The organism is Terrabacter sp. P2_E3 (assembly GCF_056403915.1).
Genome location: NZ_JBFUEN010000006.1, coordinates 1 through 112,578, shown reverse-complemented (window position 1 = coordinate 112,578; position 112,578 = coordinate 1). Strand labels below are relative to the sequence as shown.

Annotated in this window: 99 protein-coding genes and 1 pseudogene (1 of these 100 only partly in view); 61 read left to right on the top strand and 39 right to left on the bottom strand. The window is 71.6% G+C overall.

Annotated features, from left to right (window positions below):
* Both AC1DW8_RS09565 and AC1DW8_RS09560 read left to right on the top strand, forming a co-directional pair.
* On the top strand, nucleotides 1-54 hold the end of the coding sequence (locus AC1DW8_RS09565; RefSeq protein WP_056770451.1) for a hypothetical protein. 294 nt of this gene lie to the left of the window's left edge; 54 of the gene's 348 nt are visible here — the last part of the coding sequence; the start codon falls outside the window, past its left edge; the stop codon is at nucleotides 52-54.
* Nucleotides 54-743, top strand: a complete 690-nt coding sequence (locus AC1DW8_RS09560) for a DNA alkylation repair protein (protein WP_478093586.1) — start codon at nucleotides 54-56, stop codon at nucleotides 741-743. The genes AC1DW8_RS09565 and AC1DW8_RS09560 overlap by 1 nt, the downstream gene beginning before the upstream one ends.
* A gap of 53 nt (nucleotides 744-796) precedes the next feature.
* Here the strand turns inward: AC1DW8_RS09560 and nucS are convergent, their stop codons facing one another.
* The gene (nucS, locus tag AC1DW8_RS09555) at nucleotides 797-1,492 is read right to left on the bottom strand and encodes an endonuclease NucS (RefSeq protein ID WP_478093583.1); all 696 of its coding nucleotides are present in this window, start codon (nucleotides 1,490-1,492) and stop codon (nucleotides 797-799) included.
* Between the two features lie 85 nt (nucleotides 1,493-1,577).
* On the opposite strand from nucS, the gene AC1DW8_RS09550 reads away from it, so the two are divergent.
* Both AC1DW8_RS09550 and AC1DW8_RS09545 read left to right on the top strand, forming a co-directional pair.
* Complete coding sequence (locus tag AC1DW8_RS09550) at nucleotides 1,578-3,356, top strand: 3-hydroxyacyl-CoA dehydrogenase family protein (protein ID WP_056770440.1); 1,779 nt, start codon at nucleotides 1,578-1,580, stop codon at nucleotides 3,354-3,356.
* Nucleotides 3,357-3,372: 16 nt separating this feature from the next.
* A complete protein-coding gene (locus AC1DW8_RS09545) occupies nucleotides 3,373-3,681 on the top strand; it encodes a hypothetical protein (protein WP_478093581.1) in 309 nt (102 codons plus the stop codon).
* An 84-nt stretch (nucleotides 3,682-3,765) separates the two neighbouring features.
* Here the strand turns inward: AC1DW8_RS09545 and AC1DW8_RS09540 are convergent, their stop codons facing one another.
* The gene (locus tag AC1DW8_RS09540; protein ID WP_478093579.1) at nucleotides 3,766-4,344 is read right to left on the bottom strand and encodes a TetR/AcrR family transcriptional regulator; all 579 of its coding nucleotides are present in this window, start codon (nucleotides 4,342-4,344) and stop codon (nucleotides 3,766-3,768) included.
* 102 nt (nucleotides 4,345-4,446) lie between these two features.
* Between AC1DW8_RS09540 and AC1DW8_RS09535 the strand changes: the two genes are divergently transcribed.
* On the top strand, nucleotides 4,447-5,334 hold the full coding sequence (locus AC1DW8_RS09535; protein ID WP_478093577.1) for an NAD(P)-dependent oxidoreductase: 888 nt from the start codon (nucleotides 4,447-4,449) through the stop codon (nucleotides 5,332-5,334).
* A gap of 56 nt (nucleotides 5,335-5,390) precedes the next feature.
* Here the strand turns inward: AC1DW8_RS09535 and AC1DW8_RS09530 are convergent, their stop codons facing one another.
* Nucleotides 5,391-6,815 carry an AI-2E family transporter gene (locus AC1DW8_RS09530; RefSeq protein ID WP_478093575.1) on the bottom strand — a complete coding sequence of 475 codons (1,425 nt, stop codon included), beginning with the start codon at nucleotides 6,813-6,815 and terminating at the stop codon, nucleotides 5,391-5,393.
* 224 nt (nucleotides 6,816-7,039) lie between these two features.
* On the opposite strand from AC1DW8_RS09530, the gene AC1DW8_RS09525 reads away from it, so the two are divergent.
* Nucleotides 7,040-7,471, top strand: a complete 432-nt coding sequence (locus tag AC1DW8_RS09525) for an SRPBCC family protein (protein WP_056770424.1) — start codon at nucleotides 7,040-7,042, stop codon at nucleotides 7,469-7,471.
* Nucleotides 7,472-7,536: 65 nt separating this feature from the next.
* On the opposite strand, the gene ccrA is transcribed toward AC1DW8_RS09525, so the two are convergent.
* Nucleotides 7,537-8,877 (bottom strand): crotonyl-CoA carboxylase/reductase, encoded by a 1,341-nt coding sequence (gene ccrA / locus AC1DW8_RS09520; protein WP_056824349.1) that lies wholly within the window; start codon nucleotides 8,875-8,877, stop codon nucleotides 7,537-7,539.
* A 150-nt stretch (nucleotides 8,878-9,027) separates the two neighbouring features.
* Here ccrA and AC1DW8_RS09515 point away from each other — a divergent pair, with 150 nt between their 5' ends.
* Nucleotides 9,028-9,681 (top strand): DUF998 domain-containing protein, encoded by a 654-nt coding sequence (locus AC1DW8_RS09515; RefSeq protein WP_478093571.1) that lies wholly within the window; start codon nucleotides 9,028-9,030, stop codon nucleotides 9,679-9,681.
* On the opposite strand, the gene AC1DW8_RS09510 is transcribed toward AC1DW8_RS09515, so the two are convergent.
* Complete coding sequence (locus AC1DW8_RS09510; protein WP_478093569.1) at nucleotides 9,609-10,424, bottom strand: polysaccharide deacetylase family protein; 816 nt, start codon at nucleotides 10,422-10,424, stop codon at nucleotides 9,609-9,611. The genes AC1DW8_RS09515 and AC1DW8_RS09510 overlap by 73 nt on opposite strands.
* Nucleotides 10,425-10,535: 111 nt before the next feature.
* On the opposite strand from AC1DW8_RS09510, the gene AC1DW8_RS09505 reads away from it, so the two are divergent.
* Nucleotides 10,536-11,789 (top strand): glycoside hydrolase family 15, encoded by a 1,254-nt coding sequence (locus AC1DW8_RS09505; RefSeq protein WP_478093567.1) that lies wholly within the window; start codon nucleotides 10,536-10,538, stop codon nucleotides 11,787-11,789.
* On the opposite strand, the gene mce is transcribed toward AC1DW8_RS09505, so the two are convergent.
* On the bottom strand, nucleotides 11,769-12,212 hold the full coding sequence (mce, locus tag AC1DW8_RS09500; protein WP_478093566.1) for a methylmalonyl-CoA epimerase: 444 nt from the start codon (nucleotides 12,210-12,212) through the stop codon (nucleotides 11,769-11,771). The two genes, AC1DW8_RS09505 and mce, sit on opposite strands and share 21 nt — an antisense overlap.
* A gap of 138 nt (nucleotides 12,213-12,350) precedes the next feature.
* Between mce and AC1DW8_RS09495 the strand changes: the two genes are divergently transcribed.
* The 7 genes from AC1DW8_RS09495 to AC1DW8_RS09465 all read left to right on the top strand — a co-directional run bounded on the left by AC1DW8_RS09495 (nucleotide 12,351) and on the right by AC1DW8_RS09465 (nucleotide 18,844).
* On the top strand, nucleotides 12,351-13,556 hold the full coding sequence (locus tag AC1DW8_RS09495; protein WP_056770408.1) for an acetyl-CoA C-acetyltransferase: 1,206 nt from the start codon (nucleotides 12,351-12,353) through the stop codon (nucleotides 13,554-13,556).
* Nucleotides 13,557-13,576: 20 nt separating this feature from the next.
* Complete coding sequence (meaB, locus tag AC1DW8_RS09490) at nucleotides 13,577-14,542, top strand: methylmalonyl Co-A mutase-associated GTPase MeaB (protein WP_478093563.1); 966 nt, start codon at nucleotides 13,577-13,579, stop codon at nucleotides 14,540-14,542.
* A 244-nt stretch (nucleotides 14,543-14,786) separates the two neighbouring features.
* The gene (locus AC1DW8_RS09485) at nucleotides 14,787-15,794 is read left to right on the top strand and encodes a GNAT family N-acetyltransferase (protein WP_478093561.1); all 1,008 of its coding nucleotides are present in this window, start codon (nucleotides 14,787-14,789) and stop codon (nucleotides 15,792-15,794) included.
* A 59-nt stretch (nucleotides 15,795-15,853) separates the two neighbouring features.
* Entirely contained in the window at nucleotides 15,854-16,168 is a 315-nt protein-coding gene (locus AC1DW8_RS09480; protein ID WP_030195005.1) for a thiamine-binding protein, read from the top strand.
* A complete protein-coding gene (locus AC1DW8_RS09475; protein ID WP_056770393.1) occupies nucleotides 16,161-16,667 on the top strand; it encodes a GNAT family N-acetyltransferase in 507 nt (168 codons plus the stop codon). The genes AC1DW8_RS09480 and AC1DW8_RS09475 overlap by 8 nt, the downstream gene beginning before the upstream one ends.
* Before the next feature lie 222 nt (nucleotides 16,668-16,889).
* Entirely contained in the window at nucleotides 16,890-17,882 is a 993-nt protein-coding gene (locus AC1DW8_RS09470; protein WP_235508591.1) for a DUF8094 domain-containing protein, read from the top strand.
* Between the two features lie 14 nt (nucleotides 17,883-17,896).
* Nucleotides 17,897-18,844 (top strand): tetratricopeptide repeat protein, encoded by a 948-nt coding sequence (locus tag AC1DW8_RS09465; RefSeq protein ID WP_056770388.1) that lies wholly within the window; start codon nucleotides 17,897-17,899, stop codon nucleotides 18,842-18,844.
* Between the two features lie 82 nt (nucleotides 18,845-18,926).
* Here AC1DW8_RS09465 and AC1DW8_RS09460 read toward each other — a convergent pair whose 3' ends face one another.
* From AC1DW8_RS09460 to AC1DW8_RS09435, 6 genes are read right to left on the bottom strand one after another with little or no spacing between them, the layout of a single operon-like run.
* Nucleotides 18,927-19,412 carry a hypothetical protein gene (locus AC1DW8_RS09460; RefSeq protein WP_478093558.1) on the bottom strand — a complete coding sequence of 162 codons (486 nt, stop codon included), beginning with the start codon at nucleotides 19,410-19,412 and terminating at the stop codon, nucleotides 18,927-18,929.
* Nucleotides 19,409-21,055, bottom strand: coding sequence for a phosphoglucomutase (alpha-D-glucose-1,6-bisphosphate-dependent) (pgm, locus tag AC1DW8_RS09455; RefSeq protein ID WP_478093556.1), 1,647 nt, complete (start codon nucleotides 21,053-21,055; stop codon nucleotides 19,409-19,411). Before pgm ends, AC1DW8_RS09460 begins: the two co-directional genes overlap by 4 nt.
* Nucleotides 21,052-23,334 carry a 1,4-alpha-glucan branching protein GlgB gene (glgB, locus tag AC1DW8_RS09450; protein ID WP_056770381.1) on the bottom strand — a complete coding sequence of 761 codons (2,283 nt, stop codon included), beginning with the start codon at nucleotides 23,332-23,334 and terminating at the stop codon, nucleotides 21,052-21,054. Before glgB ends, pgm begins: the two co-directional genes overlap by 4 nt.
* Entirely contained in the window at nucleotides 23,331-24,758 is a 1,428-nt protein-coding gene (locus AC1DW8_RS09445) for a maltokinase N-terminal cap-like domain-containing protein (protein WP_478093553.1), read from the bottom strand. Before AC1DW8_RS09445 ends, glgB begins: the two co-directional genes overlap by 4 nt.
* Nucleotides 24,758-26,464, bottom strand: coding sequence for a maltose alpha-D-glucosyltransferase (gene treS / locus AC1DW8_RS09440; protein ID WP_056770373.1), 1,707 nt, complete (start codon nucleotides 26,462-26,464; stop codon nucleotides 24,758-24,760). Before treS ends, AC1DW8_RS09445 begins: the two co-directional genes overlap by 1 nt.
* A gap of 3 nt (nucleotides 26,465-26,467) precedes the next feature.
* Entirely contained in the window at nucleotides 26,468-28,486 is a 2,019-nt protein-coding gene (locus tag AC1DW8_RS09435; RefSeq protein WP_478093747.1) for an alpha-1,4-glucan--maltose-1-phosphate maltosyltransferase, read from the bottom strand.
* A gap of 308 nt (nucleotides 28,487-28,794) precedes the next feature.
* Between AC1DW8_RS09435 and glgP the strand changes: the two genes are divergently transcribed.
* Nucleotides 28,795-31,383, top strand: coding sequence for an alpha-glucan family phosphorylase (glgP, locus tag AC1DW8_RS09430; RefSeq protein ID WP_478093551.1), 2,589 nt, complete (start codon nucleotides 28,795-28,797; stop codon nucleotides 31,381-31,383).
* Between the two features lie 84 nt (nucleotides 31,384-31,467).
* On the opposite strand, the gene glgX is transcribed toward glgP, so the two are convergent.
* Nucleotides 31,468-33,609 (bottom strand): glycogen debranching protein GlgX, encoded by a 2,142-nt coding sequence (gene glgX / locus AC1DW8_RS09425; RefSeq protein ID WP_478093549.1) that lies wholly within the window; start codon nucleotides 33,607-33,609, stop codon nucleotides 31,468-31,470.
* Between the two features lie 78 nt (nucleotides 33,610-33,687).
* On the opposite strand from glgX, the gene AC1DW8_RS09420 reads away from it, so the two are divergent.
* From AC1DW8_RS09420 to AC1DW8_RS09410, 3 genes are all read left to right on the top strand, one after another.
* The gene (locus AC1DW8_RS09420) at nucleotides 33,688-34,194 is read left to right on the top strand and encodes a YbjN domain-containing protein (protein ID WP_020142900.1); all 507 of its coding nucleotides are present in this window, start codon (nucleotides 33,688-33,690) and stop codon (nucleotides 34,192-34,194) included.
* A complete protein-coding gene (locus AC1DW8_RS09415) occupies nucleotides 34,194-34,973 on the top strand; it encodes an enoyl-CoA hydratase/isomerase family protein (RefSeq protein ID WP_020142899.1) in 780 nt (259 codons plus the stop codon). The genes AC1DW8_RS09420 and AC1DW8_RS09415 overlap by 1 nt, the downstream gene beginning before the upstream one ends.
* Nucleotides 34,974-35,064: 91 nt before the next feature.
* Entirely contained in the window at nucleotides 35,065-35,412 is a 348-nt protein-coding gene (locus tag AC1DW8_RS09410) for a hypothetical protein (RefSeq protein WP_478093545.1), read from the top strand.
* A 113-nt stretch (nucleotides 35,413-35,525) separates the two neighbouring features.
* Here AC1DW8_RS09410 and AC1DW8_RS09405 read toward each other — a convergent pair whose 3' ends face one another.
* Nucleotides 35,526-36,323 (bottom strand): SDR family oxidoreductase, encoded by a 798-nt coding sequence (locus tag AC1DW8_RS09405; protein WP_478093542.1) that lies wholly within the window; start codon nucleotides 36,321-36,323, stop codon nucleotides 35,526-35,528.
* Nucleotides 36,324-36,570: 247 nt separating this feature from the next.
* On the opposite strand from AC1DW8_RS09405, the gene AC1DW8_RS09400 reads away from it, so the two are divergent.
* A complete protein-coding gene (locus tag AC1DW8_RS09400) occupies nucleotides 36,571-37,353 on the top strand; it encodes an electron transfer flavoprotein subunit beta/FixA family protein (RefSeq protein ID WP_478093540.1) in 783 nt (260 codons plus the stop codon).
* Between the two features lie 41 nt (nucleotides 37,354-37,394).
* Complete coding sequence (locus AC1DW8_RS09395; protein ID WP_478093538.1) at nucleotides 37,395-38,360, top strand: electron transfer flavoprotein subunit alpha/FixB family protein; 966 nt, start codon at nucleotides 37,395-37,397, stop codon at nucleotides 38,358-38,360.
* Between the two features lie 95 nt (nucleotides 38,361-38,455).
* Here the strand turns inward: AC1DW8_RS09395 and AC1DW8_RS09390 are convergent, their stop codons facing one another.
* Both AC1DW8_RS09390 and AC1DW8_RS09385 read right to left on the bottom strand, forming a co-directional pair.
* A complete protein-coding gene (locus tag AC1DW8_RS09390) occupies nucleotides 38,456-38,929 on the bottom strand; it encodes a hypothetical protein (protein WP_478093536.1) in 474 nt (157 codons plus the stop codon).
* 76 nt (nucleotides 38,930-39,005) lie between these two features.
* Nucleotides 39,006-40,523, bottom strand: coding sequence for a S8 family serine peptidase (locus AC1DW8_RS09385; protein ID WP_478093534.1), 1,518 nt, complete (start codon nucleotides 40,521-40,523; stop codon nucleotides 39,006-39,008).
* 189 nt (nucleotides 40,524-40,712) lie between these two features.
* Here AC1DW8_RS09385 and AC1DW8_RS09380 point away from each other — a divergent pair, with 189 nt between their 5' ends.
* A complete protein-coding gene (locus tag AC1DW8_RS09380) occupies nucleotides 40,713-41,903 on the top strand; it encodes a cysteine desulfurase family protein (protein WP_478093532.1) in 1,191 nt (396 codons plus the stop codon).
* Entirely contained in the window at nucleotides 41,900-43,006 is a 1,107-nt protein-coding gene (gene mnmA, locus AC1DW8_RS09375) for a tRNA 2-thiouridine(34) synthase MnmA (RefSeq protein WP_056770343.1), read from the top strand. The genes AC1DW8_RS09380 and mnmA overlap by 4 nt, the downstream gene beginning before the upstream one ends.
* Before the next feature lie 13 nt (nucleotides 43,007-43,019).
* Here the strand turns inward: mnmA and AC1DW8_RS09370 are convergent, their stop codons facing one another.
* On the bottom strand, nucleotides 43,020-43,913 hold the full coding sequence (locus tag AC1DW8_RS09370; RefSeq protein ID WP_478093529.1) for a GNAT family N-acetyltransferase: 894 nt from the start codon (nucleotides 43,911-43,913) through the stop codon (nucleotides 43,020-43,022).
* Between the two features lie 85 nt (nucleotides 43,914-43,998).
* Here AC1DW8_RS09370 and AC1DW8_RS09365 point away from each other — a divergent pair, with 85 nt between their 5' ends.
* A complete protein-coding gene (locus tag AC1DW8_RS09365; protein ID WP_478093527.1) occupies nucleotides 43,999-44,979 on the top strand; it encodes a uroporphyrinogen decarboxylase/cobalamine-independent methonine synthase family protein in 981 nt (326 codons plus the stop codon).
* 88 nt (nucleotides 44,980-45,067) lie between these two features.
* Here AC1DW8_RS09365 and AC1DW8_RS09360 read toward each other — a convergent pair whose 3' ends face one another.
* Together AC1DW8_RS09360 and AC1DW8_RS09355 are read right to left on the bottom strand one after the other, a co-directional pair.
* Complete coding sequence (locus tag AC1DW8_RS09360; RefSeq protein ID WP_235508593.1) at nucleotides 45,068-46,300, bottom strand: L,D-transpeptidase; 1,233 nt, start codon at nucleotides 46,298-46,300, stop codon at nucleotides 45,068-45,070.
* Between the two features lie 158 nt (nucleotides 46,301-46,458).
* Nucleotides 46,459-47,970 carry a long-chain-fatty-acid--CoA ligase gene (locus AC1DW8_RS09355; protein ID WP_478093525.1) on the bottom strand — a complete coding sequence of 504 codons (1,512 nt, stop codon included), beginning with the start codon at nucleotides 47,968-47,970 and terminating at the stop codon, nucleotides 46,459-46,461.
* Between the two features lie 129 nt (nucleotides 47,971-48,099).
* Between AC1DW8_RS09355 and ligA the strand changes: the two genes are divergently transcribed.
* The 6 genes from ligA to AC1DW8_RS09325 all read left to right on the top strand — a co-directional run bounded on the left by ligA (nucleotide 48,100) and on the right by AC1DW8_RS09325 (nucleotide 55,462).
* On the top strand, nucleotides 48,100-50,247 hold the full coding sequence (ligA, locus tag AC1DW8_RS09350) for an NAD-dependent DNA ligase LigA (protein ID WP_478093523.1): 2,148 nt from the start codon (nucleotides 48,100-48,102) through the stop codon (nucleotides 50,245-50,247).
* A 258-nt stretch (nucleotides 50,248-50,505) separates the two neighbouring features.
* Nucleotides 50,506-51,270 (top strand): ABC transporter ATP-binding protein, encoded by a 765-nt coding sequence (locus AC1DW8_RS09345; RefSeq protein ID WP_235508594.1) that lies wholly within the window; start codon nucleotides 50,506-50,508, stop codon nucleotides 51,268-51,270.
* A complete protein-coding gene (locus AC1DW8_RS09340) occupies nucleotides 51,263-52,054 on the top strand; it encodes an ABC transporter ATP-binding protein (RefSeq protein WP_200959017.1) in 792 nt (263 codons plus the stop codon). Before AC1DW8_RS09345 ends, AC1DW8_RS09340 begins: the two co-directional genes overlap by 8 nt.
* 158 nt (nucleotides 52,055-52,212) lie before the next feature.
* Complete coding sequence (locus AC1DW8_RS09335; protein ID WP_478093519.1) at nucleotides 52,213-53,457, top strand: ABC transporter substrate-binding protein; 1,245 nt, start codon at nucleotides 52,213-52,215, stop codon at nucleotides 53,455-53,457.
* A 119-nt stretch (nucleotides 53,458-53,576) separates the two neighbouring features.
* Nucleotides 53,577-54,446, top strand: coding sequence for a branched-chain amino acid ABC transporter permease (locus AC1DW8_RS09330; protein WP_478093516.1), 870 nt, complete (start codon nucleotides 53,577-53,579; stop codon nucleotides 54,444-54,446).
* A complete protein-coding gene (locus tag AC1DW8_RS09325) occupies nucleotides 54,443-55,462 on the top strand; it encodes a branched-chain amino acid ABC transporter permease (protein ID WP_478093513.1) in 1,020 nt (339 codons plus the stop codon). The genes AC1DW8_RS09330 and AC1DW8_RS09325 overlap by 4 nt, the downstream gene beginning before the upstream one ends.
* A 61-nt stretch (nucleotides 55,463-55,523) precedes the next feature.
* Here AC1DW8_RS09325 and AC1DW8_RS09320 read toward each other — a convergent pair whose 3' ends face one another.
* Nucleotides 55,524-56,123, bottom strand: coding sequence for a hypothetical protein (locus tag AC1DW8_RS09320; RefSeq protein WP_478093511.1), 600 nt, complete (start codon nucleotides 56,121-56,123; stop codon nucleotides 55,524-55,526).
* Between the two features lie 165 nt (nucleotides 56,124-56,288).
* Between AC1DW8_RS09320 and gatC the strand changes: the two genes are divergently transcribed.
* The 3 genes from gatC (at nucleotide 56,289) to gatB (ending at nucleotide 59,779) form a co-directional block, all read left to right on the top strand.
* Nucleotides 56,289-56,585, top strand: coding sequence for an Asp-tRNA(Asn)/Glu-tRNA(Gln) amidotransferase subunit GatC (gene gatC, locus AC1DW8_RS09315; RefSeq protein WP_442274940.1), 297 nt, complete (start codon nucleotides 56,289-56,291; stop codon nucleotides 56,583-56,585).
* A gap of 118 nt (nucleotides 56,586-56,703) precedes the next feature.
* Entirely contained in the window at nucleotides 56,704-58,230 is a 1,527-nt protein-coding gene (gatA, locus tag AC1DW8_RS09310) for an Asp-tRNA(Asn)/Glu-tRNA(Gln) amidotransferase subunit GatA (RefSeq protein WP_056825636.1), read from the top strand.
* 1 nt (nucleotide 58,231) lies between these two features.
* Nucleotides 58,232-59,779 carry an Asp-tRNA(Asn)/Glu-tRNA(Gln) amidotransferase subunit GatB gene (gatB, locus tag AC1DW8_RS09305; protein WP_478093508.1) on the top strand — a complete coding sequence of 516 codons (1,548 nt, stop codon included), beginning with the start codon at nucleotides 58,232-58,234 and terminating at the stop codon, nucleotides 59,777-59,779.
* Between the two features lie 108 nt (nucleotides 59,780-59,887).
* On the opposite strand, the gene AC1DW8_RS09300 is transcribed toward gatB, so the two are convergent.
* From AC1DW8_RS09300 to AC1DW8_RS09290, 3 genes are all read right to left on the bottom strand, one after another.
* On the bottom strand, nucleotides 59,888-60,571 hold the full coding sequence (locus AC1DW8_RS09300) for a DUF937 domain-containing protein (RefSeq protein ID WP_478093505.1): 684 nt from the start codon (nucleotides 60,569-60,571) through the stop codon (nucleotides 59,888-59,890).
* Between the two features lie 109 nt (nucleotides 60,572-60,680).
* The gene (locus AC1DW8_RS09295) at nucleotides 60,681-61,859 is read right to left on the bottom strand and encodes a PQQ-dependent sugar dehydrogenase (RefSeq protein ID WP_478093503.1); all 1,179 of its coding nucleotides are present in this window, start codon (nucleotides 61,857-61,859) and stop codon (nucleotides 60,681-60,683) included.
* Between the two features lie 40 nt (nucleotides 61,860-61,899).
* Nucleotides 61,900-62,565: an MOSC domain-containing protein gene (locus tag AC1DW8_RS09290; protein WP_478093501.1), complete on the bottom strand. Its 666-nt coding sequence runs from the start codon at nucleotides 62,563-62,565 to the stop codon at nucleotides 61,900-61,902.
* A 104-nt stretch (nucleotides 62,566-62,669) separates the two neighbouring features.
* Between AC1DW8_RS09290 and AC1DW8_RS09285 the strand changes: the two genes are divergently transcribed.
* Genes AC1DW8_RS09285 through AC1DW8_RS09275 form a run of 3 tightly spaced genes read left to right on the top strand, consistent with a single transcriptional unit; the run spans nucleotide 62,670 to nucleotide 65,037 of the window.
* Nucleotides 62,670-63,626 carry a 2-hydroxyacid dehydrogenase gene (locus AC1DW8_RS09285; RefSeq protein WP_478093499.1) on the top strand — a complete coding sequence of 319 codons (957 nt, stop codon included), beginning with the start codon at nucleotides 62,670-62,672 and terminating at the stop codon, nucleotides 63,624-63,626.
* Between the two features lie 14 nt (nucleotides 63,627-63,640).
* Nucleotides 63,641-64,723 carry a WD40/YVTN/BNR-like repeat-containing protein gene (locus tag AC1DW8_RS09280; RefSeq protein ID WP_478093497.1) on the top strand — a complete coding sequence of 361 codons (1,083 nt, stop codon included), beginning with the start codon at nucleotides 63,641-63,643 and terminating at the stop codon, nucleotides 64,721-64,723.
* Nucleotides 64,724-64,740: 17 nt separating this feature from the next.
* Nucleotides 64,741-65,037 carry a MoaD/ThiS family protein gene (locus AC1DW8_RS09275; RefSeq protein WP_020142870.1) on the top strand — a complete coding sequence of 99 codons (297 nt, stop codon included), beginning with the start codon at nucleotides 64,741-64,743 and terminating at the stop codon, nucleotides 65,035-65,037.
* Here the strand turns inward: AC1DW8_RS09275 and AC1DW8_RS09270 are convergent.
* Nucleotides 65,026-66,411 (bottom strand): sensor histidine kinase, encoded by a 1,386-nt coding sequence (locus AC1DW8_RS09270; RefSeq protein WP_478093495.1) that lies wholly within the window; start codon nucleotides 66,409-66,411, stop codon nucleotides 65,026-65,028. The two genes, AC1DW8_RS09275 and AC1DW8_RS09270, sit on opposite strands and share 12 nt — an antisense overlap.
* Nucleotides 66,401-67,054, bottom strand: a complete 654-nt coding sequence (locus AC1DW8_RS09265) for a response regulator transcription factor (protein WP_056824429.1) — start codon at nucleotides 67,052-67,054, stop codon at nucleotides 66,401-66,403. Before AC1DW8_RS09265 ends, AC1DW8_RS09270 begins: the two co-directional genes overlap by 11 nt.
* Before the next feature lie 235 nt (nucleotides 67,055-67,289).
* Between AC1DW8_RS09265 and AC1DW8_RS09260 the strand changes: the two genes are divergently transcribed.
* A complete protein-coding gene (locus tag AC1DW8_RS09260; RefSeq protein WP_478093492.1) occupies nucleotides 67,290-68,288 on the top strand; it encodes an AfsR/SARP family transcriptional regulator in 999 nt (332 codons plus the stop codon).
* Here AC1DW8_RS09260 and lepB read toward each other — a convergent pair.
* The 3 genes from lepB to AC1DW8_RS09245 all read right to left on the bottom strand — a co-directional run bounded on the left by lepB (nucleotide 68,266) and on the right by AC1DW8_RS09245 (nucleotide 71,098).
* Complete coding sequence (gene lepB, locus AC1DW8_RS09255) at nucleotides 68,266-68,832, bottom strand: signal peptidase I (protein ID WP_478093490.1); 567 nt, start codon at nucleotides 68,830-68,832, stop codon at nucleotides 68,266-68,268. The two genes, AC1DW8_RS09260 and lepB, sit on opposite strands and share 23 nt — an antisense overlap.
* A gap of 83 nt (nucleotides 68,833-68,915) precedes the next feature.
* The gene (locus AC1DW8_RS09250; protein WP_478093488.1) at nucleotides 68,916-69,530 is read right to left on the bottom strand and encodes a hypothetical protein; all 615 of its coding nucleotides are present in this window, start codon (nucleotides 69,528-69,530) and stop codon (nucleotides 68,916-68,918) included.
* On the bottom strand, nucleotides 69,527-71,098 hold the full coding sequence (locus AC1DW8_RS09245) for a multicopper oxidase family protein (protein ID WP_478093486.1): 1,572 nt from the start codon (nucleotides 71,096-71,098) through the stop codon (nucleotides 69,527-69,529). The genes AC1DW8_RS09250 and AC1DW8_RS09245 overlap by 4 nt, the downstream gene beginning before the upstream one ends.
* 171 nt (nucleotides 71,099-71,269) lie before the next feature.
* Here AC1DW8_RS09245 and AC1DW8_RS09240 point away from each other — a divergent pair, with 171 nt between their 5' ends.
* A complete protein-coding gene (locus tag AC1DW8_RS09240; RefSeq protein WP_478093482.1) occupies nucleotides 71,270-73,405 on the top strand; it encodes a PKD domain-containing protein in 2,136 nt (711 codons plus the stop codon).
* 120 nt (nucleotides 73,406-73,525) lie between these two features.
* Here the strand turns inward: AC1DW8_RS09240 and AC1DW8_RS09235 are convergent, their stop codons facing one another.
* Entirely contained in the window at nucleotides 73,526-74,146 is a 621-nt protein-coding gene (locus AC1DW8_RS09235; RefSeq protein WP_056824438.1) for a TetR/AcrR family transcriptional regulator, read from the bottom strand.
* A gap of 57 nt (nucleotides 74,147-74,203) precedes the next feature.
* Here AC1DW8_RS09235 and AC1DW8_RS09230 point away from each other — a divergent pair, with 57 nt between their 5' ends.
* The 4 genes from AC1DW8_RS09230 (at nucleotide 74,204) to ilvD (ending at nucleotide 79,466) form a co-directional block, all read left to right on the top strand.
* Entirely contained in the window at nucleotides 74,204-75,046 is an 843-nt protein-coding gene (locus tag AC1DW8_RS09230; protein ID WP_478093480.1) for a hypothetical protein, read from the top strand.
* Entirely contained in the window at nucleotides 75,043-77,106 is a 2,064-nt protein-coding gene (locus tag AC1DW8_RS09225) for a YhgE/Pip family protein (protein WP_478093478.1), read from the top strand. The genes AC1DW8_RS09230 and AC1DW8_RS09225 overlap by 4 nt, the downstream gene beginning before the upstream one ends.
* Before the next feature lie 46 nt (nucleotides 77,107-77,152).
* Nucleotides 77,153-77,686 carry a SixA phosphatase family protein gene (locus tag AC1DW8_RS09220; protein WP_235508595.1) on the top strand — a complete coding sequence of 178 codons (534 nt, stop codon included), beginning with the start codon at nucleotides 77,153-77,155 and terminating at the stop codon, nucleotides 77,684-77,686.
* Between the two features lie 79 nt (nucleotides 77,687-77,765).
* Nucleotides 77,766-79,466, top strand: coding sequence for a dihydroxy-acid dehydratase (ilvD, locus tag AC1DW8_RS09215; RefSeq protein WP_478093475.1), 1,701 nt, complete (start codon nucleotides 77,766-77,768; stop codon nucleotides 79,464-79,466).
* A gap of 97 nt (nucleotides 79,467-79,563) precedes the next feature.
* Here ilvD and AC1DW8_RS09210 read toward each other — a convergent pair whose 3' ends face one another.
* A complete protein-coding gene (locus tag AC1DW8_RS09210; protein WP_478093473.1) occupies nucleotides 79,564-80,400 on the bottom strand; it encodes a helix-turn-helix transcriptional regulator in 837 nt (278 codons plus the stop codon).
* A 127-nt stretch (nucleotides 80,401-80,527) separates the two neighbouring features.
* On the opposite strand from AC1DW8_RS09210, the gene AC1DW8_RS09205 reads away from it, so the two are divergent.
* Nucleotides 80,528-81,346 carry a phytanoyl-CoA dioxygenase family protein gene (locus AC1DW8_RS09205; RefSeq protein ID WP_478093471.1) on the top strand — a complete coding sequence of 273 codons (819 nt, stop codon included), beginning with the start codon at nucleotides 80,528-80,530 and terminating at the stop codon, nucleotides 81,344-81,346.
* A gap of 22 nt (nucleotides 81,347-81,368) precedes the next feature.
* Here AC1DW8_RS09205 and AC1DW8_RS09200 read toward each other — a convergent pair whose 3' ends face one another.
* Nucleotides 81,369-81,824 (bottom strand): SRPBCC family protein, encoded by a 456-nt coding sequence (locus AC1DW8_RS09200; RefSeq protein WP_478093469.1) that lies wholly within the window; start codon nucleotides 81,822-81,824, stop codon nucleotides 81,369-81,371.
* A 9-nt stretch (nucleotides 81,825-81,833) separates the two neighbouring features.
* The gene (locus AC1DW8_RS09195; RefSeq protein WP_478093467.1) at nucleotides 81,834-82,784 is read right to left on the bottom strand and encodes a GNAT family N-acetyltransferase; all 951 of its coding nucleotides are present in this window, start codon (nucleotides 82,782-82,784) and stop codon (nucleotides 81,834-81,836) included.
* Between the two features lie 324 nt (nucleotides 82,785-83,108).
* Between AC1DW8_RS09195 and AC1DW8_RS09190 the strand changes: the two genes are divergently transcribed.
* From AC1DW8_RS09190 to ilvC, 3 genes are all read left to right on the top strand, one after another.
* On the top strand, nucleotides 83,109-84,977 hold the full coding sequence (locus tag AC1DW8_RS09190; RefSeq protein ID WP_478093465.1) for an acetolactate synthase large subunit: 1,869 nt from the start codon (nucleotides 83,109-83,111) through the stop codon (nucleotides 84,975-84,977).
* A 2-nt stretch (nucleotides 84,978-84,979) separates the two neighbouring features.
* The gene (ilvN, locus tag AC1DW8_RS09185; protein WP_056753659.1) at nucleotides 84,980-85,492 is read left to right on the top strand and encodes an acetolactate synthase small subunit; all 513 of its coding nucleotides are present in this window, start codon (nucleotides 84,980-84,982) and stop codon (nucleotides 85,490-85,492) included.
* A gap of 79 nt (nucleotides 85,493-85,571) precedes the next feature.
* On the top strand, nucleotides 85,572-86,600 hold the full coding sequence (ilvC, locus tag AC1DW8_RS09180; RefSeq protein WP_056770258.1) for a ketol-acid reductoisomerase: 1,029 nt from the start codon (nucleotides 85,572-85,574) through the stop codon (nucleotides 86,598-86,600).
* A gap of 69 nt (nucleotides 86,601-86,669) precedes the next feature.
* Here ilvC and AC1DW8_RS09175 read toward each other — a convergent pair whose 3' ends face one another.
* Nucleotides 86,670-87,434 (bottom strand): SDR family oxidoreductase, encoded by a 765-nt coding sequence (locus AC1DW8_RS09175; RefSeq protein ID WP_478093462.1) that lies wholly within the window; start codon nucleotides 87,432-87,434, stop codon nucleotides 86,670-86,672.
* A gap of 258 nt (nucleotides 87,435-87,692) precedes the next feature.
* On the opposite strand from AC1DW8_RS09175, the gene serA reads away from it, so the two are divergent.
* Complete coding sequence (gene serA, locus AC1DW8_RS09170; RefSeq protein ID WP_056824469.1) at nucleotides 87,693-89,276, top strand: phosphoglycerate dehydrogenase; 1,584 nt, start codon at nucleotides 87,693-87,695, stop codon at nucleotides 89,274-89,276.
* Nucleotides 89,277-89,326: 50 nt separating this feature from the next.
* On the opposite strand, the gene AC1DW8_RS09165 is transcribed toward serA, so the two are convergent.
* Nucleotides 89,327-90,640 carry an AI-2E family transporter gene (locus tag AC1DW8_RS09165; RefSeq protein ID WP_478093459.1) on the bottom strand — a complete coding sequence of 438 codons (1,314 nt, stop codon included), beginning with the start codon at nucleotides 90,638-90,640 and terminating at the stop codon, nucleotides 89,327-89,329.
* A gap of 521 nt (nucleotides 90,641-91,161) precedes the next feature.
* Between AC1DW8_RS09165 and AC1DW8_RS09160 the strand changes: the two genes are divergently transcribed.
* The 12 genes from AC1DW8_RS09160 to cimA all read left to right on the top strand — a co-directional run bounded on the left by AC1DW8_RS09160 (nucleotide 91,162) and on the right by cimA (nucleotide 106,619).
* Nucleotides 91,162-92,226, top strand: a complete 1,065-nt coding sequence (locus AC1DW8_RS09160; protein ID WP_056770247.1) for a 3-isopropylmalate dehydrogenase — start codon at nucleotides 91,162-91,164, stop codon at nucleotides 92,224-92,226.
* Nucleotides 92,227-92,405: 179 nt separating this feature from the next.
* Nucleotides 92,406-93,503: a branched-chain amino acid aminotransferase gene (locus tag AC1DW8_RS09155; protein ID WP_056824475.1), complete on the top strand. Its 1,098-nt coding sequence runs from the start codon at nucleotides 92,406-92,408 to the stop codon at nucleotides 93,501-93,503.
* Between the two features lie 18 nt (nucleotides 93,504-93,521).
* The gene (locus AC1DW8_RS09150; RefSeq protein WP_478093456.1) at nucleotides 93,522-94,340 is read left to right on the top strand and encodes a Cof-type HAD-IIB family hydrolase; all 819 of its coding nucleotides are present in this window, start codon (nucleotides 93,522-93,524) and stop codon (nucleotides 94,338-94,340) included.
* Between the two features lie 200 nt (nucleotides 94,341-94,540).
* Nucleotides 94,541-96,133: an amino acid permease gene (locus AC1DW8_RS09145; RefSeq protein ID WP_056772476.1), complete on the top strand. Its 1,593-nt coding sequence runs from the start codon at nucleotides 94,541-94,543 to the stop codon at nucleotides 96,131-96,133.
* Nucleotides 96,130-97,086 (top strand): choline/ethanolamine kinase family protein, encoded by a 957-nt coding sequence (locus AC1DW8_RS09140; RefSeq protein WP_056824481.1) that lies wholly within the window; start codon nucleotides 96,130-96,132, stop codon nucleotides 97,084-97,086. Before AC1DW8_RS09145 ends, AC1DW8_RS09140 begins: the two co-directional genes overlap by 4 nt.
* Nucleotides 97,083-99,554, top strand: a complete 2,472-nt coding sequence (locus AC1DW8_RS09135; RefSeq protein ID WP_478093453.1) for a GcvT family protein — start codon at nucleotides 97,083-97,085, stop codon at nucleotides 99,552-99,554. Before AC1DW8_RS09140 ends, AC1DW8_RS09135 begins: the two co-directional genes overlap by 4 nt.
* Before the next feature lie 53 nt (nucleotides 99,555-99,607).
* Entirely contained in the window at nucleotides 99,608-100,336 is a 729-nt protein-coding gene (locus tag AC1DW8_RS09130) for a FadR/GntR family transcriptional regulator (protein ID WP_478093451.1), read from the top strand.
* A gap of 19 nt (nucleotides 100,337-100,355) precedes the next feature.
* Nucleotides 100,356-101,723 (top strand): glutamine synthetase family protein, encoded by a 1,368-nt coding sequence (locus AC1DW8_RS09125; protein WP_056770237.1) that lies wholly within the window; start codon nucleotides 100,356-100,358, stop codon nucleotides 101,721-101,723.
* The gene (locus AC1DW8_RS09120) at nucleotides 101,720-103,093 is read left to right on the top strand and encodes an aldehyde dehydrogenase family protein (protein ID WP_478093448.1); all 1,374 of its coding nucleotides are present in this window, start codon (nucleotides 101,720-101,722) and stop codon (nucleotides 103,091-103,093) included. Before AC1DW8_RS09125 ends, AC1DW8_RS09120 begins: the two co-directional genes overlap by 4 nt.
* Nucleotides 103,094-103,140: 47 nt before the next feature.
* Complete coding sequence (locus tag AC1DW8_RS09115; RefSeq protein ID WP_056770230.1) at nucleotides 103,141-103,908, top strand: 3-oxoacyl-ACP reductase; 768 nt, start codon at nucleotides 103,141-103,143, stop codon at nucleotides 103,906-103,908.
* 31 nt (nucleotides 103,909-103,939) lie between these two features.
* On the top strand, nucleotides 103,940-104,653 hold the full coding sequence (locus AC1DW8_RS09110) for a gamma-glutamyl-gamma-aminobutyrate hydrolase family protein (RefSeq protein ID WP_056824487.1): 714 nt from the start codon (nucleotides 103,940-103,942) through the stop codon (nucleotides 104,651-104,653).
* 385 nt (nucleotides 104,654-105,038) lie between these two features.
* Nucleotides 105,039-106,619, top strand: coding sequence for a citramalate synthase (gene cimA / locus AC1DW8_RS09105; RefSeq protein ID WP_056824490.1), 1,581 nt, complete (start codon nucleotides 105,039-105,041; stop codon nucleotides 106,617-106,619).
* Here the strand turns inward: cimA and bioD are convergent.
* The 4 genes from bioD to bioB are packed head-to-tail and all read right to left on the bottom strand — an operon-like array spanning nucleotide 106,598 to nucleotide 110,999.
* Complete coding sequence (gene bioD, locus AC1DW8_RS09100; RefSeq protein ID WP_478093444.1) at nucleotides 106,598-107,302, bottom strand: dethiobiotin synthase; 705 nt, start codon at nucleotides 107,300-107,302, stop codon at nucleotides 106,598-106,600. The genes cimA and bioD overlap by 22 nt on opposite strands.
* On the bottom strand, nucleotides 107,295-108,593 hold the full coding sequence (locus tag AC1DW8_RS09095; protein WP_478093442.1) for an 8-amino-7-oxononanoate synthase: 1,299 nt from the start codon (nucleotides 108,591-108,593) through the stop codon (nucleotides 107,295-107,297). The genes bioD and AC1DW8_RS09095 overlap by 8 nt, the downstream gene beginning before the upstream one ends.
* A complete protein-coding gene (gene bioA, locus AC1DW8_RS09090) occupies nucleotides 108,590-109,930 on the bottom strand; it encodes an adenosylmethionine--8-amino-7-oxononanoate transaminase (RefSeq protein ID WP_478093440.1) in 1,341 nt (446 codons plus the stop codon). The genes AC1DW8_RS09095 and bioA overlap by 4 nt, the downstream gene beginning before the upstream one ends.
* A complete protein-coding gene (bioB, locus tag AC1DW8_RS09085) occupies nucleotides 109,923-110,999 on the bottom strand; it encodes a biotin synthase BioB (RefSeq protein ID WP_478093438.1) in 1,077 nt (358 codons plus the stop codon). Before bioB ends, bioA begins: the two co-directional genes overlap by 8 nt.
* 122 nt (nucleotides 111,000-111,121) lie before the next feature.
* On the opposite strand from bioB, the gene AC1DW8_RS09080 reads away from it, so the two are divergent.
* On the top strand, nucleotides 111,122-111,697 hold the full coding sequence (locus AC1DW8_RS09080; protein ID WP_478093436.1) for a TetR family transcriptional regulator: 576 nt from the start codon (nucleotides 111,122-111,124) through the stop codon (nucleotides 111,695-111,697).
* 176 nt (nucleotides 111,698-111,873) lie between these two features.
* Nucleotides 111,874-112,263, top strand: a complete 390-nt coding sequence (locus AC1DW8_RS09075; protein ID WP_056770203.1) for a VOC family protein — start codon at nucleotides 111,874-111,876, stop codon at nucleotides 112,261-112,263.
* A 97-nt stretch (nucleotides 112,264-112,360) separates the two neighbouring features.
* Here the strand turns inward: AC1DW8_RS09075 and AC1DW8_RS09070 are convergent.
* Nucleotides 112,361-112,578 (bottom strand): annotated as a pseudogene (locus tag AC1DW8_RS09070) (IS1595-like element ISUnb3 family transposase); the annotation flags it as partial.

The following is a 112,578-nucleotide window of genomic DNA, read 5'->3' as shown; positions in this document are numbered from 1 at the left end:
CTGCTCGTCGACGCCGACGGCGTCACCGCCCAACCGATCGAGGGCTTGTCCTGATGGCGTCGGCGGCGACCGCCGGGACCGTGGTCGCCGAGCTCGAGGCCGAGGTCTCGCCGGAGGCACTCGCATCGGTGCGCAAGCGCCTCGCCCCCGACGAGGAGGCGCTCGGCGTGCGGATGGGCACGCTCTTCGCCATCGCCAAGCGACACACGCGGCTCCCGCTCAGCGAGGTGCAGCAGCTGCTCGCCCGCCCGGCCTACGAGCCCCGGCTCGCGGCCCTCTGCATCCTCGACTTCAAGGCACGGCGCAAACGGATCGACGGTCACGGGCGCGGCACCCTCGCCCGGACCTACCTCGGCCACCACGACCGGATCACGACGTGGGACATGGTCGACCGGGCCGCGCCCCGCGTCATCGGCCTGTGGCTCGTCGGTCGTGACAAGCAGATCCTGCGCGACCTCGCGCTCTCGCCCGAGCCGCTGCGCCGGCGCACCGCCATGACGGCGCCGCTCGGCTTCCTCGACACCGACGACGTGGAGATCGGCTGGGAGCTCGCCGCCCAGCTCGCGACCGACCGGGATCCGTTGGTGCACAAGCCCGTCGGGATCTTTGCCAAGCACGCCGGTGAGCGTGACCGCGACCGGTTGGTGGCCTTCCTCGAGGAGCACGTCGAGGGGATGCCGCGCCCCGCCGTCCGGCTCGCCGTCGAGAAGCTGCCGCCGGACCTTCGCTCGCGCTGGGTGTGAGGGCCGGTGCGCCGGTGCGCCCGGGCGGCCACACGGCATACGCCCTCGGTGGGTCAGAAGAGGCGGGACTCCGCGTCGTCGATGCCCTTGAGGGCGTCGTAGTCGAGCACGACGCAGCGGATGCCGCGGTCCTCGGCGAGCGTGCGCGCCTGTGGCTTGATCTGCTGGGCGGCGAACACCCCGGTCACGGGCGCGAGGTGCGGGTCGCGGTTCATCAGCTCGAGGTAGCGGGTCAGCTGCTCGACGCCGTCGATCTCGCCGCGGCGCTTGATCTCCACGGCGACGCTCGTGCCGGCCGAGTCCTTCGCGAGGATGTCGACCGGACCGATGGCCGTCATGTACTCGCGGCGCACGAGCGACCAGCCGTGGCCGAGGGTGTGGATGTGCTCGGCGAGCAGCTTCTGCAGGTGCGCCTCGACGCCGTCCTTGACGAGGCCGGGGTCGACGCCGAGCTCGTGGTTCGAGTCGTGGAGGACCTCGTGGAGCAGGACGGTGAGGCGGTCCTCGCTCTTGGCGTGCTGGACCCGCCACACCGCGACGACACCCTCGCCGGCCTGGACCTCGTCCGGCTCGACCTCGGCCATCGTGCAGGGCGGCGACATCCAGTTGAGCGGCTTGTAGGAGCCGCCGTCGCTGTGGACGAGCACCGACCCGTCGGCCTTGACGACGAGCAGGCGGGTCGCGAGCGGGAGGTGGGCCGTGAGGCGACCGTCGTAGTCGACGCTGCACCGGGCTATGACGAGACGCACCGGTCCACCCTAGAGGAGGGGGCGTGGGCAGCGTCACGCCCTGGGCGGGTGTGGGCGGCGCACACCCTCTGCGAGACTTTCGCCCATGGCTCGTGAGTTCACCAAGGTTGGCGTCATCGGACTCGGCACCATGGGTGCCGGCATCGTCGAGGTCTTCGCACGCAACGGCATCGACGTCGTCGCGGTGGAGGTCACCGACGAGGCGGTCGAGAAGGGCAAGGGCGTCCTGCAGCACTCGACCGACCGGGCCGTCTCCCGCGGCAAGCTCGCAGCCGAGGACCAGGCCGCGCTGCACGCCCGGGTCCTCTTCACGAGCGACATGGCCGACCTCAAGGAGTGCCAGCTCGTCGTCGAGGCCGTGCCCGAGCACCTCGACCTCAAGAAGGACATCTTCGCCAAGCTCGACGCCATCGTCTCCGACGACGCGATCCTCGCGACGAACACGAGCTCGCTGCCCGTCACCGAGATCGCCGTCGCGACGATCAACCCCAAGCGCGTCGTCGGCATGCACTTCTTCAACCCGGCCCCCGTGCTCCAGTTCGTCGAGGTCATCAAGACCGTCATCACGAGCGACGAGATCTTCGAGGACGTCAAGGCGCTCGCCGAGCGGCTCGGCAAGAAGCCCGTCATCGTCGGCGACAAGGCCGGCTTCATCGCCAACGCGCTGCTCTTCGGCTACCTCAACCACGCCGTCGCGATGTACGAGAGCAAGTACGCCACCCGCGAGGACATCGACGCCGCGATGAAGCTCGGCTGCGGCTACCCCATGGGCCCGCTCGCCCTCATGGACCTCATCGGCCTCGACACCGCCTACGAGATCCTCGACACGATGTACAAGCAGGGCCGTGACCGCCTGCACGCGCCGAGCCCGATCATCAAGCAGATGGTCAGCGCCGGGCTCAAGGGTCGCAAGAGCGGTCGCGGCTTCTACACGTATGCCGCACCGGGCAGCTCGGCAGTCGTCGACGACGCCCTGACGCCCGCCGCCGCTGAGGACTCGACGTCCGGCACGCGCCCGATCCGGACGGTCGGCGTCGTCGGCTCCGGCACGATGGCCACGGGGATGGTCGAGGTCTTCGCCAAGGCCGGTCTCGACGTGACCTTCGTGGCCCGCAGCGACGCCAAGGTCGAGGCCGTCCGGGCCGCGCTCGCCAAGAGCCTCGAGAAGGCCGTCCAGCGCGGCAAGGCCACCGAGGAGGACCGCGACGCGGCGCTGGCCCACGTGCGTGGCACGACCCGCCTCGAGGACCTCGCGCAGGTCGACCTCGTCGTCGAGGCCGTCGTCGAGGACCTCACCGTCAAGCGGGCGCTCTTCGAGAACCTCGACGAGATCTGCCGCCCCGGTGCGATCCTCGCGACGACGACGAGCTCACTGCCCGTCGTCGAGTGCGCGGCCGCCACGAAGCGTCCCCAGGACGTCATCGGCATGCACTTCTTCAACCCGGCCCAGGTCATGAAGCTCGTCGAGGTCGTGCACACGGTCTCGACCGCCGACGACGTCGTCGCCACGGTGCGGGCGCTCTGCGCGACGGTCGGCAAGCACGCCGTGACGTGCGGCGACCGCGCCGGCTTCATCGTCAACGCCCTGCTCTTCCCCTACCTCAACGACGCCGTGAAGATGCTCGAGGCCAACTACTCCACGGCCGACGACATCGACACGGCCATGAAGACCGGCTGCGGGTTGCCGATGGGTCCGTTCGAGCTGCTCGACGTCGTCGGCCTCGACGTGTCGCTCGCCATCGAGCGCGAGCTCTACCTCGAGTTCCGTGAGCGCGGCTACGCGCCGGCGCCGCTGCTCGAACACCTCGTCACGGCCGGCTACCTCGGCCGCAAGACGGGGCGTGGCTTCCGCACCTACGCCTGACACCTACGCTGGAGCCATGCCCTCGCGTCGACGTCCCAGCAAGCACGCGCGCGAGCACGTGCCGCTCGACGTGACGCGGATCCATGGCGGCTCCACGCGTGAGGAGTCGTATGCCGGCACGCGCTGGACGGTGCGCTCGGTGAGCGGCGCGTCCGCCACCCGTGACTACCTGTGTCCGGGCTGCCAGCAGGACATCCCCCCGGGCCTCGCGCACGTCGTCGTGTGGCCGGCCGAGGGCGTGGGCGGGCTCGGGGACCGGCGGCACTGGCACACCGGCTGCTGGCAGAAGCGCGACGCCCGTCCGAGCGGCAACTCCTACCGCTGACGACTCGTCCGGTCGATGTGTCCACCGGTCGCCCGTGACCGCGGGATGCATCGAACCGCGTCGGGGCGTCAGGGCGTGAGAGCCTCAGGCGTCGAGGACGGGGGCGAGCTCGCGGGCCACGAGCCGCAGGGGGGCGGTGTCGCGCTGCGCCCGGGCGAGCACGATGGCTCCCTCGAGGGCGCAGAGCATGAGGGTCGAGAGGGCCTGCGCCCGTCGGGGCGTCCGGCCCATCGAGGCGAGGGCGTCGGTGATCGGGCGCTGCCACGTCTCCAGGGCCGATTTGGCAGCCTGCCGCACGGCCTCGTTGGTGTCCGCGCAGTCGACGACCGCGGCGGCGACCGGGCAGCCTCGTTCGAAGTCACGGACCGCGAGGTCGGTCGCCCAGTCGTCGACGATCGCTGCGAAGAGCCGCGCGGGGGTCGGCCGTCTCATCCTGGCGAGGTGCTCGTCGACCCGTTCGGCGGCCCAGGTGCCGGCCCACTCGAGGGCCTCGCCGACGAGCTGGTCCTTGCCGCCCGGGAAGTAGTGCTGGAGGGAGCCGCGCGGTGCGTCCGCCGCAACCACGACCTCTCGCAGCCCCGTGCCGGTGACGCCGGCCCGCCGCAGGCGCTGGGCGGTCTCGTAGACGATGCGCTCGCGCGGTCCGTGCGTGCTGGCTGACATGGCGCCTTCCGGTGCTCGACGTGGGTCTCGACTATGACACCTGTCATGCTCAGGCCGCTACTATGACAGTTGTCATATAGCGCGGGAAGGTCGGAGGCGGCAATGGAGACGCGAGTCGGGTTCATCGGTCTCGGCATCATGGGACGACCCATGGCCGCCAACCTGCGGCGCGCGGGTGTTCCTCTCTCCGTGTGGAACCGGTCTCCGGGTGGGGTCGCTGCGCTCGAGGGCCTCGGAGCCGTCGTGGGTCCCTCGCCGGCGGCCGTCTTCGAGGCGAGCGACGTCGTCCTGCTCATGCTGGCCCACGAGGCAGCGGTCGACGAGGTCCTGCAGCGGGGGAGCGCTGCGTTCACGCGGTTGGTGTCGGGGCGCACGCTCGTGCACCTCGGCACGACGTCGCCCGGCTTCTCTGCCGGGCTGGCCCGGGACGTCGAGGGGGCCGGGGGCGACTACGCCGAGGCACCCGTCTCGGGGTCGCGCATCCCGGCGGAGCGGGCGGAGCTCGTGGCCCTCGTCGGCGGGCGACCGGACGTCGTCGACCGCGTCGCACCGCTGCTCGCCGCGATGTGCCGCGAGGTCGTCCGGTGCGGCGAGGTCCCCGCCGGGACGGGCACCAAGCTCGCCGTCAACCTCTACCTCTGCACGATGGTCGCCGGGCTGGCGGAGGCCTTCCACCTCGCCGACCGTCTCGACCTCGACCTCGAGGTCTTCCGGCGCGCCCTCGACTCCGGTCCGATGGCGAGCGCGGTGTCGGCCGCCAAGCTCGCCAAGCTCGTGGCCCGTGACTTCGAGGCCCAGGCGGCCGTGCGCGACGTCCACACCAACACCCGGCTCATCGCCGAGGCGGCCCGGGCGGTCGGGGCGCACAGCCCGGTGCTTGAAGCGACCCGTGACCTCTTCCGCGAGACCGAGGCCGCCGGGCTGGGGGCGCTCGACATGGCGGCCGTCGTGACCGCGCTGGAGCGGCGGGACGCCGGCCGCCCGGGGTAGGGAGCGCCTCGTCGGGTCCCCGGCACACGGCATACGCCATCGGGTGGAGTCGGCGGCTAGTGCCGGCGCTGGCGGGGGACGAGGACCTCCTCGTAGAGCAGCAGCGCCCCTGCGGCGAAGGGGATCGCGAGCAGCGCGCCGAGGATGCCGAGCAGGGCTCCACCGGCGAGCGCGGCGACGACCGTCACGGCGCCGGGGACCGCGACGGTGCGCTGCATGATGCGCGGCATGACGGCGTAGTTCTCGATCTGCTGGTAGACGATGAAGTAGATGATGACGATGAGTGCCTTCTTGGGCTCGTCGAAGAAGGCGACGACGGCGACGACGGTCGCCCCGAGGGTGGCGCCGATCATCGGGATGAGCCCGAGGAAGCCGACGAGCACCGCCAGCACCGCGGCGAACTGGAGTCCGATGAGGCTCATCATGATCCAGGCGAAGAACGCGTTGATCGCGGCCACCGCGACCTGGCCGATGGCGTACGACCCGACCCGGCGCATCACCTCCTCGGCGAGCGAGACCGTGCGCGGGCGCCGGCTGGCGGGGACGAGGGCGTAGGCCGCCTGCTTGACCGCAGGGAGGGAGGCGAGGAAGTAGAGGGTGAGGACGAGGACGGTCAACCCGCTGAAGACGCCGGTCGCGATGACCTTGCCCGCGTCGAGGACGCCGCCGAAGACGCCGGCCCACAGGTTGCCGTCGGCGACGCGCTTGTTGACCTCCTCCTGGATGCGCTGGACGAGCTGGTAGCGGTGGTCGACGTCCTGCACCCACGGGTTCGCGAGGAGGTTGTCGAAGAGCCGTGGGGCGTTCGTGGCGAGCTCGCCGCCCTGGTCGGCCACGGGCGGGATGACGACCCATCCGACGAGCGCGAAGACGGCGAGCACGCCGAGGAAGACGATGGTGACGGCCCACCCCCGGCGCAGGTTGCGCCGGGTCAGCGCCTCGACGAGGGGGTTGAGGGAGAGCGTCAGGAAGAACGAGATGACGAGCAGCGTGATGACGGTGCCGAGCCGGCCGACCGCCTGCACGACGGCATACGCCGTGAGGACGCCGACGGCGCCCACGAAGCCGATGTAGAAGGGCGACTGGCGGTTGAACGGGGTGCCGCTCTGACCGAAGTCGCGCCGGCTGCCCTTGCCCCGCTTGCCCCCGCCGGTCCCCGACGGGGCCGGTGCGGTGGCGCCGGTCCCGTGGGGCCCGGCGGCGGCGCCGGGGGCGTCGGTCGGGGCGCGGGGTGGCGTGCTGCCAGCGGGCGTGCTGCCGGCGGGCGTGCTGGCGTCGGACGACCCCGCCCCGATCGGGAGCGTGGTCGAGAGGAGGTCGGGGTCGGGCGGCGCCTCGGGCGGCGCCTCGGGCGACGCCGGGGGCTCGCCGTACGCGGCTCGCGATGCTCGCTCGTCGAAGCCGAGGTCGCGGGCCCGGAACTCGTCCATCCGGGCGCGCTGGGCGCGGCGGTACGCCGTCCACCGTCCCCAGATGCTCACGTCCGCGAGCCTACGTCAGGCACTCCCCACGGGGTCGGGTCGCCCGTGGCGTGTCAGTGCGGGGGACGCCCTGCCGGGCGCCACGCCGCGCGCCGCCCGCGCGCCGTCCCGCGCGCGACCGTGTCCCGGGCGGGACGGCATACGGGTACGGGACGGGTGAACGAGAACACGACGACACCCGACCGGCGGGGTCGCTCGCACACCGACCAGCTCGAGGAGCACCCATGCCCAGCGTGACCCGCAGCTTCACCGTCCATCCCGCGCCCGCGGTCGTCATCGCCTACCTCAAGGACTTTGCGAACGCCGAGGAGTGGGATCCCGGCACCGAGTCGTGCACGCGCGTCGGCGACGGACCGGTCGCGGTCGGTGCGCGGTGGCACAACGTCTCGAAGATCGCCGGCGTCACGACCGAGCTCGACTACGAGCTGGCCGAGCTCACCGACACCCGGATCGTCCTCGTCGGGCGCAACGACAGCGCGACGTCGACCGACACGATCACCGTCCTGCCCTCGGGTGAGGGCAGTGAGATCACCTACCACGCCGAGCTCGACATGCACGGGCTCGCCAACCTCGCCGCGCCCGCGATGAAACTCGTCTTCGAGAAGCTCGCGAACGACACCGAGGAGCAGCTGACCCGGGTGCTCGAGTCCCGCTGACGCAACCGACGAGGGCCGGCCCACCGTGACGGCGGGCCGGCCCTCGTGCGACGGCTGCAGGGCGGCTACTGGTCGGCGAAGCGGTTGATCGCCGACTCGAAGCCCGCGCGCTTCTCGGGGTCGGTGACGCCGAGGCCCGGCTCGGGGGAGAGCGTCAGCACGCCGACCTTCCCCTGGTGGGCGTTGCGGTGGACGTCGAGCGCCGCCTGCCCCACCTCGTCGAGCGTGTACGTCTTGCTCAGCGTCGGGTGGATGAGCCCACGGTTGACGAGCTCGTTGGCCTCCCACGCCTCGCGGTAGTTGGCGAAGTGCGAGCTGACGATGCGCTTGAGGTTCATCCAGAGGTAGCGGTTGTCGTACTCGTGCATGTAGCCCGAGGTCGACGCGCAGGTGACGATGGTGCCGCCCTTGCGCGCGACGTAGACGCTCGCGCCGAAGGTCTCGCGACCGGGGTGCTCGAAGACGATGTCGACGTCGTAGCCGCCGGTCAGCTCGCGGATCTTCTTGCCGAGGCGCTGCCACTCGCGGGGGTCCTGCTCGGTGCCCTCGTCGTTCCAGAAGCGGTAGTCCTCGGCGTTGCGGTCGATGATGAGCTCGGCGCCCATGGCCCGGCAGATCTCGGCCTTCTCGGGCGAGGAGACGACGCAGATCGGCGTCGCGCCGCCGGCGAGGGCCATCTGCGTGGCGTAGGAGCCGAGGCCGCCTGACGCGCCCCAGATGAGCACGCGGTCGCCGAGCTTCATCGCGGCGCCGTTCTTGGAGATGAGCTGCCGGTAGGCCGTGCTGTTGACGAGGCCGGGTGAGGCGGCCTCCTCCCACGTCAGGTGGCCGGGCTTGGGCATCAGCTGGTTGGCCTTGACGATCGCGAGCTCGGCCAGGCCGCCGAAGTTCGTCTCGAAGCCCCAGATCCGCTGCTGCGGGTCGAGCATCGTGTCGTTGTGGCCCTCGGCGTCCTCGAGCTCGACCGACAGGCAGTGCGCGACGACCTCGGTGCCCGGCTTCCACTTCGTCACGCCGGGGCCGGTGCGCAGGATGACGCCGGCGAGGTCGGACCCGACGACGTGGTAGGGCAGGTCGTGGCGCTTGGAGAACTCCGACATGCGGCCGTAGCGCTCGAGGAAGCCGAAGGTCGAGACCGGCTCGAAGATCGAGGTCCACACGGTGTTGTAGTTGATCGCACTGGCCATGACGGCGACGAGCGCCTCGCCCGGCGCCAGCTCCGGCACGGGTACCTCGTCGATGTGCAGCGACTTGCGCGGGTCCTTGTCGCGCGTGGCGAGCCCCTCGAACATGCCGACCTCGTCCTTGTGGACGGTCGCCCCGCGGTACGTGGCGGGGATCTCGATGTTCGCGTAGGTCTCCTGGGTGCGGTCGCCGGAGAGGATGGCGTCGCGGATGGCCTGCATTGAAGGTCCTTACGTCGCAGCGTCATTGGTGGGTCGAGACAGAGTCGAACCCGTGCGGTGTGTCCCCGAACGTAGCGAGACGTGACCCGCGGGTAGCCGCTTCTGAGACGGCCACCACAGGTGACCTGGGTCACGGGATAGCGTCAACGCGTGCGACGGACGACGGCGGGTCTCGGCTGCTGGCTCGTCCAGCCGGTCTACCTGCTCGTCGAGCTCCTCGTCGCCGCCGGCGCCTCGGCGGCCTACAGCCTGCGCGACGACACGATCAGCGCGCTCGGGATGCTGACGTGCGCGCCCGGTCACGCGGGGTCGACGGTCGACGTCTGCTCCTCGGGCCATGCCGCGCTCGACGTGGCGTTCGTCGTCTTCGGCCTCTTGCGGGCAGCGGGCGCCGTGCTGCTGCGACCGCGTCTCGGCGCCGGGGGATGGGCGCTCGCCGCCGTCTGGCTGTGGGTCGCGTCCGCGCTCTTCGCTGCTGCCGTCGGGCTCGTGCCCGTCGACCAGCACCCCGGGTGGCACGGGGTCGTGGCGCTTCCCGTCTTCGTCCTCCAGCCGCTCGCCGTCCTCGTCACGGCCGAGGCGCTGCGGAGGTCACACGCCGTGTCACGGGGCGTCGCCGTTTCGGGTCTCGTGCTCGGCGGTCTCATGGTGGCCTCGGCTGCGGCGTTCGGGCTGCGTCTCGGGGACCCGACGTGGGTCGGTGTCCTCGAGCGCCTCGCCCTGTGGCCGACCTACCCGTGGCTGGCCGCCGTCGCCTGGGCGCTGCTCGGCGCCAGGAGGTCGGAGACGGTCGCGAAGGTGTAGCCGTCGACGCGGAGCCTGCGGATGATCGCTGCGAGCCGGTCGATGGTGATGAGCCGGTCGTCCGAGCCCGTGTCGTGGGCGAGGATGATCGAGCCGGGACGCACCTGCGACGCGATGTCCTCGACGATGCCGTCCGGGTGGCTGGCCACGAGGTCCTCGCGTGCCTGGGCCGACCACAGGACCGTCGTGAGGGTCGACTCGGCGGCCGCGAGGAGCGACGCCCCTCCGACGTGCCCGTAGGGCGGCCGGAAGAGCGTCGGCGCCACGCCGTACGTCTGCTTCATGAGCCGGGTCGTCCTCGTGATCTCGTCCGTGCACCGGGACCAGTCGAGCCGACCGAGGTCGGGGTGCTCGAAGGTGTGGTTCGCGAGCTCGTGCCGGCCGACGCTGTCGCGGTGCAGCGCGCCGTGGTCGCGCACGTTGCGCCCGAGGCAGAAGAACGTGGCCGGCACGTCCTCCGCCTCGAGCGCGGCCAGCACCCGTGGGGTCCAGTCGGGGTGCGGACCGTCGTCGAAGGTCAGCGCGACGCGGCGCTGATCGCCCGCACCCGCCCAGACGACCGAGGTGGCTGCCGCCGAGGGGGTGGATCGGTCGGGACGGACGGCGCTGACCGGGCTGCCGTAGAAGGGCAGCGGGGTGTTCTCGTCGAGCCGCTCCACGACTCGCACCGCCCCGACGGCCCCGGCGGCTCCGACGGCTGCACCGGCTGCCGCGGTCAGGGCCTGACGGCGTGTGACCTCCATGTCAGCCGATGCTAGGGCAGCCCGCCACGATCCTCGGGCGAGTCGGCACCACGCGTGCCACACTGGCGCCCGGTCGACGGGGAGGTCGACCGCGGGTCGAGGGAGGTGGACGTGCGGCGTGCCGTGGTGGGCGCTCTGGCTGCGGTCGTGATGGCCGGTGCCGGACTCGTCCCGCTGCTCGTCGCCGACGACCCGCTGCCGGTCCTGCGCAACGGCGCGGGCTGGCGCGCGACGTCCGTCCTCGCGCCTGCCGCGCTCGGCGACCGGCTCGTGGAGCCGCTGGCCGAAGCCCTCTGGCTCGTCGACGGCACGGTCCCCGCGGCCGGCGCGCGCACACGCGTCGCGGCCCAGGCGCTCCAGGACCTGCACGCCCTGACCCGACCGAACGGGGCCGTCGCGGCCGGCCCTGACGCCCCCTGGGCGTACGCGTGGCCACGGGACTCCGCCTTCGTCGCCGTCGCGTACGCCGAGACCGGGCACGTGGCCGATGCCGAGCGCGTCCTGGGCTTCCTCGCACGCGTCCAACGGCCCGACGGCGGCTTCGAGGCGCGCTACCGGCTGGACGGAACCGGTCCGCCGGACGACCGTCCTCGCCAGAGCGACGGCGCCGGGTGGGTGCTCTGGTCCCTAGAGCAGGTCAGGGTGGCGAGCCCCGGTCGGGTCCTGCCCGCTGGGCTGCGCGGACTGCGCGACCGGTCCTTCCGTTTCGTCCTGGCGCAGACAGCGGCGGGCACCCGCCTGCCCGAGGCGTCACCCGACTACTGGGAGGTGCCGGAGCGGCGGGTCACCCTCGGCACGGCGGCTCCGCTCGCCGCCGGGCTCGAGGCCGCGGCCGGGACCTTCGCGGCCGAGGCTGACACCGGGCGGGTGGACCTGGCCAGGCGGGCGGCTCGCGGGCTGCGGTCCCTGATCCGTGCGGAGTTCGGCCCCGCGTACGAGCGGCACGGGCGGTCCGGAGGGCTCGATGCGGGCGTCACCATGCTGATGCCACCCTTCGCTGCAGTGGGCGACGTGGCCGCGGAGCGTGCCTGGGAGCACTACCCGGTGCTGGCCCTGCGTGCCGGGGGTGGCCTCGCCCCCGGTGTCGAGTGGAAGGGCGACGGCGTCTCGTGGACGCCGGAGACCGCCATGGTCGCCTACACCGCGGCAGCCTCCGGACACCCTCTCGTCGCCGAGCGCTGGCTCACCTGGCTCGACGGGCACTGCACGTCGTGGGGGAGCCTGCCGGAGAAGGTCCTGCCGGACGGGAGCCCCGCAGGACCGGCGCCGCTCGCCTGGACCGCCGCCCTCGTCGTCCTCACCGAGGTCGAGCTGGCGGCGCAGCGATCGGGTGTGGACGCGACGTCAGTGTCCGGCGCGGGCTGACGGCTCGACGAGCTCGACGAGGACACCGCCCGCGTCCTTGGGGTGGATGAAGTTGACGCGGCTGTCGCTCGTGCCGCGCTTCGGGGTGTCGTAGAGCAGCCGGAGGCCGCGCTCGCGGAGCGTCGCGCACACGGCGTCGATGTCGGTGACGCGGTAGGCGAGCTGCTGGATGCCGGGGCCGCTGCGGCCCAAGAACTTCGCGATCGTCGACTCGGGAGAGAGCGGCGCGAGCAGCTGGATGCACGAGCCGGAGTCACCGACGCCCATCATCGCCTCGCGGACTCCCTGCTCCGCGTTCGTCTCCTCGTGGAGCATCCGCATCCCGTACGTCCCCTCGTAGAACGCGATGGCCGCGTCGAGGTCGGGGACCGCGATGCCGACGTGGTCGATGTGGGTGAAGAGGGGGTCGGGAGTCGCGCTCATGGTCCCAACGTAGGGCGGCGTGACGGCATACGGCTGCTGTATGCCGTGTGCGCTTGGTCATGCTCGTCGAGGGCCCTCGCGGGGTCGCGACTAGAGTTGACGGCGACATCCCCAATGACGTCGGAAGAGGCTTCACCCATGACTGCTGACCGTCCCACCTCCGTGATCGTCGCGGGCGCCCGCACCCCCATGGGTCGGCTGCTCGGCTCGCTCAAGGACTTCTCCGGGTCCGACCTCGGTGGCGTCGCCATCAAGGGGGCCCTCGAGAAGGCGGGCGTCGCCCCGGAGCAGGTCGACTACGTCATCATGGGCCAGGTGCTGCAGGCCGGCGCCGGCCAGATCCCGGCCCGCCAGGCCGCGCACGCCGCCGGCATCCCGATGACCGTCCCGGCCCTGACCATCAACAAGGTCTGCCTCTCCGGCATCAACGCCATCGCCATGGCCGACCAGCTCATCCGCGCCGGCGAGTGCGACGTCGTCGTCGCCGGTGGCCAGGAGTCGATGACCAACGCGCCGCACCTCATGACGAAGTCGCGCGAGGGCTACAAGTACGGCGACGTCACGATGCGCGACCACATGGCCTTCGACGGCCTCTGGGACGCCTTCACCGACCAGGCCATGGGTCTGCTCACCGAGCAGGCCAACACGGGCGAGCAGGCCTTCACCCGCGAGGAGCAGGACGAGTTCTCGGCGCGCAGCCACCAGCTCGCGGCCAAGGCGTGGAAGGACGGCCTCTTCGACGACGAGGTCGTCCCGGTGAGCATCCCGCAGCGCAAGGGCGACCCGGTCGTCTTCAAGAACGACGAGGGCATCCGCGCCGACACGACGACCGCGTCGCTCGGCGGCCTGCGCCCGGCCTTCAGCAAGGACGGCACGATCACGGCCGGCTCGGCGTCGCAGATCTCCGACGGTGCCGCCGCGGTCGTCGTCATGAGCAAGGCGAAGGCCGAGGAGCTCGGACTCACGTGGCTCGCCGAGATCGGCGCGCACGGCATGGTTGCCGGGCCCGACTCGACGCTCCAGCAGCAGCCCGCTCGCGCCATCGCCCGGGCCTGCGAGAAGGAGGGCATCACGCCCGCCGACCTCGACCTCGTCGAGATCAACGAGGCCTTCGCGGCCGTCGGACTCGCGTCGGCCAAGGAGCTCGGCATCGACGTCGACAAGGTCAACGTCAACGGCGGCGCCATCGCCCTCGGCCACCCGATCGGCATGTCAGGTGCCCGCATCGCCCTTCACCTCGCGCTCGAGCTGAAGCGTCGCGGCGGCGGTGTCGGCGCGGCTGCCCTCTGCGGCGGCGGCGGCCAGGGCGACGCCCTCATCGTCCGCGTGCCCGCGACCGCCTGATCGCCCGGGTCCTGCACCGCGTGGCGCGCCGATCCGTCGACGTCCCCGCCCTGGTCGAGTCGGCCAGGGCGGGTTCGCCGCGCGCCGTCGCCCGCCTCATCTCCCTCGTCGAGGACGGGCACGAGTCCCTCCGCGAGGTGATGGCGGCGCTCGCGCCGCATGCCGGCAACGCCTGGGTCATCGGTCTCACCGGCTCGCCGGGCGTCGGCAAGTCGACGACGACGACCGCGCTCGTCGGCGCCTTCCGCGAGCGGGGCCTGCGCGTCGGCGTGCTCGCGGTCGACCCGAGCTCGCCGTTCTCGGGCGGGGCGCTGCTCGGCGACCGCGTCCGCATGCAGGACCACGCCCTCGACCCCGACGTCTACATCCGCTCGATGGCCTCGCGCGGCCATCTCGGCGGACTGTCGTTCACGACGCCGCAGGCCATCCGGGTGCTCGACGCGGCCGGGTGCGACGTCGTGCTCGTGGAGACCGTCGGGGTGGGGCAGTCCGAGGTCGAGATCGCCGGGCTCGCCGACACGTCGGTCGTCCTGCTCGCGCCCGGCATGGGCGACGGCATCCAGGCCGCCAAGGCCGGCATCCTCGAGATCGGCGACGTCTTCGTCGTCAACAAGGCCGATCGCGACGGCGCCGACGCGACGGTCCGCGACCTGCGCCACATGATCTCGCTCGGCGACCGCACCGAGCCGGGTCTGTGGCGGCCTCCGGTCGTGAAAACCGTTGCGGCACAGAAGGTCGGCATCGACGAGGTGATGGAGGCGCTCGACAAGCACCGGGCGTTCGTCGAGGAGAACGGCGAGCTGGCACGGCGCCGCGAGCGTCGCGTCGCCGACGAGATCGAGACCATCGCGCTGACGACCCTGCGCGCCCGGCTCGGGCACGTCGGTGGTCACGAGGGCGTCGCCGCGCTGGCCCGTGACGTCATCGCCGGGCGCACCGACCCGTATGCCGCCGCCGACCGTCTCGTCGAGCAGCTCGGCTCCTGACCGGCGGGTTCGGGCTGACTGGCTCACCGCGACACCTGAAGCCAGGTGGCGCGGTGAGGCCCGCGGTCAGTGCCGGAGAGCTGCGCGGAGCTGATGTGTCGCGGGGGACCGCTCGCAAGGCCCGCGTTGGCGCGGAGGGAGCGGGCGGCATGCGGACGCGGGGGAGGCCTGCATGCGGCCGCGGCGAGCGCGCGGCGGACGTAAATGGATGGCGCCGAGGACGCGGCGGTGTCACCGTCGAGGCATGGACATCATCCCGCTCGACCATGACGACGACGTCATGCTCAAGGAGCTCTTCGGCGTGGCCACGCGCAGCGAGTCCGTCTCGCGTGTGCAGCCGATCCAGCGCACCGAGGACGAGTTCCTCAAGATGGTGCGCTTCTCGTTCCCCGGCGAGCGCGAGGAGAGCGTGGTCGCGGTCGTCGACGGCTCACCCGTCGGCTGGGCCCGCGTGTTCTTCCCCGAACGCGACAACCTGGACAAGTGCTGGTCGCACCTCGAGGTCGACCCGCAGCACCGCGGGCAGGGCGTGGGGACCGCCCTCGTCGACTGGATGGAGCAGCAGGCCCGGGCGGCAGGCCGGGACATGCTCCTGACCGAGGTCTTCGTGCCGGTGGGCGACCGCGAGTCGCACGCCGACCGCGAGTTCGCCCTCCGCCGTGGCTTCACGGTGTCGAGCATCGAGATCGTGCGCTCGCTCCCGCTCCCGGTCGCGGACGACGTCATGGCCGAGCACGAGCGTCGCGCCGCCGAGGCGATGGGCGACCTCTACGAGCTGACCGTCCACGTCGACGGCGTGCCGGACGAGCTGCGTCAGGGCGTCTGCGACGCGTCGAACCGGCTCATCCTCGACGCCCCCACGGGCGACGTCGAGTTCGAGCCCGAGTCGATGACCGTCGATGACTACGAGACGCTGCTCCAGCACCTGCGCGACACCGGTCGCACGATGGTCACGGCGGTCGCCGTGCACCGCGAGTCCGGCGTCGTCGCGGCCTACACCGACCTCTCCATCCCGACCGGGGACCCGCACGTCGTCTTCCAGTGGGGCACCCTCGTGCTGCCCGAGCACCGCGGCCACCGGCTCGGCATGGCCGTCAAGGTCGCGAACCTCGAGGAGCTGGCCCGCCTTGCGCCAGAACGGCGTTCGGTCCAGACGATGAACGACGAGCAGAACCCCTGGATGGTCCAGATCAACAAGGACCTGGGCTTCGCCATCATCGAGGAAGCACTGACGATGAGGAAGGCCTTCTAGGCCGAGCGGCTCGGTGGGGTGCTCGCGCGACGACGGCGGGGGCGGCATACGGTGAGGTCATGCTGATCGCCTTCTCCGTCGCCCCCACCGTCGCGGCCGACGACACCGGATCCGTGTCCGACGCCGTCGCCCGAGCCATCCGCGTCGTGCGCGACTCCGGTCTGCCGCACCGCACCGACGCGATGTTCACGACGATCGAAGGGGAGTGGGACGAGTGCATGGCTGTCGTCAAGCAGTGCTGCGACGTGCTGGCGGAGACCTCGCCGCGTGTCGGGCTCGTGCTCAAGGCCGACATCCGTCCCGGCTGGACGGGCGAGCTCGACGGCAAGCTCGAGCGGCTCGAGGATGCGCTCGGCCGTCAGCAGGATGACTGAGGGCGACTGGGCCCTGCGCCCGCTCGCACCCGAGGACTGCGACGAGCTGGGCCGGGTGCACATGGCCATCTGGCGCGACGCGTACGCCGACCTCATGCCGGCCGACTACCTCGCCGGGCTGAGTGACGAGCGCTGCGCGGACCGCTGGCGTGAGCGGGTCGCCCTGCCGCCGGACGCGCCCCAGCGCACCCTCGTGGTCGTCGATTCTGACGGCCGGCTCGCGGGTTTCGGCAGCGCCGGCCCCAGTCGCGACGAGGACGCACCCTCCGAGTGGGAGCTGTATGCCGTCAACCTCGCCCCGCACGCCCGTGGCACGGGCGTTGCCGACCGGCTCGTCGACGAGCTCCTCGGCGACCGCGACGCGACCTTGTGGGTCATCGAGGGCAACGCGAGGGCCAGGGCCTTCTACACGCGGCGCGGGTTCGTCGACGAGGGTGGGCGCGAGCTGCACCCGCCGACCGGCACCCCGGAGATGCGGATGGTCCGCCGCCTCGCCTGACGCGCGCAGGACAATCTGCGCATAACGGGCATAAGTCGCCGACCGTCGAGCGTGACCGGTCTGACATCGGCTCGTGTCGCTGCACGAACTGCGTCAGGAGTGTCCGCAAATGTCCTCGGCGAGCCGTTCCCGCGGATTGGGGATGCAGCACGGTCCGTGCGTATCGTGGGTCGCGGCCGAACGCGCTCGGCCTGTCCCCCWGCGTCACCGAAAGGCTTTTCCATGCCCCGCACCGCGACTCGTCGACGTGCTCTTGCCGCCGCGCTCGCCTGCGCTGCCATGCTCTCCGCCTGCACCGGCAACTCCGACGACGGCACCGCCGGGACCGGCGGCTCGGCGACCCCTGTGGTCGCGGCCGATGCCGCCGACACGACCGCCGCCTCCGCCGTCGGTGCCGCAGCGACGTCCTCGCTCGACGCCTCGGCCGCCGGCGCGGCTGCTCGCAGCAAGGCCTTCGTCGGGGCCGCCCTGCAGTCGGCGAACGCGTATGCCAAGACGCTGCCCGGGCGCACCGCCGCGGAGAAGGCCGACGCCGAGCTCGCCACGACCGGCGTCAAGGTGCTCGCGCTGTCCCGCGCCGGAGACGCCCCGGCGCAGATCCTCGCGCAGACGACGCTGAAGAAGACCGGTGCGGCCGTCCTCGTGCTGCTCGTCGGTGGCCAGTCCGGTGCGCCGTTCAAGGCGGCCGCCGTCACCCCGATGCTCCCGGACGCCAAGCTCGACGCCCTCGACCCGACGACCGACGGCTCTGCCGCCGTCGCCGACGGCAAGGGCCTGAGCGCCAAGCCGGACGACGTCGTCTCGGCGTTCGCCGCATCGGTGAAGTACCCCGACCCGACGGCGACCAAGGTGCTGGCCGACGACCCGCTCTCGGAGCAGCTGCGCCAGTCGGCCCGCGCGCAGTCGCAGGCCCTCAACAACCAGGGTGCCTTCACCCAGGAGCACGAGCCCAAGGGCGTCATCGGTGGCCTGCGCCTCAAGGACGGCAACGGCGCCATCGTCTTCGCCCACCTCGTGCGCAACGACGCCATCGCCATGCGGACCCCCGTCAAGCTCACCCCGGCGAAGGACCTGACGCTCCTGACCGGCATCAAGCAGATCACGACCGAGGCCAACCTCACCTCCAACGAGATCGTCGCCATCGTCATCCCTGCGTCCGGACAGGCGCGCATCGTCGCCGCTTCGGACCAGCTCGTCGCCGGCTCGGGTCGGTGAGGCAGGATTGATCTATGAGTCACCAGCCATTCACCGCAGCAGCACTTCGCGGTGCCGTCGACCTGTCATCGCTCAAGCGTCCGGCCCAGCCGGCTGGCCCCGCATCCGGCGCGGCCTCCACCTCCGCGGACGGTGCTGGCCTCGTCATCGAGGGCACTGACGCCACGATCCGTGACGTCATCGCGGCGTCCGACCGGCACCCCGTCGTCATGGTGCTGTGGTCGCCGCGGCTCCAGGAGTCGGCCGACTTCGTCACGACCCTCGGTGCGGTGGCCCGCCGCTACGCGGGCCGCTTCCAGCTCGTCACCGTCGACGTCGACGCGAACCCCACGATCCTGCAGGCCTTCCAGGTCCAGGCCGTGCCGGTTAGCTTCGCCTTCGTGCAGAGCCAACCCGTGCCGCTGTTCGAGGGCGCGCAGCCCGAGGCCCAGGTCACGGCCGTCATCGACCAGGTGCTCCAGCTCGCGGCGCAGCACGGGGTCACCGGCACCGTCACGGTCGGGGACGAGGCCGAGGCACCGGCCGACGAGGCCGAGCAGGAGCAGCCGCTGCCGCCACTGCACCAGAAGGCCTTCGACGCCATCGAGGCGGGCGACCTCGACGGGGCCGCCTCGGCCTACCGCGAGGCCCTCGCGCAGAGCCCTGCCGACACCGACGCCAAGCTCGGACTCGCCCAGGTCGGGCTCATGCAGCGCACCCAGGGGGCCGATCTCCAGGCCGCCCGGGCCGCTGCGGCCGCCGCGCCGACCGACGTCGACGCGCAGATCCTCGTCGCCGACCTCGACCTGCTCGGAGGTCATGTCGAGGACGCCTTCATGCGGCTCATCGACACGGTTCGCGTCACGGCAGACGCCGACCGCAACACGGCGCGTGAGCACCTCGTCGAGCTCTTCGAGGTCATCGGCGTCACCGACGAGCGCGTCGCGAAGGCACGCAAGTCCCTCATGAGCGCCCTGTTCTGAGGCTCTGACACGAAGCGGGCCATCCTCCACGTCGGAGGGTGGCCCGCTGTGCTGTGTGGGTGCCGTCGCGTGCCCGGCGGTGTCAGGTGGCCGACGTGGCGACGAGCGCGTCGGCCAGCCGTGTGACGACGTCGTCGGCCGTGGCACCGACCGAGTCCGTGCCGTCGACCCACAGGCCCCAGTGCGGCGTGGCGGGGTCGGCGCCGTCACGGACGACGACCACGTGGATCGGCTCGGGCTCGACGAGGTCGAGGAAGTCCTCGAGCCGGTCACCGAGCGCGTCCTCGGCGACGACCGCGTCGAGGCCCTCGAGCTGGTAGGTCTCGGCCACGGCCAGGGCCGCTGACCAGCGCAGCAGCCGCCTCTGCAGCTGTTCCGACGTCGGCGGCTCGTCCCACCCGGGGACGGCGCCGCTCGTGACGGCCGCCTCGAGTGCCGCACCGTCGACGACGACGGCCCGTTGGAGACGAGCAGCCACGGCCGACGCGAGGGCGGCCCGAGCGTCGGCGCGGGCCGCCGTCACGAGCACCAGACGGCCCCGCGGACCAGACTCGTCGAGCTCGCTCATCCGCCGAGGGCCGCCGACACGACGTCCTTGGCCTCGGCCTGCACCCGGGCGAGGTGCTCGGCGCCCTGGAAGGACTCGGCGTAGATCTTGTAGACGTCCTCGGTGCCCGACGGGCGCGCGGCGAACCACGCGCTCTCGGTCGTCACCTTGAGACCGCCGATCTTGGCGCCGTTGCCCGGGGCCTCGGTCAGCTTGCCTGTGATCGGCTCTCCCGCAAGGGTCTCCGCCGTCACGTCGCTGGGGGAGAGGGCCCCGAGCTTGGCCTTCTCCTCACGCGACGCCGCCGCGTCGATGCGGGCGTATGCCGGGTCGCCGTGTCGCGCTGTCAGCTCGGCGTAGTGCTGGCTGGGCGTCCTGCCGGTCGCGGCGAGGATCTCGGACGCCAGGAGGGCGAGCAGGATGCCGTCCTTGTCGGTCGACCAGACCGTGCCGTCCTGGCGCAGGAAGCTCGCTCCGGCGGACTCCTCCCCGCCGAACCCGACCGAGCCGTCGAGCAGCCCGGGCACGAACCACTTGAAGCCCACGGGGACCTCGAGGAGCGTGCGACCGAGGTCGGAGGCGACGCGGTCGATCATCGAGGAGGACACGAGGGTCTTGCCGATGGCGGTCGTCGCGGGCCAACCCGGTCGGGCCCCGCCGTAGAGGTACTGGATGGCCACGGCGAGGTAGTGGTTGGGGTTCATCAGGCCGGTGTCGGGCGTGACGATGCCGTGCCGGTCGGCGTCGGCGTCGTTGCCCGTCGAGATGTCGTAGGCGTCCTTGGCGTGGATGAGCGAGGCCATCGCGGACGGCGAGCTGCAGTCCATCCGGATCTTGCCGTCCCAGTCGAGGGTCATGAAGGCCCACTGCGGGTCGACGCGCGGGTTGACGACGGTGAGGTCGAGCCCGTGCCGTTCACCGATCTCGCCCCAGTAGGCGACGGACGCGCCACCCAGCGGGTCGGCTCCGATGCGCACGCCGGCCTCGCGGACCCGGGCGAGGTCGACGACGTTCGGCAGGTCGTCGACGTAGGTGCCCATGAAGTCGTAGGAACCGGCCTCGCCGCGGGCCTGCTCGAAGGCCACGCGGCGGACCTCGCGCAGCCCACCGCGGATGAGGTCGTTGGCGCGCTCGGCGATGACCGACGTCGCGTCGGTGTCGGCCGGGCCGCCGTGCGGCGGGTTGTACTTGAAGCCGCCGTCGGCCGGCGGGTTGTGCGACGGCGTGACGACGATGCCGTCGGCCAGTCCGCTGGCGCCCGAGGCCTTGCCGCGGTTGGCGCGGAGGATGGCGTGCGAGACGGCCGGGGTCGGGGTGAACCCGTCGCGGTCGTCGACGAGCACCTGCACACCGTTGGCCACGAGCACCTCGAGCGCCGAGCGCCAGGCGGGCTCGGACAGCGCATGCGTGTCGCGGCCGATGAAGAGCGGCCCGTCGAAACCCTGCGAGACGCGGTAGTCGACGATGGCCTGCGTCGTGGCGAGGATGTGGTCCTCGTTGAACGCCGTGCGCAGGCTCGACCCGCGGTGTCCCGACGTGCCGAACGCGACCTGCTGGTCGGGGTCGTCGACGTCGGGGTGCCGGTCGTAGTAGGCCCCGACGAGGGCGTCGACGTCGACGAGGTCCTCGGCCTGTGCGGGCTGACCGGCGCGCGGGTGGGTCATGAGGGGTCTCCGTTCGGGGTCGGGTCGGCGTCGCTGCTCGCGAGGGTCCCGGACACGACGGCCGGGACGGAGGGCTCGTCGACGGGGACGAGCCAGACGGTCGACAGGCGCGGGACGGTGAGGTCGGCGGCATACGGCTGCTGGTGCCAGGCCTCCTCGCGCGCCTCGACGACGGTGCCGGTGCTGCTCGGGGCGTCGGGGTGGTAGCCGGCCGTGTCGAGGACGACCGTCCACCGCCCGCCGCGCGGCAGCCCGATGCGGTAGGACTGCTGCGTCTCGCCGCTGAAGTTCATGACGCACGCCACGACCGGGGCGTCGGTCGCCCGGTCGCCCGTGCCGAAGCGCAGCCACGAGAACGTGTTGTGGGCTGCGTCGTCGGCCTCGAGCCACTCGAAGCCCGAGCGGTCGGAGTCGAGCTCCCACAGCGCCCGGTTGCCGCGGTAGATGCCGTTGAGGTCCTTGACGAGGTTGTGCACGCGGTAGTGCAGCGGCTGCTCGAGCAACCACCAGTCGAGGCTGCGGCCCTCGGACCACTCGGACTCCTGGCCGAACTCGCAGCCCATGAAGAGCAGCTGCTTGCCGGGGTGGCACCAGAGGTAGGCGAGGAAGGCGCGAAGGGTCGCGACCTGCTCCTCGCGCGGGCCCCGCGACTTGCGCAGCAGCGAGCCCTTGCCGTGGACGACCTCGTCGTGGCTGATCGGCAGCACGAAGTTCTCGTCGAAGGCGTACATCAGGGAGAAGGTGAGCTTGCCGTGGTGGTAGCTCCGGTAGATCGGCTCCTCGCCGAGGTACTTCAGCGAGTCGTTCATCCAGCCCATGTTCCACTTGAAGCCGAAGCCGAGACCGCCCTCGTTGGTCGGCTTCGTGACGCCCGGCCACGTCGTCGACTCCTCGGCGATCGTGACGATCCCGCCGACCCGCTTGTAGGCGGTGCCGTTCGTCTCCTTGAGCAGCTCGACGGCCTCGAGGTTCTCGCGGCCGCCGTCCTTGTTGGGCACCCAGGCCCCGGCGTCGCGGGCGTAGTCGAGGTAGAGCATCGAGGCCACGCCGTCGACGCGGAGGCCGTCGAGGTGGAACTCCTCGAGCCAGTAGATGGCGTTGGCGACGAGGAAGTTGCGCACCTCGGGCCGGCCGTAGTCGAAGATGTTGGAGCCCCACTCGGGGTGCCAGCCCTTGCGGGGGTCCGGGTGCTCGTAGAGCGGCAGGCCGTCGAAGCGGGCGAGGGCCCACTCGTCGGTGGCGAAGTGCCCGGGCACCCAGTCGAGCAGGACGCCGATGCCGGCACGGTGCAGCTCGTCGACGAGGAAGCGGAAGTCGTCGGGCCGGCCCCAGCGCGAGCTCGGGGCGTAGTAGCCGGTCACGTGGTAGCCCCACGACGGGACGTACGGGTGCTCCATGACGGGCAGGAACTCGACGTGCGTGAAGCCGAGGTCGCGCACGTAGTTGACGAGGTGCTCGGCCAGACCGCGGTAGCCGAGCTCCTGGCGCCACGAGCCGAGGTGGACCTCGTAGATGCTCATCGGTCCCTGGTGGGCGTTGCTCGTGCGGCGGCGCTCCATCCAGTCGTCGTCGCGCCAGTCGTAGTGGGTCTCGGTGACGATGGCGGCCTGCTTGGGCGCGACCTCCGTCATCCGCGCCATCGGGTCGCTCTTGAGCCGGACGAGCTCGTCGGGGCCGCGCACGGCGAACTGGTAGTTCATCCCCTCCTGGGCGCCGGGCAGGAAGAGCTCCCAGATGCCGCTCTCGCCGAGCGCCCGCATCGGGTGCGAGCGGCGGTCCCAGTCGTTGAAGTCGCCGATGACGTGGACGGCCTTGGCGCGCGGCGCCCACACCGCGAACGACACGCCCCAGACGTCGCCGAGCGGGCCGGGGTAGTGGCGCACGTGCGCGCCGAGGACGGTCCACAGCTGCTCGTGGCGGCCCTCGTTGATGAGGTGGCGGTCGATCTCGCCGAGGGTCGGGGCGAAGCGGTAGGGGTCGTCCTGCTCGTGCTCCACGCCGTCGCCGTACTCGACGAGGAGGCGGTAGTCGTGGGTCGTGCCGAAGTCGGGCGAGGTCATCGACCAGATGCCGTCACGGACGTGCTGCAGCTCGACCCGCTCGCCCGAGTCGAGACGGGCGCCGACCCGTGTCGCGAACGGGCGGTAGGCGGTGATCGTCAGGCCGCCGGGCCCGACGTGGTGGCCGAGCAGGTCGTGCGGCTGGCCGTTGCGGCCCTGGAGGAAGGCCGTGATGGCGGCGTCGTCGAGGGAGGGACCGTGGGCGGTCTCGGTGGTCATGGCGTGCCTTCCTCGGTGGTGAGTCGCTCGACGGCGCCGAGCGGGATCGGCAGCCACGAGGGCCGGTTGCGGGCCTCGTAGACGACCTCGTAGAGCGCCTTGTCGAGCTCGAGCGCGCGGGTCAGTGCCTGCGCGTCGGCGTCGGGCGCCCCTGCGACGGAGGCGTACCCGTCGAGGAAGGCGGCCCGGCAGGCCGCCGCCCAGGCGGTCGCGTCGACCGGTGACTCGGCCAGCGCCACCGAGCCCGCGGCGTAGTCGAAGGAGCGGAGCATGCCTGCGACGTCACGCGCCGTGAGGTCGGGGAGTACGCGTTCGGCGAGCGGGCGCAGGGGCTCGCCCTCGAAGTCGAGGGCCACCCACCCGCGCTCGGGCACGTCGAGGACCTGGCCGAGGTGGTAGTCGCCGTGGATCCGCTGCAGCGACGGCCAGTGCACGTCGCGCACGGACGCGACGACGCGCCCGACGGCGGCCGAGCGGGAGGCGAGGTCGGGCACGAGGGCCACGGCGGCGGCATACCGCTGGCGCATCGACGCGACGACGGCCTCGCGCGCCTCGGGCGTCACCTCGTGCGTGCCGAGAGCGTGCGCGAGCGCCGTGTGGATCTGGGCGGTGACGACGCCGAGGTCACGGGCCCGGTCGGTGAAGTCCGTGCCCGACGCGGCGGCGACGAGTGCGACCCGCCACGCGTCCTCGACCCCGGGGATGAACTCCTGCGCGAAGGCGAGGTGCCCGTGCATCGTCGTGCCACCGGTCGGGGCGTCCCAGGCACCCGACAGGTGGCCGATGGCCATCGGCACACGGTCGGAGCCCTCCTCCGTCAGGGCGGACTGCACGACGACGTCGGGGTTGTCGCCGTCCTGGAGGGTGCGGAAGACCTTGACGATGACCGGCTCGGCCGGGCCGCCGTCAGGAGCGGTCATGCGGCAGATGACCGACGTGTTGGACTGCTCGCCGCTGAGCACCGTCGACGACGACACCGAGCCGTCGGCGTGGCCGGTCGAGGAGCCGGTGGCGAGCGCGTTGCTGCCGACCGAGGCCTGCGCCTCGTCGGAGGCGCCGCCGCCGAGGATCGTCGCCATGAGCTGGCTGACGTAGACCGGGTCGTGCGGTCCGTCGTAGACCCACCGTGTGCCGAGGACGCTGTGCTCCATCGTGCCGAGCAGCGCGTGCTCGGCGCCCTCCAGAGGGGCCGAACGGTAGGTGAGGGGCACCTGGTAGACGACGGCCGGGGCCACGGCCTCGTCGGCGAGGAGCAGCGTCTCGCAGCCCACCTCGCCCTCGGGGTCCTCGAAGCGGAACCCGCCGACGCGGCGCAGCTGCGGGACGTGGCCCTTGCCGTGGTACCACCGCTGGTGCGGCATCCACTCGGTGACCATCTCGGTCTTGGTCGGCACGATCGACGCGCCCTTGTGCACGATGGCCATCAGCCGCGGTCCTCCCCGCCCCGCACGCGGAGCCAGAAGAAGTCGCGCGAGCCGAGCGTCAGGGTGACCCGTCCGTCGCTCGCCACCCACGGGAAGCCGCTGCCGCCGAAGAGGTCGATGAGCTCGCGGCCGGCGAGCTCCTCCGGCAGCTGGATCGTCGCGGCCTGGGGGCGGCTCGAGAGGTTGTTGACGCAGAGCACGGCCTCGCCGGGCTCGTTGCCGTCGGCCTCCAGGGTGCGCGTGAACGCGAGGATGGACTCGTTGTCGGCCTCGACGACGGTGAAGTCGCCGAGCCCGAAGACCGGATGCCGTCCGCGGATCTGGAGCATCCCGCGCACCCAGTGCAGGAGCGAGGCCGAGGAGGCCATCTGCGCCTCGACGTTGATGTTGTTGTAGTGGTAGACGAGGCTGCTGATGACGGGCAGGTAGAGCTTGCCCGGGTCGACGCTCGAGAAGCCGGCGTTGCGGTCGGGGGTCCACTGCATCGGCGTGCGCACCGCGTCGCGGTCGGTGAGCCAGATGTTGTCGCCCATGCCGATCTCGTCGCCGTAGTAGAGGCACGGCGACCCCGGCAGCGAGAGGATCAGCGCGTGGATGAGCTCGATCTCGGGCCGTGAGTTGTCGAGCAGGGGAGCGAGCCGGCGGCGGATGCCGACGTTGGCACGCATCCGGGGGTCGGGGGCGTACCAGCCGTACATCGCGGCGCGCTCCTCGGGCGTCACCATCTCGAGCGTCAGCTCGTCGTGGTTGCGCAGGAACGTGCCCCACTGGGTGCCCGACGGGATGGCCGGCGTGTCCGCGAGCACGTCGATGATCGGGGCGGCGGTCTCCTCGCGGAGCGAGTAGTAGAGCCGGGGCATGACCGGGAAGTGGAAGCACATCTGGCACTCCGGCGCCTCCTCGGTGCCGAAGTAGTCGACGACCTCGGCGGGCGGCTGGTTGGCCTCCGCGAGCAGGATCCGGCCGGGGTACTCGGCGTCGACCATGGCGCGCAGCTTGGCGAGGAACTCGTGCGTCCTCGGGAGGTTCTCGCAGTTCGTGCCCTCCTCCTCGAAGAGGTAGGGGACCGCGTCGAGACGGAAGCCGTCGATCCCGAGGTCCATCCAGAAGCGCACGATGTCGAACATCGCCTCCTGCACGGCCTCGTTCTCGAAGTTGAGGTCGGGCTGGTGGCTGAAGAAGCGGTGCCAGAAGAACTGCCGCCGCACCGGGTCGAAGGTCCAGTTCGAGACCTCGGTGTCGACGAAGATGATGCGGGCGTCGTCGTAGCCGTCGTCGGTGTCGGACCAGACGTAGAAGTCGCCGTAGGGCCCGTCGGGCTCGGCACGGCTCGCCTGGAACCACGGGTGCTGGTCGCTCGTGTGGTTCATGACGAAGTCCGTGACGATGCGGATGCCGCGGGCGTGGGCCTGCGAGACGAGCTCGGTGAACTCCGGCAGCGTGCCGAACTCGGGCAGGACCGCCTTGTAGTCGGCGATGTCGTAGCCGCCGTCGCGCAGCGGAGACGCGTAGAAGGGCGGCAGCCAGAGGCAGTCGACCCCGAGCCACTGAAGGTAGTCGAGCCGGTTGATGAGACCGGTGAAGTCACCGGCGCCGGAGCCCTTCGAGTCGGCGAAGGCGCGGACGAGCACCTCGTAGAAGACCGCCTTCTTGAACCACTGCGGGTCGTGCTTGAGGCCGGGCTGGGACAGGTTGAGGCCCTGCATGCGTCAGTGGCTCCTCACGTGGATGATGTGGACGGGTTCGGAGTCGGGACCGAGCCGCACGAAGTTGTCCTGGCGCCACTCCCACGTCTGGTTCGTGATGTGGTCGTGCGCGTCGAACGTCGACCACGTGGCCATACCCAGTGCCTCCATGTCGAGGTGCACCCACGTCTCACGCGTGGCGTGCGGGTCGAGGTTGGCGATGACGAGGACGGTGTCGCGCTCGCCCGTGGCCCGGTCGACGACACGGGACTTGCTGAAGACCATGACGTTCTCGTCGTCAGCCGCGTGGAAGCGCAGGTTGCGCAGCCAGTGCAGCGCGGGGTGCCAGCCGCGGATGTCGTTGAGCCGCTTGAGGTACCAGGCGAGCGAGCGGCTCTCGAGGGGGCCCCCCGGCTCGTAGAGGTACCACTGGCGGTCCTTGTACTCGTACTTCTCGTTGTCGAGCTGCTCCTCGGCCCCGGGACGCGCCACGTGCTCCATGAGCTCGTAGCCGGCGTAGATGCCGTAGGTCGGGGCCATCGTCGCGGCGACCGCGGCGCGCAGCTTCCACGCGGTCGGGCCGCCGTACTGCATGTAGGGCGTGAGGATGTCGTGCGTCGTCGGCCAGAAGGCCGGGCGCATGTACGCCGACCCGGTGTCCTCGCCCGCGAGCTCGGTGCCGTACTCCTCGAGCTCCCACTTCGCGTTGCGCCACGCGTAGTAGGTGTAGCTCTGCTGGAATCCGGCCTTGGCGAGGTGGTGCATCATCGCCGGCTTGGTGAAGGCCTCGGACAGCCAGATGGTGTCGGGGTGGTCCTGCGCGACATCGGCGATCAGCCACTGCCAGAAGGCGACCGGCTTGGTGTGTGGGTTGTCGACGCGGAAGATGCGCACGCCGTGGTCGAGCCACACCTGGATGACCCGGCGCACCTCGGCGTAGGACCCGGCAGGGTCGTTGTCGAAGTTGAGCGGGTAGATGTCCTGGTACTTCTTCGGCGGGTTCTCGGCGTAGGCGATGGTGCCGTCGGCCCGCGTCGTGAAGAGGTCGGGGTGCGTCTGGACCCACGGGTGGTCGGGGGAGGCCTGCAAAGCGACGTCGAGGGCCACCTCCATGCCGAGCCGTCGCGTCTCGGCGACGAAGTGGTCGAAGTCCTCGAACGTGCCGAGGTCGGGGTGGATCGCGTCGTGTCCGCCGTCGGGCGAGCCGATGGCATAAGGCGATCCGGGGTCGCCGGGCTGGGCCGTGAGGGTGTTGTTGCGCCCCTTGCGGGCCGTCGTCCCGATCGGGTGGATCGGCGTCAGGTAGACGACGTCGAAGCCCATGTCGGCGATGGCGGGCAGGCGCTCGGCCGCGGACCGGAACGTGCCCGACACCCACTCGCCGGTCTTCTCGTCGCGGTGGGCGCCCTCGGACCGGGGGAAGATCTCGTACCAGGCGCCGTAGAGCGCGCGCTCGCGCTCGACGAGCAGGGAGTATGCCGGTGACGCCGACACGAACTCCCTCAGCGGCACGAGGGCGGCGAGGCCGGCGATCTCCGGCGAGGTCGCCGCGCCGAAGCGGTGCGCGGCTGGGGCCCGGTTGTCGGCCAGGGCGACGACGCCCTTGTCGATCTCGGCGGCGTCGACGCCGAGGCCGCGGACGGCCGTGGCGAAACGCTCGAGGACGCGGACGCCCTCGGCGCACATGAGGTCCTCGTCGACGCCGGCGGCGATCTTGATGCCGGCGTCGTGCACCCAGGTCGCGTAGGGGTCGGACCAGCCCTCGACGCGGTAGGTCCACCAACCCTCGCGGTCGGCGACGACGGTGGCGGCCCACTCGGACAGGCCGGGGTTGACGCTGTGCATGGCGAAGTAGTGGTCGGTGCCGTCGGGGTCCGTGAGCACGGCCGTCGCGTTGACGGCGTCGTGGCCCTCGCGGAAGACCTTGGCCCGGACGGTGAACTCCTCGCCGACGACCGACTTGGCCGGGCGGGTCCCGCCGTCGACGAGCGGACGCACGTCGCTCGCGGGGATGCGTCCCATCGGGAGCGCGTCACCCGGCATGCCCTCGACGGTCGGCGGGGCGCTCACGGGGTGGTCGGGGGCGAGGTGGACGGCTCCTGCCTCGGTGTCGTCGACGAACGCGGTGTCTGCGGTCGGGGTGGCATCGTCGCGTCGTGGTGCTTGGGGGGCGGCGTTGCGCACACGGTTCGGCTTGCTGGAACGGGGCTTCTTCGCTGAGCCAGTCACGTGATCGACCGTATCGAAGTTGCAGCGTTTGGCCCATGACGCGCCGAGGCCCCGTCCGATGGGTGAAACCCCGCTGCAAGGGTTGCAAGAAGCCGTCATCGCGACCCCTATGCTGTCCCCTTGTGAAGGCCATCCGTCGCTTCAGCGTCCGTACCGTCCTGCCGAGCCGCATCGAGGGACTCGGCGTCCTCGCGAGCAACCTGCGCTGGTCCTGGCACCCGCCGACCCGCGACCTGTTCGAGAGCATCAGCGCCCGCAAGTGGGCCCAGGCCGGTGAGGACCCCGTCAAGCTCCTCTCCCGCCTGTCCTCCGACGAGCTGGCCGCGCTGGCCGCCGACGACGAGTTCGTCGGCAGCGTCGTGGCCGCCAACGAGGACCTGCACCACTACCTCTCGGACGAGCGCTGGTACCAGTCGTGGAGCCGCGAGCGGGAGGCCGCCGGCAAGGCCGCCCCCGCCGCGATCGCGTACTTCAGCCCGGAGTTCGGCATCACGTCCGTGCTGCCGCAGTACTCCGGCGGCCTCGGCATCCTCGCCGGCGATCACCTCAAGACCGCGTCGGACCTCGGCGTGCCGATCGTCGGCGTCGGGCTCTTCTACAAGACCGGCTACTTCAAGCAGTCGCTCAACCGCGACGGGTGGCAGGTCGAGACCTACCCGGTCCTCGACCCCGACGGCCTCCCGCTGTCGCTGCTGCGCGAGGAGGACGGCACGCCCGCCGTCGTCACCGTGAGCCTGCCCGCGGGCCGCCAGCTGCACGCCCACGTCTGGAAGGCGCAGGTCGGTCGCGTGCCCCTGCTGCTGCTCGACTCCGACGTGCCCGGCAACGACGAGCAGACCCGCAAGGTCACCGAGTCGCTCTACGGCGGCGGCGGCGACACCCGCCTCGAGCAGGAGCTGCTCCTCGGCATCGGTGGCGTGCGCGCCCTGCGTCTGTGGTCCCGCCTGTCCGGCGACCCGACGCCGGAGGTCTACCACACCAACGAGGGCCACGCCGGCTTCCTCGGCGTCGAGCGCATCACCGAACTGGTCCGCGACCACGGCCTGACCTTCGACGAGGCCCTCGAGGCCGTGCGCGCGGCGACGGTCTTCACGACCCACACGCCCGTGCCCGCCGGCATCGACCGCTTCGACGCCGCGAAGATCAACCTCTTCTTCGGCGGCGCCAACGCCATCCCCGGCGTGCCGGTCGAGCGCCTGCTCGCCCTCGGCGCCGAGGACTACGAGGGCGGCCAGCCGGGCATCTTCAACATGGCCGTCATGGGCTTGCGGCTCGCGCAGCGCGCCAACGGCGTGTCCCAGCTGCACGGCGTCGTGAGCCGCGAGATGTTCGACGGCCTGTGGCCGGGCTTCGACGACGTCGAGGTCCCGATCTCCAGCATCACCAACGGTGTCCACGCCCCGACGTGGGTCGACCGGGCCGTCTACGACGTGGCCCGCAAGCACCTCGGCACGACCGACATCTCGGGCGAGAACGCCTGGGAGCGCATCGACGAGGTGCCCGCCGATGCCGTGTGGTCGACCAAGCGCGTCATGCGCGAGAAGCTCGTCGCCGACGCCCGCCGTCGCGTCAAGGCCTCGTGGCAGAAGCGTGGCGCGAGCGACGCCGAGCTCGGCTGGGTCGAGGACATCCTCGACCCCGACGTGCTGACGATCGGCTTCGCCCGACGTGTGCCGACCTACAAGCGCCTCACCCTGATGCTGCGCGACCCCGAGCGCCTCAAGCGTCTCCTGCTCCACCCGGAGCGTCCCGTGCAGCTCGTCATCGCCGGCAAGTCGCACCCGGCCGACGAGACCGGCAAGCGCCTCATCCAGGAGATGGTCCGCTTCGCCGACGACCCCGAGGTGCGCCACCGCATCGTCTTCCTGCCCAACTACGACATCGCGATGGCCCAGCACCTCTACCCGGGCTGCGACGTCTGGCTCAACAACCCGTTGCGACCGTTCGAGGCGTGCGGCACGTCGGGCATGAAGGCGGCCCTCAACGGCGGCCTCAACCTCTCGATCCTCGACGGCTGGTGGGACGAGTGGTTCGACGGTCGCAACGGCTGGGCGATCCCGACCGCAGACGGCGTCGAGGACGCCGACCGGCGTGACGACATCGAGGCCTCGGCGCTCTACGACCTCATCGAGAACGACGTCGCCGCGAAGTTCTACGACCGGGACGCCGCGGGCCTGCCGCAGGGCTGGATCGACATGATGACCCACACCCTCAAGACGCTCGGCCCGAAGGTCCTCGCGAGCCGCATGGTGCAGGACTACACGGAGCAGCTCTACAGCCCCGCGGCCGGAGCCGGTCGCTCCGTGTCCGGGTCGGAGTTCGCCGGCGCCAAGGACCTTGCCGCCTACAAGACGAAGATCCGCAGCGCCTGGCCCAAGGTCAAGGTCGAGCACGTCGAGCCCTCGGGCCTGTCGGACTCGCCGCAGATCGGCGACGTCCTCGACCTGCGCGCCTACGTCGCCCTCGACGGGCTCACCCCCGACGACGTCGAGGTGCAGCTCGTCCACGGACACGTCAACGACGTCGACGAGCTGTGGGGCATGGAGGTCGCCCCGCTCGCCCTCGTCGAGTCCTACGCCGACGGCCGGCACCAGTTCGCCGGCTCGCAGCCGCTGCGCCGCACCGGGTCCTTCGGCTACAGCGTCCGCGTCGTCCCGAAGCACCCCGGGCTCGCCGGCCCGGCCGAGCTGGGGCTCGCGCGCAACGCCTGAGGCTCGTCGACCGAGAGCCCGGACCCCGCTGGGGTCCGGGCTCTCGTCGTCCGCGGACGTATGCCGGGTGGCAGGGTCCCGACCTCAGCCGGCGGTCGAGCGCCAGACGTGCATCGACGCGGCCTCCATCGCGACCGCGGTGCCCGCGTCGGCTGCCCCGGCCGGGGTGGCGGGCCGATCCTGCGCGCTGTCCCAGAGCAGCTCGTAGGCCGTGGCGCCCGGCGCCTTCGGCAGCGTGACCTCGGCCTTCTGGGCCGACCCGTTGACGACGATGAGCACCGACTGCTGGTCGAGTCGCGCACCGTCGTAGAGGGCCTGGAGGACGTGGGCGGCGGGGCCGTCCCAGCGGTCCCCCATGGGGTGCCCGTCGGATGCGAACCACGCGAGGTCGGTCGAGCCGTCCGCATGGATCTGCCTGCCGGAGAAGAACGCCCGCTGCCGGAGCACGGGGTGCTCGTGTCGAAGGCGGACGAGGTGCCGCGTCGTCTCGAGGAGGTCGTCCTGCCAGGGCTCGAGGTCCCACGACATCCAGCTGATCTCGTTGTCCTGGGAGTAGGGGTTGTTGTTGCCGCGCTGGCTGCGACCCACCTCGTCGCCCGCGTTGAGCATCGGCACGCCCGTCGACAGCAGGAGCGTGCCGAGCAGGTTGCGGATCGACCGGCGTCGCGCTGCGGTGATGTCGGGGTCGTCGGTGCGACCCTCCACGCCGTGGTTCCACGACCGGTTGTCGTTGGACCCGTCGGCGCCGCTGTGGCCGTTGGCGCCGTTGTGCTTGGTGTCGTAGGTCGTGAGGTCGGCGAGCGTGAAGCCGTCGTGGGCCGTGACGAAGTTGACCGAGGCGATGGCGCCGCGGTCGTGGCGGTCGAAGAGGTCCTGTGACCCCGCCAGGCGGGTCGCCAGCTCGCGGACGCCGTGGCCGACCCCTCCCGACGCGGAGGCGGCGAGGTCGCGCAGCCAGAAGGTCCGGGTCGCGTCGCGGTAGCGGTCGTTCCACTCCGAGAACGGGGGCGGGAACTGGCCCGTGCGCCAACCGTGGATGCCGAGGTCCCACGGCTCGGCGACGAGCTTGGCGCGGGACAGGACGGGGTCGGTGCGCAGGGCCACGAGGAAGGGGTGGTCGCGGTCGTAGCCATCGTCCTTGCCGCGGCCCAGTGCGACGGCGAGGTCGAAGCGGAAGCCGTCGACGTGGCACTCCTGCACCCAGTAGCGCAGCGAGTCGAGCACCATCTTGGCCACGACCGGGTGCGTGAGATCGAGCGTGTTGCCGCACCCCGTGACGTCGATGTCGCGGCCGCGACCGTCGACGCGGTAGTACGCCCGCTGGTCGAGCCCGCGCCACGAGAGCGTCATCCCCTCGCGGGCGTTCTCGGCCGTGTGGTTGTAGACGACGTCCAGGAGCACCTCGATGCCGGCGGCGTGCAGGTCCTTGACCATCGTCTTGAACTCGTCGAGGGCGCCCTGCGGGTCGGCCGTCGCCGCGTACGCGGCGTGCGGCGCGAAGAAGCCGAGCGTGTTGTAGCCCCAGTGGTTCGTCAGGCCGCGCAGCACGAGGTCGGGCTCGTGGGTGAACGTGTGGACCGGAAGGAGCTCGACCGCGGTGACCCCCAGCCCGAGCAGGTGGTCGACGAACGCGGGGTGGGCGAGGCCGGCATACGTCCCGCGCAGCTCCTCGGGGACGCCCGGGTGCAGCTGGGTGGCGTTCTTGACGTGGACCTCGTAGATCAGCGACTCGGTGAGTGAGCGCCTCGGGAAATCGTCTGCACCCCAGTCGAACTCGTCCTCGACGATGACGCAGCGAGGCAGGTGCGGGGCCGAGTCGCGGTCATCGCGCACCCAGAGGTCACCGCGCAGGTCCGGGCCGACGTGGTGGGCGTAGACGGCGGGGTCGAGGAGCACCCCGCCCTCGATGGCCCGGGCGTAGGGGTCGAGGAGCAGCTTGGCCGGGTTGTGCAGCAGGGACCGGTCCGGGTCCCAGTCGCCGTCGACGCGGAAGCCGTAGCGCTGCCCGGCCCCGACCCCGGGCACGGTGTCGAACCACGTGCCGTGCGCGCGATGCCGGAGCGGCACCCGGCGCTCGGTCTCGGCGCCGTCGGCGGCGATGTCGAAGAGGCAGACCTCGACGGCCCTGGCGTGGCCGGCGTAGACGGAGAACTGGGCTCCTTCGGCGGTGAGCCGGACCCCGTGCTCGGGAGGCAGGTCTGGCGTCGCGGGAGGGGGCGGGCACATGTGTCTGAGCGTAGGGGGTGGCCGATCGCACCCCCGGGCCGGATCGACCTCGTCGCGCAGGCTCGTTACGGTTGGCGCATGACCGATCCGACTTCGCTGCCCAACTTCATGCCGAGCGCGCCCGACGCCGGCCCCAACGGAGCCCCTGTCAGTGACGCGCCCGTGCGTGACCGCATCCTCGACGTGCTCAAGGGCCTCGGCATCGAGGCGAGCATCGACGGGGACGGCGACCTCGAGTTCGCCATCGTCGACGACCAGGGCACCAGCACGACCCTCTTCGCCCGCATCGCCGAGGGAGACCTCGCCCTCGTCCGCTTCTTCGGCCAGTGGCAGCTCGCCGAGCCCGTCTCGTCCGATCGCAACGAGCGCCTCGCCCGCTGCAACGACCTGACGATGCAGCTCAACATCGTCAAGCTCTCCCTCGTCCAGGAGAGCCTCGTCGTCTCGGCCGAGCACGTCGTGACCCCGAACGCCGACCTCGACATCCTCGTGCCGCTGTCGGTCAACCACATCCTCCAGAGCGTCGGCTTCTTCTTCCAGTCCTGGCTGCCGATGGACGACGCGCCCGCTCCCGGCGACGCCTGATGGGTGAGTTCGTCCGGCTCGAGGTCGAGGACGGCGTCGGCACGATCCGTCTCGACCGGCCGAAGATGAACGCCCTCAACGTCCAGGTCCAGGAGGAGATCCGCGAGGCCGCCGCCGAGGCGACCGCGCGCACCGACGTCAAGGCGGTCATCGTCTACGGCGGTGAGCGGGTCTTCGCCGCCGGGGCGGACATCAAGGAGATGCAGACGATGTCGTACACCGACATGGTCGAGCGCTCCGGTCCGCTCATGAGCTCGATCAGCGCCGTGGCGCGCATCCCCAAGCCGGTCATCGCCGCGATCACCGGGTATGCGCTCGGTGGAGGCTGCGAGCTGGCGCTCGCGTGCGACTTCCGGGTCGTCGCCGACGACGCGAAGCTCGGCCAGCCCGAGATCCTCCTCGGCATCATCCCGGGCGCCGGCGGCACGCAGCGCCTCTCGCGGCTCGTCGGAGCCTCGCGCGCCAAGGAGATCATCTTCAGCGGCCGCTTCGTCGACGCCCAGGAGGCGCTCGCCATCGGCCTCGCCGACAAGGTCGTGCCGGCCGCCGACGTCTACACCGCCTCGCGTGAGTGGGCCTCGACCTTCGTCGGCGCCGCGTCGTATGCCGTCCGCGCCGCCAAGGAGGCCATCGACCGTGGTCTCGAGGTCGACCTCGAGACCGGGCTGGAGATCGAGCGCCTGCTCTTCGCCTCCCTCTTCGCGACGAAGGACCGGGAGATCGGCATGTCCTCGTTCGTCGAGCACGGCCCGGGCAAGGCGCAGTTCGAGGGTCGATGACCCTCACCCGTACGCCGCTCGAGGCGGACCCGCGGCGCCCGTGCCGGTGGGTCCGCCTCGGGCGTCTCCGGGAGCTCGTGGAGACTTGGCGGTGACCGCCGTGCCGGGGCGCGGGCCCCTCGACGTCCTCGTCGTCTACGTCCCCGTCGGCGACACCGACGCAGTGCTCGGGGCGCTCTTCGCCGCCGGGGCCGGGGCGGTCGGCGACTACCGCGAGTGCGCCTTCGTCACCCGCGGCACGGGACAGTTCCGGCCGGTCGAGGGTGCGACCCCGACGATCGGCGTCGTCGGCGACCTCGAGAAGGTCGCCGAGAACCGCGTCGAGCTCGTCCTCGAGCGGAGGCTGCGGGCCGACGTCGTCGCTGCGCTCCGGGCCGCGCACCCCTACGAGGAGCCGGCCTTCCACGTCCTCGAGACCGCCGACGTCGACCCGGCCTGACGGTTCGGCGCCCAGGTCGGTATGACGTCCGGCGCAGGAACTGCGCCATGGCGCGGTCTCGTGCACGGCGGAGGTGGGTTCGGCGCAGGAACCGCGCCGCGGCGCGGTCCGGCTCAGGAGGTCTTGAAGCCGCCGTTGCTGTGGAGCAGCTGGCCGTTGATCCAGCCGCCCTGCTCCGAGAGCAGGAAGCGCACGAGGTCGGCCGTGTCGCGCGGCGTGCCGAGCCGGCCGGCCGGGGTGTCGGCGGTGCCGAGCGCCCGGATCCGGTCGTCCATCCAGCCCGTGTCGATCGGACCGGGGTTGATGACGTTGGCCCGCACCCCGCGGTCCGCCAGCTCGACGGCCGCCGCGATGACGATGCGGTCGAGGGCACCCTTGCTCGAGCCGTAGGGCAGGTTGTGCGCGGTGTGGTCGCTCGTCAGGGCCACGACGTGGGCGGCGGCAGGCCCGACGGGCTCCTGGACCGGCAGCCGCTCGGCCACGGCCCGGATGAGGAGCCACGTCGCGCGGGCGTTGACGGCGTAGTGCCGCTCCCAGCTCTCGAGCGAGGTCGTGAGGATCCCGCTGTCGACCGACTCGCAGTGCGACATGACGAGGCCGGTCACCGGTCCGAGTCGCTCCGTCGCCGTGGCGACGAGGGCCTCGGGGACAGCCGGGTCCGAGAGGTCGCCGGGCAGCAGCTCGACGCGACTACCCAGGGCTCGGCACTCGTCGGCGACGGCTGCGGGGTCGTCGGTGCCGCGCTCGTAGCCGAGCCGATCGTCGTAGGGCTGCCAGTGCCCGAGGGCGAGGTCCCAGCCGTCCGCGGCGAGTCCGAGGGCGAGCTCGGAGCCGATCGAGCGACGCCTGCCGACCCCGGTGACGAGGGCGACCCGGGGGCGCGTGGACGGGACGGGGGAGGCGGACGACATGGCGCCCATCCTCCGCAGTTCGGACAACCCTCGACAACCGGTTTTGCCTCGTCCCAGCCCTCCCGGCAGGCCCGCCGGGTGCGCGCGGACGACGGGGGACGGCATACGCCAGGGGTCTGGTGGTGAGCGTCACGCCAGAGGCGTGCGGACTGAGCGGGCGCTCAGTGAGAGGATGGACGGCAGTGCCGGAGCGACCTCCGGCAGTTCCATGAGCACCACCACCAGCAACGGAAGAGGACGTTCACCCATGAACATCGTCGTCTGTGTCAAGTACGTGCCGGACGCCCAGGCCGAGCGCACGTTCAACGCATCTGACAACACGACCGACCGCGAGAACGTCGACGGCCTGCTGTCGGAGCTCGACGAGTACGCGGTCGAGGAGGCCCTCAAGATCGTCGAGGCCGGCGAGGGTGAGGTCACCGTCCTGACGGTGGGCCCCGACGCCGCCGCCGACGCCATGAAGAAGGCTCTGCAGATGGGCGCCGACAAGGGTGTGCACGTCAACGACGACGCCATCCACGGCTCCGACGCGATCGCGACCTCGCTCGTCCTCGCCGAGGCCATCAAGAAGATCGGGGACGTCGACCTCGTCGTCACCGGCATGGCCTCCACCGACGGCACCATGGGTGTCGTGCCCGCGATGCTCGCCGAGCGGCTCGGCCTGCCGGCCGTGACGTTCGCGTCCGAGCTGACCGTCGAGGGCACCACGGCGACGATCCGCCGCGACGGCGACGCCTCCACCCAGACGATCACGGCCACGCTGCCGGCGCTCGTGTCGGTCACCGACCAGATCAACGAGCCGCGCTACCCCTCGTTCAAGGGGATCATGGCCGCGAAGAAGAAGCCCGTCGAGCAGTGGAGCCTCGCCGACCTCGGCGTGGACGCCGCGCAGGTCGGCCTCGACGCCGCGTGGACGAAGGTCGAGTCCTTCGCCGCCCGTCCGCCGCGCTCGCAGGGCGAGATCGTCGCGGACGAGGGCGATGGCGGCAGCAAGCTCGCCGCCTTCCTCACCGAGCGCAAGTTCGTCTGACCTGCCCCTGACCTTCCCAGCCAGCAAAGGAGATCCGCACCATGGCTGAAGTACTCGTGCTCGTCGACCACGTCGAGGGCAAGGTCCGCAAGACCACGTCCGAGCTGCTGACGATCGCCCGCCGCCTCGGCGAGCCGTCCGCCGTCTTCGTCGGCCCCGGTTTCGACGCCGCCAAGGAGACCCTCGCCCGCTTCGGCGCCGAGAAGATCTACCGCGTCGAGTCGCCCGAGGTGCTCGAGCACCTCGTCGTCCCCCAGGCCGAGCTGCTCGCCCAGCTCGTCTCCTCGACGTCCCCGGCCGCGGTCCTCGTGCCGTCCTCGCCGGAGGGCAAGGAGATCGCCGCCCGCCTCGCCGTCAAGACCGAGTCGGGCCTCATCACCGACGCCGTCGACGTCCAGGCCACTGGTGACGGCAGCGGTGGCGTCGCGACGACGCAGTCGGTCTTCGCCGGCTCCTACACCGTGTCGGCCACCGTCACGAAGGGCACGCCCATCGTCGCCGTGAAGCCCAACTCGGCCACCCCCGAGGAGGTCGCGGGTGCGGCCGCCGACGAGGTCGTCGACTTCACCCCGTCCGACGCCGCCAAGGGCGCGAAGATCACCGAGTCCAAGCCGAAGCAGGCCAGCGGTCGCCCCGAGCTGACCGAGGCCGCCATCGTGGTCTCCGGTGGGCGTGGCACCGGCGGCGACTTCTCCAAGGTCGAGGACTTCGCCGACTCGCTCGGTGCCGCCGTCGGTGCCTCGCGTGCCGCGGTCGACGCCGGGTGGTACCCCCACACCTCGCAGGTCGGCCAGACCGGCAAGCAGGTGAGCCCGCAGCTCTACGTCGCGTGCGGCATCTCCGGTGCCATCCAGCACCGCGCCGGCATGCAGACCTCCAAGACGATCGTGGCCGTCAACAAGGACAACGAGGCCCCGATCTTCGAGCTCGTCGACTTCGGCGTCGTGGGCGACCTCTTCAACGTCCTCCCGCAGGCGACCGAGGCGATCACGGCCGCCAAGGACTGACCGCCCCCGTCGGGCCGAGTGCCCGACGCCGCACGACGGCGGCCCCCGACCACGAAAGGTCGGGGGCCGCCGTCGTGCGAGCACGAGGCCGACCCTCAGGCCGCCTCGGAGTCGAGGTCGACCCGCGACGACAGCCGGATCCAGCTCTCGAGCCGCTGCCGGTTGAAGGCGTATGCCGAACGCCCCGTCCCGAGGGTCCACCATCCTCCGCGCAGCGCCTCCGACGGCAGGCGCACCGGTCGCCCCTGCCCGTGACGCCACTCGAGCCGTCCGCTCGACGACACGCGCCGTACGTCGCGCCGGTCGATCGTCGTCGTCATGAGGGTGTTGTGCACGCGCAGGCGCTTCGTCCCGAGGTCGATGCGGGCCGACCACGCCCGCCAGGCGAGGGCGAGCGCGAGGGCCAGGCACACGGCATACGTCATCGTCGCGGGCAGCGACGGGACGAGGCGCACGAGCAGGCGGGCCACGAAGTAGCCGATGGCGGGACAGGCCAGGGCCGCGACGGCCCGGTGGCCGGCGGGCGCGCGCAGCCGGCTGCCGCCGGTGCCCTCGTGCCTGCCACCCATGGGGCCGATCATAGGCAGACCGGCCCCACGGGTGGGGTGGACGGGCGATGCGTGTGGTGCTGGGTGCGCCCCGGCGTCAGGGACGGATCGCGGTGGCCGCCGCCACGACGTCGACGAGGCCGTGACCCTTGTCGAACGACGTCGTACCGTTGCCGGCCGGGTCGCTGACGTAGGCGGCTCCGTCGGCGTACTTCCAGGCCGTCGCCTTGATGGCGGCCTCGACCTGGGCCGGCGTCGCGCTCGGGTTGGCCTGGAAGAGCTGGGCGACGATGCCCGAGATGTGCGGCGTCGCCATCGAGGTGCCGCTGATCGTGTTGTAGTCGCCGTTGTTGCGCGGGTCGCCGCCCGTCGTGCAGATCGGCAGGTAGATCCGGCACGACGACGTGATGCCCTCACCCGGCGCCGAGATGTCGGGGTAGGAGGCGAACTGCCCCGAGCGGCCGCGCGAGCTGAAGTCGCTGACCGTGCCGCCCCGGGTGCCGGTGTCCTGGTCGTTGTACGACGCGACGGAGATGATGCCGCCCGTCGGGTCCTGGCCGGGAGGGTTGGAGAGGTTGGCGGACCCGTCGCCGCCGTCGTTGCCGTTGGCCCAGACCGAGACGACGCCCTCGCCGACGAGCGCGCGCTGGAGCTTGACCGTCGCCGAGTTCGGGTCGAACTCGCCGCCGCCCGTCGGTCCGTAGGAGTTGCTCGTGACCTTGATCGGCGGGCAGGTGCTGGCCGGGACGCCCGCGCCGCAGGGCGCGGCGTGGTGCTCGAGGACCCAGTTGAGCGCCGAGTCGGCGCCGACGATGAGCAGCACGGCGCCGGTGCTGAGGCTGACGATGCTCGCGCCGGGGGCGGCCCCGTGCATCTTCGTGCCGTCGGACAGGGTGACGTCGCGCCCGGCGACGATGCCGGAGACGTGCATGCCGTGACCGCCTGCGGCGAGCAGGTCGGTGTTGAGGCTGCCGGCGTCGACGGGCTGGCAGGGGAGCAGCTCGAGCGGGTCGCACACCATCTTGAGGTTCTTGACGACGGCCGAGGTGCCGTCGGCGTTCTGGAGGAACGGGTGCGTCGGGTCGACCCCGGAGTCGATGACGGCCACGCTGACACCGGAGCCGTCGAGGGCCGTGCCGTTCGCCCCCGTGAGGGTCGCCCGGGCCTCGGAGCCGCGGGTGGCCGTGTTGGACGTCGACAGAAACATGTCGATGGGCTGGTTGCCCTCGACGTACGTGACGCCGGGGACGGAGCGCACGGCGTCGATCTGCAGGGGGAGCCCGGCCGCGACGACGACACCGATCTTGTCGTAGGTGTCACGGACCGTGAGCCCGGACGCGGTGGCGGCCCGGCGTGCGGCCCCGATGTCCGTCGCGTGGACGAGCACCGTCGTCGGCGTGACGGCGGACAGGGTCGACCAGTGCTGCGCGAGCCACGTCGACAGCGGTGCGCGGGCCTGGCCGGTGCCCAGCAGGCCGGCGGCGGCGCCGGACGGCGCGGACTGCGGACCGGACGAGGCCGGCGACGCGGCGGCGACGGTGGCCGAGGTCAGGGCGGTGGCTGCTGCCAGGGTGACCGTTCCGAGACGGAGGCGGCGTGAGGCGGTCAATCGCATGAGATCCCTCTCTGCTGGGCCACCCCACGTCAGTGGAGGGTGGCGACGTGACTGGCCAACGAGGGGGCGCGGTGTGAGGTTACGCACGGGTAGCCGGCGGGACGGCATACGCCATCGCCCACGGGAGTGGGTGGACGCCTCGTCCTGCGGCCGTCCGGCCGGGGTGTCCGGGCGTCCTAGAATCGGTGGGTGACTGCCTATCTCGACCATGCGGCGACCACGCCGATGCTCCCCGCCGCCGTCGCGGCGATGACGGAGCAGCTGGCGGTCGTGGGCAACGCCTCGTCCCTGCACCGCACGGGTCGCGCCGCGCGCCGGGCCGTCGAGGAGTCGCGCGAGAGGATCGCCCGCTGCCTCGGTGCGCGACCCTCCGAGATCGTCTTCACCTCCGGCGGCACGGAGGCGGACAACCTCGCCGTCAAGGGCACGTACTGGTCCCGCCGGGATCGCGACCCGGCGCGGGTGCGCCTCCTCGTCGGCGCCACCGAGCACCACGCCGTGCTCGACTGCGTCGACTTCCTCGTCGCGCACGAGGGTGCCAAGGTGACGTGGCTCGACTGCACGCCCGAGGGTGTCGTCGAGCCCGCGACCGTGCGCGCCGCCATCGAGTCCGACCCCGACTCGGTCGCCCTCGTCTCGGTGATGTGGGCCAACAACGAGGTCGGAGCCGTCCAGGACGTCCGTGCCATCGCCGACGTGGCGCACGAGTTCGGGGTGCCGTTCCACACCGACGCCGTGCAGGCGGCCGGGCACCTGGCCGTCGACTTCGAGGCGAGCGGCGCCGACCTCATGTCGGTGACCGCGCACAAGCTCGGCGGTCCCATCGGCGTCGGCGCCCTCGTGCTGCGCCGTGACGCGAAGCTCGTCCCGCTGACGCACGGCGGCGGGCAGGAGCGGCAGGTGCGGTCCGGCACCCTCGACACCCCGGCCATCGTCGGCTTCGCCACCGCGCTCACCGAGGCCACGGCCTCGATCGAGGCCGAGTCGGCGCGGCTCGTCGCGCTGCGCGACGACCTCATCGAGCGCGCCATGGCGATCGCCCCGGACATCCGGCCGTCCGGGGTCTGGCGCCGTGGCGACGGCGTGAGCCGGCTCCCCGGCAACGTGCACCTGCTCGTGCCCGGGTGCGACGGTGACTCCCTGCTCTACCTGCTCGACGCTGCAGGGGTCTCCTGTTCGACCGGGTCGGCGTGCCAGGCCGGCGTGCCCCAGCCCAGCCACGTGCTGCTCGCGATGGGGGTCGCCGAGAGCGACGCCCGGGGCGCCCTGCGCCTGACGCTCGGGCACACCTCGATCCAGGCCGACGTCGACACGTTCGTCGACGCGCTGCCCGCTGCCATCGAGCGCGCGCGCCGCGCGCGGGAGGCGACCGCGTCGTGAGGGTCGTGGCGGCGATGAGCGGTGGCGTCGACTCGGCGGTCGCCGCCGCCCGCATGCTCGACGCCGGTCACGAGGTCGTCGGCGTCCACCTTGCCCTGAGCCAGAGCGCGGCGACGCTGCGCGAGTCGGCGCGCGGCTGCTGCACCATCGAGGACGCCGGCGACGCACGTCGGGTGGCCGACGTGCTCGGGATCCCCTTCTACGTCTGGGACATGGCGGCCCGCTTCAAGCGCGACGTCGTCGACGACTTCCGCGCCGAGTACGCTGCCGGGCGCACGCCCAACCCGTGCCTGCGCTGCAACGAGAAGATCAAGTTCGCCGCGCTGCTCGACAAGGCGCTGGCCCTCGGCTTCGACGCCGTGGCCACGGGTCACTACGCCCAGGTCGTCGAAGCGGAGGACGGGAACGGGGGAGTGCGGCGCGAGCTGCACCGCGCCGTCGACATGGCCAAGGACCAGAGCTACGTCCTCGGCGTGCTCGACGCCGACCAGCTGGCCCGGTCGTTCTTCCCGCTCGGTGACACGACCAAGCCGCGGATTCGCGAGGAGGCGGCCGAGCGGGGCTTCTTCATCGCCAGGAAGCCCGACAGCCACGACATCTGCTTCATCGCCGACGGCGACACCAAGGGGTGGCTGACGCGCGAGCTCGGCGAGGCCCCCGGAGACATCGTCGACACGTCCGGTGAGGTCGTGGGCCAGCACGCCGGGGCCTTCGCCTACACGGTCGGACAGCGCCGCGGGCTCGCCCTCTCGCGGCCCGCCGCCGACGGCGAGCCGCGCTACGTCGTCGAGGTCCGCACCGAGACCAACCAGGTGGTCGTCGGCGCCGCCGACCTGCTCGGCGTCAACGCGATCACCGGCGACCATGCCCGCTGGTGCGGCCCGGCGCCGCAGGGCGTCGTGCACGTCGGTGCGCAGGTGCGTGCGCACGGCGAGGAGTATGCCGCGACGGCCTGGGCCGATGGCGACCGCGTCGAGGTGCGGCTCGAGGGCCGCGTGCGTGGCGTCGCGCCGGGACAGTCCGTCGTGCTCTACGAGGGCACGCGGGTCGTCGGCTCGGCCACGATCTCCGCCTCTCGGCTCGAGCGAACCCCCGTCGGGTAGCCGGGAGGCGACCTCAGTCCAGCGAGCGGCGCCACGTGACGGTGCGGGCGCGCGGTTGGAAGCCCAGGGCGCGGTAGAGCCGCTGGGGACCCGGGTAGTCGTCGTCGCCGCGCGGGCTCACCTGTGCGACAGAGGCGCCCACCTCGGCGAGCCGGTGCAGGGCGGCGAGCGTCACGGCTCCTGCGAGTCCGCGACCGCGGTGCTCGGGCACGCACCCCACCGGCTCGACGAGACCCGCGCCGTGGGCCGGGTCGAGCCACACGAGGGCCGAGGCCACCATGGTGTCGTCGGCGTCGACGGCGACCCAGTCGAGGTCGTGGCGGTAGGGCCAGGCCGCCATGAGCTGCTCGTAGGCCCGCTCGTCGACCTTCGACGGGCCCACGTCGGACCACGAGGCGGCGTGGACGGCAGCGCGGGCGCGGGCCTCGTGCGGCTCGATGTGACGGAAGGTGTAGCCCGGGACGTCCGGCACCGGCGGAAGGTCGGCGAGGTCGAGCTCGTGGTGCGTGAAGAAGGGCTCGTCCGCGTGCGGCTCGAATCCTGCTGCGGTGAGGGCCTGCTCGGCGACATCTCCCTCCATGACGAGGGCCGACTGCGTCTCTGCGTCGCTCACCTCCTCGAACCAGTCGACGACCTCCGCGGCGACGTCGGGCCGCGCGGGGTCGACCTGGAGCTCGAACCAGTCCGGCGCCTCGGCCCAGCCGAAGCCGACGACCTCGCCGCCGTCGGTCCAGAGGGCGATGGCCTCGTCGTCGTCGAGACCCATCGGGTCGACCGGCCGGTAGTAGCGGCTCCACGCGAGCTGACCGGGGTGGAAGCGGGAGGCGGGTGTCCAGAGCCGCGAGGCGAGGCCCTGCATCGCCCGCAGGTCTGCAGGTCCCGAGAAGTCATGGCGGCGCACCGGCATCACGCTACTGCCGTCAGACTCCGGTGGGGCGTCGACCACACCTCGGGGGTGCGGTCCCGGATCCGGGTGCGCCTAGGCTGGCGCGGTGACTCTCGCTTCCGGCATCGGCTCCTGGCCCGGCACCTCGGTGCGCGACGCGGTGCGGCAGGTGCGCGAGATCCTGGACGGCCACGTGCCCTACCTCCCCGAGCTGCCCGCACGGGGGCCGGGAGCCGACATGGTCGGGCGCACGGCAGGCCTGCTCGTCGAGCTGCCCGTCGACCTCCAGCCCATCGGGTGGCGGCTCGTCGACCGCCCCGGACGCGACGCGTCGCGCACGGCGGCGATGCTCCGCGAGGACCTCGACGAGCTCGCCGAGGCCTACGACGGGCACACCGGCCCACTCAAGCTCCAGGTCGTCGGACCGTGGACCCTCGCCGCCAACGTGTGGCTCTCGCGCGGCGAGCGCGTCATCGTCGACGACGGCGCCAGCCGTGATCTCGTCGAGTCCCTCGCCGAGGGCGTACGCGTTCACGTCGCCGCCGTGCGCAGCCTCGTCCCCGGGGCGCGGATCGTGCTCCAGGTGGACGAGCCCAGCCTCCCGACCGTGCTCGCCGGCCGGCTGCCGACCTCGTCGGGGTTCGGTCGCCTGCCGAGCCTCGACCCCCAGGTGGCCGCGGCCGGCCTGACGACGGTGCTCCGGGCACACGACGGCGAGACGGTCGTGCACTGCTGTGCGGCCAGCCCACCCCTGCCACTCCTGCGGGCCACCGTGCCGACCGCGTTGTCGCTCGACACCTCCGTGCTGCGCCCCCGCGAGTGGGAGGGCGTCGCCGTCGCGGTCGAGGACGGCATACGCCTCCATGCCGGCGTCGTGCCCACCGACGGGAGCCGGACGCGACCGCAGGACTTGGCCGCCGACCTCGTCGGGGCGTGGATGCGGACCGGCCTCCCGCTCCGGTCGCTCGCGGACGTCGTCGTGACGCCCGCGTGCGGCCTGGCCACTGCCTCACCGGAGGTCGCGAGGACCGTGCAGCGGGCAGCCGTGGAGACCGCCCGCGAGCTCGAGGAGCGCAGCGCCGGCTGACCGTCCCCGGCGGCTCCCCATCCTGAACGGCAGAGGCCGGCCACCCCGAAGGGTGGCCGGCCTCTGCTCGGTGAGCTCGGTGGTCAGCTCAGAGCGCGGAGCCCGCGGTCCACTTGGCCCAGCTGAGGTTCCAGTCCGAGTAGCCGTTGCCCATCGTCATCGGACGGCTGGTGCCGGTCGTCTCGACGACGTCGCCGATCTGCATCTGGCCGAAGAGCCACTGGCCGTTGGCGTCGCTCATGCCCGTGCAGCCGTGGCTGACGTTGCGCTTGCCCTGGTCGGCGACCGACCACGGGGCCGTGTGGAGGAACTCGCCGGAGTTCGTGACGCGCATGGCGTACTTCACCGGGGTGTCGGCGTAGTAGTTGGGGTCGTCCTTCTTCAGGCCGATGGTCTCTGCACGCATCGTGATGTTGGTCTGCTTGTCCATGATGACCTTGACGCCCGAGCGGGTGACGAAGCCGGGACGACCACCCGTGACGGGGATGCGCTTGGCCCACTTGCCGTTGATGAAGAGGTCCAGCTGGTCCGTCTTGAGGTTGACCTTGGCCACGACGGCACGCCCGATGGTGAAGTCGGAGGTCCGGCTCATCTGTCCGTAGCGGTTGCCGCCGGCGGGGACGCCGTTGAGGTTGGCCTCGACGTGCACCTTGGTGCCGGCCTTCCAGTACGTCTTGGGGCGCCAGTGCGCCTCGCGTGAGCTGAGCCAGTACCAGGACCCGGCCTGGGCGGGGGTCGAGGTCACCTTCATGTGCTTCTCGAAGCTCGCCTTGTCGACGACCGGGAGGTCGAAGCGGGCGACGACCGGCATGCCGATGCCGACGGTGCCTCCGTCACGCGGGGAGACGGCGACGTAGACCTGGTCGTCGAGCGTGAGGTTCGCGGTGCGGAACGTCTGCGTCGACTCGGTGGTCTTGCCGTCGGAGTCCTCGGCCGTGAGGTCGAGGGTGTACTTGACGCCGGGCTCGAGCAGGTCGGACGCGGTCCACGTGCCGCCGTCGAGGGTGCCGTCGACGGGGATGCGGTTGCCCTTCTTGCTCTTGTACGAGAGCGAGGCCTTCTTGAGCGTGCCCTTCTCGGCCGAGGCGGTGACCCGCGTGTCGACGGAGACGTCCTCGGACTCGTCGCCCGGGGTCGTCTTGAAGACCACCGGGTCGGTGGTCGGCGTGGGTGCCGCCGACGTCGTGCCACCAGCGGTCGCCGAGGAGGTGCCCGCGGGCTTGCCGTTCTCGGCCGTGGCAGTTGCATTGCAGGCCGTGACGCCGAGCATGGCCAGGACGGCCATCCCCGAGACTGCGGCGGAACGGATGCTCAACTTCACGCGTGAATACCCTTCGCAGACGTGACGCCGGGCGTCCCAGGGCGGGACGGGGTGCGGCACGTCGATAGTGACCCTGCTCCAGTGTCACCGATCCGGCGCAATACGCCAAAACGTACGGCGAGTCCAAACTCCTGCGTGTCGCAGGGTCGGGCGGCGCGTCAGGACGTGGTCCGCGGACGCACCTCGCGACGCAGGATCTTGCCGGTGGGACCCTTCGGCAGCTCGTCGAGCGACCAGATGCGGCGGGGGTACTTGTAGGCCGCCAGGCGCTCCTTGACGTACGTCTGGACGTCCTCGAGGGTCGCCGTCGAGCCGGGCCGCAGCACCACGGCGGCACCGACCTCCTCGCCCATGAGGTCGTCGGGGACACCCACGACCGCGGCCTCGAGCACGTCGGGGTGCGTGTAGAGGACCTCCTCGACCTCGCGCGGGTAGACGTTCAGGCCGCCGCGGATGATCATGTCCTTCTTGCGGTCCACGATCGTGTAATAGCCCTCGTCGTCGACGGTGGCGAGGTCGCCCGAGCGGAACCACCCGTCAGGGATGGCCTCCTTCGTGGACTCGGGCCGGTTCCAGTAGCCCTTCATGATGTTCTCGCCGCGGATCGCGATCTCGCCGATCTCGCCCGCCGGGGTGTCGTTGCCCTCGAGGTCGACGAGCTTCATCTCGCAGCCCGGGATGGCCCGGCCGATGGTGCCCGGCTTCGTCGGCTTGTCGGGCATGTTGAACGAGGCGACGGGGGAGGTCTCGGACAGGCCGTAGCCCTCGAGGATCTGGCAGTGGAACTTCTCCTCGAACGCCTTCATCACGGCCTCGGGCATCGCCGAGCCGCCCGAGGCGCACGTGCGCAGGCTGCTCGTGTCGGCCTCGTCGGCGTTCGGGTGGTTGAGGATCGCGGCATACATCGTCGGGACGCCCTGGAAGATCGTCACGTGGTCGCGACCGAGGACCTCGATGGCCTTGGCCGGGTCGAACCGGGGGATGAGCGTCAGGGTGGCGCCGCGCTGGACCGACGTGTTGAGCCCGCACGTGAGGCCGAAGACGTGGAAGAGGGGCAGGCAGCCCATGATGACGTCGTCCTCGGTGATCTCCATGATGTCGGTGGCCGAGCGCTCCGCGTTGCGGTGAAGGTTGAAGTGCGTCAGCTCGGCGCCCTTGGGCTTGCCGGTGGTGCCGCTCGTGTAGAGGATCACGGCGGTGTCGTCGTCGGCGCGCTCGACCGGCTCGAGCACCGGGGCGCCCGCCGTCTCGGACGCGTCGAACTGGCCGTCGGCCGGCCCCATCGGACCGCACACGACCAGCCGGGTCCCGGTCTCGGCCGCAGCCTTCCCGGCCTCGTCGGCGAAGTCCGGCCACACGAAGCTGAAGCGGGCGCCGCTGTCCTCGTAGAAGTACTGGATCTCGCCCGACTTGAGCAGCGGGTTCATCGGCACGACGACGCCGCCCGCGAGCAGGGTGCCGTAGAAGGCGACGGGGTATGCCGGCACGTTGGGGAGGATGAGTGACACCCGGTCGCCGGGCTCGAGTCCCGCCGCACGCAGCTGGCCGGCCACGGCCGCCGCAGCGCGGTGCAGCGCCGACCACGACAGCTCGACCTGGTCGAGCTTGATGCCCACCTTGTCGGGGACGCGTGCCGCGGTGGCGGTGAGGTTGGCGGCGAGGTTGGTCATCTCTGCTCCTTCGCAGGGGGCGGGCTCCGGCCCATTGTCACTGCTGGGTCGCCCGGTGAACAGACCCGCCGCCACGTGAGGAGTGTCATCGGGCGGGTGACCGTCGGAGCCGGCTGGCAGGATGAGCGCGTGAGCGAGAGCAGCGGCCCCACGCCCGTCACCGACGACGTCCCGACCGAGGTCCACCAGGAGTGGGCCGAGCTCGCCGAGCAGGCCGCGACGGCCCAGTTCGCCTACCACGTCAAGGATGCGCCGACCATCAGCGACGGTGAGTACGACGCGCTGATCCGCCGGCTCAACGCCATCGAGGACGAGCACCCCTCGCTGCGCACGCCCGAGAGCCCGACCCAGAACGTCGGGGGTGCGTCGTTCGCGACCGGCTTCGAGACGGTCGACCACGTCGAGCGGATGCTGAGCCTCGACAACGCCTTCTCCTTCGAGGAGCTGCAGACGTGGGCCGAGCGCGTCGAGCGCGAGGTCGGCGACGGCGCCCACTTCCTCACCGAGCTGAAGATCGACGGCCTCGCCATCAACCTGCTCTACGAGAAGGGCCGCCTCGTGCGCGCCCTGACCCGCGGCGACGGCCGCACCGGCGAGGACGTCACCAACAACGTCCGCACCATCGAGGGCATCCCCGAGCGGCTCGCGGGCGACGACGTGCCCGACCTCGTCGAGATCCGCGGGGAGGTGTTCTTCCCGACGGCGGCGTTCGCCGACCTCAACGCGGGCCTCGTCGAGGCGGGCAAGGCCCCCTTCGCCAACCCCCGCAACGCCGCTGCCGGCTCGCTGCGCCAGAAGGACCCCAAGGTCACCGCCACCCGGCCGCTGCGCATGCTCGTCCACGGCATCGGAGCGCGCCGCGGCTTCGACATCGAGCGCCAGAGCGAGGGGTATGCCGCCCTCCGCGCCTGGGGTCTGCCCACCTCCGACGAGGTGCGCGTCCTGCCCGACATCGCCGCAGTGCAGGAGTTCGTGACCTTCCACGGCGAGCATCGCCACGACCGGGCCCACGACATCGACGGCATCGTCGTCAAGGTCGACGAGGTGGCCCTCCAGCGCCAGCTGGGCGCCACGTCGAGGGCGCCGCGGTGGGCCATCGCCTTCAAGTACCCGCCCGAGGAGGTCAACACCAAGCTCCTCGACATCCGCGTCAACGTCGGTCGCACGGGCCGGGTGACGCCCTACGGCGTCATGGAGCCCGTCGTCGTCGCCGGGTCCACGGTCGAGCAGGCGACGCTGCACAACGCGTACGAGGTCGAGCGCAAGGGTGTGCTCATCGGCGACACGGTCGTGCTGCGCAAGGCGGGCGACGTCATCCCCGAGATCGTCGGCCCCGTCGTCGACCTGCGCGACGGCACCGAGCACGCCTTCGTCATGCCGACCGACTGCCCCGCCTGCGGCACGCCGCTCGCCCCCGAGAAGGAGGGCGACAAGGACATCCGCTGCCCCAACACTCGTTCGTGCCCGAGCCAGCTGCGCGAGCGGGTCTTCGCGCTCGCCGCACGCGGCGGTCTCGACATCGAGGCCCTCGGCTGGGAGGGCTCGATCGCGCTGCTCGAGTCGGGCGTCATCACCGACGAGGGCGACCTCTTCGCCCCGGCCCCCGACAGCCCCCACGCGGGGGAGTACGGCCTCACCCGCGAGAAGCTCGCGCAGGTCCCGCTCTACACCAGGGCCGCCAAGAAGACCGACCCGGACGAGGCCGTCCTCGACGGGCGCGTGCTCTCTGCGGGTGGCGACAAGCTGCTCGCCGAGCTCGAGAAGGCCAAGACCCAGCCGCTGTGGCGGGTCGTCGTGGCCCTCTCCATCCGGCACGTGGGACCCACGGCGGCCCGGGCGCTGGCCACCCACTTCGGCTCGATGGAGGCGATCCGGTCGGCGTCGACCGAGGAGCTCGCCCAGGCCGAAGGTGTCGGCGGGGTCATCGCCGAGGCCGTCACCGCGTGGTTCGAGGTCGACTGGCACCAGGAGATCGTGCGCAAGTGGGCCGACGCCGGGGTCCGGATGGCCGACGAGGTCGACGAATCCGTCGAGCGGACGCTCGAGGGCAAGACCGTCGTCGTCACCGGCTCGCTCGAGGGCTTCTCCCGTGACGAGACGAAGGAAGCCATCATCAGCCGAGGCGGCAAGGCCTCCGGCTCGGTGTCGAAGAAGACCGACTTCGTCGTCATCGGGGCCAACGCGGGCTCCAAGGCGGCCAAGGCCGAGGAGCTGGGGCTGACGATCCTCGACGAGGACGGCTTCCGCCGCCTGCTCGAGACGGGCGCGGCCGACTGACCCATCCGACCCCGTCGGACCTGATCGCCCCCGTCGAGCCCGCGTGACCGCACCCGCGACCGCCCGGTCCGGAGGCTGGCACGCATGTGTCGCGAGCCCACAGAACCGCCTCAGGTGTGTGGGTCCCCACCGTCCTTTCGGCGTGCAGCCCTCCTAGGCTTTGCCGAAGTTTCCCGGACTTTCCGGAGTCGTCGCCCGCCCGTCACACCGACCGGCGCGGCCCGACACCACGCTCACCCGAGCGCGACGCACGAGGAGGTGCAGGTCTTGACGGGTACCCCGTTGCTCGAGACCAGGGCCCTGACCAAGGAGTTCCGTGGCTTCCGGGCCGTCTCGGAGGTCGACCTGACGGTCGCCCGCGGCACCGTCCACGCGCTCGTCGGACCCAACGGTGCGGGCAAGACCACGCTCTTCAACCTGCTCACCGGCTTCCTGACCCCGACGTCCGGCGCCGTGCTCTTCGACGGTGAGGACATCACCGGCAAGGCCCCGGAGCAGATCGCACCGCTCGGCATCGCGCGCTCCTTCCAGATCACGAGCCTCTTCGAGGCGATGACCCTGCGCGAGCACCTCGAGCTGGCCCTCGCCAGCCCGACCGGCATGGGCAAGCAGTGGTGGCGCTCGGTCACCCGCATGGCCACGTTCAAGGACCGCGCCATGGAGCTGCTCGAGCAGGTCGGCCTCGCCGACCGGGCCGGCGCACCCGCCTCGTCGCTGGCCTACGGCCAGAAGCGCGCGCTCGAGCTCGCGATCGCCATGGCACTCGACCCCAAGCTGCTGCTCCTCGACGAGCCGACGGCCGGCATGGGCATCGAGGACGTCGACCGCACCATCGCCCTCGTCAAGCAGCTCGCCGAGGGCCGCACCGTGGTCTTCGTCGACCACAACATGCACGTCGTCGGATCGCTCGCCGACCGCGTCACCGTGCTCCAGTCGGGGCAGGTGCTCGCGGAGGGACCCTACGAGCAGGTGCGCGCCGACGAGCGGGTCATCACGGCATACCTCGGAGCAGCCCATGAGTGACGACACGACGGCCACGACGACGACGGAGCAGCCTGCGCCCGACCGCGCCGGTGCGCCGGAGGCCGGGAGCCCCGGGCCTGGCGCCGCACGGATGCTCGAGGTGTCCGGGCTCTCCGCCTGGTACGGCGAGGCCCGCGTCCTCACCGAGGTCAGCATCGACGTGGCCCCCGGTGAGGTCGTCACCCTCGTCGGGCGCAACGGAGCCGGCAAGACGACCCTGCTGCGCTCGGTCATGGGCCTGCACCGGCAGATCGAGGGCACGATGACCCTGGACGGCGCCGACCTCGCCAAGCGGTCGGCCGACGCCCGGGCCCGCGCGGGCATCGGCTGGGTCCCCGACGACCGCGGCATCTACGCGAGCCTCACCGTCGCCGAGAACCTCCTGCTCCCGCCGGTCGTCCACGCGGACGCGTGGCCGCTCGAGCGGGTCTACGAGTTCTTCCCCGTGCTCCACGAACGCCGCGACTTCCCCGGCACGAAGCTCTCGGGCGGCGAGCAGCAGATGCTCGCGATGGCCCGGGTGCTGCGGATGGGTTCACGGCTGCTGCTGCTCGACGAGCCGAGCGAGGGCCTGGCCCCCGTCATCGTCCAGCGCATCGGCGAGATCATCCGCGAGATCAAGGGCCAGGGGGTCGCCGTCCTCCTCGTCGAGCAGAACGTCACGTTCGCCTCGACGGTCGCCGACCGGCACTACCTGCTCGCGCAGGGCAAGGTCGTCGAGCACCTCGGCAACGAGGACTTCCGCGCTCGCGAGGGCGAGCTGCTCACCTACCTCGGGATGTAGCACCCACCCGTCGCTCGGCGTCAGGCGCCCGGGCGCAGCCGGCTCCGTCGTCACGACGCCCTCGCGTCACCTCGTCACACCGCACACACCGCACCCACCGTGGCACCCCGTCACACCCGCACCACACGTCACCACTCGTCACAACCCCAGGAGGGGACATGCGTAGCAGGACAGTCCAGGGCACCGTCGCCATCGCCGCGACCGCGTCGCTCGCGCTCGCCGCGTGCGGAGGGGCCGGCGGCCCCCAGTCCGGCGGCTCGAGCAAGCTCAGCGACGACAAGCTCGTCATCGGCCTGCTCAACGACCAGTCGGGCGTCTACAAGGACCTGTCCGGTCCCAACAGCAAGGTCGCCATCGAGATGGCGATCGAGGACTACAAGGCCAAGTACGGCGACAAGGCCGTGGCCAAGGACATCGAGGTCGTCACGGCCGACCACCAGAACAAGGCCGACATCGCCAACTCCAAGGCGCAGGAGATGTACGACCGCCAGAAGGCCGACATCATCCTCGACGTGCCGAACTCGGCCGCCGCGCTCGCCGTCGCCACGCAGGCCAAGAACAAGAAGAAGCTCTACATCAACATCGGCGCCGGCACGACGGCGCTGACGGGCGCGAGCTGCAACAAGTACACCTTCCACTGGGCGTACAACACGAGCGTCCTGGCGCGCGGCACGGCCGGGACGATCACCAAGGCCGGCGGCAAGAAGTGGAACATCGTCTACCCCGACTACGCCTTCGGCCAGGACATGAACAAGTCCTTCACCAAGGAGATCACCGCCGCGGGCGGCACCGTCGGCCAGTCGATCGCCTCGCCCTTCCCGAGCGACAACTTCGCCACCTTCATCACCAAGGCCGGCGAGGGCGACCCCGACGTCATCGGCTCGATGCACGCCGGTGGCGACCTCATCAACTTCGTCAAGCAGTTCAACCAGAGCTCGCTCAAGGGCAAGGTCCAGCTCGCGGTCGGCCTGATGTTCATCACGGACATCCACTCGCTCGGCGTCGACCAGTTCGCCGGTACCCAGTTCACCGACGCCTGGTACTGGAACTTCGACGCGCAGAACAAGAAGTGGGCCGACCGCTTCAAGGAGAAGACGAACACCCGTCCGTCGTTCGCCCACGCCGCCAACTACTCGGCCGCGATGAACTACCTCGAGGCCGTCCAGGAGGCCGGCACGGACGACGCCGACACCATCGTCGGCAAGCTCGAGGGCAAGAAGATCAACGACGTCTTCCTGCGCAACGGCGAGATCCGCAAGGCCGACCACGCCGTCATCCACGACGTCTACCTCGCCAAGGTCAAGAGCTCCGCCCCGGAGGAGTGGGACTACGAGGACATCGAGAAGACGATCCCGGCCGCCGAGGCCTACGGCGAGGCCAACCCCGCCTGCTCGATGAGCTGACACCCGGTGCGTATGCCGTCCGGTCGCGTCCCACGCGGCCGCGCCGGACGGCATACGGCACAGCGCGACTGTCGAGGCAGCCGCACCCAGCCCGATCGACCGCGAACCGAGCGAGAGACATGAGCGAATTCATCCAGTACACCCTCCAGGGGCTCGCCGCCGGGGGCTTCTACGCGCTCTCCGCGCTGGGCCTCGCCGTCATCTTCGGCGTCCTCGGGGTCGTCAACTTCTCCCACGGCGCCTGCTACATGCTCGGCGCCGTCCTGTCCGCCGTCCTGCTCGCCGAGCTGAACGTCGGTTTCTGGGCCGCGCTCGTCATCGTGCCGATCGTCATGTTCGGGTTCGGCGTGCTCATGGAGCGCCTGCTCGTGCGCTGGTTGCTCGAGCTCGACCCGCTCTACAACTTCCTGCTCACGTTCGGCCTCACGCTCGTGATCGTCGAGGCGGTCAAGCAGCGCTACGGCGTCTCGGGCCTGCCCTACCAGGTGCCCGCCGGACTCGGGGGCCAGGTCTCCGTCGGCTCGGTCAACCTCTCGGTCTACGCGATCTTCGCCTGTCTCTTCTCGGTCGTGGTCTGCGTGGCGGTCGGGCTGCTGCTGACGAAGACGCGCATCGGCATGATCGTGCGCGCCGCCACCGAGGCACCCGACCGGACGCGGGCCCTCGGCATCAACGTCGGGCTCTGGGTCACGCCCGTCTTCGGCTTCGGCATCGCCCTCGCCGGCCTCGCAGGGGTGCTGGCCGCCCCGACGCGCGCCATCACCGCCGAGATGGGCAGCAACTTCATCATCATCCTGTTCGCCGTCGTCGTCATCGGAGGCCTCGGATCCATCCTCGGGGCGGTGGTCGCGGGCTTCCTCGTCGGACTCGTCGAGGCCTACGGCATCGCCTACGCCCCCACGTACGCCCAGATCGTCATCTTCGTGCTGATGGCGATCGTCGTTCTCGTCCGGCCCTCGGGGCTCTTCGGACGGGAGGAGGTCGCATGAGCGAGCAGATGACCACCAAGGTCGACGTCGACCTGGCCCAGCCCTCGATCCTGTCGCGGCGCAACCCGCTGCGCTACGTCATGCTCCTGGCCGGCCTCGCCGTGCTCGTGATGCTGCCGTACTGGATCTACCCGCCCGTCGCGATGGACATCCTCTGCTGGGGTCTCTTCGCGATCAGCGTCGACCTGCTCCTCGGCTTCACGGGGCTGCTCAGCTTCGGCCACGCCGCGTTCTGGGGCGGCTCGGCCTACTGCACGGGGCTCATCGCCACCCACTGGGGCGTGCCCTTCCCGGTCGCCGTCATCGGCGGTGCCGTCTTCGCGATGCTCATCGCCTGGCCGATCGGCTACCTCTCGGTGCGGCGGACCGGCATCTACTTCGCCATGGTCACCCTGGCCTTCGCGCAGATGCTCTACTTCATCGCCAACCAGGCGCGTGACCTCACGGGCGGCGAGAACGGCCTGCAGGGCATCCCGAGGAACTTCTTCGGCATCGAGGCGGTCGAGACCGACCCGTTCTACTTCTACTACGTCGGCGCCGCGATGATCCTCGTCGGGATCCTCGTCGCGTGGCGCGTCGTCAACTCGCCCTTCGGCCGGGTGCTGACGGCCGTGCGCGACAACCCGGCCCGGGCGCGAGCCCTCGGCTACGACGTCGAGCGCTACAAGATCACGGTGTTCATCATCTCGGCCGGGCTCGCCGGCCTCGCCGGCGGCGTCTTCGCCGTGAGCCACCAGTTCGCGTCGCTGCAGGAGCTGATGTGGACGACGTCGGGCAAGGTCGTGCTCATCACGGTCCTCGGCGGCATCGGGACGCTCTGGGGCGGCCTCGTCGGCGCCGGCGTCGTCGTGACGCTCGAGGACTATCTCGCGAGCTCCGGCTTCGAGGGCATCGGCCTCATCACCGGCACGATCTTCGTCGTCATCGTCCTGCTCTTCCGCCACGGCATCTGGGGCACGGCGCGCAACGTCCTGCGCCGCTACGTCCTCGAGAGGCGCGGCAGGCAGCGCGACTGAGAGACCTACCGGTTGGAGGTATCCGCGCGGCGGTTCCGTCGGCGCGGATACCTCGAACCGGTCAGGACCGAGGCGTCAGGATGCGGCGGCCGACGCGGCCCACCACGAGCCACGCCACCGCGCCGAGACCCCAGTTGGTGACGGTGTTCTTGACGACGGCGTTGTCGCCGCTGAACTGCTTGACGCCCGCGGTCCGGCTGAAGACGCCGAGGTCGGCCCAGTCGGCGGCGCGCAGCACGGCCGCCACGAGGGCGTTGCGTGTGTTGGCGTCCAGCACGACGAGGACGGCTCCGAGCAGGAGCGCCGTGGCGGCGAGCAGGCACGCGAACCAGACGATGTCGCCGAGCAGGGTGCGCACGCGCCTGATCCCGGCCCCGGTGAGGGTCGCGGCGCGGCGGGCTCCGGCCCGCACGTCGGGGGAGCGGCGCGCCCGAGGCGCGACCTCGGCCATCTCGGCCTTGGCGGAGGCCCGGTCGGCCGGTGCGTCGGTCGACGTCTCGGTCGCCGTCCCGGTCGCCGTCTCGTTCGCCGTCGGGGTGGGTGCTGGGCCGGCCGAGCCGGTGGGGGTCGGGTCGGCCGCTTCGGCCGCGGGGGCGGGAGGCGCTGGCACGTTCTCCCTGGGCGCGGTCGTCGTCGTGGTCGGGCTGGCCGGGCTCGTCATCGAGGGTTCTCCTTGGGTGGTTCGTGGATCCGCCGTGGTCAACGAGCGACACCCGCGGCAGGACACGCCTCGCGCCGGAGGACTTCGCGGCAGGGGCCACGCGATGCCGTGCACGGCCCGGACGCGTGGTCCGGGCCCGAGGGGCTGCCCCATAGACTGGCCCGCATGTCATCCCTGTCCCGCGACGACGTAGCCCACCTGGCCGGCCTCGCCCGGATCGAGCTCTCGGACGCCGAGCTCGACCGCATGGTGGGTGAGCTCGGAGTCATCCTCGAGTCCGTGGCCAAGGTCCAGCAGGCCCCGACCGACGGCGTCGCCCCGATGTCGCACCCGATGCCGCTCACCAACGTGACCCGCCCCGACGTGGTGCGCCCCAGCCTCGGCGCGGACGCCGTGCTGGCCGGGGCGCCCGAGTCCGAGCAGCAGCGCTTCTCGGTGCCGCGCATCCTCGACGAGGACTGAGCAACCCCTGAAGCCTGCGTATGCCGCCTCGCCGAGCACCCGGCATACGCCCCGCCCGTGACGGGCACCACGAAAACTCCTGTCGCAGCTACGAACCGAAGGCACTGACGTGACCGACCTGCCAACTGACCTGACGAGGGCCACCGCCGCCGACCTGGCCGGCGCGCTCGCGAGCGGGGCCATCAGCTCCGTCGAGGTGACCCAGGCGCACCTCGACCGGATCGCCGCCGTCGACGGCCAGGTGCACTCCTACCTCCACGTCGACGAGGCCGGGGCGCTCGCCCAGGCCCGGTCGATCGACGACCGGCGTCGGGCCGGCGAGACCCTCGGCGCTCTCGCCGGGGTGCCGATCGCCGTCAAGGACGTCATGACGACGAAGGGCCTGCCGACGACGTGCGGCAGCAAGATCCTCGAGGGGTGGATCCCGCCCTACGACGCGACCGTCGTGTCGAAGCTGCGCGAGGCCGGCCTGCCGATCCTCGGCAAGACGAACATGGACGAGTTCGCGATGGGCTCCTCGACCGAGCACTCGGCCTACGGGCCGTCGCACAACCCGTGGGACCTCGACCGGATCCCCGGTGGCTCGGGTGGTGGCTCGAGCTCGGTGCTCGCCTCCTTCCAGGCACCGCTCGCGACCGGCACCGACACCGGCGGCTCGATCCGCCAGCCCGCCGCCGTCACGGCCACGGTCGGCACCAAGCCGACCTACGGCGGCGTCTCGCGCTACGGCCTCGTGGCGCTCGCGAGCTCGCTCGACCAGGCCGGCCCGTGCGGTCGCACGGTCCTCGACACCGCCCTGCTCCACGCCGTCATGGGTGGGCACGACCCGATGGACTCGACCTCCATCGACGCGCCGGTCCCGCCGGTCGTCGAGGCCGCCCGCGCCGCCAGCGTCAAGGGGATGCGCGTCGGCGTCGTCAAGGAGCTCGGCGGCGAGGGTTACCAGCCCGGTGTGCGCGCCCGCTTCGACGAGTCCGTCGCCCTGCTCGAGGAGCTCGGTGCCGAGGTCGTCGAGGTGAGCTGCCCGAACTTCGAGTACGCCCTCGCGGCCTACTACCTCATCCTCCCGAGCGAGGCGTCGAGCAACCTCGCCAAGTTCGACGCGATGCGCTACGGCATGCGCGTGCTGCCCGAGGGCATCGACGCGCCGAGCGCCGAGCAGGTCATGGCCGCGACGCGCGACGCGGGCTTCGGCCCCGAGGTCAAGCGCCGCATCATCCTCGGCACCTACGCCCTCAGCTCCGGCTACTACGACGCCTACTACGGCTCGGCGCAGAAGGTCCGCGCGCTCATCGCGCAGGACTTCGACAACGCGTACGCCCAGGTCGACGTGCTCGTCAGCCCGACGGCGCCGACGACGGCGTTCAAGCTCGGCGACAAGCTCGAGGACCCGATGGCCATGTACCTCAACGACATCGCCACCATCCCGGCCAACCTCGCCGGCGTCCCCGGTATGTCGATCCCATCGGGTCTCGCCGACGAGGACGGCCTGCCCGCGGGGATCCAGATCCTCGCGCCGGCCACCAAGGACGAGCGTCTCTACTCCGTCGGTGCCGCCCTCGAGGCCGCGCTCGTCGACCGCTGGGGCGGTCCGATCCTCGACCGCGCGCCCGTGCTGGGCGCCGCTGCTGCGAAGGGAGCCTGACATGACCACCGTCGCGACCGATGCCGTCATGGACTACGACGAGGCCATGACGAAGTTCGACCCCGTGATGGGTCTCGAGGTCCACGTCGAGCTGCACACGGCCACGAAGATGTTCTGCGGCTGCCCGACCGAGTTCGGCGCCGAGCCCAACTCGCAGGTCTGCCCGGTGTGCCTCGGCCTGCCCGGCGCCCTGCCCGTCGTCAACGAGAAGGCCGTCGAGTCGGCCATCCGCATCGGCCTGGCGCTCAACTGCGAGATCGCCGAGTGGTGCCGCTTCGCCCGGAAGAACTACTTCTACCCGGACATGCCGAAGAACTTCCAGACGTCGCAGTACGACGAGCCGATCGCCTTCGAGGGCCACCTCGACGTCGAGCTCGAGGACGGCAGCGTCTACCGCGTCGAGATCGAGCGCGCGCACATGGAGGAGGACACCGGCAAGTCGCTGCACATCGGCGGCGCGACCGGTCGCATCCACGGCGCCGACCACTCGCTCGTCGACTACAACCGCGCCGGCATCCCGCTCATCGAGATCGTCACCAAGCCCATGGTGGGGGCGGGGGAGCGCGCGCCCGAGGTGGCCAAGGCGTACGTCTCCGCACTGCGCGACCTGCTGCGCGCGCTCGACGTCAGCGACGTCAAGATGGAGCAGGGCTCGATGCGCTGCGACGCCAACGTGTCGCTGCGCCCGCGCGTCGGTGAGCCGCTCGACGAGGCCCAGCTCGAGGTGCCACTCGGCACGCGCACCGAGACCAAGAACGTCAACTCGCTCCGCTCCGTCGAGCGGGCCGTGCGCTACGAGATCTCGCGGCATGCGGCGATCCTCGAGGGCGGCGGCCCGATCCTCCAGGAGACCCGGCACTGGCACGAGGACACCGGCATCACGACGTCCGGTCGCGTCAAGTCCGACGCGGAGGACTACCGCTACTTCCCCGAGCCCGACCTCGTGCCGGTCGCGCCGACGCGCGAGACCGTCGAGACCCTCCGGGGCACCCTGCCGGAGCCTCCCGGACTCCGTCGCAAGCGGCTCCAGTCCGACTGGGGCTACAGCGATCTCGAGATGCGCGACGTCGTCAACGCCGGAGCGGTCGAGCTCATCGAGGAGACCGTCGCTGCCGGCGCGAGCGCCGGCGCCGCGAAGAAGTGGTGGCTCGGTGAGCCGTCACGGCGCGCCAACGCCGAGGGTCAGGACATCGTCACGTACGCCGCCGGGCTGGGTCTGACGCCCGCGCACATCGCCGAGCTCGACGGGCTCGTCGCAGCGGGGCGCCTCAACGACTCGATGGCGCGGCAGGTGCTCGACGGCGTGCTCGCCGGCGAGGGCACCCCGACGGCCGTCGCTGACGCCCGCGGGCTCGAGCTCGTCCAGGACGACGGTGCGCTCGAGGCCGCCGTCGACAAGGTCATCGTGGCCAACCCCGACCTCGCGGCCAAGATCCGCGACGGCAAGGTGGCGGCCGCGGGCGCGCTCATCGGCCAGGTCATGAAGGAGATGAAGGGTCAGGCCGACGCCGGCAAGGCCCGCGAGCTCATCCTCGCCAAGCTCCAGTAACCCGCTCCACCCGTCGAAGGGCCACGTTCCGGCCGGTCCCAGAGGTCCGTGACCTCGGGGAGGCCCGGGACGTGGCCTTTCGACGGTGACGAGGGCGTCGGCGCAGGGTCAGCGCTTGCCGCCGCCGAGGAGACCACCGAGCAGGCCGCCGAGGATGTCACCGGCGCCGCCGCCGGCGCCGGACGAGCCGGAGCCGCCACCGAGCACCTGGCCGAGGATGTCCTGGAGCGGGTTCGAGCCGCCGGACGCGGCACCCGTCGACGTCGCGCTGCCCGGGGCCTGGACCGGCCCGCTGTCGGCTCCCACGCCGCCGGGGAAGAGCGGGCCGCCGTCGGTCGACCCGCCGCCCGACGGGGCCGTCGTGCCGGTCGAGCCCGACCCGCCGCCGAGCATCCCGCCCAGGCCGCCCTGGCCCATCTTGTTGGCGAGCCACGACATGACGATCGGGGCGAGGATCGGCAGCAGCTTCTGCACGAGGCTGCCGGACGACCCGCCGAGCCCGCCGAGCTGGTTGACCACCTGGTCGGTGCTGCCGCCGAAGATGTTGCCGACGATGGCCTTCCCGTCCTGCTCGTCGACGTCGTCGAGGCCGTTGATCGTGCCCTGGTGGTCCGAGAGGGCCGTGAGCAGCGAGTCGGCACCGGCGGGGTCCGAGGCGTTGGCCTGGAGCCCGCCGAGCAGGGCTGGCAGCGCACTCTCCGCCGCCTGGCGGACCTCGTCACTCCCGACCCCGAGCTGGCCTGCCAGCTGGTCGATCGGTACCTGGTCGAGGATCTCGTCGTACGAACCCATGGGTGCCCCTCCTGCTCGTGGGTGGCGCCGGTGCCGACCCCTGCTCGTCAGGCTAGCCACGTCCGGTCGCCGGTGGCGGCCCACGCGGTGCGAAGCCTGCTGCGAAGGGTCAGACGGCTCCCACCGCGGAGAGGGGCAGCGAGATGAGCCGGTCGGCGCCGTCGTTGTTGCTCGTCGTGATCCAGACCCGGCTGCCGACGAAGTGGACGTCGCGGATGCGACCGTAGCTGCCCTGGAGGTGGCGGGTCGGGGTGCCGGCGGAGCCGTCGGCGTTGACCGGCACCCGCCACACCGACTGCCCGCGCAGGGCTGCCATGTAGACGGCCCCGTCGGGCCCGACGGCGATGCCGCTCGGTGACATCTCGGAGGTCGGCCACTCGGCGACGGGGTCGACGTAGTCGGGGTTGTCGGCGCGGCCCTCGACCTCGGGCCAGCCGTAGTTCTTGCCGGGCTCGACGAGGTTGAGCTCGTCGAACGTGTTCTGTCCGAACTCGCTGGCCCACAGGCGTTTGCGACCGTCCCAGGCCAGCCCCTGGACGTTTCGGTGTCCGTAGGACCAGATCGGGGAGCCGCCGAACGGGTTGCCCGGGGCCGGGTCGCCGTCCGGGGTGATGCGCAGGATCTTCCCGCCGAGGGAGTCGAGGTTCTGAGAGAGCGAGGTGTCGCCGGCCTCGCCCGTGCCGACGTAGAGGTAGCCGTCGGGCCCGAAGGCGATGCGGCCCCCGTTGTGGTTCCGACCACGCGGGATGCCGGAGAAGATGACGACGGGCTCGCCGATCGTGCCGTCCCGCCACGGCACGGCGGCGATGCGGTTGTCGCTCTCGGTCGAGTAGTACGCGTAGAAGACGGGATCGGCGTCGAAGTCCTCGGGCACGGCGAGCCCGAGGAGTCCGCCCTCGCCCTCCGTGCGGGTGATCGGCAGCTTCCCGGCGACCGTCGCCCTGCCCCCGGCTCCGGGCTTGGGCACGTGGTGGATCAGGCCCGTGTTGCGTTCGCTCACGAGGGCGCTGCCGTCGGGCAGCACGGCCACCGACCAGGCGATGTCGAGGCCGCCCAGCAGGGTCACGGGTCCGACCGGCTGGGCTGCGGGTGGACGCGTCGGGGTCGTGGGGGCCGACGACGCCGAGGTGCTCCCCGTCGCGGTGGTGGCGCTCGAGGTCGCCGAGGTGGTCGTGCCGGCACCCGTCGCGGGGGCGGAGGGTTCGGCCGTCGAGCACGCGGTCGTGACCAGGGCGACGACGACGCCACCCACGAGCGCGCGGCCGATCGGTCGGGAGGTGTGCGGCATACCTCATTGTGTCCCACGTGGCGTCTGGGACAGCGGTGTCTCAGCCCCCGCGTCGTCGTTCGAGCGTCTCGACGAGCCCGTCGCGCACCTCGGGGTGGACGACGTCGGCGTCGACGACCCGTCGTGCGGCGGCGAGGTCGCCGGTGACGGCGCGGAAGAGCACGAGCAGGTCGATGTCGTGGGAAGGTCGCTCGATCTCGATGGTCGCGCCGGTGTGCACGGTGCCGGGGACCACGACCGAGAGGTAGGCGCCGGTGCGCCCGGCCTCGGTGAAGCGGCGTACCCAGCGGGGCACACCCATGTGCGCGGCGAAGGTGCTGCACGGGATGCGCGGCACCTCGACCTGCAGCACGACGTCGCCGATGCGCCACCGCTCGCCGACGAGCGCGTGTGTCGTGTCCACGGCGAGCGTCGTGATGTTCTCGCCGAATCCCCCTGAGGGGATGGAGCGCCCGATCTGCTGCTCCCAGAGCTCCTGGTCCTCGCGCGGGTACGCGTAGACCGCCTGGAGCGCGCCGCCGTGGTGCTTCGGGTTGCCGATCTCGTCACCGACGACCCCGCTGCCGAGACCGCCGTGCTTTGGCCCCGGATCGCGGACCGCGAACGACTCGACGGGCCGCTTGTCGATCGCGGTGGGTCGGCCGCCGCCCTCGGGGGCGGTGCGTCGGCCCGAGCCGAGGGCGAGGACGTGGGGGTGGTGCGTCACCCGGGCGAGCCTAGCGGCGTCGCGCCGGACCTTTCCCCGACTGGTCCACGACCGTTCCCGGTCCCCTCCAGGTCGGGCCGCCCGTCTTGGCTAGCGTGGGCGCCATGACTGCCCAACCCGTCGTCGTGTCCGTCCCCGACCCCGAGTTCGCCGAGGCGCTCGCCGACCTCGACGGCGTCGACACGGTCGTGTGGGACATGGAGGGGCCCCACCCGCGCGGTCCCGAGATCCGCTACGCCGTCATGCCCTACATGACGAGCCTCGACCTCGCCGACGTCACCCGCGGGCTCGACGCCCTCGAGGTCGTGCAGCTGCAGAGCGCCGGCTACGAGCAGTTCGTGGGCCGGCTCCCCGAGGGCGTGACCCTCTGCAACGCGGCGGGCGTGCACGACGCGTCGACGGCGGAGCTCGCGCTGACCCTGACCCTGTCGTCGATCCGGGACATCCCGGAGTTCGTCGGGTCCCAGCACCAGGGGCGCTGGGAGCCGCTGCGCCTGCGCTCGTCGCTGGCCGACCGGCGGGTGCTCGTCGTCGGCTACGGGCGGATCGGCCGGGCCATCGCGCGGCGCTTCGCCCCGTTCGAGGTCACGCTGACGGCGGTGGCCTCTCGAGCCCGGGAGGGCGACGAGCTCGTGCCGCGGGTGCACGGCATCGACGAGCTGCCCGACCTGCTGCCCGACCACGACGTGGTCGTCGTCATCGTGCCGCTGACCTCCGCGACACGTCGTCTGTTCGACGCGACGCTGCTCAGCCGTATGCCGGACGGCGCCCTCCTCGTCAACGTGGCCCGGGGGCCGGTCGTCGACACCGACGCCGTCGTGGCCGAGTGCGCCTCCGGCCGGCTGCGGGCGGCGCTCGACGTGACCGACCCCGAGCCGCTGCCGCAGGACCACCCGCTGTGGACGACGCCGGGCGTCCTCGTCACACCGCACGTCGGGGGAGCGACGGACGCGATGCGCCCGCGGGCCGTCGCCCTGGTGCGCCGACAGGTCGAGGCGCTGCTCGCCGGTGAGCCGGTCGACAACGCCGTGGCCGGACCCTTGTCTGCCCCTCGGACATAGTGGACACTGTCAACATGACCGAGACCATCGTCGCCATCGGCACGCGCAAGGGGCTCTGGATCGCCCGCAGCGCCGACCGGCAGGACTGGACCCTCGAGGGTCCGCACTTCCTCATGAGCGAGGTCGCCTCCGTCGCCGTCGACACCCGCGAGGGGCGCTCGACCGTGCTGGCGGGCGTCAAGTCGTGGCACTGGGGACCCACGGTCCAGGCCTCCACCGACGGTGGCCGCACGTGGACCGAGAGCGCCGAGCGGGCCCTGGCCTTCCCGGCCGACACCGACACCGCGCTCGAGCGCGTCTGGCAGCTGACGCCCGACCCCAACGACACCGACGTCGTGTGGGCGGGGGTCGAGCCGCACGCCCTCTTCAAGAGCACCGACCGCGGCGAGCACTACGAGCTCGTCCGGGGCCTCTGGGACCACCCCCACCGCCCGACCTGGGAGCCCGGCTTCGGCGGTGGCGCCGTGCATACGATCGTCCCCGAGCCCGGGCACCCGGAGTCGGTGCTCGTCGCGATGAGCGCGGGCGGCGTCTACCGCACGGGCGACGGCGGGCAGACGTGGGCTCCGAGCAACCCCGGCATCCGGGCCGGCTTCATGCCCGACAACGAGTACCCGGAGTACGGCCAGTGCGTGCACAAGGTGGCGCGCGGCCAGGGCGAGGGGGAGCTCTTCGCCCAGAACCACAACGGTGTCTACCGCTCGCACGACAACGGCGCGACGTGGGACTCCATCGCCGAGGGGCTGCCGACCGACTTCGGCTTCACGGTCCTCGCCCACCCGCGCCGTCCCGGTGTCGTCTGGGTGGTGCCCGTGGCCGACTCGGGTGAGCGCATCCCGCCGGACGCCCAGCTGCAGGTCCAGCGGTCCGAGGACGCCGGTGCGACGTGGCGCCAGCAGGCGACCGGTCTGCCCGGCCACAGCTACACGTGCGTGCTGCGCGACGCAGCCTCCCTCGACGCGGCCGACCCGGTCGGCGTCTACCTCGGCACCCGCAACGGCGACGTCTTCGCCTCGGCTGACGAAGGTGAGACCTTCCAGCGCATCGCGACCCAGCTGCCCGACGTGCTCGTCGTGCGCGCCGCCCAGCTCGCCTGACACGCAAGGGATTCCGTATGCCGTCCGCCCCCGTCCGCGTCATCCTCCCCGGCATGCTCCGCGACCTCGTGGGTGGCGTCGCCGAGATCGAGGTCGAGTCGCCGTCCGAGTCGCAGACCGTGGCCGAGCTGCTCGACCGGGCGTTCTCCGGTCATCGCATCCTCGACGGGAAGGTGCGTGACGAGCGCGGCCAGATCCGTCGGCACGTCAAGGTCTTCGTCAACGGCGAGGACGCCACGCGCGGCGAGGGCATCGGCGCACCGGTGCCGGCCGGAGCCCGGGTCCACATCATCAACGCCGTCTCAGGAGGCTGACGGCACCCCGGACATCGGCCCGAGCACGGGGAAGTCGGCCCGCAGCACCGCCCCGCCCGGGGTCTCGCGGCTCAGTGTCAGGTCGCCACCCAGTGACCGCAGGGTGTCGCGCAGCAGCCGGAGCCCGAGGTGCCCTCGGTTCGAACCGGACGGAGGCTCGTCAACCGTGGCCGAGGGCCCCACGCCGTCGTCGCGCACCTTGACGACGACGCGCTCGCCACGGAGGACGGCCGACACCGCCACGGTCGAGGCGTCCGCGTGCTTGTCGACGTTGCGCAGCCCTTCGCGCACGACCCGGAAGGTCAGCTGGGCGACGGCGAGCGAGTCGTCGAGCCGGGGGTCCACCGAGACGTCGACGTCGGTTCCATGGCGGCGCTGCCGGTCCGCCAGCTCCTCGACGGCAGCCACGAGGCCCCCGCTGCGCAGGTCCGCCGGGTAGACGTCGGTGAGCAGCTCGCGCGCCCCCGTGGCGCTGCGTGCGAGGTCGGCCGTCGCCTGCTCGAGCAGGTGCCGCTCTGCGGTCGCCTCCTCCGGCAGGGCGGCCGCGACGGTCGGCAACGCGTACCCGAGCCCCACGATGTCCTGCACGAGTCCGTCGTGGAGGTCCTGCGAGAGGCGTCGGCGCTCGAGGTCCGAGGCCGACAGCGCGTGGGCCATCATCTCCTCCCGCTCGGCGAGGCCGCGGTCGACGCGGCGGGCGAGGGACAGCGCGAGCGGGAGCAGGGCGAGGGCGAGCAGCAGGAGCGAGACGAGGCCCAGCGTGGTGAACTGCCAGCGGATGTCGGCGACGTCGTGCTGGATGCGCTCGGTGGGCCAGTAGGCCTCGAAGACGAGGGGATGGCCGTCGGCGGCGCGGAAGCCGACGTAGACCTCGATGAGCTCCTCATGGGACTGCTCGGCGGCGTTCTCGGGCTTGTCGAGGTCTGACAGCTCCGCGGTCGCGCCGGTGCCCCCGAAGAGGGCTGCGACGTCGGGTTCGAGCTCGTACGTCCTGCCGGTCATGCCCGCCTCGTCGGTCCACAGCACGAGCCCGTCGGCGGTCCAGATCTTCATGTGGGCGATGGACCCGTCGGCCATCCGTGCCCGCATGAGGCGCTCGAGGGGTGCCATGGCCTCGGGCCGTCCGGCCCGCACCCCCTCGTCGACGAGCGGTGCCACGACCGAGTTGGCGAACGCGACGCTGCGCACGTCGGCCTCGTGGAGGGAGAGGGACTCGGCCAGGGGTTTGGACAACAACAGCGTGCCCGAGGCGACGACGAGCAGCACCGCCACGCTCCAGACCACGAACCGGGTCACGGCGCTGCGCACGACGGTCGACCGGCCGGGTGGGAGCGGCCCTCGGCTCGCCCTGCCGGAGGCGAGGTCAGATCTCATCGTCGAGCCGGATCAGCTTGCGCCGCAGAGCGATCATGACGGCCTCGAGCTGGCTGTGCGCGTCGAGCTTGACGAGGATGTTCTTGATGTAGCCGCGGCAGGTGAGCACCGAGATGCCGAGCGTGCGGGCGATGGCCGTGGGGTCCCGCCCCTGGGCGAGCAGGGCCAGGACCTGCTGCTCCCGAGAGGTCAGCAGCTCCGGGGTGCCCTGTCTGCCGGACCCGTTGCCGACGAGCGCCCTCAGCAGCACCGGGTGCACGGCGAAGGTCCCGCGACTGGCCTCGCGCAGCGCTTGGATCAGCTCGGCGAGCGGGCCGCCCTTGGGCAGCAGGGCCGAGGCTCCGGCCTCGGCGGCGCGGGCCAGCAACGCGTGGGTGACGTGGGCGGTGAGGACCACCACGCGCACCTGCGGGTGCGCATCGGTGACGCGGCGGGTCAGCTCGATGCCGTCACCGTCGTCGAGGTGCACGTCCATGACGATCGCGTCGGGGCGCGCACGGTCGATGATCGCGAGCGCGTCGACGACGCCGCCCGCGGTGCCGACGCTCTCCATGTCCGGCTGGGCTGACACGGCGAGCGACAGGGCGTCGGCGACAGTTCGGTGGTCGTCGACGACCAGCACACGCATCATCTCGGACGACATCGAGCCCCCTCGTCGTCAGGACAGTGCGCTCCCCGGCGCACCGCTCCGCGCACCAGTATCACGGCTGGAGGCCTCGCGTGCGGAGAAACGGCCCTCGAAAAGTGGGGGTCGGGGCACCCGCCGCTGGGTGGTCCGGCGTCATCCGGCGGCGCCCACCATGGGAGGAGTTCTGCAAGGGGGGATCCGGATGAACGGAACTGCTGGGCTTCGCGTACGCCTGTGTGGGGGACTCGTCGTGGGAGACGGGGACCTCGCCCTCGGCCCGCGCGACGTCGGAGGGGCCAAGGCGCGTCAGGTGCTCATGGCGCTGCTGTTCGAGGCCGGTGCGGGTGTCTCGAAGGGACGTCTCATCGAGTTCCTCTGGGGTGGAAGACCGCCCGCCGGTGCACTCGGCACGCTGGAGGCCTACGTCAGTGTGCTCCGGAAACGGCTCGCGATGGTGTTCCCGGGCGGGACGCCGGTCGTCACGGTCCCGGGCGGCTACCGCTGGGACGTGGACCGGGCGCCCGTCGACGTCGTCGAGTTCACCCGCCTCGTCGCCGCCGCACGCGCGGTCGACGTGTCCGGGACCGATGCGCTGGAGGCGTATGCCGCTGCCCTCGCCCTCGTCGAACGTCCTCTGGCGCCGGTGGACGGCGACCTGCCCTGGCTCGAGGAGCACGTCTCCGGTCACCACTCTCGGGTGCTGCGCGTGCTCACCGACGCCGCGCGCCTCGCGCTGGACGAGGGCGACCCGTCCCGGGCCGAGACCTGGGCCCGGGACGCGATCGAGCGCGACCTGCTCGTCGAGGCGGCTTGGCAGGTGCTGCTCGAGTCGCTGGAGCGCCAGGGACGCCAGGCCGAGGCGATGCGGGAGTACGAGACCTGTCGCTCGGTCTTCGCCGACGAGCTGGGCTGCGACCCGGGACCGGGACTGCGCACGGTTTTCACGCGTCTGCTCGCGGCGACCTCGTCCGACGACGACGGGCTGCGCGACCTCGTCGACGCCGTCGTGCGCCTGCACGTGCGGCTGCTCGCCCACGGGGCTGACGGTCGCGGGGCGGGCCGGCTGCCCTTCGCGCACGCGGCCGGAGGTCGTGGGGCCGGGGGCATGGCACAGCCCGAGGCGCTCGCCTCCCTCGAGGAGGACTGCCGGCGGCTCCGGTCGCTGCTCCGCGCCGCACGCGAAACGGTGCCGTCGGGTCTCCCGGGTGGCCGACCGGCCGAAGACGTCAGGAGAGCGGCCACGGCGTGACGACGCGTCCGTCGAGCTCGTCGAGGAGCACGGGCCCGAGGACCCGGGAGTCCACCGAGCGGGAGCGGTCGTCGCCCATGACGAAGACGGCACCTGCGGGCACGGCGACGGGGCCGAACCACACACTGTCCATCGACTCCTCGTCGACCCACGGCTCGGTCACCGGCACGCCGTCGACGACGAGCCGCCCGTCCTCGAGGCCGACCACGTCGCCGCCGACCGCGACGACGCGCTTGACAAACGACGTCCCGGTGGGCACCTGAGCGCCGGCGTTCGTCGTGGACGCCGCCCGCTCGGCCCACCCCGGGCCGACGACGACCACGTCGCCGCGGGACACGGTCCCCGCCCACGGCGTGCGGAGCAGGATCACGTGGTCGCCCGCCGACAGCGTCGGGCTCATCGAGTCGGAGGTGACACGGACCGGCTCGACCACCCAGTGCGACCCGACGGCGAGACCGACGGCGAGCACGGCGAGTGTCCGGCGCGCGCGGCGCGAGCCGTGGTGGAGGCCACGACCCCGACGACCCGCGAACGGCGACTGCACGTGCGGCGTCCGAGGGGAGCGCACGGTCCCGGCTGCCGACGCGCCATCCCCTGGCGGTCGTCCCGACGCGGACATCGGCAGGCTCACGTGAACCGGGCCACGGCCCAGACGATCCAGCCACAGACGCCCACCGCGAGCAGCAGGTTGGTGACGGAACGGCGCTGGGCGGGGGCCATCAGGCCGACGAGGAGGGCCAGCGCCGCGAACTCGGCGGTGACGCAGACGGCATCGAGCAGCCCCAGGGCCTCGACGGTCGAACCGCCCTCGGACCCCGGGATGACCGGCATCCCGTTGCCGTGGCCGCCGGGCACGAGCAGGGGACCGTGGTGCCCGCCACCGGACACGGCCGCACCCTCGCTGTGGAACGGCAGTCCTGCGGTGCGGGACACGACGTAGAGGGCGATGAGGCCGGCCGTCGAGAGCACCGCCGCGGGCAGGAACCGCCTCGCGGTGCCGCGCCACAGCGCCTGGCCCAACCACAGCTGGGCGGTGGCGACGACCGCGAAGAAGACACCGGCCGGTGCCCACTCGTCGACGTGCTCCGGCGTCACGACCACGTGGACGAGCCCGGCCACCCCGAGGAGGGTGCCGGCCGCGCGGGCCTCGGCCGACGGCGTACGCCAGCGGTGTGCCTGCTGCGGCGTGCCCTCGTCGTCGACCGCGGCACCGGGACGGCCCTCGCGGGCCGTCGCGGTCACAGCTCACCATCCTCGGGCAGCGACCTGCACGGATCACTCATCGGGTCGGTCGACTCCCCGGCCACGACCTCGAACTGGCTCATCATGTCGTGGTCCTCGTGGACGAGGTTGTGGCAGTGGATCATGTACTTGCCCCGCCCCTCGAAGCGCATGACGACCCGCACCGTCTCGTTCTCGCCGACGTAGACGACGTCCTTGGGCCCGAGCTCGTGGGCCATCGGCGCCGCGCCGTTGCGGTCGAGCACGCGGAAGTCCACGAGGTGGATGTGGACCGGGTGGAACCAGCCGCCCGACGAGTTGCGGATCTCCCACACCTCGACGTCCTCCTCTGCGGGGTTTGCCTCGACGAGCGCGAACCGGCTGCGCACGACGTCGTCCCACGTGTGGCCGTTGATCGTCCACTGGCTGTTCTTGCGCACGAGGTCGAGCCTTCGGGTGCGCACGGCGTCGGCGGCGGTCAGCGCCATGACCGGGTTGGTCGGGTTGAGCTGGTCGGGAACGGCGTTGTCGGCCGGGTCGAAGTCGTCGCCGACGACGTCGAAGGCCATGACCTTGTTCGTGTTGTCGTAGTCGATGTTGTTCTTCGGGCTCGAGTTGCCGAGCACGACCCGCCGGCCCACGGGGTAGCGGCTGAAGTCGACGACGACCTCGTAGCGTTCAGCCATGCCCTGCCGGAAGCTCCTGACCCGCTGGGGTGCCGGCATCAGGCCCGCGTCCGTCGCGATGACGACGAACGGGTCGCCGGAGTCGAGCGACCACTGGTAGGACCGTGAGATCGAGGCGTTGAGCAGCCGGAAGCGGTAGCGCCGCCGCTTGACCTTCATGACCGGCCACGGCACCCCGTTGACGAGGACGACGTCGCCGAACATCCCGGACTCGTCGTGGTTGTCGAAGTAGAGCTGCCCGTCCGTCGCGAACATCGCGTCGCTGACGACCAACGGGACGTCGAACTCGCCGTGTGGAATCGGCAGCGACTGCTCGAGCGGGTCCGTGAGGTGGTACTGCGCTGCCAGGCCCATGAGGACGTTCTCCGCCGTGTGGTGCAGGCCGTGGTCGTGGTACCAGAGCGTCCGGGCCGTCGGGGTGTTCGGGTAGACGTAGTCCTTGTACTGACCCGGGTTCGTGATGTCACTGGCGTACCCGTCGTACTCCGGGGCCGACGGTGACCCGTGCAGGTGCACCGAGGTCCACGGCGTGTAGCGCAGGAGCGGGTGGGTCGCCGGCAGGTTGTTGACCTGGCGCATGACGGTGCGGCGGCCCTGCGCGACCTTGACCGTCGGCCCGGGCACGCTGCCGTTGTAGCCCCACAGTGGCGTCTTGAGGCCCGGGACGACGTCGGCCATGACCGGCTTCATGTAGACCTTGTAGTAGTCGGTCGTGCTGTCGACCCGGCTGGGCTGGAGCACGGGCGGCACCCGGAAGGCCAGCGTGAACGGCTTCGGCAGCCTGCTGGTCGCGAGCCGGCTCTGCGTGCTCGAGCCCGCCCGGACGGTGCGCTCCAGCGGCAGGGCCAGAGCGGCGCCACCCACGACGCCCAGCTTCATCAGGTCACGACGCGACAGTGACATGGTTCCTCCTCGATCGACTCCAACTCCCTCTAGGACAGCGGGGCGACCTTGGGATCTCCTTGTGGGTCGGGGGAGCCCGTGCCCAAGGTTTCCGCAAGGCCGCGCGCGGAGCCTGACGGGAACGCCCGTACCGGGCGCCCGTCACCGGACCTACGCGTGAGAAGGCAAGTCATGAGACGTCCAACCGCAGCGGCGCTCGCCGCAGTCATCGGCCTCCCGGTCGTCATCGGTGTCAGCGCATCCGCCGCCGTCGTCGGCGGTACGCCCGGACCGGGCCTGGCGGCCGTCGGTCCCGTGAGCGCGACCAACGGCTACCCCACCTGGTACAAGGACAAGAACGGGCTGCGGCTCGAGCTGTGCGTCGCCGCAGCCGACCCGCTCTGTCCCGCTCGAGGCGACCTTCCCGACGAGACGGCGCCCGTCGCCTTCCCTGACAACTACCCCGACGAGGCGTTCTACTCGCTGACCGGCGCCCAGGTCGACACGGCGAGCGCCGGCGTCGCGCGCCTCGACATGGCCCTCGAAGGAGCGTTCTCCGCCGGGCCGGTCGTCGACGGCGAGCAGGTCGTCTTCGCGCGGATGCGGCTCAAGATGACCAACGTCCGCAACGACACCGACTACACGTTCACGACACCCGTGGGGACGAAGACCCTCAAGGCCAACCGCGACGGGCTGATCTTCGACACCGAGGACATCGGCATCGGTGCGCCGGGCGACTTCTCCGGCGCCCTCGGCGGCCGCATCGGGCCGTTCCTGACGTGGGACACGTTCGGCACGCGGACGGACCCCGCTCTCAAGGGCGACACCTACGTCGGCGACGGCATCACCGACCACCGGATCAAGGGCAGCCCCTACGGCACGAACGTCTTCCGGATCCAGGGGCCGGGCGTCAACCCGTCCGCGACGACCGACGCGTGCCCGACGGTGACCGGACCCGTGGCCGACTGCATCGAGACGGACCTCTTCACCGTCCAGGGGAAGGTCGCGACGACCTCCGGCGTGTCGGCCGACGCCGCGACCTACGCCCGCTCGTCCGGGGGTGCCTCGCTCGTCGACGTCTTCGCCTCGTCGGAGCCGGGGGAGCTGCAGGCCATCGAGGTGGGCGACGCCTCGAGCGTCGTCGGCTTCGCCACCACGGCCCTGACCGGGGGCGACGGGAGGTACTTCGCCCGGGTCGCCGCCGACGGGCTGCCGAGCCGAGTCCAGGTCTCGAACGTCGGCGATGTGCCGCCGTCACGCAAGACCATCGCCGTCGTCGACCGGGTGTCGGGCACCGCCGTCTTCGATGCGGGCCGGCGCGTGCTGTCGGTCGGGGCCAGCTCGAGCGACACGTTCGCCGACCCGACGCTCACCGCCGTCGGTCTCGGTGACCTCGTCGGCGGCACGCTGGTCGTCGACCCCCTCGTGGCGCCGCCCGTCACGGTCACGGTCACCTCCGCCGCCGGTGGCGCCGTCACGATCCCGGTGACGGTGACCGGCCCCGCCACGGACCCGATTCCGGTCAGGGCCCAGGCCGGACCCGACCAGACGGTCCAGCCGGGACAGGTCGTCACGCTCGACGGGTCCACGTCCCGCGGCACGATCCTGTCGTACGCGTGGGAGAGCCCCGCAGGAATCTCCCTGACCTCGCCGAACAGCGCCGTTGCGTCCTTCACCGCCCCTGACGCTCCCGGCGACTACGAGCTAGCCCTCGTCGTGACGGGGACCGGGGGCACGAGCGACCGGGCCACGGCCACCGTCACGGTCACGCCGCCGGTGACGGTCGTCGTCGCGAGCGCCGGGTCCGACCAGACGGTGCGGCGCGGGACCGTCGTGACCCTCGACGGTGGGGCGTCACAGGGAGCCGCGACCTATGCCTGGGCGCAGGTCGCCGGCCCCACGAGGCCGACGGTGACCCTCTCCGGCGCCACGTCCGCCCGACCGACGTTCACGTTCCCGCTCTTCCACGCCTCGGACGGCAACGCGGGCCCGCTGACGTTCCGGCTCACGGTGCGCGATGCCACCGGGGCCCTCACGTCCACGGACGACGTGGTGGTGACGCCCACCTCCGACACCGTCGTCGTGACGACGGCGCGCTTCAAGGGCCAGTGGCGCATCGACGGCACGAGCAGCGTCGTGGCGGGACAGCGGGTCACGGCGCACCTGGGTGGACTCGCCGGGACGGTCATCGGATCAGCGGTCGTCGACGCGGCCGGCGGGTTCTCGATCCGGCCCGCCACCGGACCCTTCGCGACCCAGGGCGCCACGGTCGTCGTCGAGTCGGAGCTGGGCGGTGTCTCCACCCCGTTCACCGTGCGGCTGAACTGACCCCTCCCCGGGGTGGGCGCAGATACCCCCGGCCGTCCACCCCCGAGGTGGCCCCCTCCTTGCGGAGGGGGCCACCGTCGTGAGTGCTGGCTCGGGTCGCCCGCCTCGGTCGCGCCGTCGTCAGCGACCGACGCCGAGGAGGATGGGCAGGACGGTGCGCTCGAGCTCTCCGACCGCGAGAGAGCGCGGTTCGACGAGCCGCTGGGTCATCGAGCCCTGGGCGAGCGCGATCGCGACGCGGACGAAGAGGTCGGTGGGGATCGGGAGGGTGAGTCCCTGGCGCGACACCGCCTCGTCGACGACGGACACCAGCTCGTCGCGGACCCGACGCTGCTGGGCAGCCCAGGTGCGTCGCGCGTCGGCATCGCGGATGGCGTGCAGGGTGAACTCGGTCGTGAGCACGAGCCAGCGCTCTCTGCTGTCGTCGGCGAGCGCCGCGAAGACGTCGCGGAGCACCTCGTCGGCGCTCGCGTGCTCGCGTTTGCTCGCACGGCGGATCCGGTCGACGAGCGCCTCCGAGTGGCGTCGGGAGAGCTCGACGACGAGGTCGTCCTTGGAGCTGAAGTTGGAGTAGAAGGCGCCTCGCGTGAAGCCGGCGCGTTCGCAGATGTCCTCGACCGTGGCGCCGTGGAACCCGCGCTCGGCGAAGACCTCGCTCGCGGCCTCGAGGACACGGTCGCGGGTGGCCTGGCGACGCGCGCTGATGCGCGGAGCGGTGGACGGGGCTGTGGCGGACGGCATACGCCAAGGATACAACCTCGAATTGAATACAACCTCGTATCGGAGCATACTCGTCGGGTGACCACTCCCAGCCCAGGCCGACCCACGGACCCCGACCAGCGCACCGTCGTCGTCGACGACGTCAGCGTCGCCGGCACGCACGAGCCGTTCGTCGAGCACGTGAGCTTCACGGCCCCGGCGGGTGTCGTCACGTTCGTCCCGACCGACCCGGGCATTCCCCAGGTCGCGCTCGCCCTCGCCATCGGAGGCCGGGTCGCCCTGCTGCGTGGGCGGGTCAGCATCGGCGGGGTCCCGGAGCGAGCCGAGCTGCAGCTGCGCACGCGGCTCGTCGACGTCGCTGACGTGACGGCCCCCGAGGACTCCCTGGCGGTGCGGGCCGTCGTGCAGGAGGAGCTCGCCCTCGCCGAGCGTCCTGCCTCCCGCTCGGCTGTCGCCACCTTCCTGTCCGAGCACGACCTCGCCGACCGCTCCGGGGTGCCCTGGGAACAGCTGCCCGCAGGGGTGCGCACGGGCCTGCTGCTCGAGCTCGGCGCCCTCCACCCCCACGTACGCGTCCTCGTCCTCGCCGGTGCCGAGCGGCACGGCGGGGACCACACGGTCTGGCTCGAGACCTGCCACCGGCTGGCCCGGGAGGGCTTCGCCGTCATCGTCCTGACGACGGCTGCCCTGGCATCCACGCTGCCTCCCGACGAGGTCGAGGCCGAGCCCGCGCCGCAGCCGGCGCTGGCCTCCACATCGCAGCCCGAGCCAGAGCCCCAGCCGGAGCCCGAGCCAGAGCCCCAGCCGGAGCCCGAGCCGGAGACCGAGCCCGAGACCGAGCCGGAGACCGAGCCGGGGCCGGAGACCGCTCCCGACCCGCAGGACACCACCGCAACCACCCCGAAGGAGCCCTCGGCATGAACCCCGTCCGCCTCGCGGTCGCCGAGCTGCGCCGCCTCACGAGCTCGCGCCTGGCCCGGCTCGCCCTGGCTGCCCTCGTCCTCATCCCCACCCTCTACGGCGGTCTCTACCTCTATGCCAACCACGACCCCTACGGGGGCTTCCCGCAGGTGCCGGCGGCCGTCGTGAGCGACGACACCGGCACCACCCTCAGCACGGGGGAGAAGCTGCAGGTCGGCGGGCGGGTCGCCGACCAGCTCGTCGACTCGAGGTCCTTCGACTGGCACCGGGTCTCGCACGACGAGGCGATGCGCGGTGTCGACGACGGGACCTACGCCTTCGCCGTCATCCTGCCCCGGACGTTCTCGGCCGACCTGGCGTCGACCGCCGAGTTCCGGCCGCGACAGGCCACGGTCGTGCTCGAGACGAACGACGCCAACAACTACATGACCTCGACCATCGGCAACCAGGTCATCAAGCAGGTGACGGCATCGGTCGCGAGCGAGGTGAGCCGGACCGCGGCCAGCAAGCTGCTCCTCGGCTTCAGCGACGTCCACGACCAGCTCGTCAAGGCCGCCGACGGCTCCGAGCAGCTGCGGGCCGGGGCGGTCAAGGCCGACGACGGCGCGAGGAGGCTGGCGAGCGGGGCCCGCACCCTCGCGACCGGTCTCGACGACCTCGCCTCCGGGGCCAGGCGCCTCGACACCGGTGTGGGCCAGGCGGCCTCCGGCGCCGACAGCCTCGAGGCGGGCGCCGCCCAGCTCGCCTCCGGCCTGTCCACGCTGCAGTCCCGCACCGCCAACCTGCCGGCCCAGACCGCGCGGCTCGCCGACGGCGCCGAGCAGGTCGCCGCCGGCAACCGGACCATCGCCTCCTACGGCACCAAGGCCGCGACCGCGTCGACCCAGCTCAAGAGCCGGATCGCCGCCGACCGGTCGAGCTTCCTGTCGGCCCTGCGCGCCCAGGGGCTCACCGACGCCCAGCTCGCCGTCGTCGAGTCGCGGCTCGACGTCGTCGACGGCTACGTCGACACGGCCGACAGCACGATCCAGTCGGCCTCCGGCAGCCTGACCCGCCTCTCCAAGGGCGCCGACCAGGTCGCGACCGGCGCCCGGACGCTCGCCTCGGCGACGCCGGCCCTGACGAGTGGCATCGCCCAGGCCCACTCCGGCGCCGTCCAGGTCCGCGACGGCGCGAGCGCGCTCGCCACCGGTCTCGACCAGCTCAAGACGGGCTCGAGCGCGCTCGCGTCCGGCGCGACGAAGGCCTCCACCGGCGCCGACCAGCTCTCGTCGGGCGCGACCTCCCTCGCCTCCGGCCTCGACTCGCTCGTCAAGGGCGCCACCGACCTGCACGCCGGTCTCGTCAAGGGCCGTGACGCCGTGCCCGACCCTTCCGACGCCCAGCGCAAGGCGATGGCCCAGACGATCGGCAACCCCGTCGGGGTCTCGTCCGACTCCCTCTCGTCGGCCGGCTCGTACGGTGCCGGGCTCGCGCCGTTCTTCATGAGCCTCGCGCTCTGGATCGGCGCCTACGTCCTCTTCCTCTTCGTCCGGCCCCTGTCGACGCGTGCCCTCGCGACGAGCCAGCGCTCAGTCCGCACGGCCGTCGGTGGCTGGCTCGCGCCGGCGCTCGTCGGCGTCCTCCAGGCCGCGGCGCTCGTGCTCGTCGTCGGGAGGGGCGTCGACATCCGGATCGCGCACCCGGTGCTCGCCTTCCTCTTCCTCGTCTTCGTGTCCATGACGTTCGTCGCGATCCTGCACGCCCTCGCCGCACGGCTCGGCGCCGTCGGGAAGTTCCTCGGCCTCGTCTTCATGGTCGTCCAGCTCGTCAGCGCGGGCGGCACGTTCCCCTGGCAGACGTTGCCCGCGCCGCTCCAGGCCATCCACCACGTCGTCCCGATGACGTACGCGATCGACGGGCTCCGCCGGCTCATGTACGGCGCCGACCTCGGTCCGGTGCCGGGCAGCATCGCGGTGCTCGCGGCATACCTCGTCGGTGCCCTCGCCGTGTCGACGGTCGCCGCCCGGCGCTCGCGGATGTGGACGCCGTCGCGGATCAAGCCCGAGCTGAGCCTCTGAGCGGTCCGGGCTGACAACGCGGCCGGTCCGGAGCATGCTCGGAGTCATGAGCAGCGCCTCGAGAGAGAAGACCCTCATCCTCATGCGGCACGCCAAGGCCGAGGAGGGGCCGGGCAAGGTCGACCACGACCGCGAGCTGGCGGCCCGTGGTCGACGGGACGCCAAGGCTGCGGGGAAGTGGCTCCATGCCGAAGGCCTCGTGCCCGACCTCGTCATCTGCTCGACGGCGCAGCGCACGCGGCAGACGTGGGAGGAGGCGTGCCGCGGTGGCGCGCACACGGAGTTCGTCGAGTTCCGGCGCAGCGTCTACCTCGGCGGCTCCGAGCAGACGCTCGAGACGGTGCGCGAGGACGCCGGTGACACCTCGACCGTCCTCGTCGTCGGCCACAACCCGACGATGGCGCAGCTGACGAGTCTGCTCACCGACGGCGAGGGCTCGCGCGAGGCGCACGAGGCCCTCGGCGAGGGCTTCGTCACGAGCGGGCTCGCGGTCCTGCGCTACGCGGGGGACTGGGCCGACCTCGATCTCGGCACGTGCGAGCTGGCGCGCTTCCACGTCAGCCGCGGTCACGACGACTGACCGGCCGACGCCCGGTCGGCACGGGCTCAGGCTGTGAGATGCGGTGTCCACCCAGCGGACACGGTTCTATGCTGCTCGCATGACGCAGACGCCTGACATCAAGCCCCGCAGCCGCGACGTCACCGACGGTCTCGAGAAGACCGCCGCGCGGGGGATGCTCCGGGCCGTGGGCCTCGGCGACGACGACTGGGTCAAGCCGCAGATCGGCGTCGCGAGCTCGTGGAACGAGATCACGCCGTGCAACCTGTCGCTCGACCGGCTCGCCAAGGCGGTCAAGGACGGCGTGCACGCCGGTGGTGGCTACCCGCTCGAGTTCGGCACGATCTCCGTCTCCGACGGCATCTCGATGGGCCACGAGGGCATGCACTTCAGCCTCGTCTCCCGCGAGATCATCGCCGACTCCGTCGAGACGGTCATGAATGCCGAGCGCCTCGACGGGTCAGTGCTGCTCGCGGGTTGCGACAAGTCGCTCCCGGGCATGCTCATGGCTGCCGCCCGTCTCGACCTCGCGTCGGTCTTCCTCTACGCCGGCACGATCCTGCCGGGCATCGCCAAGCTCTCCGACGGCACCGAGAAGGAGGTCACGATCATCGACGCCTTCGAGGCCGTCGGTGCGTGCAACGCCGGGAAGATGTCGCTCGAGGACGTCGACGCGATCGAGCGCGCCATCTGCCCGGGGGAGGGCGCCTGCGGCGGCTTCTACACCGCCAACACGATGGCCGCCGTGGCCGAGGCCATCGGCATGTCGATCCCCGGCTCGGCCGCGCCGCCCGCCACCGACCGGCGCCGCGACATGTACGCCCGCAAGTCGGGCGAGGCCGTCGTCGAGCTGCTCCGCAAGGGCATCACCGCGCGCGACATCATGACGAAGCCGGCCTTCGAGAACGCCATCGCCGTCGTCATGGCCTTCGGCGGCTCGACCAACGCCGTGCTCCACCTGCTGGCCATCGCGCACGAGGCCGAGGTGGACCTGACGATCGAGGACTTCCGGCGCATCGGTGCGAAGGTGCCGCACCTGGCCGACGTCAAGCCGTTCGGCAGCTTCGTCATGAAGGACATCGACCACATCGGCGGCATCCCCGTCGTCATGAAGACGCTGCTCGAGGCCGGGCTGCTCGACGGCGACTGCCTCACGGTGACGGGCAAGACGATGGCCGAGAACCTCGACGACATCAACCCGCCGCACATCGACGGCCGGGTCATCCGCGAGATGGCGACGCCGATCCACAAGACCGGTGGCCTGACGATCCTCACCGGCTCGCTGGCGCCCGAGGGCGCCGTCGTGAAGTCGGCCGGCTTCGACGAGTCCGTCTTCGAGGGCACCGCCCGCGTCTTCGACGGCGAGCGCGCCGCGATGGACGCCGTCGAGCAGGGCTCGCTGCAGAAGAACGACGTCGTCGTCATCCGCTACGAGGGCCCCAAGGGTGGTCCCGGGATGCGCGAGATGCTCGCCGTCACGGGCGCCATCAAGGGCGCGGGCCTGGGCAAGGACGTCCTCCTGCTCACCGACGGTCGCTTCTCCGGCGGCACGACCGGCCTCTGCGTCGGCCACGTCGCCCCCGAGGCCGTCGACGACGGGCCCATCGCCTTCGTGCACGACGGCGACACGATCCGCCTCGACGTCGCCAACGGCACGCTCGACGTGCTCGTCGACGACGACGAGATGGAGCGTCGCCGAGCTGAAGGCGTCACGCACCCCGAGCCGAAGTACACCCGCGGTGTGCTCGCGAAGTACCGCAAGCTCGTCGGCAGCGCCAGCCGCGGCGCCGTCTGCGGCTGACCCTCGCTCGGGTTCGAGGTGATGGCGACGCCCGGCTGGGTGTCGCCATCACCTCGACCCAGGCTGGGCGGTCGATGGCGTATGCCGTGTGGCCGGTTCAGTGTTCCGCGTCGCGGAAGGCGCGGGGCGTCATCCCGGTGTGCTCGCGGAACCGGCGGATGAGGTGCCGCTCGTCGCTGAATCCGGTTGTCGCAGCGATGTCCCGGACGCCGAGCCCTGTGTGCACGAGCAGGTCGGTCGCAGCCTCGAGCCGTCGTGAGGCGCGGTGGGCGTAGGGGCTCGTGCCGGTCTCGGACCGGAACCGTCGGCGCCACGTCTCGTAGGCCATCCCGACCTCCGCGGCCACGGACGGCAGGTCCAGCGACTCGGCGAGGTCGCGGTCGAGCAGCTCGAGGGACCGATCGAGCCAGCCGAGCCCAGCGGGTCCGCGAGGATCCCTGCCCGCACCTGCGGTCGCGATCGCCTCGAGCAGGGCCGTGAGCAGGTCGAGGGCCTCGGCGTCCCGGCCCGCGACGGTCGTCGGGCGGGTCCGCTCGCCGAAGGCCGCGAACCGGTGGCGCCACCTGGCGACCGGCATACCGTGCACGAGGGGGTGGTCGGGCGTGAGCGCACCACGTCGCCGGGCCAGCTCGAACGCGACCCCGTCGAAGACGACGAAGACCTCGTCCCAGCCGTCGCGGTCGGCGCCGTACCAGTGCCGATGGCCGGGGTGCACGACGACGAGGGAGCCCGCGCCGAGGGACTCGTCGCGCCCCGCGTCGCGGTAGCGGCCCGTGCCCGCGGTGACGAAGGTCAGGCCCCACGTCGGGTGTCGCCGGGTCGTCCCCACCGGTAGGCCGCTGCCGCCGGTGATGCGTCCGGCCACGAGCACCTCGCCGAGTCGGCCCGACGGCACGCGTCGAGCGCTCTCGCCGTGCGCCGGCCGCTGGTCCATGAGGTCATCGAACCAGATCGTTCCCCTGTGACCACGCCGTTCCGGGTCGGGTCCGAGCACGACTGGTGTGCTGGGACCTGCGACGACCGCTCGGGTCGTTCACGATCCACGGAGGACGAGCCACCACATGCCCACCGACCTGCTGCCCGCGCTCACCACGGCATACCCCGTCTCCGACGGCGACGTCGCGACCTACCGCTCGAACGGCCACGTGCGCCTGGCCCAGGTGGCCACGCAGGAGGAGGTGGCGGCGTACCGCGTGCCCGTCGCGGCGGCCGTCGAGCGCCTCAGCACCGAGACCCGGCCCCTCGCCGAGCGCGACAGCTACGGCATGGCGTTCCTCCAGGTGATGAACCTCTGGCGGCACGACGAGGACGTCGCGCGCTTCGTCATGGCCTCCCGCTTCGCCGACGTGGCGGCCCACCTGCTCGGCGTCCCGCGGGTGCGGCTCTACCACGACCAGGCGCTCTTCAAGGAGCCCGGCGGGGGCTACACGCCGTGGCACCAGGACGCGATGTACTGGCCGCTGGACGGCTCCCGGTGCCTGACCATGTGGATGCCGCTCGTCGACATCACCCCCGCCCACGGCGGGCTCGCCTTCGCCTCCGGCAGCCACGTCGACGGGCCGCTCAGCGACATCGGCATCTCCGACGCGTCGGAGGAGCACTTCGACCGGCTGCTCACGGAGCGCGGCCTCGTCGTCGACGAACCGGTCGCGATGCGTGCCGGCGACGCGTCCTTCCACTCGGGCTGGACGGTGCACAAGGCCCTCGGCAACTCCTCGGACCGGATGCGCGAGGTCATGACCGTCATCTGGCTCGCCGACGGACTGACGGTGCTCGAACCGGCCAACTCGGCGCAGGCCAACGACCTCACCTCATGGCTGCCCGGGCTCGCACCGGGCGACGTCGCGGCCTCGGACGCGAACCCTGCGCTGCCCCGCTGACCCGGGACGCGTCGCCGCGAGGCTAGGAGCTCTCGCCGGGTGTCGGCGACTCCGTCAGCTCCGGCGACTCGGCGCGCGCCTTGAGACCCGCGGCCTCCATCGCGAGGTAGCGGTCGGTGAGCGAACGGTAACCACGCCCGACGAACGAGCCGAGCACGCCCGACTGGGTGATCGAGAGCGTCGCCCGGCACGTGCCGCGGCCCGTCGCCTCGACGCCGTGGCGACCCGTCGTCAACGTGCCGGGACCGCTCGCCTCCCACGTGAAGTCATGCCCCTCGGTGAGGCCGGTGACGGTCCAGACCGTCGTCGGGATCCGCGGCTGGTCGATGCGGGCCCGCGCCCCGACCCGCAGCCCGTCGTCGAGCAGCGTCACCGACCGCACCGACGCGGTCCACTCGGGCCAGCGCTCGACGTCGCGCATCACGGCCCAGACGCGGGCAACCGGCGCGTCGATGTCGATGCTCGTGTGCTGCTCCACGGCGTCTCCTCAGGCTGGTGCGGCCCCCGGGTCCGGTGCCACGTCGGCCGCCCAGTGGCGCCACACCGACGTGACCTGCATGCCGACCTTCTCATAGAGACCGAGGGCGCCGGTGCGGGAATCGGTCGACAGCTCGGACCGCTCGCCGCCGTGCGTGCGGGCGACCTCGAAGGCGTCGACGAGCAGCGCCCTGGCCAGACCCCTGCCGCGCTCGTCGCGGCGCACCGCGAGCTTGTCGACGTAGGCGCAGCCGCTCGACACGACGACGAAGGCCATGCCGACGACGGTGTCGGACGCGTCGACCATGAGCCGCAGCTGCCACGGTTCGTAGCCCGGTCGTCGCGAGACGGTGGCCGTCCACTCCTCGAAGGTCGAGCGCTCGCGTTCGGACCACTCGAGGAAGGCGTCCTCGTTGACCGTCCACGTCGCGCGGAGGTCGTCCTCGTCGCGCGGCTCGCGGACGGCATACCCCTCCGGGACGGGCTGTGGCTCGATCGCCTGCCCGGCCGGCAGCTCGAGCACCCACGACGTCCAGAGGGTGTGGTAGCCGAGAGCCGAGAGGAGGCGCTCGCCGGCCGAGTCGCCGGGCACCGGCTGGCCGACGACGGTGCCGCCGTCACGCGCGCCGACGGCTCGCGTCCAGCGAGACAGGGCCGTCCCCAGGCCCAGACCGCGGTGGGTCGGTGCGACGGCCGCGTCGGCCCAGCGACCCTTGTAGACCTCCGCGTACGCGACGAGCCGGTCTCCGTCGAGCACGCCCACGGACTGCGTGGCGAGGTCGAAGGCGGGACGCTGCCAGTCGCCGACGATGTCGGCCTCCTCGATGAGCACCTCTCCGACGTCGTGCAGCTCGCAGGCCGCCATGAGGGCGGTGACGGCAGCCGCGTCGTCCCGCGACAGCGGTCGGTCGGCGAGGTGGGCCGCAGCAGGCGGCAGCTGGAGGGGCACGGCGCTCGTCATGCCGGTCAGTGTCCCGAGCCGGTCGCGCCGGCGACAACCGACTTTCGCGGACCGGGGACAGCGCCGGCGCCCCGACCGCCGGCGTGACAGTGGGTGAGATCACGAGGTCACATGTTGAGACGCCCGAGATGGTCGATTGACACCGCTGGGGCTTGGTAGGACGGTTGTCACGTGGCCCGACTCCTCGTACTTCCCTAGCGCGCCGACCAGCTCGAACGGTCAGCGCGCCCCCTTCCGTCCCACCGCGGGACCGAAGGGTTTTTTTGTGGCTGGAGTCAGCCCGAACCGGCATCACCACGCAGTGCTCGAGACAAGGAAGAGATCGTGAGCGACACGACGAAGCAGGCGCCCTCGCCCGCCGACGTGGCCTCCCTGGCCCGTCCCCGACCCGCGGCGGAGGCCAAGCCCGTCGAGCCCGTCGGGCCCGTCACGCCGGCCCGTGAGGTCACCGGGGCGCAGGCGCTCGTACTCTCCCTCGAGGCCATCGGCTGCGACACCGTCTTCGGCATCCCCGGCGGCGCGATCCTGCCCGCCTACGACCCGATGCTCGACTCCAAGAAGGTCCGTCACATCCTCGTGCGCCACGAGCAGGGTGCCGGCCACGCGGCCGAGGGGTATGCGTCGGCGACCGGCAAGGTCGGCGTCTGCATGGCGACGTCGGGCCCCGGCGCGACGAACCTCGTGACGCCGCTCGCCGACGCGCACATGGACTCCGTGCCCATCGTCGCGATCACCGGTCAGGTCGCGAGCGCCGCCATCGGCACGGACGCCTTCCAGGAGGCCGACATCCGCGGCATCACGATGCCGATCACGAAGCACAACTACCTCGTGACCGACCCGGCGAGGATCCCGCAGGCGATCGCGGAGGCGTTCCACGTCGCGAGCACGGGCCGGCCGGGTCCGGTCCTCGTCGACATCAGCAAGGACGCGCTCCAGGCGACGACGACCTTCAGCTGGCCGCCGCAGATCGACCTGCCCGGCTACCGCCCGGTGCTCCGTCCGCACGGCAAGCAGATCCGCGAGGCGTCGCGCCTCATGGCTGCGGCCAAGCGGCCCGTCCTCTACGTCGGGGGCGGTGTCGTGAGAGCCCGCGCGAGCGAGGCGCTGCGCCGGCTCGTCGAGCTGACCGGCATCCCCGTCGTCACGACCCTCATGGCGCGTGGCACGGTGCCCGACAGCGAGCCGCTCAACCTCGGCATGCCCGGCATGCACGGCACGGTCGCCGCGGTGACGGGCCTGCAGAAGTCCGACCTGCTCATCACGCTCGGCGCGCGTTTCGACGACCGGGTCACCGGCCAGCTCTCGACGTTCGCCCCGCACGCCAAGGTGATCCACGCCGACATCGACCCCGCCGAGATCTCCAAGAACCGCATCGCCGACGTGCCGATCGTCGGTGACGTGGGCGAGGTCATCAAGGACCTCATCGAGCAGATCACGCTCGACCGGGCGACGGCGGACGACGACACCGACGCCTGGGACTACGCCGAGTGGCGCGAGCGCGTCGCCGACTGGAAGCGGACCTTCCCCCTCGGCTGGACCGACAGCGAGGACGGCACGCTCTCGCCGCAGTACGTCATCGAGCGCATCGGGGCCCTCACCGGACCGGAGGCGACCTACGTCGCGGGTGTCGGCCAGCACCAGATGTGGGCCGCGCAGTTCGTCAAGTACGAACGCCCCAACGCGTGGATCAACTCCGGTGGCCTCGGCACGATGGGCTTCTCGGTCCCGGCAGCCATGGGCGCCAAGGTCGCCGAGCCCGAGCGCACGGTCTGGGCCATCGACGGTGACGGCTGTTTCCAGATGACGAACCAGGAGCTCGCCACCTGCGTCATCAACAACATCCCGATCAAGGTCGCGATCATCAACAACAGCTCGCTCGGCATGGTCCGCCAGTGGCAGACGCTCTTCTACAACGAGCGCTACTCCAACACCGACCTGCAGCCGACGACCCAGAGGGTGCCCGACTTCGTCAAGCTCGCCGACGCGTACGGCTGCCTCGGCCTGCGGGCCGAGACGCCCGAGGAGGTCGACGCCGTCATCAAGCTGGCGCTCGAGACCAACGACCGCCCGGTCGTCATCGACTTCATCGTGCACCGCGACGCCATGGTGTGGCCGATGGTGCCGGCCGGCGTCAGCAACGACATGATCCAGGCCGCACGCCACGAGGCGCCGGTCTGGGAGCGGGAGGACTGAGCATGAGCAAGCACACCCTGTCGGTCCTCGTCGAGGACAAGCCCGGCGTCCTGACCCGCGTGGCGGCGCTCTTCTCCCGACGCGGCTTCAACATCAACTCCCTCGCCGTCGGCCCGACCGAGCTGCCCGACATCTCCCGCATCACGGTCGTCGTCGAGGTCGAGGGCGCGGCGCTCGAGCAGGTGACGAAGCAGCTCAACAAGCTCATCGAGGTGCTCAAGGTCGTCGAGCTCGATCCGCACGCCTCGGTGCAGCGCGAGATCCTGCTCGTCAAGGTCCGCGCCGACCCGGCGACCCGCAGCCAGGTCATCGACACGATCCAGCTCTTCAAGGCCAAGGTCGTCGACGTGACGACCGACGCGATCGTCATCGAGGCCACCGGCACCTCAGACAAGCTCCGAGCCCTGCTCGACGTCCTCGAGCCGTTCGGCATCAAGGAGCTCGTCCAGTCCGGCATGGTCGCCGTCGGTCGCGGCTCCCGATCCATCACCGACCGCAGCCTGCGCAGCGCCTGACCCCGGCTCCACCCGGCCGGGGCTCCACCCTCCGCACCACCAGACCCACTGCACACCGCAACCGAAGGAGAAGGCCACCATGGCCGAGATGTTCTACGACGACGACGCCGACCTGTCGATCATCCAGGGCAAGAAGGTCGCCGTCATCGGCTACGGCAGCCAGGGCCACGCCCACGCCCTCAACCTTCGCGACTCCGGCGTCGACGTGCGCGTCGGCCTCGCCGAGGGCAGCAAGAGCAAGGCCAAGGCCGAGGCCGAGGGCCTGACGGTCACATCGGTCGCCGACGCGGTCAAGGAGGCCGACCTCGTCGTCATCCTCACGCCCGACCAGGTGCAGCGGACGGTCTACGCCAACGACATCCAGCCCAACCTCAAGGACGGCGCCGCGCTCCTCTTCGGCCACGGCTTCAACATCCGCTTCGGCTACATCAAGCCCGAGGCCGACGCCGACGTGCTCATGGTCGCCCCCAAGGGACCGGGCCACATCGTGCGCCGCGAGTTCGCCGACGGCCGTGGGGTCCCCGTGCTCCTCGCCGTCGAGCAGGACGCGTCTGGCACCGCCTGGGACCTCGCCAAGGCCTACGGCAAGGCGATCGGCGGCCTGCGTGCCGGCGGCATCAAGACGACGTTCACCGAGGAGACCGAGACCGACCTCTTCGGCGAGCAGGCCGTCCTGTGCGGTGGCGCGAGCCAGCTCGTCATGTACGGCTTCGAGACCCTCGTCGAGGCGGGCTACCAGCCCGAGGTCGCCTACTTCGAGTGCCTCCACGAGCTCAAGCTCATCGTCGACCTCATGATCGAGGGCGGCATCGCCAAGCAGCGCTGGTCGGTCTCCGACACCGCCGAGTACGGCGACTACGTGTCGGGTCCGCGCGTCATCGACCCGAGCGTCAAGGAGAACATGAAGGCGGTGCTCGGCGACATCCAGAACGGCACCTTCGCCAAGCGCTTCATCGACGACCAGGACGCCGGCGCACCGGAGTTCAAGGCGCTGCGAGAGAAGGGTGCCCAGCACCCGATCGAGGGCACGGGCCGCGAGCTGCGCAAGCTCATGGCGTGGGTCAAGCAGACCGACTCCGACTACGTCGAGGGCAGCGCCGCGCGCTGACCCGTCCGCACGGCTCGGCGGCCGGTGTCCCGTTCGTGGGGATGCCGGCCGTTCGCGTGCCGCGACCTGTCAGCGGCCGCTGAGCCGCTGCGGCTGGAGGGCGAGCCAGGCGGCGAATGCCTGGCCGCCGGTGTCCGCATCACCGGGGAAGGGGACGTTGCGTCGCTCGGCGAACGCCTTGAGGAGCCCGCCGACGGGCGGCAGGCGCACGACCTTCGGGGCGGAGGCGCCCCGGTGCGCACGCAGCAGGGTGGCGACCTCACCGACCGTGAGCACGTCGGGACCTGCGACGTCCGTCGCCCTGGCGTATGCCGTGGGGCGCGCTCCCAGCGCGAGGTCGGCCAGGCGCGTGGCCACGAAGTCCGTGTCGACGGGCTGGAGGGCCATGTCGCCGATGGTCACCGCGATCGGCCCGGCACTCAGCTTGCGGGCGAAGAACGCTGCGAGGGAATGGAACTGGGTGGCGCGCAACACCGAGGCGGGACCACCCGCAGCTTCGATGCCCTGCTCGGCGCGCAGCTTGCGGCGGTAGTAGGCCAAGGGGTGCTCGTCGATGCCGACGATCGAGATGTGCACGAGGTGCACGCCGTGCTCGGCAGCCGCATCGGCCAGCCGGCGCGTCCCGTAGACCGTGACGGTGTCACCGCGGGACGTGTCGTCGGCGCAGTGGACGACGGCGTCGGCGCCCTTCAGGACGGCCTCGAGACCCTCGCCGGTCGTCAGGTCCACGCCGGTCCTCCGACTGGCCGGCACCGCCTGGTGTCCGCGGGCCACGACCTCGCGGACGACCCGCGAGCCGAGGTCCCCGGCGCCACCTGTCACGACGATGCGCATGACCCCACCCTGTCGTGCCCGCCCGTGCCGGCGCAATGCCTCGCGCGTGGTGCGTGGTGTCGAAGCGTCCGGCATACGGGATCGGTGTTCCATGAACTGATACCCCGAACACCCCTCGGACCCGTGTTCACATTGTGGTTACATCCCGTGATTCTGCGCGAACGACGGCCTAGACTCGCCGACGGCACATCGCGGTGCCGCCGACGGCCCGCGCCCCCTGTCGTGCGTAGGGCCCCGCCCGTCCGGAAGGGTTCCTCTGTGACCAAACCCGTTGTCCTCATCGCCGAAGAGCTGTCGCCCGCCACGATCGAGGCACTGGGACCGGACTTCGAGGTGCGTTCGGTCGACGGGGCCGACCGCGAGGCACTCCTCCCGGCGCTCGCCGACGTCGACGCGATCCTCATCCGCTCGGCCACGAGGATGGACGCCGAGGCCATCGCTGCCGCGAAGCAGCTCAAGGTCATCGCCCGCGCCGGTGTCGGCCTCGACAACGTCGACGTCCAGTCGGCGACGCAGGCCGGGGTCATGGTCGTCAACGCGCCGACGTCCAACATCACGTCCGCCGCCGAGCTCGCCGTGGCCCTGCTCCTTGCGACGGCCCGCAACATCGCGCCGGCCAACCAGGCTCTCAAGGCGGGGGCGTGGAAGCGCAGCAAGTACTCCGGTGTGGAGCTGCTCGACAAGACCGTCGGGGTCGTCGGCCTCGGCCGCATCGGCGCCCTCGTCGCCGAGCGCCTCAAGGGCTTCGGCATGAGGATCCTCGCCTACGACCCCTACGCGTCGCCGGCCAAGGCCGGACAGCTCGGGGCCCAGCTCGTGGGCCTCGACGAGCTGCTCGCCCAGTCCGACTTCATCACCATCCACCTGCCCAAGACGCCCGAGACGCTCGGCCTCATCGGGGAGGAGGCTCTTGCGAAGGTCAAGCCCTCGGTTCGCATCGTCAACGCTGCCCGTGGCGGCATCGTCGACGAGGCCGCCCTGGCACGCGCGATCGCCGAGGGCCGCGTCGCCGGCGCCGGCATCGACGTCTTCGCCACCGAACCGACCACCGAGTCACCGCTCTTCGAGCACGAGTCCGTCGTCGTCACGCCGCACCTCGGCGCCTCGACCGAGGAGGCCCAGGAGAAGGCCGGCATCGCCGTCGCCCGGTCGGTGCGTCTCGCGCTCGGGGGAGAGCTCGTCCCGGACGCCGTCAACGTCAGCAGCGGCTTCATCGCCGAGGAGGTCCGCCCGGGCATCCCGCTCGTCGAGAAGCTCGGCCGCATCTTCACCGCGGTGTCCGGCAGCGTGCCGGCCCAGCTCGACGTGGACGTCCGCGGCGAGATCACCGCCCACGACGTCAGCGTGTGGAAGCTCGTCGCCCTCAAGGGACTGTTCACCGACGTCGTCGAGGACGCCGTCACCTACGTCAACGCCCCGGTCCTCGCCGAGCAGCGCGGCTGCGTCGTGCGGCTCGTCACGGACCCCGACTCCGGTGACTTCCGCAACGTCACGACGCTGCGCGGGACCCTCGCCGACGGGTCGGTCGTCTCGGTCTCGGGCACGCTGACCGGCCCGAAGATGGTCGAGAAGCTCGTCGGCGTCAACGGCTACGACCTCGAGGTCCCGCTCTCGGACCACATGCTCGTCTTCGAGTACTCCGACCGTCCGGGTGTCATCGGCGCGGTCGGTCGGATCCTCGGCGACGCGGGCATCAACATCGGCGGCATGCAGGTCTCACGCCAGGACGACCGGGCCATCGGGGTGCTCAACGTCGACAGCGCCGTGCCCGCAGCCATGGCCGCCGAGCTCTCCGAGGTCATCGAGGCCAAGACCTTCTCGGTCATCGGCCTGCAGGACTGAGCCGCGGCCGGACAGGTCTGCCGGACAGGTCGCCCGGTCAGCTCCGCCGGTCAGGTCCGCCGGCCGGCGTCCGTCTCGACGCGCTGGGGACTCTCGGCGTCCCGCTCGTCCTCGTCGTCCTCGCCGTCGTCTTCGTCCTTGTCGTCGGCCGGCTCGAGGCCCGCGAGCTCGGGGACGAGCTCGTGCCGCTTGCTGAACGTGTCGACGATCGCGAGGGCGACCGCCGCGATGGGGATGCCGATGAGGGCACCGATCGGGCCGAAGAGCGCGGCGCCGGCGATGACCGAACCGAGGGCGACGGCCGGGTGCACGTCCATGGTGCGGCGGCTGATGCGCGGCGTGAAGACGTAGTTCTCGAGCTGCTGGTAGACGGTCGCGAACACCGCGATCCACAGGGCGTTGATCGGCTTGTCGAGGAGGGCGAAGAGGGCTGGCAGGGCCACGCCGATGTACGTGCCGATCGTCGGGATGAACTGGCCGACGATGCCGGCGAAGATGCCGAGGGGCAGCCAGAACGGCACGTCGATGAACCAGAAGAAGGCGACGTGGAAGACGGCCGAGAGCGAGGCCAGGACGAGCTTGGACACGACGTAGCCGCCGGTCTTCTCGACCGAGATCGTCCAGACCGTGATGAAGACGCGCTGGTAGCGCTGGGGGAGCCACGAGCCGATCGTCTGGCGCAGCCGCGGGCTGTCGGCCGAGAAGTAGTAGGCGAAGACGAGGATCGTCAGGGCGTCGAAGAGGAAGGTGATGACGGAGCCGAAGACCCCGATGATGCCGCCGCCGTACTTGCCCGCGAGCTCACCGAGCTTGTCGGGCGTCAGGCTCAGGGCAGTCTGGATCTGCTCGATGTCGAACTGGGTGCCGAAGGTGGAGTTGACCCAGTCGATCGCCGAGGTGATCGCGCCGGGCAGCTGTGACCCGAGCTGTGAGAGCTGCGACACGAAGACCTGTCCGAAGAGCTCGGCGAGCCCGGCGAAGAGCAGGAGCATCCCGAGCATTGTCATCCCCGTGGCGAGGCCCCGCTTCATGCCGCGCTGGCTCAGCCACAGCACGACCGGCTCCATCGCGATCGACAGCAGCCACGCGAGCAGCAGCAGGAAGAGGAAGCTGCCCATCGCGTGGAAGGCCCACGTCGCCACGGAGAGCAGGACGACGGCGACGAACACCGTGACGATGATGCGACGGGCGTTGCCCGGCGTGATGGCGATCCATCGCGCCTCGTCGTCGAACGGCACGCCCGGGACGGCGTGGCTGGTGTGCCGGGTGCGAGTGGCAGCGGCCCGGTGGTCCGGGTGGTCGGCGTGGTGGCGAGCGGTGCCGGTGGAGGGTTCGGCAGGCGCGTCGGGGTGGTCGGCGCTCACGCGGCGAGCCTACGGCTCCGAGCAGGGGGAGCGGGGGATGCGCGGCACCGCGCCGCGGCCCCCAGCCCTGACGAATGGCGGACACCGCGTCTCATCCAGTGGAAACCCCCTTTACCCATGGGTAGCCCGGCGTACCGTGAAATGCATGACGCGGCAGGTCGTACTTATTCCCCGCCGCGGCGAGTCCAGGTAGTCAGCACCTCGCCGCGGAGATCCCGCGCACCCCTCTGCTGACCGGTTCGCCCACCCGGGCTGGAGCCACCTGAGACCACCACACCGCACGCAACTCGAAAGACGTGAATCACCATGAGCGAAGACGCCAAGGCTGCCCGTCAGGCCCTGCAGGAGTCGATGGACCTGCGCGACCAGGGTCACACCGAAGACTGAGCCAGACCCGACGACGTCCGCGGCCGAGCCGCGACACCGTGACGACGGCCCCTGCCCTCCCGGGTGGGGGCCGTCGTCGGTTCAATAACTGAGACGCAGATTCCACATCACAAGACGGGTTCTAGGCTGACGACATGGCACAGACGCAGGTCAAGGACGCCTACTCCATCGCCGTGATCGGCGGTGACGGCATCGGTCCCGAGGTGGTCGCGGAGGGACTCAAGGTCCTCGACGCGGTCACCGGCGAGAGCGGTCCGAAGTTCGCGACGACCGAGTACGACCTCGGCGCCCGCCGCTGGCACGACACCGGCGAGACGCTGCCCGACTCCGTCCTCGAGGAGCTGCGCGGCCACGACGCGATCCTCCTCGGTGCGATCGGCGACCCGAGCGTCCCGAGCGGCGTCCTCGAGCGCGGCGTGCTGCTGCCGCTGCGCTTCGCCCTCGACCACTACGTCAACCTGCGCCCCGCCAAGCTCTTTCCCGGAGTGGCGAGCCCGCTCGACGTCGCGCGCGTCGCCCCCGACGGCATCGACTTCGTCGTCGTCCGCGAGGGCACCGAGGGGCCCTACACCGGCAACGGCGGCGCGCTGCGCGTCGGGACTCCGGCCGAGATCGCGACCGAGGTCAGCGTCAACACCCGCTTCGGGGTCGAGCGCGTCGTCCGCGACGCCTTCTCCCGCGCCCAGGCGCGCCCGCGTCGCCACCTGACCCTCGTGCACAAGCACAACGTCCTCACGTATGCCGGCCACCTCTGGCGCCGCACCGTCGAGGAGGTCGGAGCCGAGTTCCCCGACGTCGAGACCGCCTACCAGCACGTCGACGCCGCGACGATCTTCATGGCGACCGACCCCGGCCGCTTCGACGTCATCGTCACCGACAACCTCTTCGGCGACATCCTCACCGACATCGCCGCGGCGATCGCCGGCGGCATCGGGCTCGCCGCGTCGGGCAACATCAACCCAGCGCGCACGACCCCGAGCATGTTCGAGCCCGTCCACGGCTCGGCCCCCGACATCGCCGGTCAGTCCAAGGCCGACCCGACCGCCGCCATCCTCTCGGTCGGCATGCTCCTCGCGCACCTCGGCCTCGATGCCGAGGCGGGCCGGGTGGACGCGGCCGTCGCCGCCGACCTGGCTGAGCGTGGTGACGCCGTACGCAGCACGACGGCCGTCGGCGACGCCGTCGTGGCGCGCCTCTGACAGCGACGCCACACGGCATACGCCCGACGGGGCCTCGCCCGCGGGTGGCGGTGTCGGGCGCGTGGTGCGCCGCGCGGTCCGGACCGGAGCCCGTGGGCGGTGCCCGACTTCGTCGTCTCACGATGTGGGCGATAGCCTGACAACCGGATCACCGTTGATTTTGCTCCTGGAGGTTTGTCATGTCCCAGCTGTCCTTCGAGGTCAGGCGCCGCGACGACGTCACGTCGCCCGAGCGCATCGCCGAGGTCCTCGAGAACCCCGGCTTCGGCAAGACCTTCACCGACCACATGGTCGTCGCGACGTGGACCGCCGAGGGCGGCTGGGGCGACGCGCAGGTCAAGCCGTACGGTCCCTTCCAGCTCGACCCGGCGGCGGCGGTGCTGCACTACGCCCAGGAGATCTTCGAGGGCATGAAGGCCTACCGTCACGCCGACGGGTCGATCTGGACGTTCCGCCCCGAGGCCAACGCCGCCCGCTTCGCCCGCTCGGCCCGCCGCCTCGCGCTGCCGGAGCTGCCCGAGGCCGACTTCATCGAGTCGCTCCGCCAGCTCGTCGGCGTCGACCAGGCGTGGGTCCCCGCCGGAGACGCCGGGGAGAAGAGCCTCTACCTGCGCCCGTTCATGTTCGCCTCCGAGGCCTTCCTCGGCGTGCGTCCGGCCCAGCAGGTCACCTACTCCGTCATCGCCTCCCCGGCCGGCGCCTACTTCTCCGGCGGTCTCAAGCCCGTCACGCTGTGGATCTCCACCGACTACGCCCGTGCGGGCGAGGGCGGCACCGGCGCGGCGAAGTGCGGCGGCAACTACGCCAGCTCGCTCGCCGGACAGCTCGAGGGCATCGAGCACGGCTGCGACCAGGCCGTCTTCCTCGACTCCTCGACGCACACGTACATCGAGGAGCTCGGGGGCATGAACCTCTTCCTCGTGACCAGGGACGGCCGCATCATCACGCCGGAGCTGACCGGCACGATCCTCGAGGGTGTGACCCGCAGCTCGATCCTCGAGATCGCCAAGGAGCTCGACCTCGAGCCCGAGGAGCGGCGCATCCCGATCGAGGAGTGGAAGGAGGGCGCGGCCAGCGGCGACATCGTCGAGATCTTCGCGTGCGGCACCGCGGCCGTCGTCACTCCCGTCGGCGAGCTGCGCTGGGACGGCGGCTCCGTCGACCACCGTCGTGAGGGCCACGAGGACCGCTACGCCGAGGCCATCCGCGCCAAGCTCCTCGACATCCAGTACGGCCGCGCGGAGGACTCGCACGGCTGGCTGACCCGGCTCGTCTGAGTCGGGGGAGTGGCGTCCGTGGGTGACGCGCCGTTGCGGCGGCCGCGCCTCGTCGCCACCGACCTCGATGGGACGCTGCTGCGCTCCGACGGGCTGATCTCCCCACGCACGAGCGCTGCGCTGCGCGCGGCCGAGTCCGCCGGCATCGGCGTCGTCTTCGTGACGGCGCGTCCGCCCCGGTGGCTCGACCCGCTCGCCGACGCCGTCGGCGGGGACGGCACGGTCATCAGCGCCAACGGCGCCTTCGACTACGACGTGCGCACGCGGACCGTCGTCGCGTCCTACCCGCTCGACCGTGCACTGCTGCTCGAGATCGTCGCGGACCTGCGGGCCGCGGTGCCGGGCATCGGCTTCAGCGCCGAGCTGAGCGGCGGTGTGCACACCGAGCCGAACTACCCCGAGCTGCACCCCCGCTGGGTGCCGAGGGACCTCGTGCCGGCCCCCATCGAGGATCTCCCGCCCGACGCCGTCGTGGGCAAGCTGCTCGCTCGCACCGAGCACCTGCCCGAGGACGAGGTCATCCCGCGCGTGGCCGAGGTGCTCGGCGACCGCGCCCTCGTGCAGCACTCGGGCACCGGGGGGCTCGCCGAGATCTCGGCCCCGGGCGTGACGAAGGCAGCGGGCCTGGTGCGGTGGTGCGCCCGCGCCGGCATCCACCCCGCTGACGTGTGGGCCTTCGGTGACATGCCCAACGACATCCCGATGCTCGAGTGGGCCGGAGTCGGGTGGGCCGTCGCGAACGCCCACCCGGATGCCCGCGCCGCTGCGACCCGCACGTGCGCGTCCAACGACGAGGACGGCGTCGCGCGCACCCTGGAGTGGGCGCTCGGGCTCTGACCCCGGCGGCACGCCGGCTTCGAATGCCCGGTGATGCTGTCCGAATGGTCTGTTGTGGCTCCATTGGCCCGGTAACCGCACCGAAACACGTCGGAAAACGGCCTGTCCCAGCACAGAAGAGGTCCCTCCGAGGTCTGTTCGGCTGCGATGTGCGGCGCTAGCATCGGTCCAACTTCATACCGAAGATGGGAGTGCAGGGCATGGCTCAGGCAACTGGTCTCTCCGATGACGAACGCCGTCTGGCGGAACTCGGCTACAAGCAGGAGCTCGACCGCTCGTGGTCGGGTTTCTCGAACTTCGCGATCTCCTTCTCCATCATCTCGATCCTCGCCGGCTGCTTCACGACGTTCGGCCAGGGCTTCAACAACGGCGGCCCGATCGCGATCTCGTGGGGCTGGCCGATCGTGGCCGCCTTCATCCTCGTCATCGGTCTGACGATGTCCGAGCTCGTCTCGGCCTACCCCACGTCCGGCGGGATCTACTGGTGGGCCAACAAGATGGGCGGCGCCCGTGCCGGCTTCTTCACCGGCTGGCTCAACCTCATCGGCCTCGTCGCCGTCACCGCGTCCGTCGCCTACGGCTGCGCCACCTTCATCGACCTGGCCCTCAGCACGTGGTCCAAGGGCTACGCCGACGGCTACTCGCTGACGCGCGTCTTCTGGATCTTCCTCGTCGTGCTCGTCGCGGCCGCGGTGCTCAACATCTTCAGCGGCCACCTCATGGCCGTCATGAACAACGTCTCCGTGTGGTGGCACGTCGTCGGGGCCTCCGTCATCATCCTCATCCTCATCGTCGTGCCCGACAACCACCAGAGCTTCTCCTACGTCTTCACGGAGAGGTTCAACAACTCCGGCTACGCAGACGGCTCGACGAGCTCGCCCACCTACTGGCTCCTCATCGTCCCGTTCGGCCTGCTGCTGACGCAGTACACGATCACCGGCTTCGACGCCTCCGCGCACCTGTCGGAGGAGACCTCGGCCGCGTCCAAGGCTGCGGCACAAGGGATCTGGCGCTCGATCTTCTACTCCGCCATCGGCGGCTGGATCCTGCTCCTCTGCTTCCTCTTCGCGATCCCCAACGGTGCCGACGGCAAGCCGGACAACGCCGGCGTCGGCGGCGGCGGCGTGGCCTACATCTTCACGCACGCCATGGACTCGAAGTGGGCGGCCGCGATCCTCACGATCTCGGCGGTCGGGCAGTTCTTCTGCACGACCTCGTGCATGACGAGCGCCTCGCGCATGACGTTCGCCTTCAGCCGCGACGGTGCCGTGCCCGGCTCGCGCCTGTGGTCGACGCTGACGGGGGCGAAGGTGCCGGCCAACGCCGTCATGCTCGTCGGCGTCGTCAGCGCGATGATCACGCTGCCCGCCCTCGTCGAGGTCAACATCGGCACCGAGGAGGCGCCGCTCATCGTGCCGACCGCCTTCTACGCGGTCGTCTCGGTCGCCGTCATCGGCCTCTACCTGGCCTTCCTCATCCCGATCTGGCTCCGCTGGAAGATGGGCGACGCGTTCGTGCCCGGCTCGTGGACCAATGGGCCGAAGTACAAGTGGATGAACCTCGTGGCCGTCATCGAGATCGCGATCATCTCGATCTACTTCATCCTGCCGTTCGTGCCCGGCGGTGTGCCCTTCACCGACGGCTTCGAGTGGAAGTTCGTCAACTACGCCCCGATCCTCACGCTCGGTTCCCTGCTCGTGCTCGCCATCTGGTGGCGGGTCTCGGCACGTCACTGGTTCAAGGGCCCGAAGACCAACATCGACCCCGAGGTCGTCGACGCGTTCAGCGAGTGACCACGGAGCCGCGGGCCCGGCCGGACCCTGCTCCCGGTCCGGCCGACCAGCTCGCCACCGCCCTCGCTCGGCTGTCCCGCGCCGGACAGCCGAGCGAGGTGACGGAGCTCCCGGGTGGCCTGACGAACCACAACTACCGCGTGCGGACCGGCGACCTCGACGTCGTCGTGCGGGTGTCGTCGCCGACGAGCGCCCTGCTCGCCGTCGACCACGAGCACGAGTGGCTCAACTCGATCGCCGCGGCCGAGGCCGGGGTGGGTGCCCCGGTCGTCGACTACGTGCCCGGGGCCGGCATCCTCGTCGTCGAGTTTCTCCCGGGGCGCACGTATGCCGCCGCGGACGTGGGTGCCAACCTGCCCCGCATCGCAGCGTCCCTGCGCCGCCTGCACGCCGGCCCGCCGTTCGCCTCGCGGTTCGACATGTTCGACATCCAGAGGTCGTATGCCGCCATCGTCCGGGAGCGCGGCCTGCGGGTCCCCGAGGGCTACTGGCGGCTCGAGGCCGCAGCGGCTCGCGTCGAGCAGGCGCTGCGGGTCCACCCCGACCCGCTCGTGCCGTGCCACAACGACCTGCTCGCCGCGAACTTCCTCGACGACGGCGGGGAGGTGCGGATCATCGACTACGAGTACTCCGGCATCAACGAGGCGGCGTTCGAGCTCGGCAACCTCGTCAACGAGTCGCGGCTGGGCCACGACCTCCTCGTCGAGCTGGTCGACGCCTACCACGGCAGGGTCAGCGACCGACTGCTGGCGCGGGCCGAGCTCTGGGGACTGGCCGGGCAGTACGCGTGGACCCTCTGGGGCGCGATCCAGCACGGCGTCTCCGACCTCGACGCCGACTTCTGGGCCTTCACGACCGAGCGCTTCGAGCCGGCGGCGTCCCTGCTGACGAGTCTGCGTCTCGACACGCTCGTCGCCGCCGCCGTCGGTGACGATCCCGAAGGAGCCTCATGACCGAACTTCCCTCTCGCGCAGAGATCGTCGTCATCGGGGGCGGCGTCATCGGCGCCAGTGTGGCCTACCACCTGGCCCATCTCGGCCGCACCGACGTGCTCCTCGTCGAGCAGGGCAGCCTCTCGTGCGGGACGACGTGGCACGCCGCCGGACTCGTCGGGCAGCTGCGGGCGAGCGAGGCCGGGACCCGGCTCGTGCAGTACTCGACCGACCTCTACTCGCGCCTCGAGGCCGAGACCGGCCTCGGCACCGGCTACCGGGTCTGCGGCGGCCTGACCGTGGCCCGCACCCCGGAGCGTCTGGTCGCGCTGCGGCGCACGGCGGCCAGCGCGGCGGCATACGACCTCGACTGCGAGCTGCTGACGCCCGACCAGGCGCGCGAGCGCTACCCGCTCATCCGGGTCGACGACGTCGTCGGCGCCATCTGGCTCCCCGGTGACGGCAAGACCAACCCGACCGACCTCACCCAGGCCCTCGCCAAGGGGGCCCGGCAGCTCGGGGTGCGCATCGCCGAGCGGGTCCGCGTCACGGACGTGCTGACGCGTGACGGACGGGCCGCAGGGGTGCGCACCGACCACGGAGACGTCGAGGCCGACGTCGTCGTCAACTGCGCCGGTCAGTGGGCGCGGGCCGTCGGCGCGATGGCCGGGGTCAACGTCCCGCTCCACTCGGCCGAGCACTTCTATGTCGTGACCGAGCCGATCGAGGGCGTGCACCGGGACCTGCCCGTGCTGCGCGACCCCGACGGCTGGACCTACATCAAGGAGGAGGTCGGGGGCCTCCTCGTCGGCGGCTTCGAGCCCGAGGCCAAGCCGTGGGTGTCGCCCGACCGGATCCCGTACCCCTTCGAGTTCGCGCTCCTCGACGAGGACTGGGAGCACTTCGAGGTGCTCATGGAGAGCGCGATCCACCGCCTGCCGGTGCTCGCCGAGACCGGGATCCGCAAGTTCTACAACGGCCCCGAGAGCTTCACGCCCGACAACCAGTTCATCGTCGGTGAGGCGCCCGAGCTGCCGGGCTTCTTCGTCGGGGCGGGTTTCAACTCGGTGGGGATCGCGAGCGCGGGTGGTGCCGGACGCGCGCTCGCCGAGTGGGTGGTCGAGGGCGGTCCGACACTCGACCTGGTGAGCGCCGACATCCGTCGCTTCTCGCCGCTCGCCGGCAACCATGCCTGGCTGCGTGAGCGCGTCGTCGAGGTGCTGGGCCTGCACTACGCCGTGCCGTGGCCCAACCGCGAGCCCGAGACGGGCCGCGCGCAGCGGCTCTCGCCGGTGCACGACCGGCTCGTCGCCCAGGGGGCGGTGCTCGGGACGCGTAACCACTGGGAGCGCGCCAATGTCTTTGCGCCACAAAGCCAGTCGCCACGTCTCGACTACTCGTGGGATAGGCCGACCTGGGTCGACTGGTGCGTCGAGGAGCAGCGGGCGACGCGCGACGCCGTGGCCGTCTTCGACCAGACGTCCTTCTCGAAGTACCTCGTCGTCGGCGCGGACGCCGAGCGAGCGCTGCAGTGGATCTGCACCGCCGACGTCGCGGTCCCCGTCGGTCGCACCGTCTACACGGGCATCCTCAACGGTGGGGGCACGTACGAGTCCGACGTGACCGTGACCCGGACCGCCGACCGCGAGTTCCTCGTCGTCAGCAGCGCGGCCACCACCGTGCGCGACCTCGACTGGCTCAGGCGGCACCTGCCCGTCGGTGCCGACGCAGACGTCGTCGACGTCACGAGTGCGTATGCCGTCCTCGGCGTCATGGGACCGCGCTCGGCCGACCTGCTGTCGGCGCTGTCGGACGACTCCTTCGACGACGCCTCCTTCCCGTTCGGCACGAGCCGCGAGGTGCGTCTCGGGTCGGCCGTCGTGCGGGCGACGCGGATCACGTACGTCGGTGAGCTCGGGTGGGAGCTCTACGTGCCGACCGAGCTCGCCGTCGGCGTCTACGACGACCTCTTCCGTGCGGGCGCCGACGTCGGCGTGCGGCCTGCCGGCTACTACGCCATCGAGGCGCTGCGGCTCGAGAAGGGCTACCGCGCGTTCGGGCGCGAGCTGACGACCGAGACCGGGCCCGTGGCGGCGGGGTTGACCTTCGCCTGCAAGCTCGGCACGGACGTCGACTTCCTCGGGCGGCGGGCCGTCGAGGCCGCGAAGGCCGTGACCCCGCCGCGACGGGTCGTGTCGTTCGTCCTGGGGGACCCGGCGGCCTACCCGTGGGGCGGTGAGCTCGTCCTGAGGGACGGTCGACCCGTCGGTCAGGTGACGAGCGCGGCGTGGGGGGCGACCGTGGGGGCCGGCGTCGGCCTGGCGCTCGTGGGGGACCGTGGGACGGGCGGGGCCACGGCGGAATGGGTACGCACGGGGGAGTGGGTGATCGACCTGGCCGGCGAGCGGCACCCGCTCTCGGTCGGGCTGCGGGCGCCGCTCGACCCGCAGGGGTTGCGACTCCGGCAGGCTGGGTCCGACACGCCCTAATGGTTCTTTCTCAGACCATTGACGAGGTGGAGGTGACGGTATTGGATCGACACGTGAGCGCAGCCGAACGACAGCCGTCCCTGCCGGACGTCGTGCTGCGCCCCGCCACCGGCAACGTCTTCGAGGGCACCGTCGAACAGCTCGCGACGGCCATCCGGCTCGGCGTCTTCGCCCGCGGCGAGCAGCTCCCGCCCGAGCGCGAGCTCGCCGAACGGCTCGGTGTCAGCCGCAACACGCTGCGCGAGGCAATCGCCGCCCTGCGCGACTCGGGCCTCGTGACGACCCGACGCGGACGTGGCGGGGGCACCTGGGTCACCGAGTCGGCCGAGCTGCCCTCGAGCACCTCCGGCGCCTTCGTGCGCAGCGGCGCGGCCATGCGCGACGCCCTGACCTTCCGCCGCGTCGTCGAGCCCGGCGCCGCCTGGCTCGCAGCCACCCAGTCCCTCGCCGGCGACCAACGGGCGTGGCTCGCCGACAGCCTCGCCGAGGTCGACGACGCTCCCGACCCTGCCGCACACCGGGTTGCCGACTCGCGGCTGCACCTGGCCGTCGCGACCCTCTCCGGGTCGCCGATGCTCATCGACGCCGTGACGCGGTCGCAGGCGGCCCTGCACGACATGCTCATGGCGATCCCCGTGCTCCGGCGCAACATCGAGCACTCGAACGCCCAGCACCACCAGATCGTCGGGGCCATCCTCGGCGGGAACGCGGAACGAGCCCGGGCGGTCATGGAGGAGCACTGCGACGCCACCTCCGCGCTGCTCCGTGGCCTCATCGGCTGAGACGACAGGAAGGCACGACATGGCGCCCACACCCACGCTCACGCTCGACCGGCTCCGCGAGGAGATCGAGTCCGGAGACATCGACACCGTCGTCGTCGCCTTCACCGACATGCAGGGGCGGCTGCAGGGCAAGCGTCTGCACGGCCACTACTTCCTCGACCACGTGCTCGAGGACGGCACCGAGGGCTGCAACTACCTCCTGGCCGTCGACGTCGACATGAACACCGTCGACGGCTACGCCATCTCCTCGTGGGAGCGCGGCTACGGCGACATGTTCTTCGACCTCGACCTCGACACCCTGCGGCGCACGCCCGGCAGCCGTCACTCGGCAACCGTGCAGTGCGACCTGACGTGGCTCGACGGCAGCGGCGCCGTGGCGCAGTCGCCCCGGTCGGTGCTCAAGGCCCAGGTCGACCGGGCCGCCGGGCTCGGCATGGCCGCGCACTGCGGCACCGAGCTCGAGTTCATCGTCTTCCAGGAGTCCTACGAGCAGGCCTGGGACGCGAACTACACGGGCCTGACCCCGGCGAACCGCTACAACGTCGACTACTCGATCCTCGGCGGTGACCGCGTCGAGCCGCTGCTGCGCGAGATCCGCAACGAGATGTATGCCGCCGGCGCCGTCGTCGAGAGCGCCAAGGGCGAGTGCAACTACGGCCAGCACGAGATCGGCTTCCTCTTCGACGAAGCCGTGCGCACGTGCGACAACCACGTCGTCTACCGCAACGCCGCCAAGGAGATCGCGGCCCACCACGGCCAGTCGCTGACGTTCATGGCCAAGTTCGACCAGCGCGAGGGCAGCTCGTGCCACATCCACCTGTCGCTGCGCGGCCTCGACGGAGAGACCGTCTTCGTCGACGAGGAGCGCGAGCACGGGCACAGCGCGATGTTCGAGCACTTCCTCGCCGGCATCCTCGCGACCCAGCAGGAGCTGACCTACTTCTACGCACCGAACATCAACTCCTACAAGCGATTCGCGTCGGCAAGCTTCGCCCCGACGACGGTGGCGTGGGGCCGCGACAACCGCACGTGCGCACTCCGCGTCGTCGGCCACGGCGCCGGCCTCCGCGTCGAGAACCGCATCGGTGGCGGCGACCTCAACCCCTACCTCGCCGTCGCGGCCATGCTCGCCGGTGGTCTCCACGGCATCGAGCACGAGCTCGAGCTCGAGCCGGCGCTCGAGGGCAACGCCTACACGTCGGACAAGCCACGCGTGCCCTCGACGCTCCAGGAGGCCCGTGACCTGCTCGCCGGGTCGACCATGGCCCGAGCGGCCTTCGGGGACGAGGTCGTCGACCACTACGTCAACGCCGCCGACGTCGAGATCACGGCCTTCAACGCCGCCGTCACCGACTGGGAGCGCAGGAGAGGATTCGAGCGACTGTGACCACCACGCACGACGTCATCAACCCGGCCACCGAGGAGGTGGTCCGCACCGTCGAGCTCGCCTCGCTCGAGCAGACCGACGCCGCGATCGCCCGCGCCTCGGCCGCGAGCCCCGCGTGGCGCGCGGTGAGCCCCGCCGACCGGTCGCTGCTCCTGCGCCGCTTCTCGGACCTCGTCGGCGAGCACCAGGAGGAGCTCGCCCTGCTCGAGGTCGAGAACGCCGGCCACACCATCGGCAACGCACGCTGGGAGGCGGGCAACGTCCGCGACGTCCTCGCGTACTACTCGGGGGCGCCTGAGCGGCACTTCGGTCGGCAGATCCCCGTCGCCGGCGGCATCGACGTCACGTTCCGCGAGCCGCTCGGTGTCGTCGGCATCATCGTCCCGTGGAACTTCCCCATGCCGATCGCCGGCTGGGGCTTCGCGCCGGCTCTCGCTGCCGGTAACACGGTCGTGCTCAAGCCCGCCGAGCTGACCCCGCTGACCGCCGTCCGCCTCGGTGAGCTGGCCCTCGAGGCCGGGATCCCCGAGGGGGTCTTCACCGTCGTCCCCGGCAAGGGCACGGTCGTGGGGGAGCGCTTCGTCACGCACCCCGACGTGCGCAAGGTCTGCTTCACCGGCTCCACGGCCGTGGGCCAGCGGATCATGCGCGGGGCCGCCGACCAGGTCAAGCGCGTGACCCTCGAGCTCGGCGGCAAGAGCGCCAACATCGTCTTCGCCGACTCCGACCTCGAGCTCGCCGCGGCGCGAGCCCCCTACGGCGTCTTCGACAACGCCGGCCAGGACTGCTGCGCGCGCAGCCGCATCCTCGTCGAGCGCAGCGCCTTCGACACCTTCATGGAGCACTTCGAGACGGCGGTGCGGGGCGTCGTCGTCACCGACCCTCGCGACGAGGCAGCGGAGATGGGCCCGCTCATCAGCTCCGGGCAGCGCGACACGGTGCGCTCCTACGTCGAGGAGGCCACCGAGGACGTCGACGTCGCCTTCCGCGGGGAGGCCCCCGAGGGCAGCGGCTACTGGTACCCCGCGACGGTCGTCCTGCCGCGCTCGACGACCGACCGGGTCTGGCAGGAGGAGGTCTTCGGGCCCGTCGTCGCGGTCATGCCGTTCGACGACGAGGCCGACGCGGTCGCCAAGGCCAACGACACGGCATACGGCCTCTCGGGGTCCATCTGGACCCGCGACATCGGTCGTGGCCTGCGGGTCGCGCGTGGCGTCGAGGCCGGCAACCTCTCCGTCAACTCGCACAGCAGCGTCCGCTACTCGACGCCGTTCGGCGGCTTCAAGCAGAGCGGGATCGGGCGCGAGCTCGGCCCCGACGCGCTCGACGCGTTCTCCGAGGTCAAGAACGTCTTCATCTCGACCGACTGACGGTCGACATACCAACACGCAGATCCACTGGGCTGGAGGGAATCCACATGGCAGGCAGGCTCGACGGCAAGGTCGCGGTCATCACGGGCGGGTGCTCGGGCATCGGTCTCGCGACCGTGCGGCGGTTCGCCGAGGAGGGCGCGAAGGTCGTCATCGGCGACCTCGACGAGGCGAACGGCACCCGCATCGCCGAGGAGGTCGGCGGCACCTTCGTGCGGGTCGACGTCGTGAGCAAGGAGGACGTCGACGCGCTCTTCCGCACGGCCAAGGAGACGTACGGCTCGGTCGACATCGCGTTCAACAACGCCGGCATCAGCCCGCCCGAGGACGACTCCATCCTCGACACCGACCTCGACGCCTGGCGCAAGGTGCAGGAGGTCAACCTCACGTCGGTCTACCTCTGCTGCAAGGCAGCCCTGCCCTACATGCTCGAGCAGGGCAAGGGCTCGATCATCAACACGGCCTCTTTCGTCGCCGTCATGGGCGCGGCGACGTCGCAGATCTCCTACAGCGCGAGCAAGGGCGGCGTGCTCTCGATGTCCCGTGAGCTCGGCGTGCAGTTCGCCCGGGAAGGGGTCCGCGTCAACGCGCTGTGCCCCGGTCCGGTCAACACCCCCCTCCTCCAGGAGCTCTTCGCCAAGGACGAGGAGCGTGCCGCACGGCGGCTCGTCCACGTCCCGATGGGCCGTTTCGGCGAGCCGGAGGAGATGGCCAACGCCGTGCTCTTCCTCGCCTCCGACGAGTCCAGCTTCATCACGGCGTCGACCTTCCTCGTCGACGGCGGCATCTCGGGCGCATACGTCACGCCGCTCTGAGGCGAGTGGGAGGCTGGAGCAGGAGGTCGTCATGGGTCGTCCGGTCATCGGGATCACCGCCTACGTCGAACGCGCGTCGTGGGGTCGCTGGGTCGACGTGCCCGGAGCCCTCGTGCCGCACCGCTACGTCCGACAGGTCGAGGAGGCGGGCGGGATCGCGATCGTCATCCCGCCGCGCCCGGACTTCGACGACGGGACGGCGCTCGAGATCGTCGCGCGCCTCGACGGCGTCATCCTCGCCGGTGGGGTCGACGTGGCGCCCGAGCTCTACGCGGACGAACGGCACGCCTCCGTCCAGGCCTCGCGTCCCGACCGTGACTCGACGGAGCTCGCCATCGCCCGGGCGACGGCGGGAACCGACGTGCCGCTCCTCGGCATCTGCCGGGGGATGCAGGTCATGGCGGTCGCGGCCGGTGGGCTGCTCGAGCAGCACGTGCCCGACCGCGTCGGCCACGACGAGCACTCACCGGCGCCGGCGACGTACGGCAACCACGCAGTGCGCACCGTCGCGGGGACCCGGCTGGCCGAGATCCTCGGCGAGGAGGCCGACGTGCCGAGCTACCACCACCAGTCCGTCCTGACCCATCCGGGCTACGAGGCCTCGGCGTGGGCCGACGACGGCACGCTGGAGGCGATGGAGGACCCGGACGCCTTCTTCCGGCTCGCGGTCCAGTGGCACCCGGAGGTCGGCACGGACCCGCGCCTCTTCCGGGCCCTCGTCGAGGCCGCCGCCACCAGCCGATGACGGATGCCGTCCCGCCCGGTCGAGGTGAGGTCGGCCCCGGGCGGGTGGCGGGATCACCTCGAACCGCGGAGTGGGACGGCGGTCCCACGATCCGGACGCGGTGTTTCGCGGATGTTTCGCGAGCCCTACCGTGAGCGTGTGATGAAGCGACCCGTGCCTACCGGCACCCTCATTATCGAATAGCGCGACGAGCACCCCTCGTCGCGCAGACCTCCCAACCCTGGGGGGTCTTTTTGTTTCCCGAACCACCCCGAGGGAGACACCGCGTAGGCCACCACCCCGGCCGCCGCGACACGAGAAGAGACCGGGACGCCTCCCACACCCGCGTCGCCGGCCCCTGGACAGGCGGTCGGCCGAACCCCCGAGATCGAGGACAATGAAGGCCATGGAAGCGCTGCACGTCTACGACACCACCCTGCGCGACGGCGCCCAGCAGGAGGGGCTCAATCTCTCGGTGTCGGACAAGCTGGCCATCGCCGGGCTGCTCGACGATCTCGGGGTCGACTTCATCGAGGGCGGCTGGCCCGGAGCCAACCCGAAGGACACGGAGTTCTTCGAGCGGGCCCGCACCGAGCTCGACCTGCGTCACGCGACCCTCGCCGCCTTCGGGGCCACCCGTCGCGCCGGCGGGGTCGCGGCGGAGGACCCCCTCGTGCGTGCCCTCGTCGACTCCGAGGCGTCGGTCGTGTGCCTCGTCGCCAAGTCCCACACCGGCCACGTCGAGCGGGCCCTGCGCACGACGCTCGAGGAGAACCTCGAGATGGTCCGGGACACGGTCGGCCACCTCGTCGGCCAGGGTCGCCGCGTCTTCCTCGACTGCGAGCACTTCTTCGACGGCTGGCACCTCGACCGCGACTACGCCCTCTCGGTCGTGCGCACCGCGCACGAGGCCGGCGCCGAGGTCGTCGTGCTCTGCGACACCAACGGGGGCATGCTCCCGCACCAGGTCGAGGAGGTCGTCGCCGACGTCATCGCCTCGACCGGCGCCCGCGTCGGCGCCCACTGCCACAACGACACCGGCTGCGCGGCCGCCAACTCCGTCGCGGCCGTCCGGGCCGGGGCGACCCACGTCCAGGGCACCGTCAACGGCTACGGCGAGCGCACCGGCAACGCCGACCTGCTCACGGTCGCCGCCAACCTCCAGTTCAAGCTGGGGCTCGACGCCATGGAGCCCGACGCGTTCCGCCGGGCCATGCACATCGCGCACGCCATCAGCGAGGTGACCAACGTCCCCGCCTACAGCCGCCAGCCCTACGTGGGCGCCAGCGCCTTCGCGCACAAGGCCGGTCTCCACGCGAGCGCGCTCAAGGTCGACCCCGACCTCTACCAGCACATGGACCCGTCGCTCGTCGGCAACGGCATGCGCACCCTCGTCTCCGACATGGCCGGGCGGGCGAGCATCGAGCTCAAGGCCCGTGAGGCCGGCCTCGACCTGTCCGACCGCCCCGACGTCGTCGCCGCCGTGCTCGCCGAGGTCAAGGACCTCGAGCTGCGCGGCTGGACCTTCGACGCCGCAGACGCGACCGTCGAGCTGATGCTCCGCGAGGCGCTCGAGCCGGGCTGCACCGACTACTTCGAGGTCGAGTCGTGGCGGGTCATCACCGACTCCTCGGGCGAGGGGGACGCGACGTCCGAGGCGACCGTCAAGCTGCGCGCCGACGGTGCCCGCCTCATCGCGACGGGCGAGGGCAACGGTCCCGTCAACGCGCTCGACCACGCCCTGCGGGAGGCCCTGGCTCGCGCCTACCCGGAGATCGAGAAGATCGAGCTCATCGACTTCAAGGTGCGCATCCTCGACGCCTCGCACGGCACCGACGCCGTGACGCGCGTGCTCATCGAGACCTCCGACGGAGAGACGTCGTGGGACACCATCGGTGTGGCCGGCTCGATCCTCGCCGCGTCGTGGCGTGCCCTCACCGACGGCATCGTGCACGGTCTGCTGCGTCAGGGTGTCCCGAGGCGCTGAGCAAGCCCGGGCAGCCAGCCGGGAGCGTCGGCGGCGAAGGTCGCCGCGTCGTGGCGCGGGGCACCGAGCGGCACGGCGCCGACCAGGCCCTCGGGGAGCGCGCCGAGGTAGTCGCGGTTCGTCGTCTCGATGAGGTCGGGGTGCTCGGGCCACGCGCCGATGACGATGCCGAGTGGCCGGACTCCTCTGTGGAACAAGGCTTCTCGCGTCAACATGGTGTGGTTGAGGGTGCCCAGCGCAATGCGGGCCACGACGAGCACGCCGCTGTCGGGCAGGACGGTCGCAAGGTCGGCCAGCGTCTCCCCGGCGTCGGTGAGCTCGACGAGCAGACCGCCCGCGCCCTCGACGACGACGAGGTCGTGGCGTACGGCCAGGTCCGCGACGCGGGCCACGTGGTCGGCCAGGGTGGGCAGATCGGCGCCCTCGAGCGCGGCCGCCGGCCTCGGCGCCATGGGCGCCCGAAGGCGTACGCCCTCGACGACCGCCACGCCGGTCAGGCGCTCCACCTCGGCCATGTCTCCCGGCTCGCCGGGTGCCACCCCGGTCTGCGTGGGCTTGTATGCCGTGACGCTGAGTCCGGCGGCTCGTGCCGTGGCGACGACGGCCGCCGTGACGACGGTCTTGCCCACGTCGGTGTCGGTGCCCGTGACGAGGACGACGCGGGGAAGGTGCACCTCAGTCATCGTCGCCGTGCGGTGGGATGGACCCGAGTGGCGAGGGTGGTGCCGGTGGTTGCACACCCTCGACGGCCGCGACCGACGGGAGGCCACGGACGGGGGAGGGAGCGTCCCCTGCCCGTGGCCCCTCGACGGTAGCGGGGTCGGGAGCCCCGCCGTGAATCGCGGCTGCCCGGGCCACGAGTCGGGCGGCCTCGTAGAGGTCGTCGCCGGACAGGTCGGCACGGGCCGTGATACGGAGGCGGGACACGCCGTCGGGCACGCTCGGTGGCCGGAAGCAGCCGACGAGGACACCCTGGGCGCGCAGGTCGAGGGCCGCGGCGACGGCGCTCTCGGGCGACGGCATCGGCAGCGACTGGACGGCTCCGGCCGCCTGATGGATGCCACAGATCGCCGCGATGGTGCCGGCGTTGGCGCGGACCGCGGCCGCCAGGCTCGGGTCGTCCGCGACGAGGCCCGCGGCGGCGCAGGCTGCGGCCGCCGACGCGGGCGCGAGCCCGGTGTCGAAGATGAAGCTGCGCGCGGTGTTGACGAGGTGGTGACGCACCGTGGTCGGGCCGAGCACGGCGCCGCCCTGGGATCCCAGCGCCTTCGACAGGGTCAGGGTCACGACGACGTCGCGGGCCCCGACGAGGCCGAGCTCGTGGACGAGGCCGCGGCCGTGACCGGCCACCCCGATGCCGTGCGCCTCGTCGACGACGAGCAGGGCGCCGTGACGGTGGCAGACCTCCGCGAGGGCGCGCAGGGGCGCGGCATCGCCGAGGACGGAGTAGATCGACTCGACGGCGACGAGGACCCGCCGATCGGGCCGTGCTGCGAGCTCGCGGTCGAGGGCTGCGGCGTCGTTGTGGGCGAACGTGGCGTAGGGGACCCGGGACATCCGGGCGGCGTCGTGGAGGGAGGCGTGCGCGTGGGCGTCGAGAAGGATCTCGGCACCCCGCCCACTCAGCGCGGTCAGCACCCCGAGGTTGGCGGCATACCCCGTCGAGAAGGCGAGCGCGCTCGCCTGGCCCGTGAGGCGGCACAGGGCGGCCTCGAGGTCACGGTGGACGGGAAGGGTGCCGGTGACGAGCCGGCTCGCCGTCGCCGAGGCGCCGTAGCGCTCCAGCGCCTCGTGGGCGGCCGCCACGACACGCTCGTCGCGGGACAGGCCGAGGTAGTCGTTGGAGGCGAGGTCGAGCGGGTCACGCGACCCGCGCCGCGGACCGCCCAGACGCAGGACGGGGTCGAAGCGCTCGGTGCTGCGCTCGGCCCGGAGGTCGGAGCGCTCCGCCAGCCACGCGTCCCAGGCGCTCATCCGTGGACCTCTGCAACGGCGCCGACGACCCCTTCGGCGATGACACGGACGTCGTCATCCGTGCAGACGTAGGGCGGCATCGTGTAGACGAGGTCCCGGAAGGGGCGCACCCAGACACCACGCCGCAGTGCTGCGCGGGTGACGCGGGCGACGTCGACGGGCGACGTCAGCTGAACGACGCCGACGGCTCCGAGGGTGCGCACGTCGGCGACCTGGGGGAGTGACGCCGCGGGAGAGAGGTGCTCGGCGAGAAGGCGTGCGACGCGGGGGACCTGGTCCTTCCACGTCGCCTCGACGAGCTCGACGGAGGCATTGGCCACGGCGCAGGCGAGCGGGTTGGCCATGAAGGTCGGGCCGTGCAGGAGGGCTCGGAACGCCGATCGGGTGATCGCGTCGCCGACCTCGCGGGTCATGAGCACCGCTGCGAGAGAGAGGTATCCACCAGTCAGAGCCTTGCCGACGCAGATCACGTCGGGGGCGACGTCGGCCCACTCCGCGGCGAAGAGGCGACCGGTGCGACCGAAGCCGGTCGCGATCTCGTCGACGACGAGGAGCAGGCCGTGGTCGTCGGCGACCTCGCGCAGCACCCGGAGGCAGTCGGGGTGGTAGACGTGCATGCCGCCGGCGCCCTGGAGGACCGGTTCGACGACGACGGCGGCGAGCTCGTCGGTGTGGGTCTGCGCGAGGAGGCGCACCTCGGCCGTCCAGAGGTCGAGAGCGGAGCGGTCCGTCTCCCAACGGTCCTCGCCGGTGGGCGTGGTGACGAGGCGTGCGGCCGGGGGCCTCGGGGCGAAGACCTGCCGGGCCAGGGCGCCCGGGAAGGCCGAGTGCATGCCGTCGACGGGGTCGCACACGCTCATCGCGGCGAAGGTGTCACCGTGGTAGCCACCGCGCACGGTGAGGAAACGCTGGCGGTCGGGGCGTCCGCGCGCGGCCTGGTACTGCAGGGCCAGCTTGAGGGCGACCTCGACCGAGACCGAGCCGGAGTCGGCGAAGAAGACGTGGGCCATCGGGCCGGGGGCCATCGTCGTGAGGCGCTCGGCGAGCCGGACCGCGGGCTCGTGCGTCAGTCCGCCGAACATGACGTGGCTGAAACGGTCGACCTGCTCGTGGGCCGCGGCGTCCAGGACCGGGTTGCGGTACCCGTGGACGGCGCACCACCAGGAGGCCATCGCGTCGACGACCTCGAACTGCTCGCCGTCGGGGGCCGTGAGGGACAGCCGCACGCCCGAGGCGCCCTCGACGGCATACGGCTCGGGTCCGTCGAGCGGGGCATAGGGGTGCCAGACGAGCCCGCGGTCACGGGTGGCGAGCGGCGATCCCGGGGCTTCAGGCATTGGCGGGAAGGTCCGTGCCGGCCCCCCGACGCCGCTTCGCCGGGTCGTGCGTGGCGACCGGGACGCCGCTCGGGACGGAGGTGGGCGCGTCGGCGCCGAGGACGACGAAGCCGTGGTCGTGGATCAGCTCGAGGTCGGCCTCGGCGGCCTGGCCCTCGGATGTCAGGTAGTCGCCGAGGAAGATCGAGTTGGCGACGTGGAGGGCCAGGCCCTGGAGTGAGCGGAGATGCATCTCGCGACCTCCGGCGATGCGGATCTCCTTGTCGGGGTTCACGATCCGCGCCATCGCGAGGATGCGCAGGCAGCGTCCGGGCGTGAGCTCCCACGTGCCCTCGAGCGGCGTGCCGTCGAAGGGCATGAGGAAGTTGACGGGGATCGAGTCCGACCCGAGGTCGCGGAGGGCGAAGAGGGCCTCGACGAGCTGCTCGTCGGTCTCGCCGAGGCCGGCGATGAGGCCCGAGCACGGTGACAGGCCGGCGTCCTTGGCCTTGGTCACGGTGTCGACGCGGTCCGCGTACGTGTGGCTCGTGACGATGTCGTCGTGGTGCGACTCGGCCGTGTTGATGTTGTGGTTGTAGGCGTCGACGCCGGCCTCTCGCAGCCGCTCGGCCTGCCCGTCCTTGAGCAGCCCAAGGCAGGCGCAGACCTCGACGTCAGGGTGCTCCTGCTTGAGCGCGCCGACCATCCCGGCCACCCGTTCGACGTCGCGGTCCGTGGGGCCGCGTCCGCTGGAGACCATGCAGATCCGGGTCGCGCCGCCGCGCAGTCCGGCGGCCGCCTGCTCGATGGCCTCGGCGGGCTTCAGCCAGGTGTACTTGAGGATGTCCGCCTGCGAGCCGAGCCGCTGCGAGCAGTAGTGGCAGTCCTCGGGGCAGAGGCCCGACTTGAGGTTGACGAGGTAGTTGACCTTGACGGTGTTGCCGAAGTGCTTGCGGCGCAGGCGTGCCGCGGCCGCGACGACGGCCAGAAGCTCCTCGTCCGTGGCGCGCAGGACGTCGAGGGCGTCGTCGGTGCTCGCGGGGGTGCCGGCGAGGACGGCATCGGCGAGATCGTCGAATCGGCGGGTCATGCGGGCTCCTTGCGCGCGGCGTTGAACGGTGTTCAACTTGAACGGTGTTCAGTATGCCGAGTCGCTAGGCTCGGCTGTCAACGCGGGTCCGCCGGACCCGCATGCCGAGGTCAGGGGGGCGTGTGGCACTGAGTCGGGAGCAGGTCGTGGCGACCGCCGTCGACCTGCTGCGGCGCTACGGGCTCGGTGACCTGTCGATGCGTCGTCTCGCCCGCGAGCTCGGCGTCGCGCCCGGCGCCCTCTACTGGCACGTGGCGAACAAGCAGGAGCTGCTCGTCGAGGTGGCTGACGTGCTCCTCGCCGAGATCCCACTGCCGACGGGCGACCGCCCGCCGGCCGAGGCGCTCGTGGGCCTGGCCGTCGCCGTCCGCGACGCGCTCGTGCAGGTGCCGGATGCTGCCGACGTGGTCGGGCTCGCGTATGCCGTCGAGCCGGGTGCCGCGCGGGCGCTCCGCGAGCTCGCCCGGCTGGTCCACGACACCGGCGCACCAGCGTCCGAGCGCGACGAGGTGGCGGCACTCGTCGTGCACCACATCCTGGGATCCGTTGCGGGGCAGCAGGATCGAGCACTCGCGGCATCGGTCGACCCCGACCTGCCGGCGCCGGACGCGACGACCGAGGCCAAGGCCTTCGAGGTCGGACTCGCCGTCATCGTCCGGGGGCTCGCGGGCTCACGCCAGGCGCTCGGGACGTCGTAAGTGCTGGGCGGTCCAGGCCCCGCCCAGCACCACCCCCTGAAAGGGTGGAGATCGTCGACGCGCGTGCCTGGACCTTCGCCGACACCCTTCAGAGCACGCGGGGTAGCGCCTGATACGCCGCACATGACTTTTTCTCCACGCCCCTGCCCGACACCCGGTCTTGGCATGCTGGTGCGATGCCGCTACGTACGACGAAGCACTGGTTCGGCGTCGTGCTCGACGCTCCCGACGCGTCCGCCCTGGCGCACTTCTACGAGCGCCTGCTCGGCTGGACGCTCTACAAGGACACCCCGGGCTGGGCGACGCTCGCACCCTCGGAGACCCACGGCTACAACCTCTCGTTCCAGACCGAGCCGAACTACGTGCGACCGGTCTGGCCCAGTGAGCCGGGGAAGCCGATCATGATGCTCCACCTCGACCTCGAGGTGGACGATCTCGACGCGGCCGTGGCATACGCCGTCGAGGTCGGGGCGGAGCTCGCTGAGCTCCAGCCCCAGCAGGACGTGCGGGTGCTGCTCGACCCTGCCGGCCATCCGTTCTGCCTCTACGTCGACGACTCCGACTGACGCGGATTTCGCTCTGCGCGAGCCGAATCGGCTGTGGACAGGTCTAGTAGGGAACGTCGGACTCACATAGAATAGAACACATGTTCTGCATATCTGCTTAGGTGAAGTCCGGTATGCCGGTTTCTGGCTTGAGCAGGCCCTTGAGCGGGTGCGGGTCGGTGTCGACGGCTTGCTCGAGCAGCCGATAGAAGAGCAGTCCTCGTGACTTCGCGTTGCGGCGGTTGAACCGGAAGGTGTACTCGTCGAGGTAGTAGGGCAGGTGTGCCTCCTCGACGCGGAAGTGCAGGGTGCCGATCAGCCAGCGCTTGAGCAGTG

Excerpts from the sequence above, each read along its gene's own strand:
- AC1DW8_RS09560 (WP_478093586.1), top strand. The coding sequence starts at position 54 with ATGGCGTCGGCGGCGACCGCCGGGACCGTGGTCGCCGAGCTCGAGGCC.
- AC1DW8_RS09550 (WP_056770440.1), top strand. The coding sequence starts at position 1,578 with ATGGCTCGTGAGTTCACCAAGGTTGGCGTCATCGGACTCGGCACCATG.
- AC1DW8_RS09545 (WP_478093581.1), top strand. The coding sequence starts at position 3,373 with ATGCCCTCGCGTCGACGTCCCAGCAAGCACGCGCGCGAGCACGTGCCG.
- AC1DW8_RS09540 (WP_478093579.1), bottom strand. The coding sequence starts at position 4,344 with ATGTCAGCCAGCACGCACGGACCGCGCGAGCGCATCGTCTACGAGACC.
- AC1DW8_RS09535 (WP_478093577.1), top strand. The coding sequence starts at position 4,447 with ATGGAGACGCGAGTCGGGTTCATCGGTCTCGGCATCATGGGACGACCC.
- AC1DW8_RS09525 (WP_056770424.1), top strand. The coding sequence starts at position 7,040 with ATGCCCAGCGTGACCCGCAGCTTCACCGTCCATCCCGCGCCCGCGGTC.
- ccrA (WP_056824349.1), bottom strand. The coding sequence starts at position 8,877 with ATGCAGGCCATCCGCGACGCCATCCTCTCCGGCGACCGCACCCAGGAG.
- AC1DW8_RS09510 (WP_478093569.1), bottom strand. The coding sequence starts at position 10,424 with ATGGAGGTCACACGCCGTCAGGCCCTGACCGCGGCAGCCGGTGCAGCC.
- mce (WP_478093566.1), bottom strand. The coding sequence starts at position 12,212 with ATGAGCGCGACTCCCGACCCCCTCTTCACCCACATCGACCACGTCGGC.
- AC1DW8_RS09495 (WP_056770408.1), top strand. The coding sequence starts at position 12,351 with ATGACTGCTGACCGTCCCACCTCCGTGATCGTCGCGGGCGCCCGCACC.
- AC1DW8_RS09485 (WP_478093561.1), top strand. The coding sequence starts at position 14,787 with ATGGACATCATCCCGCTCGACCATGACGACGACGTCATGCTCAAGGAG.
- AC1DW8_RS09480 (WP_030195005.1), top strand. The coding sequence starts at position 15,854 with ATGCTGATCGCCTTCTCCGTCGCCCCCACCGTCGCGGCCGACGACACC.
- AC1DW8_RS09475 (WP_056770393.1), top strand. The coding sequence starts at position 16,161 with ATGACTGAGGGCGACTGGGCCCTGCGCCCGCTCGCACCCGAGGACTGC.
- AC1DW8_RS09470 (WP_235508591.1), top strand. The coding sequence starts at position 16,890 with ATGCCCCGCACCGCGACTCGTCGACGTGCTCTTGCCGCCGCGCTCGCC.
- AC1DW8_RS09465 (WP_056770388.1), top strand. The coding sequence starts at position 17,897 with ATGAGTCACCAGCCATTCACCGCAGCAGCACTTCGCGGTGCCGTCGAC.
- AC1DW8_RS09460 (WP_478093558.1), bottom strand. The coding sequence starts at position 19,412 with ATGAGCGAGCTCGACGAGTCTGGTCCGCGGGGCCGTCTGGTGCTCGTG.
- pgm (WP_478093556.1), bottom strand. The coding sequence starts at position 21,055 with ATGACCCACCCGCGCGCCGGTCAGCCCGCACAGGCCGAGGACCTCGTC.
- glgB (WP_056770381.1), bottom strand. The coding sequence starts at position 23,334 with ATGACCACCGAGACCGCCCACGGTCCCTCCCTCGACGACGCCGCCATC.
- AC1DW8_RS09445 (WP_478093553.1), bottom strand. The coding sequence starts at position 24,758 with ATGGCCATCGTGCACAAGGGCGCGTCGATCGTGCCGACCAAGACCGAG.
- treS (WP_056770373.1), bottom strand. The coding sequence starts at position 26,464 with ATGCAGGGCCTCAACCTGTCCCAGCCCGGCCTCAAGCACGACCCGCAG.
- AC1DW8_RS09435 (WP_478093747.1), bottom strand. The coding sequence starts at position 28,486 with ATGCCGGGTGACGCGCTCCCGATGGGACGCATCCCCGCGAGCGACGTG.
- glgX (WP_478093549.1), bottom strand. The coding sequence starts at position 33,609 with ATGTGCCCGCCCCCTCCCGCGACGCCAGACCTGCCTCCCGAGCACGGG.
- AC1DW8_RS09420 (WP_020142900.1), top strand. The coding sequence starts at position 33,688 with ATGACCGATCCGACTTCGCTGCCCAACTTCATGCCGAGCGCGCCCGAC.
- AC1DW8_RS09415 (WP_020142899.1), top strand. The coding sequence starts at position 34,194 with ATGGGTGAGTTCGTCCGGCTCGAGGTCGAGGACGGCGTCGGCACGATC.
- AC1DW8_RS09405 (WP_478093542.1), bottom strand. The coding sequence starts at position 36,323 with ATGTCGTCCGCCTCCCCCGTCCCGTCCACGCGCCCCCGGGTCGCCCTC.
- AC1DW8_RS09400 (WP_478093540.1), top strand. The coding sequence starts at position 36,571 with ATGAACATCGTCGTCTGTGTCAAGTACGTGCCGGACGCCCAGGCCGAG.
- AC1DW8_RS09395 (WP_478093538.1), top strand. The coding sequence starts at position 37,395 with ATGGCTGAAGTACTCGTGCTCGTCGACCACGTCGAGGGCAAGGTCCGC.
- AC1DW8_RS09390 (WP_478093536.1), bottom strand. The coding sequence starts at position 38,929 with ATGGGTGGCAGGCACGAGGGCACCGGCGGCAGCCGGCTGCGCGCGCCC.
- AC1DW8_RS09385 (WP_478093534.1), bottom strand. The coding sequence starts at position 40,523 with ATGCGATTGACCGCCTCACGCCGCCTCCGTCTCGGAACGGTCACCCTG.
- AC1DW8_RS09370 (WP_478093529.1), bottom strand. The coding sequence starts at position 43,913 with ATGCCGGTGCGCCGCCATGACTTCTCGGGACCTGCAGACCTGCGGGCG.
- AC1DW8_RS09355 (WP_478093525.1), bottom strand. The coding sequence starts at position 47,970 with ATGACCAACCTCGCCGCCAACCTCACCGCCACCGCGGCACGCGTCCCC.
- AC1DW8_RS09340 (WP_200959017.1), top strand. The coding sequence starts at position 51,263 with ATGAGTGACGACACGACGGCCACGACGACGACGGAGCAGCCTGCGCCC.
- AC1DW8_RS09335 (WP_478093519.1), top strand. The coding sequence starts at position 52,213 with ATGCGTAGCAGGACAGTCCAGGGCACCGTCGCCATCGCCGCGACCGCG.
- AC1DW8_RS09330 (WP_478093516.1), top strand. The coding sequence starts at position 53,577 with ATGAGCGAATTCATCCAGTACACCCTCCAGGGGCTCGCCGCCGGGGGC.
- AC1DW8_RS09325 (WP_478093513.1), top strand. The coding sequence starts at position 54,443 with ATGAGCGAGCAGATGACCACCAAGGTCGACGTCGACCTGGCCCAGCCC.
- AC1DW8_RS09320 (WP_478093511.1), bottom strand. The coding sequence starts at position 56,123 with ATGACGAGCCCGGCCAGCCCGACCACGACGACGACCGCGCCCAGGGAG.
- gatC (WP_442274940.1), top strand. The coding sequence starts at position 56,289 with ATGTCATCCCTGTCCCGCGACGACGTAGCCCACCTGGCCGGCCTCGCC.
- gatB (WP_478093508.1), top strand. The coding sequence starts at position 58,232 with ATGACCACCGTCGCGACCGATGCCGTCATGGACTACGACGAGGCCATG.
- AC1DW8_RS09300 (WP_478093505.1), bottom strand. The coding sequence starts at position 60,571 with ATGGGTTCGTACGACGAGATCCTCGACCAGGTACCGATCGACCAGCTG.
- AC1DW8_RS09295 (WP_478093503.1), bottom strand. The coding sequence starts at position 61,859 with ATGCCGCACACCTCCCGACCGATCGGCCGCGCGCTCGTGGGTGGCGTC.
- AC1DW8_RS09285 (WP_478093499.1), top strand. The coding sequence starts at position 62,670 with ATGACTGCCCAACCCGTCGTCGTGTCCGTCCCCGACCCCGAGTTCGCC.
- AC1DW8_RS09280 (WP_478093497.1), top strand. The coding sequence starts at position 63,641 with ATGACCGAGACCATCGTCGCCATCGGCACGCGCAAGGGGCTCTGGATC.
- AC1DW8_RS09275 (WP_020142870.1), top strand. The coding sequence starts at position 64,741 with ATGCCGTCCGCCCCCGTCCGCGTCATCCTCCCCGGCATGCTCCGCGAC.
- AC1DW8_RS09270 (WP_478093495.1), bottom strand. The coding sequence starts at position 66,411 with ATGAGATCTGACCTCGCCTCCGGCAGGGCGAGCCGAGGGCCGCTCCCA.
- AC1DW8_RS09265 (WP_056824429.1), bottom strand. The coding sequence starts at position 67,054 with ATGTCGTCCGAGATGATGCGTGTGCTGGTCGTCGACGACCACCGAACT.
- AC1DW8_RS09245 (WP_478093486.1), bottom strand. The coding sequence starts at position 71,098 with ATGTCACTGTCGCGTCGTGACCTGATGAAGCTGGGCGTCGTGGGTGGC.
- AC1DW8_RS09240 (WP_478093482.1), top strand. The coding sequence starts at position 71,270 with ATGAGACGTCCAACCGCAGCGGCGCTCGCCGCAGTCATCGGCCTCCCG.
- AC1DW8_RS09235 (WP_056824438.1), bottom strand. The coding sequence starts at position 74,146 with ATGCCGTCCGCCACAGCCCCGTCCACCGCTCCGCGCATCAGCGCGCGT.
- AC1DW8_RS09225 (WP_478093478.1), top strand. The coding sequence starts at position 75,043 with ATGAACCCCGTCCGCCTCGCGGTCGCCGAGCTGCGCCGCCTCACGAGC.
- AC1DW8_RS09220 (WP_235508595.1), top strand. The coding sequence starts at position 77,153 with ATGAGCAGCGCCTCGAGAGAGAAGACCCTCATCCTCATGCGGCACGCC.
- ilvD (WP_478093475.1), top strand. The coding sequence starts at position 77,766 with ATGACGCAGACGCCTGACATCAAGCCCCGCAGCCGCGACGTCACCGAC.
- AC1DW8_RS09210 (WP_478093473.1), bottom strand. The coding sequence starts at position 80,400 with ATGGACCAGCGGCCGGCGCACGGCGAGAGCGCTCGACGCGTGCCGTCG.
- AC1DW8_RS09205 (WP_478093471.1), top strand. The coding sequence starts at position 80,528 with ATGCCCACCGACCTGCTGCCCGCGCTCACCACGGCATACCCCGTCTCC.
- AC1DW8_RS09195 (WP_478093467.1), bottom strand. The coding sequence starts at position 82,784 with ATGACGAGCGCCGTGCCCCTCCAGCTGCCGCCTGCTGCGGCCCACCTC.
- ilvN (WP_056753659.1), top strand. The coding sequence starts at position 84,980 with ATGAGCAAGCACACCCTGTCGGTCCTCGTCGAGGACAAGCCCGGCGTC.
- ilvC (WP_056770258.1), top strand. The coding sequence starts at position 85,572 with ATGGCCGAGATGTTCTACGACGACGACGCCGACCTGTCGATCATCCAG.
- AC1DW8_RS09175 (WP_478093462.1), bottom strand. The coding sequence starts at position 87,434 with ATGCGCATCGTCGTGACAGGTGGCGCCGGGGACCTCGGCTCGCGGGTC.
- AC1DW8_RS09160 (WP_056770247.1), top strand. The coding sequence starts at position 91,162 with ATGGCACAGACGCAGGTCAAGGACGCCTACTCCATCGCCGTGATCGGC.
- AC1DW8_RS09155 (WP_056824475.1), top strand. The coding sequence starts at position 92,406 with ATGTCCCAGCTGTCCTTCGAGGTCAGGCGCCGCGACGACGTCACGTCG.
- AC1DW8_RS09145 (WP_056772476.1), top strand. The coding sequence starts at position 94,541 with ATGGCTCAGGCAACTGGTCTCTCCGATGACGAACGCCGTCTGGCGGAA.
- AC1DW8_RS09135 (WP_478093453.1), top strand. The coding sequence starts at position 97,083 with ATGACCGAACTTCCCTCTCGCGCAGAGATCGTCGTCATCGGGGGCGGC.
- AC1DW8_RS09125 (WP_056770237.1), top strand. The coding sequence starts at position 100,356 with ATGGCGCCCACACCCACGCTCACGCTCGACCGGCTCCGCGAGGAGATC.
- AC1DW8_RS09115 (WP_056770230.1), top strand. The coding sequence starts at position 103,141 with ATGGCAGGCAGGCTCGACGGCAAGGTCGCGGTCATCACGGGCGGGTGC.
- AC1DW8_RS09110 (WP_056824487.1), top strand. The coding sequence starts at position 103,940 with ATGGGTCGTCCGGTCATCGGGATCACCGCCTACGTCGAACGCGCGTCG.
- cimA (WP_056824490.1), top strand. The coding sequence starts at position 105,039 with ATGGAAGCGCTGCACGTCTACGACACCACCCTGCGCGACGGCGCCCAG.
- bioD (WP_478093444.1), bottom strand. The coding sequence starts at position 107,302 with ATGACTGAGGTGCACCTTCCCCGCGTCGTCCTCGTCACGGGCACCGAC.
- AC1DW8_RS09095 (WP_478093442.1), bottom strand. The coding sequence starts at position 108,593 with ATGAGCGCCTGGGACGCGTGGCTGGCGGAGCGCTCCGACCTCCGGGCC.
- bioA (WP_478093440.1), bottom strand. The coding sequence starts at position 109,930 with ATGCCTGAAGCCCCGGGATCGCCGCTCGCCACCCGTGACCGCGGGCTC.
- bioB (WP_478093438.1), bottom strand. The coding sequence starts at position 110,999 with ATGACCCGCCGATTCGACGATCTCGCCGATGCCGTCCTCGCCGGCACC.
- AC1DW8_RS09075 (WP_056770203.1), top strand. The coding sequence starts at position 111,874 with ATGCCGCTACGTACGACGAAGCACTGGTTCGGCGTCGTGCTCGACGCT.